Here is a 114843-nt window from a genome sequence, read left to right on the forward strand (position 1 = left end):
ACGACTTCGCGGCGATGAACGACGTGTATGGCGAGTTCATCGCGGAGAACGTCCCGAGCGGTCAGCTGCCGTGCCGCACCACGGTTTTCGTCGACCTCCCGCACGAGGTCATGCTCGTCGAGATCGACGCGCTGGCCGTGACCGGCTAGGTCGCTACGCGGTGACGAGGTGGCGGCAGCTCATCCGCGGCGACACGGGCAGTTCCGTGAAGACGGGCTCGGACGCGTCCGCTGTCGCCACCTCCAGGTAGAGGTGGCTGCCGTCCGCCACGACGCCCTGCGGGTGCAGGCCGATCAGCTCGGCCACCACGTACGTGGCGCTGAGGCTGGTGACGTCGCGGATGATCCCGAGCCGCAGCAGCGACCGCGTCTCCGCGATGGCCTCCTGCTCACCGGCCCGCAGGACCAGTCGCAGTCCGGGGGAGAGGGCCTGCGCGGCCACGGACACGGCGATGTTGTCGAGGTCGTCGGAGCCGACCGCGGCCAGCGCCATTGCGCGGCGCACACCCAGTCGTTCGAGGAGTTCGCGGTCGCCACCGTGGCCCACCACCGTCGGGATGTTCATCGCCCGCACGAGTCGCAGGTTCTTGGCGTGGGGGTCGCGCTCGACGCCCACCACCGCGACCCCGAGCGCCTGCAGTTCCCGGCACAACCGGAGTCCGACCTGACCGAGACCCACGACGATGACGTGACCCGACCGGGGCAGGACCCGGCTGCCGACCAGGCCGACGAGCCGGGGGCCGAGCAGGCGCTCGATGATTCCGGCGGTGAACATGGCGGTGAACACCACGGTGAAGAGCATCGCCACCGACGCGAAGATTGCGTACGCGGGGCTGCCGTGGGTGTCGGCTCCCGGCCCCACCGTGGTCACCACGCGGACCGCTTCGTTGAACGCGTCGAGCGGCGGCACGTGCTGACCGAGGACCAGCCACAACCAGTCGGCGAGCAGGACGGCGAGGAGTCCGGCGAGCCCGCCGAGCAGGATGCGCGTACCGATGTCGTGCGACCGCAGCAGGCCCGTCGCACCGGTCGCCACCGTGCGCCACCAGTTCCGCCGGGGCAGGTCGACGTGCGCACCCTCGGGGTGGCCGTCGATCGCCCGGACCGTCAGCATCTGCTCGCCCGCGTGCCGGGCCGCGACGAGTTCGGGGTCCAGGCACGGGCCGGCGAGCGTCGGCGCGGCGAGGTCTGCCGGTGACGTCACCGTGCACTGCGGGAGCAGGTGGGACAGCTGGTCCGCGACCGTGCGGTCGAAGATCGTCACTACCAACGGGATCGACGCCGAGATGTGCGCGGCGGCCAGCGCGTACCGCAGCGCGACGACGTCGTCGCGCACCAGGACCGCCATCCCGCGCGGTTCGTCCGCCATCGCCAGGCGCAGTTCGTCGTCGTCGGGGGCGACGAGATGGCGGACGTCGAAGTCCCTTTCGCGAAGGGATGCACAGACCCGTCGGGCCACGGTGGTTTCGCCGATGACGAGATAGGAGTCGTTCACGTGTGGTCCTTCCGGCTCGGGATCACGAGAGCGTACCCGAGAAGAACCGCGGATCCCACCCGAGACCGCGTACCGGTGAGTAGCCGGAACGCGTTCTCGGCCAATGAGTTTGCGACACATCCACCCTACTCGTCGGTAGGAGCGCCCCGGATCGTCACACCGGTCGGAGCGACGCCGCCGAGGGCCGCCGGGAACACCGCCCCGGCGTCCGTGGTTGGGTGAGACATGAGTCTCGATGCGAAAGACGACCGGCGACCACTTCTCGACCTCGTCGGCGCACACAACCGGGCCGTCCTCGCGACGGTCAAACGCGACGGACGCCCGCAATTGTCGAACGTGATCTATGCCTGGGATCCCGGCACGCAGACGGCGCGGGTGTCGGTGACGACGGACCGGGCCAAGACCCGGAACGCCGCGCGCGACCCCCGGGTGTCGCTCCACGTCAGCGCGACCGACTTCTGGAGTTACGCGGTGGTGGAGGGCGACGCGGAACTGAGCGCGGTCGTGACGGACCCGCACGACGCGGCGGCGGGCAAAGAGCACGACGACTGGGAAGATTTCCGCCGCGCGATGGTGTCCGAACGCAGGCAGGTGCTCCGGGTCCGGGCGAAAAACGTGTACGGCATGGCCCAGCTGCCCTGAGTGCGCGAAACGTAGCTGTGGCAGCCGATCGGAGCCGGTGGGACGATTGAGTCGTGCGCAGGAGGCGGTGGCCGGCGGCACCACCGCCCGCCACGGAGGGAATCGTGGTGCATGGGCCGGTCGAGCTCGTGACGAGCCGCGATGTGACCCTGCGCCTGTCGGAGGTCGTCGCTCACCCGAAGGGCATGCTGTTGCGCATCGAGTTGACGGCGAGAGGCAGATCCGCTGATCTGGCGCGTCACGAGACGCGTCCGCTCGACGATCCCGACGACCCCTCGGCGCGGTGGTCGTATCTTGCGGTGAACGTCCGGGTCGACGACATGGAGGGCGTCGCCGACCCCCGTCACCCGCATGCGACGTCGACGGCCGCGGCCGCGGACGCGTCCGAGTATCACTCCGCGCCGCACTACTGGATCAGCGACTACCCGGAGTCGGGGACGATCACGCTGACCGCGGGGTGGAAGGAGATAGGGCTGCTGCCGAGGACCCGGACGATCACGCTCGGCCCCAATCCGAGTATGCGGCCCACCCGGTAGCGGTATGCCCGGTAGAAAGACGAAGGTGCCCTTCGGCGCCGTGGGAGCGTCGAAGGGCACCTTCCTCCTGCGAGGGGAACGCAGATCAGGGCAGCGGAACCCAGGTGCCGAAGAACCAGAATCCGTGCGGGCTCGGCGCCGGTGCCTGCTGCTGCGGAGCGTGCTGCTGCGGTTGGGGCTGCGGTGCCTGCTGCTGCTGGGCGGGGGCGGGGTTGTGGCCCACCGGGTCGGCGCTGGCGACGCCGGCTCCGATGCCGAGTGCGGCGAGGGCGATACCACCGGTTGCGACGGCCTTGGTCACGACGGACTTCATGCGGTTCCTCCTGGAACGTATCGGATGCTGTGTCAGAACTTCCTGACACAGATCAGATTGCTCCCCGTCCCTGCCACAACTCTTCGCTCAGCCTGGCAATCTCCTGCACGTCAGCGAGGCTGCTCCGCCAGCTTGGCGGCGATCACCCCGTTGAGTCGCTGCAGACCGCTCGGCGTGATCCCGTGGATCTGGCCCTCGATGCTGCGCACCACATGGGTGTCGCTGAGGACCTTCTCGCTGGACTGGATCAGAACCGTTCCGGCGCCGGTGAAGTCGAACTGCCGTTCCTCCCCGGAGTTGATGCCCATCATGTGGGCGCCCGCCGCGAGGAAGTTGCTGATCCATCCCTGGTCGTAATGGTGGCTCGGGGACGGGCAGTCGGCCCACCCGACGAGTGCCTCGGGGTCGATCCGCAGCGGCGGTTCCGCGAACATCACCGGGCCGTTGGACGACGCCAGGAACTTGCCGGTCCCGATGAGCGTGAGGAATCCCGGCACGATGGACTGGTTCAACGCCAGACCCGGTTCGAACGCAAGGAGATTCGATGCCCGGATCGTGAGGTTGCCGTCGTCGAGGTCGTACGAGTTGATGTCGTATCCGCGGTCGCCGATGATCAGTTTCCCGAATCCTTCGGCCACCGCGTAGTCGCCCATGTACAGCGGCGCCGAGAACTGGTTGGCGACCATGTGCAGTGCGGCGCCGTGCAATCCGTGGGTCAGCGCCTGGAACTGCATCTGGCCGTAGTACGCGATCATCGCACCCTTGCGGATGAACCAGGGCGCGGTGAGGTCGATGCAGAACGCGTAGCTGTTGTCGGGAATGTTGTCGCTGGCGCCCAGCGTCGACGGATTGTGGATGGCGGTCACAGTTTCTCCTCCGAGGCCTGAACGTAGACGATTCCCTGACCGGTGCACTGCAGTTGCATCGCTTCCCCGACGCCGCGGCCCATGGCCTCGCGCCAGCCGACAGCGGATTTCAGTTCCACCTGGACGCTGCCGTACGTGCCGACGAACGCGTCGGGGTCGACGAACACCGGATTCGGTCCGCCCACCGGGAGTTCGATGAAGCCGCCGTGCGCGAGCAGGACCGCCGATCCGTACCCGGACAGCTGCGTCGTGAACATTCCGGTGCCGGACAGGGCTCCTGCCGCCGCACCGCGCAGCGCGCCGAGCATGCCGCGCCCACCGCCACCGCCGCCCTGACTCACCACCGAGACCACCGAACTCTGCAGTCCCGCATTGTGAGCGAGCAGCCGGGACGCCTCGACGCACAGGGCACCGCCCTGCGACATGTCCACGACGTGCACCTCGAGCCCGGCGTGACCGTAGTGCACTTCGCCCTGCCCCTGCGCCAGCATCGTGCGTTCGTGCTCGCCCTGCATCATGCGTCCGGCCATCCGGGTGAATCCACCCATGCCCGCCATCGACTGGGAGCCCGGCACCTGGTGCGGCGAGAACTGGACCTGACCGGTGTAGAACAGCATCGCGCCGGTGCGGGCGACCACACCGCCCGCGGCGCCGACGTCGACCTTGACGACCTTGGAGTTCACTTTCGAGAAGACCATGGGGCTCACCGCTCTGCCGGTTGGATGGAGACGACGCCGTGACCGTCCCACTTCAGGGAGAAGGCCTCACCGTTGCCCTGGCCGACGGCGCTGCGCCACGACACGTCGGTCACGAACGACTGCGTCACCTGCCCGCGCGCCGAGACGAACGCGTCGGGATCGACCACGAGCGGGTACTGCGGCGACACCTCGAGGTGGATGAGCGGTCCGCCGGCCGACAGCAGGGCCACCTGACCCTGACCGGAGACGGTCGTGGTGAACAGGCCCTGACCGCCGACGCCGCCGCGCAGCCCGGTGAACGTGACGTTGGTGTTCAGATTGCCGCTCAGCGCGAGAAGCTGCTGCGACTCCACCTGCAGGGTCTCGTTGGCCAGGTCGACGACCGACACGTACTGTCCGCCCACCGCGAGATACACGACACCGTGGCCGGAGCATTCCATCAGCGACAGCGCCTCGCCGGTGGCGCGCCGCTTCATCCCGGCGAGGACACCGTCGCCGCCACCGAAGCCTGCCGACTTGAAACTGACATTGCCCTCGTAGGCGATCATCGAACCCTGAATCGCCCGGATGGTGGTTCCGGCGAGCTGCGCCTCCACCACCTTCTTCGACTTGTCGAGCAGCCGCCCCATGGTGCCCTTTCCAGTGTCGAGCGGCAGTGCCCGTGACCGAGTCACGTGCACTGCCGCAGGATGTGAGTACAGGCAGAACCTAGCCGACGGACACCGGGTTCTGCTCGTCCACGTCGTCTTCCGCTTCGCCGACGGCCGCGGCGGCCTTGCGGTTGCGGACGATGCTGGAGATGAACGCGGCGCCGATGAGGGCGACACCGACGAGGCCGGTGACGTTCTCGTTGACGTGGTAGCCGATGGAGACCAGCAGGATCAGGGCCAGTGCGCCGATGGCCCAGTGGGCGCCGTGCTCGAGGTACACGTAATCCGAGAGTGTGCCCTTGCGGACCAGGAACACGGTGATGGAACGGACGAACATCGCGCCGACGAAGCCGAGGCCGAGGGCGATGATGATCGGGTCGGACGTGATCGCGAACGCGCCGATCACACCGTCGAAGGAGAACGACGCGTCGAGGACCTCGAGGTACAGGAACAGGAAGAACCCGGCCTTACCGGTGGCCTTGGCCAGCTCGGTCGGTCCGCCCTTGGACCCTTCGACCAGTTCGCCGTCCTCGTCTTCCTCGGGGGTGTTGAACAATTCACCGAGACCGTTGACGGCGATGTAGGTGACCATGCCGAGGACACCGGCGATCATCACCGTGGAGACCGTGTCCTCGGGGGCGATGTAGGCGGCGGTGATCAGCAGCAGGACGCCGGCGAGGATGACGGCCAGCTGGTCGAGCTTGCCCGCGCGGGCAAGGGGCTTCTCCAGCCAGGACAGCCACGTGATCTCGCGCTCTTCCAGGATGAAGCCGAGGAACAGCATCAGCAGGAACATGCCGCCGAACGCCGCGATCTGCGGGTGCGCGTCGGTGAGCAGGGTTTCGTAGCTGGCGCTGCCGTCGGGGAAGTACGCGGCGCCGTCGGCGGGCGGGTTGAGGGCCAGGTCGAGGGCGGCGACGGGGCCGAGGCCGGACGCCAGCCACACGATGACGAGGGGGAAGACCAGGCGCATGCCGAACACCGCGATGACGATGCCGACGGTGAGGAAGATCTTCTGCCAGAACTCGCTCATGCGGCGCAGGACGGTGGCGTTGATGACGGCGTTGTCGAAGGACAGCGAGATCTCGAGGATCGAGAGGATCACCACGAGCAGGACGGCCTGGGGGCCTCCGTAGAGCGCCGCGATGATGATGGAGATCACCGTCACGGCGAAGGAGAGACCGAATATTCGCAGAACCACGAAGCGTGGCCTTTCTCTAGTGGGCATGCAGGGTGGTTACTGCAGGGGACGAACACCGGGGGAGGGTTTCACGTCAGGGCCGTGAAACCCTCCCCCGGCTGGAGAACGAAGCGACTGTCAGACGTTGACGCCGTAGTCGCGGGCGATACCGGCCAGCCCGGACGCGTAGCCCTGGCCGATGGCGCGGAACTTCCACTCCGCACCGTTGCGGTACAGCTCGCCGAAAACCATAGCGGTCTCGGTCGACGCGTCCTCGGACAGGTCGTAGCGGGCGAGCTCGTTGCCGTTGGCCTGGTCGACCACACGGATGTAGGCGTTGCGCACCTGGCCGAACGATTGCGAACGCGTCTCGGCGTCGTAGATCGAGACGGGGAACAGGATGCTCTCGATGTTCGCGGGGACCGCCGCCAGGTTGACGTTGATCACCTCGTCGTCGCCTTCGCCCGCACCGGTGGTGTTGTCGCCGATGTGCTCGATCGAGCCGTCGGGCGAGCGCAGGTTGTTGAAGAACACGAAGTGCTGGTCCGACACGACCTTCTTGTCGGCACCTGCACCGATGGCGCTGGCGTCGAGGTCGAAGTCGGTGCCGGTGGTCGAGCGGGCATCCCATCCGAGTCCGACAGCCACCGCGGTCAGGTTCGGGGCCTCCTTCGTGAGAGAAACATTGCCGCCCTTGGTCAAGCTGACGCCCATTCAGGGGTCCTTTCGAGAGGAGGTGGGTGGACCCTCGACAGCTGTCGAAGATTCCGGGTTCGTCGTGCGACACCACGATAATGAATTTGTCCGACTTGTCCCATCCCGCGATCTGTCCACAGGTTTGTGCACAGGCAATTCCGGTCCACTCGGCGTTGTCGCCCCGACCAGTACGATTCAGGGCGTGACGAGCGGATGGGCGGGACGCTTCCGAGGAAGAGCCCGGGGCGACGACTCGGCTCGCCGCGCCCACGACACGATGGTCGCAGCGTTTCTCGATATGGACAACCGGCAGAGCATCGCCGCCGCCGCCGTGGACGCCTCCGCAGAGCTGACGCCGGAACGTGGAATCCGGCGGGCCTGGGAACCGGTTCGCGACGGCTGCTACCAGGCCGCCACCGCGTATCTGGAGGCGGAGGACCGGTTCGGAAACGTCCAGTCACCCGAGTCGGCCGCCGCCTTCGAGCACGTGACGCGGCAGTTGGTGGCGGCGACGCAGATCCTCGACGAGTTCTATCGCACACATCGCGGCCATCTCGAGGAGTCGACCGCGATGCTGGCGGCCGTACCCCAGGTCGCCCAGCAGGCACTGCAGGTCGCCGCCGCGGTGCAGCACCGGGTGCAGACCGAGGGTGCCGCGTACGCCGGCTACCCGTCGCTGCGCGACCGGGGAGCCGCACTCGACGCCGCGGTCGTGGCGCTGCAGGGCGCCCGCGGCGCGAACCCGGTCCGCGCCGCGGCGGCGCGGGTGCGGGAGGAGTCGGCGGCGCTCGAGAAGGTGCTGGCGGCGGCTCCGTCCAAGGAGCGAGATGCTGCGCACGCCGTGTCGTCGGTGACGACGAGGATCGCCGCGGTGCAGACGCGGGCGGAACGGCTGGCGCCCGCCTATTCGGCTCTGCTGCGCGAGTTCAACGCGGCCAGTTCGGCGGATCTCGTTCACAACGACCGCGAGAGCCGTAGGCACATCGAGCAGGCGCAGACCGATCTGCAGCAGGCGCAGAAGGCTCTGACCGCGGGAAATCCCGAGGGGGCGCTGGATCTGACGGCCGCGGCGCGGACTCATCTGGTCGATGCGGAGGCGAACGTCGACGGCGTCACCGATCGTCTGCTGTTGCTCCGGGAGGTCCGGGAGAACCCGCGGTCGAAGGAGAACGAGATCAGATTTCGCCTCCGCGACGCCCAGATGTTGGCTGTCAATCGTGGGCTCGTGAGGGAATGGGGGTCGGTCCTGGACGCTCAGCTCGAGCGAATCGACCGAATTGCAGGGACACTGACCGGGCGGCATCCCGACTACTGGGCGTACGTCACCCAGCTCGATGCCGTGTCGGCGTTCATCGCCGAGGTGGTTCAGAAGATGAGAGGACACACAGGGCAGCGATGACACGGGGGGACGATGAGCATTAGCGAAGAGGTTGTGACGACGGCGGTGCCGTCCGGTGTGACGGCGGTGCGGCACGTGCGGCACTTCCATCATCTGGATCCGGAGACGCACGGGCGGTTGTTCCTGCACGCTCCGCAGGCGCTAACGCCGGACGAGGAGCGCACGGTGCTGGCCGTTGCGCTGGGCGCGACGCTGTACGTGCCCGCGAACAGGTCCGACCTCGCGGAGACCATCCTGCGCCGGTCGGCTGACGGCGTCTGCTCGATGGTCCTGGACCTCGAGGACGCCGTGGCGGACGACCAGGTGGAATCGGCGTTGCTCAACGCTGTCGACGCACTGGATCTGCTGGCGACCCGTGGTGGCGCGCGGATGCAGCTGTTCGTGCGGGTGCGGGCCGCCGAGGACCTGCGGCGGATCGCCGACCTGCTGACCACGGGTGTCGAGGTGTTGTCCGGGTTCGTGTTCCCCAAGTTCGGCGGCGCGACGGGCGGCGCGTTCCTCGACGAGCTGGCCGCGGCGTCGGAGCGGCTCGGCAAGCAGTTGTATGCGATGCCGGTGCTCGAATCGCCTGCTCTGGTGCACCGCGAGTCCCGCGACGACGAACTCGCGAAGATCGGCGCACTGCTCGTCGAACACCGCGAGCGGGTTCTCGCCGTGCGCATCGGCGCCACCGACATGTGCGCCACGTTCGGCATCCGCCGCGACCGCGACCTGACGATCTACGACGTGCGGGTGGTCGCGGACGCGATTGCCGCCATCGTGAACTTCCTCGGCCGCGCCGACGACACCGGGCACGTGATCACCGGTCCGGTGTGGGAGTACTTCGCCGATCACGAGCGGATGTTCCGGCCGACCCTGCGCGCCACGCCGTTCGAGGAACACAACGAGGTGCGGTTCCGTCAGCAACTGGTCAGCCGGGACTTGGACGGTCTGCTCCGGGAGATCGCCCTCGACCGTGCCAACGGCATCCAGGGCAAGACGGTCATCCACCCGACGCACGTCGCGGCCGTGCACGCCCTGTCCGCGGTGACGCACGAGGAGTACCACGACGCGCTCGACATTCTCGGCGCCGAGGGCGTCGGCGGCGTTCAGGCGTCGGGGTACCGCAACAAGATGAACGAAATGCGCCCGCACCGCAGCTGGGCCGAGAAGACACTCGTCCGGGCGAAGGTGTTCGGCGTGACCAACGAAGGAATCACGTTCGTGGATCTGCTGACCGCACTGGCCGTCCGATGAGTTCACCCACCGCAGTCCGCGCGGTGCCCTGGGCCACGGAGCATCTGGGGTTGACGCTCGCACACGGGGATTCGAGTTCGGGTCTGACGATCCCCGAACTCGTCGAGCCGGGTCTGCGCCGCAACCCGCGACGCGCCCACCTGCTCGTCTCGACGGTCCTCGGTAAGCACGTGCCCACCGATCCGGGCGCCGTGATCGGCGCCGGTGACCGGCTCGGTGATCTGGTCGCCCATGTCCTCGGACCGGATGCGGACCCCGTCGTGCTCGGGTTCGCGGAGACCGCAACAGGTCTGGGTCATTGCGTCGCCGCGCGGCTGCGCGCCCGGTGCTACCTGCACTCCACGCGCCGGGACGTTCCCGAGATCGGGACGTCCGCCGGGTTCGAGGAGGGGCACTCGCACGCGACCAGCCACCAGCTGCAGCCGACGTCCGTCGAGTTGTTCGCGGGCGATCGTCCGCTCGTCCTCGTGGACGACGAGATCTCCACCGGCGCCACCGCGGTCGACGCGATCCGCGCGCTGCACCGGCAGAACCCGCGCAGCCGGTACGTCGTGGCGTCGCTCGTCGACATGCGCGACCAGAGCCACCGGGACGCCGTCGACGCCGCGGCCACCGAACTCGGTGTGCAGATCGACAGCGTGAGTCTGGCGTCGGGGCGCACCGAGCTTCCCGACGGGCTGATCGACGCCGTCGGTGCGCTCCCGGACCCCGTGCTCAACCCCGTCGGCGCGCGGACCGGGACCGTGGAGCGGGCCGACATTCCCTGGCCCGCGGCAGTTCCGGAGGGTGGGCGTCACGGCTTCCTGCGGGAGGACACCGAGGCGTTCGATGCGGCCGTCGCATCGGCGGCCGCGGCGCTCCGTGACCGTCTCGACCCGCAGCGTCCGGTGATCGTCGTCGGACACGAAGAGCTGATGTACCTTCCGCTGCGGCTCGCGGACACGCTCGCCGCATCCGGGTTCCGGGTTCGGTTCCAGACGACGACACGGTCGCCCGCCTACGTGCTCGACCAGCCGGGATACCCGTTGCGCCGCGGATTCCGCTTCACCGCCCCCGAGGACGGGGAAGAGCAGCCTCGGTTCGTCTACAACGCGCAGTGGCCGGACGAGGACGCCGTCGTGGTCGCGGTCGTCGACACCGCCGCCGACACCGACCGTCTCACCGCGCGCGGCGGACTCCTCGACGTCCTCACCGCGGCGGGAACCGATGTGCTGCTGGCCGTCGTGTCCGGCGCCGACCCGCGGTCGCTGCGGGCCGCACGCGCGGGAGCCTCGTCGTGACGGCACCGCTGACCGGCCCGGCGTTCGGTTCGTACGCCGCCGGCGAGGTGGGCTGGCTGCTCACAGACCTGTCGCACGTCGACCTCGAGGCCGACGTCGCCGAGCGGGAGCGCCGCATCCAGTCGGGTGAAGCCCACTACGCGGAGACGCTGCCCATCGAATACCAGCCCGACGGGGAGTACCGCGAACTGTTCGAGAAGGTGCTGCAGGACAGCTCCATCCGGCTCGCGCGCGCGGTGGGGACGGTCACCGACCTCGTGCTGGCCGAACGGGGCACCGACGTCACCCTCGTGTCCCTCGCGCGCGCCGGAACCCCGGTGGGCGTGCTCATGCGCCGCTGGGCGCGGGACGTCCACGGCCTGACACTGCCGCACTACGCGGTCTCGATCGTCCGCGACCGCGGGATCGACGCCGTCGCGCTCGACTACCTCGCGCGTCACCACGATCCGAAGAACGTGGTCTTCGTCGACGGCTGGACGGGCAAGGGCGCCATCGCCCGCGAGTTGTCGCAGGCACTCGCCGAGTACCGCGACGCCGGAGGCGCCGAGTTCGACGACGACCTCGCCGTCCTCGCGGATCCCGGGCACTGCGTCCGCACGTTCGGTACCCGCGACGACTTCCTGATCGCGTCGGCGTGCCTGAACTCCACCGTGTCGGGTCTGGTGTCGCGCACCGTCCTCAACGACACACTGATCGGCCCCGGCGACTTCCACGGCGCCAAGTTCTACGCGCACCTCGCGGGCGAGGACGTGTCCAATCACCTCCTCGACGCCGTCAGCGCGTCCTTCGCGGACGTGCGCGAGCACGTACCCGGCGACGTCGAGGAACTGCTGCGGTCGGACCGGACCCCCACCTGGGACGGCTGGAAGTCCGTCGAGGCGGTCCGGGAGCAGTACGGAATCTCGACTGTGAACTTCGTGAAGCCCGGTGTCGGCGAAACCACCCGGGTGCTGCTGCGCCGGGTGCCGTGGCGGGTGCTCGTCCGCGACCTCGACGCCCCCGAGCACGCACACATCCGGCTACTCGCCGCCGCGCGCTCGGTTCCCGTCGAAGAGGTTCCCGGCCTGGCGTATTCGTGCATGGGCCTGATCAAGGATGTGACATGACCGCGCTGATCGCGACCGACCTCGACCGGACCATGATCTACTCGCGCGCGGCGATGGAACTCGCCGTCACTGAAAGCGACGTGGCGTCCGCGGCCGGCGACGACGATCTTCTGTGCGTCGAGGTGTACGACGGCAAACCGCTGTCCTACGTCACGTCGGCCGCCGAGGCCATGCTGCGCACGCTCACCGCGTCCGCCGTGGTCGTGCCCACCACCACTCGCACCGTCGCGCAGTTCGAGCGCATCGACCTGCCGGGGGCGCCGTGGCGGTACGCGATCACCACCAACGGCGGGAACATCCTCGTCGACGGCGTCCCCGATGCGGGCTGGCGGTCGGGCGTCGACATCGCGATCGCCGACGGCGGTGCGTCGCTCGTGGAGGTCGGGGCCGAGCTGAGCCGACGGATCGACGACAGCTGGGTCCGGTCGTCCCGGGTGGCCGACGAGTTGTTCTCCTACCTGGTCGTGGACCTCGACGCGATGCCCGCGGGCTTCGTCGAGGAGTGGAGCGACTGGTGCGGGGAGCGGGGCTGGGGAGCGTCCCGCCAGGGCCGCAAGATCTACACGATGCCCGACGCGGTGTGCAAGAGCCGTGCGGTCGCGGAGGTCCGTTCCCGGCTCGTCGACGACGGCGTGCTCGCGCCGGAAGCGCCGGTGCTCGCGGCGGGGGACGGGGCGCTCGACGCCAACATGCTCAGTGCCGCCGACGCCGCGATCCGCCCCCGGCACGGCGAACTCGAAACGCTCGACTGGCAGCATCCGACTCTGTCCGTGACCGGAAGCAGCGGGATCGCCGCCGGTGAGGAGATCCTGCGCTGGTTCTCGGACCGCGTCGGGCGGGGTGCGGGGACGACGGCCGCCGGCGCTCTTTTGTAGGTTGTAGGCAAATATACCAAACGGGACAAACCCGACGCTCCCACAGTGAAGGAACCACCGCAGTGTCCACTCCGCTAGCCAAGGGCCAGAACGGCCCACTGAGCGTCGACGACGTCATCGTCTCCCTCGAGCTGACCGCCGCCGCCGACCTGTCCGCGCTGCTCGTCACGGACTCGGGGAAGGTCCGGTCGGATGCCGACTTCGTCTTCTTCAACCAGCCGTCCGGTCCCGGGGTGCAACTCGTGCCCGGGGCCCCCGGACAGGCGGCGTCGCTGAAGGTGTCGCTCGGCGCGGTGCCCGCCGACATCGCCCAGGTGCGCGCGGTCATCACACTCGACGACGCCACCAGCAACTTCGGCCGCTTCGCGCCGCCGACGGCCCGGGTCGCCGACGGTGCCGGAAACGCGCTGTACGAGTACCGGATCGAAGGGCTGAACTCCGAGTCGATCGTCATCGCGCTCGAGCTGTACCGCCGCCAGGGCGCCTGGAAGGTGCGGGCCGTCGGGCAGGGCTACGCCGGTGGGTTCGCCGCACTCGTCACCGATCACGGCGTGTCCGTCGACGACGCACCCGCACCCCCTGCGCCCCCGGCTCCGGCCGCTCCGGCCGCTCCGGCCGAGGTCAGCCTCACCAAGTCGCGGCCGGTCAGCCTGAGCAAGGGCCAGAAGGTCACGCTCCGCAAGGACGGCGGCGTCGCGCTGACGTACATCCAGATGGGACTCGGCTGGGATCCGATCGAGAAGCGCGGCATGTTCGGAAACCGTTCCGCCAACGTCGACCTCGACGCGTCGGCGGTCCTGTTCGCGGACAACAACATGGTGGACGTCGCCTACTACGGCCAGCTGACGTCGAAGGACGGGTCGATCCGGCATCAGGGCGACAACCTCACCGGTGAGGGTGCGGGCGACGACGAGGTGGTCCTCGTGGATCTCACCCGCATTCCGCCGCACGTCTCGACCATCGTGTTCATCGTGACGTCGTACCGCGGGCACACGTTCGAGCAGGTCAAGAACGCCTTCTGCCGCCTGGTCGACACCACGTCGAACGCCGAACTCGCCCGGTTCACGCTGCAGGGCGGGATGCCGTTCACCGGAATGGTGATGGCCAAGGTGTACCGGGTGGGCGGCGAATGGAAGCTGCAGGCCATCGGTGAAGGCATCCAGGCCAAGCACGCCGGTGAGGCCGCGCCTCAACTCGGCCGGTTCCTCGGCGTCTAGGGGCAGTTGGTGACGGTCCACCTCGTTCCGGGGCAGAACGCCCCGCTGCCGTCGCGCGTACTGCGTTTCCGCGCAGTCGACGCGTCACCGGTCGACGTCTCGGCGTTGATCGTCGACGGCGATCTCCGCGCGCTGTCTTCGGACCATTTCGTGTTCTACAACCAGCGGCGCGGCGCCGGGGTGGAACTCGACGCGGACGGAACGGTCCGGCTGCAACTGGACGAGGTGGACGCCGCCGCGGCGGGCGTGCTCTGTGTGGTCAGTGTCGATCCGGCATCCCCGGGCGGTCCGGCGACGCTGGCCCGCGAGGGCCTGTCGGCCACGCTCACCGATGAAAGCGGCCTTACCGTGGTCGTTTTCGACGTCCCGCTGGTCGGCTCCGAGGCGGCCGCGATCTGCCTGGAGATCTACCGCCGCGGCACCGGCTGGAAGGTCCGCGCCGTCGGGCAGGGATACGACGGCGGCCTCGCCGAACTCCTCACCAGGCACGGCGTCGACGTGGACGAACCCGAGAACGTTGTCGCCGAGGAGGTTCCGGCGACGACCGGCCCGGCGGGCATCCCGCTCGACCCGGCCCACTCGTTCGAGAGAGCGTGGATGATCTTCGAGGACGCCGCCCGGTCGGCGGCCTCGTTCCGATCTTCCCGCGACTACGCGCAGGCGCGGCTGGACGACGAACTGTCGGCGTCGGTGGCCGACCCGTCCACCCGCAACAGTCCGGCTGTCGCGCAGTCGCAGGCCAGGGCGCAGGAGCGGTCCGATGCTCTCGTCGCCGAGGCGCAGCGCAAATTCGACGGCGAGACCTCGCAACTGGCCGAGGAACTCCGCGCCATCGACCCGCTGCTGCCGCGATCGCTGGCGACGTTCGAATCCGCCGCGTGGACGAACCCGGTCACGAGCAGCGCCGTGACGGACGGACTGAGGCTCGGCGAGTTGTCCGCACCCGACCTCGGCGAACTGCGGATCCCGTTCTGCGTCCACTACCCGCTGGGGCGTCCCCTGTGGATCGTCGGCGAACCGGCCGAGGCCGCACCGGTGGTCGCGGCACTGGCCGCGCGCATGCTGGTGGCATCGCCCGCGGCGGCGGGGCGGCTGGAGGTCGTCGACCTCAGCGGCTCGCTGCGCACGTTCACCGAACCCCTCGGAGCGCTCCTGGCCTCGCCCGTCGTGTCCGCGGCCTCCGACATCACCGCCCGGCTCACCGCGCTGTCCGAAAGCGTCGACCTCGCAGAAATGGCGGCCCGCAGCGGAATCCGGGACAACTTGCCGGAACCCCGGCTGGTGATCCTCGGCGACTTCCCGCACGGGTACGGCGCCGAGGACGCCGCCCGCATCGTGCACCTCGCCGACCACGGTCCCGCGGTCGGGACGTCGCTGATCATCGTCGGCGACAGCGCCGGCGCCGCTTCGGATCCGGGAGTCGCGGTGCTCGAACGCATCGCGCAGCAGGTTCCGACGTCGGGGGTTCTCACCGTCGCCGACCCGTGGACGGGCAACGACTGGATCCTGACCCCCGACCGGCTCCCGGACCACCCCCTGCACCGGGCGTCGGTGCTGGATTCGCTGACCGGGCACTAGATCCCCCACGGGCGCGAGTCATTCGTCGGGTAGTTCCACTCCGAGTTCGCGGGCCTTCGCGGTGACGGCGTCGGGGAAGACATTGCGGAACAGGAACAGGTCCTGTCCGATCACCCAGCCGGGCGCGAGTTCGGTGGCGTAGCGCTCGAAGTAGCCGAGTTGCTTCCCGAACAGGACGAGTTCCTCGGGGCTGGCGACGCCCCATTTCTTGCCGATCCCGATGAGGGCCATGATGAGTTCGCTGAGCCGCAGCTCGCCGAGGTCCCGGCCCAGCAGGGGGGCGAGGGCGGCGGCCACCTGGAGGCCGATCTCGTCGTCGGTGGCGTCGTTGTCCTGCGCATAGCCGAGGTTGCGGATTCCGCGGGCCATGCGCGAGAAGTCGCCGTCGATGAGGGTCGCGTAGAACATGTCGCGCAGGATCTGCCGCCACGATTCGGGTAGCTCGCCGACGATGCCGAAGTCGAGCATGGCGATGCGTCCGTCGTCGAGGACCCACAGGTTCCCGGCGTGCACGTCGCCGTGGAACGGGCCGTGGAGGATGACGGACTCGATCCACACCTTGACGCCGCGGCGGATCAGCATGCGGGTGTCCATGTGGACGAGGTCGGGGAACCGGTCGAGCGGCAGCCCGTACATGCGTTCCATGCAGATGACGTGCGGACCGCAGTAGTCCCAGTACACCTCCGGGGTGGTGACGCCCTTGTTGTCGCCGAAGGCACCGATGTTCGTCCTGAACCGCGCCTGCCGGTCTGCCTCCACGGCGCTGTTGAGTTCGGTCATCGTGGCCGCGTGGAGATCGCGGATGATGGCGGTGGCGTTGGCGATGCGGAAGAACTCGAACAGTTTCTCGAGGATCCGCGCACCCCAGTACGCGGTGCGCAGGTCCACCACCATGCGACGGAAGATGTCGGGGCGCTGCACCTTGATGACGGCTTCCCGGCCGTCGGGGAGCACGCAGCCGTGCACCTGTGCGACGGATGCGGCGGCGAGGGGGACGTCGTCGAACGACGCGAACAACGCGTCGACGGGATGTCCCAGATCTGCCTCGATCACCCGGCGGGCTTCCTGCGCGGGTACCGGCGGCACGTCGTCGAGACATCGCAGGCAGGCGTTGGCCAGCGGGGCGGGGAACACGCCGGAGGACGACGCCATCAGCTGCCCGACCTTGACGAACGTCGGGCCGAGCACCTCGAAGCCGTTGACCAGGCCTTCCGACGCCGCGTCCGCGAGGGTGCGGCCGCGACGCCGGACGGGCCAGGTGACGAGCGCGAGCAGTGTGTAGGCGACGACGACCACGCCGATGACCAGCGCCCGCCACAGCTCTGCGGCGCGGAACCGGTCGAGTCTCGCCGAATGCACGGTCAGGGCTGCAGGTGGCGGCCCCGAAGCGTATGGGCCGACCGGACGTGGCGTTGGCTCGTGCACAGTTCCTACCTTGCGTTCAGTCCTGCCTGCCGTTCAGAAGGGGACCATACCCCCACCGTTTCGGCGAACGCCTTTCAGTATGCGGTACCCGCCATCACACTATTTCGTTAGCGGAACTCAGAGTCCCAGCGCGCCCGCGAGTTCCCGCAGGGCAGGGATGGGATCGTCGCCGGCGGGCAGCACCTGGACAGCGACGTGATCGGCGCCCGCGTCCAGATGCTCGCGGAGGCGGCCGGCGATGTAGGAGGCGTCGCCGTGGGCGGCGAGGGCGTCGATCAGCTCGTCGCTGCCGCCGTTCGCGATCTGCTCGTCGGTGTACCCGAGCCGCTTCAGGTTGGTGACGTAATTGCGCAGGTGCAGGTACGGATTCTCGACCGCCTCGCGTCCGACGGGGCGCGCCCGTTCCGGATCGGTGTCCAGCACGACCTTCTGCTCCGGTGCGATCACCGTGCCGGGACCGAGCAGCTCACGCGCTTCCCGGGTGTGCTGCGGAGTGGTCAGGTACGGGTGGGCGCCTGCGGCGCGGGCCGCCGACAGTTCGAGCACCTTCGGGCCGAGCGCGGCGAGCACGCGTCGCCCGGCCGGGACCCCGGCGGCGTCGAGGACGTCGAGATACTCCACGAGCGCGGCGTACGGCTTGCTGTAGTTCAGGCCGGGTTGTTCGGGATGGCCGACGCCGATGCCGAGGAGGAAGCGCCCCGGATGACGGTCTTCGAGGCGGTGGAAGGAGGTCGCGATCTCGTCGGCGGGTGCGGTCCAGATGTTCACGATGCCGGTCGCGACGGTGATGGTGGACGTCGCGTCGAGCAGGCGTTCGGCGACGTCGAGGTCGGCAGGCGGCGAGCCGCCGATCCAGATCGCGCCGTAACCTGCCGATTCGATCGCGGCACCCACGTCGGGTGCCAATCCGCCGGCGTGACGCCAGACGCCGAACTGTCCGAGCTGCGGGGTTTCTCCTGAGGTTTCCGTCATGAGGCGTGCAACCTTCGCTCGCGGACATTCATTCCGGCATCTCAGATCTGGTGGAGCCAGGACCGGAACAGCGGCGCGCTCAGCGTGAACAGGGCACGGCGAGCGGAGTCGGTGGTGAACGTGTTCACCGTGGTCGAGTAGGTCTGGTCGGCAGACGTGGCTCGACGGTATCGGCCGACTCCGCGGCCGCACATCATCCTGCAGAACGATATTCGCCGCCGCAGGCGGTAGGGTCGATCAGCTGCCGGGCGCCCGGTATTGGGCGTCGCGGCGCACCGCGTCGTCCACCTGCTCCGGTGTCAACAGCGCCACCGATTCCGACCGTGCCGCCCCGGAGGCGGTGGTGCGGATGCCGAGCGCGGCGGCGGCCACGTCGTCGGGCACGTCACCGATCACGAACAGATCCCGGCCACCCAGTGCGAAGTAGCAGGATTCGACTGTGCCGCCGACGCTTTCGACCATCTGGGTGATCGCGTCGCGTCGTGCGGTGCCGCCTTCGGTGAGCAGTCCTTTCGCGCCTTCGGGTGAGTACGTGACCTGCCAGAGGTATCTCGGCATCGGTGCCTCCTCGATTGTGGGGTCTTCTCATGGTTCTCCCGGGACGGGCCACATGCAATAGGTTCCGGCGCTAGGGTCGGGAGATGGCGCAGGCCCGCGTAGGTATTTCCGGCTGGACGTATCCCGGGTGGCGCGGCGACTTCTACCCGGAAGGCCTGGCGCATCGCAAGGAGTTGGCCTACGCCGCGGGGCGTTTGACGTCGATCGAGATCAACGGTTCCTTCTATGCGTTGCAGCGGCCGACGAGTTTTGCGAAGTGGCGTGACGAGACGCCGGAGGATTTCGTGTTCGCCGTCAAGGGCGGTCGCTACATCACGCACCTGAAGCGGCTGGTCGGTGTCGAGGCGGCGCTGGCGAACTTCCTCGCGTCCGGGGTGCTCGCGCTGGGCCCCAAGCTCGGACCGCTGCTGTGGCAACTGCCCCCGACGCTCGCGTTCGACGCGGCGAGTCTCGCGGCGTTCCTGGACCAGTTGCCGCGGACGACCGCGGAGGCCGCGACGCTCGCCGCGCGGCACGACGACAAACTCACCGACGACCGGACGTGGACCGAAACCGACGCCGACCGCCCCGTCCGTCATGCGCTCGAGGTTCGCCACCACAGCTTCGAGGAGGAGGAGGCGCAGGAGTTACTCCGCGCGCACGACGTCGCGTTCGTCGTCGCCGACACGGCGGGCCGGTACCCGTTCGTGGAGGCGGTCACGAGCGATTTCGTCTACCTGCGGTTGCACGGGGACAAGGAGCTGTATGCGAGCGGTTACACCGACGAGGCCCTCGACGAGTGGGCGCGCAAGATCGAGCGGTGGCGCGGGCAGGGGCTCGACTGCTTCGCCTACTTCGACAACGACATGAAGGGGTACGCCCCGTTCGACGCGCTGCGGCTGATCGAGCGGCTGCGCTGACTGTCGGTGCGCCATGGTTCAGTAGCTACGGTTCGACGGATACGAGAAGGGGATCTACCGGATGTGGCCCACTCACTGGCCTGCTGTTGCGCGTGACATCGCCGAAGCGCTGGACGTTGCCCTCGTCGCGGCGCGGGCGTCGGATGCGGCGGCGCTGACCGAGGCGACGGAAGACCTGGCTGCCCTGCCCGCGGAGCAGGTCGGTGCGGTGTTGGCGGGGGTGGTCCGGGAGCTCCTCGAGACGCTGCACCCGGACGGACTGACGGGGGAGGACGTGCAGGACGTGCTCACCCGGTGCGCGCGGGCGGCGGCGCTCTGGTTGCCGGCAGTGGACGTCGACTCGCTGGTCACGGTGCTGACCGGCGCGCTCGGTGTGGCCGACGTCGAGGAGAACCCGCGCAGGCCCGAGCGTGCCGTGGAGGCCGCGATCCTGGTGATCGCCGACCTTCTGAGCGCGGCGGAGGTGCCCGCCGACGGCTACGTGCGCCGGGCGCTCGACGAGATCGCGCGCGCCGAAACCGTGGAGATGCCCTGAGTCGTCAGAGTTCGGTGCGGATGTGGTCGGCGAGCCGACCGATCTGGTCCTCGTTGCGGCGGTAGTGGGTCCATTGGCCGATCCGATGGCTGGTGACCAGGCCGGCGCTCTGTAGGGCGGCCATGTACTGCGACGCCGTCGACTGGGAGACCTCGGCCCTCGCCTGAATGTGCTTCAGGCATACGCCCACTTCTTCGGCGGGTTCGAGTTGTGGGGGAAAGCTGTCCGGGTCCTTCAGCCACTGCAGGATGCGCACGCGGGTGGGGTTCGACAGCGCCTTGAAGACGAGGGCGAGGTCGTCGGGTTCCGGAAGTTCGCTCACGAAAACCAGCGTACCGCTATATCGCGATTTTCCGATATGTGTGCTTCACTCAACGTATCGCAATTTCGCGATATACCGATAGGAGCGAGTGATGGCGAAGCGCAGAATGGCAGTGGTCGTCGGTGCTCGTGGTGTGATCGGTGGCAATCTGATCGACCACCTCGAGGCGACCGGGGAGTGGGACGTCGTCGGACTGTCCCGCCGCGGTGGGACGGACACCGAGCGGGTGCGGCACATCGCGGTCGACCTGCTCGACGCGGGCGACGCCGCCGAGAAACTGGGCGAACTGCACGAGGCGACGCACATCTTCTACGCCGCCTACCAGGACCGTCCGTCGTGGGCGGAACTCGTCGCTCCCAACGTCGCCATGCTCGTCAACGCGGTGAACGCGCTCGAACCGGTGGCCGCCGGGCTCGAGCACATCAGCCTGATGCAGGGTTACAAGGTGTACGGCGCCCACCTCGGACCGTTCAAGACGCCGGCGCGGGAGAGCGACCCGCCCCACATGCCGCCCGAGTTCAACGTCGATCAGCAGCAGTTCCTCGAGGACCGTCAGCGCGGCAAGAGCTGGACGTGGTCCGCCATCCGGCCCTCGGTCGTGTGCGGATTCGCGCTCGGAAACCCGATGAACCTCGCGCTCGTGATCGCCGTCTACGCCACGATGTCGAAGGAACTCGGAGTGCCGCTGCGCTTTCCGGGCAAGCCCGGCGCGTACACGAGTCTGATCGAGATGACCGACGCGGGACTGCTGGCCGAGGCGACGGTCTGGGCCGCCACCACTCCCGAGTGCGCCAACCAGGCCTTCAACGTCAACAACGGCGACCTGTTCCGCTGGGACGAGATGCTGCCGAAGATCGCCGACTTCTTCGAACTGGACGTCGCGCCGCCGCTGGCGATGTCGATGGACGTCGTCATGGCAGACAAGGAACCGGTGTGGAACGGCCTCGTCGCGAAGCACGGACTGGTGCCGACGCCGTATTCGGACGTCTCGTCGTGGGCGTTCGGCGACTTCGTCTTCGGCTGGGACTACGACGTCATCGCCGACGGGTCGAAGGCGCGCAGGTTCGGTTTCCACCGACATGTCGAGACCGAGCAGATGTTCCTCGACATCTTCCGCGACCTGCGGGCGCGGAAGATCATTCCCTGACGCGGACTACGGGCGCAGTCCGGATTCGACGTTGGCGGCGATTCGCCGGAGCAGCCCCGCCAGCACCGCGCGTTCGTCCTCGTCCAGTCCCTCGAGGAATTGCCGGTCGCGTTCGACGCGCTGCGGGAATTCGGTGTCGACGAGGGCGCGTCCGGCCTCGGTCAGGTGGAGCAGCACGACGCGGCCGTCGCGTTCGAAGGGTAGCCGTTCCACCAGTCCCAGCCGGCCCAGGCGGTCGACGTGCTTGGTGGTGGAGGCGCCGCTGAGCATGGTCACGGCGGTGACCTCGCTGGCGCGCAGCGGCCGGTCGCTGCGGGCGAGCACGCACAGGACGTCGAACTCGGCGCGCGAGACCCCGCTCGCGTCGAGGGCGCGGTCGAGTTGCTGCAGGGCCTGGGATCCGATCCGGGTGATGCGACCCATCACCTCGATCGGTGACGTGTCCACGTCGGGATGGGTCTCCGCCCATTCGCGTCGTACGCGATCGGTGAAATCCTCATCCGGGCGTGGGGCAGGGCTCATGAAAACCATCGTAGCGACCGACTTCACACTATTTCACAACTATTTTACTAGTGAAATATACGGTACGCTGAGGCCATGCAGGCTTCTCCTCGACACGCACCCGACCTCAGCCGGCTCCATCACTCCCGTGGGGCGCTGGCCCACTCGGTGGCGCCGTCGACGTGGCGCCGGGCGTTCGAGGTCCGGACCGCGGACGCCACCATCGCGCCTGCCATGCGCGTGGGTGCGGCGACGGCGCTGGTGCTGGTGATCGGCGGCCTGCTCGGGCACGGCAACCTCGCCGGTTTCGCGGCGCTGGGGGCGCTGACCGCCGCGTTCGGCCGGTACGAGCCATACCCGCGGCTCGCCCGCAAGACGGGTCTCGTCGGTGTCGCACTCGTCGTCTTCGTCGCCGGGGGAGCGCTCCTCGGTGCGGCCGGACTGTCCCTCTGGCTGCAGATAGCGGTCATGGCCGTGGCGTCGGGGATCGCCGCCTGGCTGCTGGCGGCGTTCCGGATCGCCGGCCCCGGTCCCGTCATCCTGATCTTCGCGGCCACCGCGGCGGTCGGGTACTCGACGCGGCTCGCCGATCTCGGGCCGGCGGTCGTGGCCGTGGCGACCGGTGTCGTCGTGGGCTGGATCGCCGCCATGACGCCCTGCCTGTTCGTTCCCCTCGGTCCCGCGCGACTGGCGGCGGCGCGGGCGCTCGCCGCCGTCGCACAGCTGGAACGTGCGCACGACGCCTCCGCGATCGCGGCCGCCCGCAAGGCCATCGACAACGCGCGGGACGTGATCGCGCACAGTGGCCGGGGCCGGGACGGTCACTCCCATCAGTTGTTCGCGCTCCTCGCCGAGGCGGACACCGTGGTCGACCGGTGGGCGCACGAGCGCGACCACGACACCCTGCGTGCGCTCGTCGATCACGAGTCGGAGCTTCGTAAGGTGAAGCGCCGCAGCGAACTTCCGGCTTTTGCCGCGGAGGCCGCGGCGCTGCCGGAGCCGGACGGCTTCCTCGCGGAAGGCGTCCGGGGGCTGCGGTCGCGTGAGGGGATCGTGAACGCCGCCCGCATCGCCGCCGCTGCCGCGCTGGCCGGATGGATCTGTGTGGCAGTGGGATTGGAACATCCGCTGTGGGCGTCGATGGGTGCGATGGCCGCGATGCAGGGGTTCAACTTCAGTCAGACGGTGCAGCGGGGGATTCAACGTCTCGTCGGCAACGTGGCGGGCGCCGTCCTCGCCGCCGGGCTGATCGCCGCGGCGATGGGGTACTGGCAGACCGTCGTGGTGATCGTGGTGCTGCAGACCGTGACCGAACTGGTGGTCATCAAGAACTACGCGTTCGCGTCCGTCGCCATCACACCCATGGCGCTGCTGCTGACCGGTCTCGGGTCGGCGGTGGCGCCGGACATCGCGGTGAGCCGCGTCGTCGACACGCTCGTCGGTGTGGTGGTCGGTGTGATCGTCTCGGCCGTCGCGATCAGCCGGACCGACCACCATCACGTGGTCTGAGGGCGCTCAGATTCCCGTCGCGGAAACGTAACCGGCGAATCCGATCGCGCACGCGCCCGCGCAGAGGACGAGGGTTCCGCACGCCACCGGCCACGCGAGCGTGCGGCGCGCGATGCGGGCGATCGTGACCGCGCCGCCCACCACGGTCACCAGTGCCGCGACCGCGAGCGCGACGCACACCGCGATCCACGCGTTCTCGGTGCTGCAGGATTGCGGCGGGCAGTAGTCCAGGAACAGCAGCCAGAAGAACGCCGCGACCGCGGAGATGCTGGCGACCGCGACCGCGACGACGATCGCTGCCGCCGACACCGCCACGTCCCAGCCGTTCGGTGACGGGCGCTGTTCGTCACCGGTGGGTGGATGATTCCATGGTTGTGGCGCAGGCCCCCCTTGCTGCATGTTCGTCACAGTACATCCGCGGCCGGGGGGATCGGCGGCGGCAGCGGTGACCCGTCCGGGCGCAACCCGGCGAGGAACACCGTGATCAGCCGCGGAACGAGATTGGCCGTCGTGTCCTCGAACATCAGCACGTGCGGCCGGGTGAGCATCGCGATCCCCATGATGATCTCGAGCGGCACGACGTCCTCGCGGATGAGCCCGAACTCCTGGAGCCGGTGAATGAGTTCGGTGACCGACGCCTTCGTCTGCTCCCGCGTGTCGCGCACGTCGGGCGGCAGTTCGTCGAGGCTGTTGACCAGTGCGGGCACCAACGCTCCCATCCGCAGATCGACCACCGCGTCGACGAACCGTCGCCATGCCGCCTCGGGTTCGTCGGCGCACTCGTCCAGCGCCCGGGCCGCGAGTTCGCGGACCTCGGTGAGCGTCGTGCGGGCGACGGCGTGGGCGAGGTCGTCCCGGCTCGGAAAATTCCGGTAGAGGGTGGCGATTCCGACGCCGGCGTGCGCGGCGATGGCGTCGAGCGGTGCATCGTGCCCGCGGTCGGCGAACACCGCCCGGGCCGCCTTGATCAGGGTGTTGCGGCGTTCCAGCGCGTCGGCTCGCATCGGGGCACCTCTCTCGTTTGACAACCCAGCATAACCGGAGGAATATTCTCCACAAATACTGGAGGAATTTCCTCCACTTAGTGGAAGGGGAGTCCGATGAGCGCCGCGGATACCGGGACACTCGACCCTCGCATCGAACCCGTCGGGCAGGCGAGCAACGGCCCGTCCGATCCGGTGAAAATGATTGCCGTCGTGCTGGGACTCACCGCCGTGATCGCCGTGATGCTGCTGGCGTTCGCGCTGCCCGCCGTCCACAGCGGCCCGCACGACCTGCGGCTGGGTGTCGCCGGGCCCGACGCGGCCGTCACCCGGATCGATGCCGCCCTCGACGCGGGCCGCCCCGGGGGTCTTCGCCACCGAGCGATTCGCCGACGCCGAGGCGGTCCGGACGGCGATCGAGCACCGGGAGGTGGTCGGCGGAATCGTCGCGACACCGGAGGGCATGAAGGTCCTGTCCGCCGGCGCGGGCGGGGCGCCCATCGCGCAGACGATGAACGGTCTCGCGGCGGGCATGAGCGCGACTGCGGGACAGCCTGTTCCGGTCGAGGACGTCGTTCCGTTGACAGCTGACGACCCTGCCGGGGCCGGCCTCGGCGGCTTGGCGCTTCCGTTGGTCTTCGGCGGCATGATCCCCGCGATCGTGCTGGTGCGACTGTTCCCGCGCAGCGTCACGAGCAGGGTGGCGGGGGCGGTGCTCTTCGCCGTGAGCGCCGGACTGGCGTTGACCGCCATTCTGCAGTTCGGTCTCGGAAGCGTCGACGGCGACTACTGGACGACGTCCGGTGCCGTCATCCTCGGGATCGCTGCCATTTCCCTGACCGTCCTCGGACTCGAATCCGTTCTGGCCATCGCGGGGTTCGCGCTCGGAGCGGTGACGATGATGTTCCTCGCCAACCCGCTGTCGGGGCTGGCGACCTCCCCGGCGTGGCTGCCCTCGGGGTGGGGTGCGTTCGGTCAGCTCCTGCCGCCCGGAGCGGCGGGAACCGTGGTGCGGTCGACGGCGTTCTTCGACGGACACGGAGGCGGCGCGGGCCTGCTCGTGCTGACCTGCTGGATCCTGTTCGGGCTCGGCCTGTGCGTGGTATCCGGACTGCGTGAGCGGCGCGCCCCTCGAGAACCGGCCGTCGCCTGACGCTGTGGTTTGATGGCGGCATGGGGGAACGACGGATCGTCCGCCGACTGGTCGGCATCGGAGCGGGCCTCGGCGCGCTCGCGGTCCTCGTCGTCGCGGCCTCGACGGTGTGGATCTCGCGCGAGGCCGAGGGACACGTCTACGACGTCGAGGACGCACCCGAAGCCCCGGTGGTCATCGTTCTCGGTGCGCAGGTACGTGACGGCAAACCCCGGGAATATCTGGCCGGACGCCTCGACGTCGCCGTCCGCCTCGTGCAGGACGGGCGGGCGCGGGCCGTGCTCGTCTCGGGCGACGGCGCGGGCAGATCCGGTGACGAGATCGCGGCGATGACGGAATACCTGGTCGAGAAGGGCATCGACCGCAGCCGGATCGTCGGCGACCGGTACGGGCTCGACACGTACGACACGTGCGCGAGGGCCGTCCAGACGTACGGAGTGACCAAGGCGCTGATCGTCACTCAGGGTTTCCACGTCCCCCGGGCGGTCGCGCTGTGCCGCGGCGCCGGGATCGACGTCGCCGGTGTCAACGCCGGGTGCGAATGCCGCCCGATCACGATGGCCAGGAACACCGTGCGCGAATCGCTGGCCCGCCCCAAGGCCGTCCTCGACCTGCTGTCCGGGCGCGATCCGGTGGTGGTCTCCGAACCCGAGGACTCGCTCGGCAAGGCCCTCGCCGCCGGGGGCTGACGTCGAACCGCCGCGGTGCGGTAGTCACGTCGGTAGGCTTCGACGCGTCGACGATCGGGAGGTTCACGATGGTTGCGGGTGCACGACCGGATCCCGGTCCGCGTGAGGTCCGGAAGTGGCGTCGCTACCTCGCCGACGAACGCGCCGAGGCCGCCGTCTACCGCGATCTCGCGAAACGCCGCACCGGTGAGGAACGCGAGATACTGCTGGCGCTCGCCGACGCCGAGGGACGGCACGAGGCGCACTGGCGTGCACTGCTCGGCGAGCACGTCGGCAAACCCGTTCGCGGTGACGTCCGCACGCGCATCCTCGGCGTGCTGGCCCGGCGGTTCGGATCGGTGTTCGTGCTCGCCCTCGCGCAACGCGCGGAGACCCGGTCGCCGTACCCGACGGACGTCGACGCCCCCGCCGCCATGGGGGCGGACGAGCGCATCCACGAAGAAGTGGTGCGGGCGCTGGCCGCGCGTGGGCGAAATCGTCTGTCCGGCACGTTTCGTGCTGCCGTGTTCGGTGCCAACGACGGCCTGGTCAGCAATCTCGCCCTCGTGCTCGGCATCAGCGGCAGCGGCGTCGACAATCACATCGTGCTGCTGACCGGTCTCGCCGGTCTGCTCGCGGGCGCGTTGTCGATGGGTGCGGGCGAGTACGTGTCCGTGCGGTCGCAGCGTGAACTGCTCGAGGCGTCGGCGCCGGGGGAGGGGGCCCGCGCGGCGGTGCCGCTCCTCGACGTCGACGCGAACGAACTCGCACTCGTGTACCGGGCGCGGGGCATGCCTGCCGACGACGCCGAGAAACGCGCGGCCGACGTGTTGAAGAGAGCCGCTGCGCCCGAGCCTGTTTCGGGTGCGGAGACCGTCGACCAGCACGAGGCCGTCGGCACCGGACTCGGTGCGGCGGCGGCGAGTTTCTGCTTCTTCGCGTCCGGTGCGGTGATCCCCGTGCTGCCGTATCTCTTCGGGATGGAAGGCACCGCGGCGCTCGTGGTCGCCGCCGCACTCGTCGGCGTCGCCCTGCTCGGAACCGGCCTGGTGGTCGGGTTGCTGTCGGGTGGGCCCCCGGTCAAACGGGCTCTACGTCAACTGGCAATCGGGTACGGCGCAGCCGCCGCCACCTACCTGCTGGGCATGCTGTTCGGGACCGGCGCCTGAGAACGTCATCATCACCACGGGTGTGGAACCGTAGCCGGGCACCGGAAACGCGCGCACCGTGTGCCGCGACCACGACCCGTCCGACACGGCTACGCGGGCCGGCCCGGGACGGCGGCCGGTGATCCGCTGCCGCACCGCCGCGAGGTCGTTGCCGTGCAGCAATCCGATCTGGCCACCCTCCGCCTCGGGTGACAGCCCCGCCAGCGGCGCGGTGATCCACTTGATGACGTAGCCGTGTTGTGAGTCGACCAGTGCCGCATGGACACCCGCGACGGCGTGCACGGTCGATGCGACGTCGGAGTCCATCACCCGGATCGCCAGTTCGCCGACGTCGGTCTTGTGCGTGACATCGTGGTCGACGCCCCGCAACACCACCCCTTCGGGGGTCGCGACGGCTCGGCGCACGAAGCGGACGAGGCGCAGCGTCCCGTCGTCGTGCCGGGCGATCAGTTCCCCGGACAGGAACTCGCCGTCCCGGGCGTTGTCGACGCGTTCCATCAGCACCGCGATGTCGGAGATCCGCGGCACTCTCCGGTACAGGTCGGCGAGACCGAAGTGGCCGTGCTCCGGCCGGGTGTCCGCCACGCCGTACAGATTCCGGAACTCGCGTGTCCATCGGGTGCGTCGCGGACCCGCCGCCACGGACAGGTTCCATTCCCAGCCCGCCGCCGCGTGCGGCAGTGGCACCGGACCGTCCGCGCGCCCGGTGTAGATCTGCACCGCCAGGACGTCGCCGCCCGGACCGAGCACCGGCCTTCCCACGACGAGATCGATGTCGCCGACGGTCTCACCGAGGGCCACCTGCACCGGCTGTCCCGACGACTTCACCGTGTCGATGGCCCCTGCCACCAGCGTCAGCATCCTGCCGCGGTACACGTTGCCGAGCGGACGGCACTGCCGCTGCTTGATGCCCTCGGCGATCACCGTCGGTGCATCCCCCAGGGTTTCGACCAGGATCCATCCGTCGCCGCGTCCCCGTTGTTCCACTCGTACCGCCCCCCCTTCGGCGCCCGATCATCGCACGACGACGACCCTCGCGCGCGGCGAGGAACCTCAGGCCGGTGCGGTCGCCACGGCGTCGAGGAGCCCCGGGAAGCGGGCGTCGATGTCGGATCTGCGCAGCTGTGCCATCCGCGAATTGCCGCGGTCGACCTGCTTGATCAGCCCGGCTTCGCGCAGAACCTTGAAGTGGTGGCTGCGGGTCGATTTGGACACGGGCAGCCCGAACGACGTGCAGTGGCGTTCCGCGCCTTCGGCTTCGATCAGGAGTTTCTGCACGACCTCCAGTCGCAGGGGGTCGGCGAGTGCGGCGAGCACGGAGACCAGTTCGATCTCGTCGACTGCGGGATGTCCCTCGGCGTCGGGCACGGCGCACCTCCAGGTTCGGTCTTCGACCACCAGACTGAAGGTTCGCCTTGCATCGAACCTCGCTCTGGTGCATGGTTCGTATTGTATCGAACCTCTGGTGCACGGGGGCAACGCACACTTCAGGAAGGATCGACATGAGCTCGGAGCTGACCACGTCGGACGCCACGACGCCGACGCCACCACCCGACACGACACCGGCCGCCCCGCGACGCGGGAATCTCACCCTCGCCGCGGTCCTCCTGGCCGTGCTCGTCGTCCCGATGTCGATCTCCGGGACCGCGGTGGCGCTGCCCGCGATCTCCGCAGACATCGGCGGTGGCGCATCCGGCCAGCAGTGGGTGGTGAACAGTTTCAACCTGGCGTTCGCCTGCTTCACCCTGGTCTGGGGGTCGCTGTCGGACCGCTTCGGCCGGGGCCGTCTGTTCGCCGCCGGGGCCGCCACCTTCGCGGCCGGGAGCATCGCCAGCGCGCTGGCCCCGAACATCGTGGTCCTCGACGTCGCCCGCGGCGTCGCCGGTCTCGGTGGTGCCGCCATCTTCTCGTGCGGCGCGGCGATCCTGTCGTCCGCGTTCGACGGGCCCGCCCGATTGCGCGCGTTCGCCCTGTTCGGGACGACCGCCGGCATCGGTGTGGCGCTCGGACCGACGCTGTCCGGTCTTCTCGTCGACACGGCGGGCTGGCGGCCCATCTTCGTGATCCAGGCCGCCGTGCTGCTCGTGGTGCTGACCTCGACCCCGCTGATCGGACTGGCCCGACCGGCCGGCGACGCCCCCGCGAAGTTCGATCTCCTCGGCACCGTCCTCCTGGTCCTCGGTCTGCTCGCTGCGATGGTGGGCATCGTCCAGGGCGGGCCCTGGGGTTGGGGCAGTCCGGCGGTCGTGGCGTCGTTCGTCCTCGCCGCCGCGCTGCTGATCGGGTTCGCCCGCGTCGAATCGCGACGCCCGGCCCCACTGCTGGATCTCGAACTGCTCACCCACCCGCGGTTCATGGCCCTGTGCCTCGTTCCGGTGGCAGCGTCGTTCGGCTTCGTCACGCTGCTCACCTACTTCCCGACCTTCCTCCAGTTCGTGGCCGGACAGTCTTCGGCGAAGGCGGGCCTCGTGACCGTGCTCCTCACGATTCCGGTCGTGGTGGGCCCCCTCGCGGCGGGCCGTGTCGTCGGCGCCGGGGTGAACCCGCTCGTCGTGATCTGGATCAGCCTGGGAGCGTTGATCGCCGGCGACCTGGGTCTGCTGCTGGCGGGCCCCGACACGGTGATCGCGGTCATCGCGGTGCCGCTGCTGCTCGCGGGATCCGGAATGGGACTGTCCGCCGGTCTCGTCGACGGTCAGGCGCTCGCACTCGTCCCCGAGGAGAAGGCGGGTATGGCTGCGGGCGTGGTGAACACGATGCGGCTGGGCAGCGAGGCCCTGGCGGTGGCCGTGTACGCGGCGCTGCTCACCGGCCTCGCCACCCGCCGTGGCGAGGAAGGGCTGACCGCGGTCGACGCCTACGACAGCGCGTTCCACACGACGCTCGTCGTGCTGGCCGTCGTCGTCGCCGGGTTGTCGGGTCTGATCGCGGTGCTGCTGCGACGCGGGGCGAGCACATCGTGACGACGGGAGCCGACCTGCGATCGCGCTACCAGGTCGTGGTGGCCGGGGGCGGCCCGGTGGGATCGCTGACCGCACTCGAATTGGCGCGCAGTGGAATCGACGTCCTCCTCCTCGAGGCGGCGCCACACACCACCGACGTTCCGAAAGCGGGGACGATCCATGCCCGCAGCATCCAACTGCTGACGCGCCGCGGGCATTTCGCGGCGCCGGACGTCGGCTCCGGCGCCGTGTCGACGACGTTTCACTACGCCGGCGTGTGGGGGCTGGAGATCACCGCACCGCCCGGTGAGGGTCCGGCCATCGCCGGTATCGGTCAGAGCGACCTCGAAAGGCTGTTCACCGCACGGCTGATCGGACTCGGCACGCCGGTGCTGAAGGCCGCGGTCGTCACCGACGTCGTCCAGGACGACGCGGGGGCGACGGTGACGTTCACCCACGAGGGACTCACGCGGACGGTGACGGCCGACTGGGTGGTCGGAGCGGACGGCGCCCGCAGCATCGTGCGGCGAAGCGTCGGCTTCACCGCGACCGAGACCGCGCCGACGGCCGCCGCGCTCCTGGGTCTCGCCGTCCTCGACGACCCCGCCGGCGCACCCCGGGGATGGGTGCGCACCGACCGGGGCTGGACCGTCCTCAACGTCAATGCTTCCGGTCTCAGCCGCATCATCACGTTCGACCTCGGGAGTCCGCACGAGGACCACCGCAGGCCCCTCACCGCGCAGGAATTGCAGGAGACCGTCGACCGGTTCGCGGGCCGACCCGTTCCGTTCCGGCACGCACGGTCGCTGTCCCGGTTCAGCGACTACTCGCGGCTGGTCGACACCTACCGGCTCGGGCGGGTAGTCCTCGTCGGTGACGCTGCGCACGTGCACTTTCCGCTCGGCGGGCAGGGATTGAACCTCGGCATCGCCGACGCCGTCGGCCTCGGGTGGCGCCTCGCCCTCGTCGCCCGGAGGCAGGCAGGCCCGTCGATCCTGGACGACTACTCGCGGGAGCGGCACGCCTGCGCGGCCGCGGTGATCGCCAACGTCGCCGATCAGCGTGAACGCATGCGGATCGGTGCCGTCGGCGACCGCCTGCGAACCGAACTCGATCGTCTGCTGGAAGACCGCAACCGGAACCGGGCGCTGGGGTCCGCGATCAGCGCTCAGCGCCGGCCGGCGCCCCGCGCACTCGCCCACGCGGCGCCCGGCGACTTCGCGGTGAACACGGTGATCGAGACGGACACCGGAATCACCGACCTGATCCGGTTGCACGCCACGGCAGGAAGCCGGGGTCTCCTGCTGTGCGGGAATGCGCCCGAATCCGCCCGCGCGCTCGTCGACACCGGCTGGGGCGAGCGGGTGGCCGTGATCCGCGTGCGGAACCTCGAAACCGACGTCCTCGTCCGGCCCGACGGCGTCGTGGCGTGGTCGGGGACTTGCGGAGACGGCAACGAACTCTCGGCCTGCCTGGCCGAGACGTTCGGTACCGGCGATCAGATCGCGGAGCCGCCGTTCGGGCTGATGGCCTGCCCGACGAGGTAGTGCTCGTCGCTCGCGAGGTGCAGCACCGTGGCAGCGTATTCGTCGACCGATCCGAAGCGGCCCGCCGGGCAGCTCTGCCAGAGCCGGTTGCGGCCGGTCTGGCCGATCTGCTCGAGATAGCCGTTGAAGGCGGGCGTCGCGACGCCGCCGGGTGCCATCGCGTTGACGAAGATGTTCGCGCCTGCCACCTCCAACGCCACGGAGCGGGTGAATGCGACGACCGCGCCCTTGGTGGCGCTGTAGTGCGGACTGTGTGCACTGCGCGCCGAGATGCCGGCGATCGACGCGATGTTGACGATGCGCCCGTACCGCTGCGGTTCCATCAGCCTCAGCGCTTCCCGGGTGCAGTAGAACACGCCGTGCACGTTGACGTCCCAGTACCGCAACCATTCTTGGTCGGTGATCTCGCTGGTGAACCGGAGCGAGTCGCGTTCCACCGGTGTCTGCAGATAGGCGTACAGCGTGTTGCGACGCTCGGTGTCGATCGGCCGGTTGGGCGTCAGCGCGGCGTTGTTGACGAGCGCGTGCACGGTGCCGAACCGTTCGACCGCGGCCGCGAACAGGTCGTGGACCTCCGCGCTCGACGACACGTCGCACCGCACGGCGAGGCAGGTGCCCCCGGCTTCCTCGATGTCGCGGCGGGCGTCGTCCAGTGCCGCGTCGCTGACATCGCAGATGACGACCTTCGCGCCCTCGCGGGCCAGGGTGACGGCGATCGCCTTGCCCAGGCCCGGCCCGGCGCCGGTCACCACGGCCACTTTGTCCTTCATCCGCATGTTCTTCTCCTCGTGGGTCAGGTGCGCGAGAACGTCTCGCGCAGTTCTCGTTTCAGTACCTTGTGGCTCGGTCCTGTCGGCAGCACGTCCACGACGTGCACCTGCCGCGGGTACTTGTGCTTCGCGAGCCGGGATCTGCTCCATTCGATCAACGTCGTCGGATCGAATCCGGCGGTCGGATCCGCCGGGACGACCACCGCGCAGACCTCTTCGCCGCGGATGGCGTCGGGCAGGCCGATCACCGCGACCTGCGACACCGCGGGATGTGCCGAGAGAACATCCTCGACCTCGCGGGGGTAGACATTGAATCCGCCGCGGATGATCACGTCCTTCTTGCGGTCGACGACGGTGACGAAGCCGTCGGCGTCCTTCGTCCCGAGATCGCCGGTGCGGAACCAGCCGTCGACGACGGCCTCGGCGGTCGCGTCCGGCCGGTTCAGGTATCCGGCGAAGATGTTGTGCCCGCGGATGACGATTTCCCCGACCTCGCCGTCGGGAAGCAGTTCGACGGTGAGTTCTCGTTCGGGGTCGGCGATCTCGACGTCCACACCCCACACCGGCCTGCCGACTGTTCCCGGCCGGGTACCGTACGCGGCCTGATTCGCGCACGCCACCGGCGCCGTCTCCGACAGACCGTACCCCTCGTACACGGTCGTCGCGAACGCGGCGGCGAACTCGTCGAGCACGTTCACGGGCAGTGACGCGCCACCCGAGATGCAGGTGCGCAGCGACGGAAGCGCGCAATCCGCGGCGCGGGCGGCGTCGAGCAGGGCGATGTACATCGTCGGCACTCCGTGGAAGACGTCGACGCCTTCGCGGACCATCATCTCGACCGCCGCGTCGCCGGAGAAGCGGGGCAGCAGGACGATCGTCGCGCCCACCCGGAATGCGGCGTTCATGGTGGCCGTCTGCCCGAACGCGTGGAACAGCGGAAGGCAGCCGAGCACGATATCCGACTTGCGGACGTCGTTCGCGTCGAGTGCCGACACCGTGGCGTTCAGGACCATGTTGAGGTGGGTGAGGACCGCGCCCTTCGGCGCGCCCGTCGTGCCGCTGGTGTAGAAGACGACGGCGGGATCCTCGGCCGACCGCGACACGTAATTCGCTGCGGTCGTCGTACCTTCGGAGAGTGCCCCACTCGCCGCGACCGCCACGTGTGCCTCGTCGGCGGCGCGGATCGCCACCTCCGTGGTCTGGCCGTGGCAGACGATCAGTTTCGCCTCGCTGTCGCGCAGCACGTAGGCGACCTCGGCGGCGGTGAGGAGGAGGTGGACGGGTACGACCACCGCCCCCGCGGTAAGGATTCCGAAGTACACGACCGGGAATTCGGAGACGTTGCCGATCATCAGCGCGACCCGGTCGCCCGGCCGCACACCCTGCTCGTGCAGGGCGGCGGCCACCCGCCGGGCACGGTCCCACAGGTCCCGGTACGTCAGCCGGATATCGCCGTCGACGACGGCCACGTCGTGCGGGTACTTCCGGGCGGACTCGGCGACGATCGCCGCCAGCGAGAGAGTGGCGTGGGGCGCCGAGACAGCCATGGAAATAGGACCTTTCACAGTTCGGAGGGGGTGGCGGAACGGTGCTCCCGCAGGACGGTGACAGGGATTCCCTTCACCATGACGACGGCGGCGACCATCAGCAGGGCGGCGATGACGAGCAGGGCGTTGTACAGGTTTCCCGTTGCCGTGGTGATCTGCCCGATGACGTTGGGGGTGACGAAAGCGGCCACACCGCCGATGCTGCTGATGAGCGCGATCCCGCCGGCGGCGGTGGCCGCGGACAGGTACGACGGCGGCACCGTCCAGAACACCGGCAGGGTGCCGAAGCACATCATGGCGGCCACCGTGAGGAGAGCCATCGACCCCAGGACACTCGTCTGGGTCAGCGGCAGCGCCGCGAAGCAGAATCCGGCGACCGCCAGGGGCACCGCGACGTGGAACCGGCGTTCCAGGCGACGGTCGGAACTCCGGCCGTTGACGATCATTCCGAGCACGGCGCCGGCGGCGGGCAGAGTGCTCAGGGTGCCGATCGTCGTGAGGTCGGTGACACCGAGCCCTTCGAGGATGGTGGGAGTCCAGTACGAGAACACGCTGAATCCCGCGTACATGGCGAAGAACACGAACCCCGCGATGTACACCCGCCGGTCCGTCAGGAGCCGGCGCAGAACGCTACCGGCCAACTCGCCGGCGTGCCGGGCGGTGTTCTCGGCGGCGAGTTCGCCTGCCGTGACGTCTCGTTCACGCGGTGTGAGCCACTTCGCGTCCGCGGGCCCGTCGGGCAGCAGGAACCAGGCGAGGACGCCGAGCAGGACGGCCGGGATGCCCTCGTAGACGAACAGCACCTGCCAGCCGTGCAGGCCGTGCGCACCGTCGAACGTGTTCATGATCCAGGTCGCGAGGGGTCCGCTGAGGATTCCGGCGGCGGGGACGGCGAGGACGAACATCGATGTGATCCGGCCACGTCGCGCGGCGGGGAACCAGTAGGTCAGGTACAGGATGATGCAGGGGAAGAAGCCGGCCTCGGCCGCGCCGAGCAGGAATCGGAGAATGTACAGCTGGGTGGGGGCGGTGACGAAACCGGTGGCCACCGTGATCAGGCCCCACAGGATCATGATGCGCATGACGGTCGCGCGGGCGCCGATGCGCTGCATGTACAGGTTGCTCGGCACCTCGAACAGGACGTATCCGACGAAGAACAGCGACGCGCCCAGGCCGTAGGTGGCCGTGCTGAGCCCGAGGTCGTCCATCATGCGGAGCTTGGCGAACGAGATGTTCACCCTGTCGATCGAATTGACGATGTAGGCGACGAAGAGGAAGGGGAGGAGGCGGAATGCGATCTTGCGGTAGAGCCGGTCGAGTTCGGCCTTCGTCGCCGGTGGGCCGTCGCTCCTGCCCGGGGCGCACGACTCCGTGCTCGCGGCGGCACCGCCGCGGGTTCGTGTGATTCTCATGGTGTCTCTTTCACTGGCACGGAAGTCGTGCGCGTCGGGAGGGGGCGGCGGTGGGCGTGTCAGACGCCGACGGCCTGGTTGCGCAGTTCCTGCTCCAGGATCGGCAGGGCGAATTCGTAGGACTCCTGGCCCTGCTCGGCGACGATCCGCAGGACCTCGTCGATCTGTGCGCGGTCGGCGCCGAGCGCGAGCGCGGTCGCGATGTGCCTGCGGGTGCCCGGGGAGTACATGTGGGTCAGCGCGGCATCGCCGGCGATGCAGAGCAATTCGATCCACAGTGGGGGAAGGATGTTGTCGCGCCAGATGCCGGCGCCCATCGCGAGGAACTTCTCCAGCCAGTCCCGGTCCCAGTTGTAGAGGGTTTCCCACAGCGGATTGAACTGGCCCTGTTTCCGCAGGGCATCGCAGACGGGTGTCGGGTGCACCGCTTCCGGGGGAGCCGACTGGCGACCGGCGTGGACGAGTTCCTGGGCCAGGATCGGCACACCCGTCGCGCAGGCGTGAATTCCGATCACCGCCGACAGCTTGATCACCTCGAGCAGTTCCTCGCGGGTGGCGCCGAGTTCGATCGCGGTCTTGATGTGCCGGCGGACGCCGGGCGCGTACATATGAGTGGCCGACACGTCGATCTTCAGTCGGACGAAGGCGGCGAGCTTCGGGTCGAGCATGGAATTCTGCATGTCGTCCCTCCGGTTCAGGAGACGCCGGGGACGGTGAATCCCCGCTGCCCGACGCGCCGGTTCGGGGCCATGCCCAGCTTCGCGATGGTCTCGTCGGTGCTGCTGTAGGTCTCACCGATCTTGTAGATCCTGCGGGCCTCCGTGCCGTCGGCGATGTCACGACCGAGTTCGCGGGCGAGGCGCACGGTCTGCTCGATCTGCTGCACCGACGTGATGCGTTCGCCCTTGCGGCCCCACAGGTTGTCCTCGATGCCGACCCGCACGTGCAGCCCCATCGCGATGGCCATCGCGTTCATCGGCAGCACCGCACGCATCGCGCTTTCCACCGTGAGCACGGCTCCGTCCGGGGTGCGGCGGACGAACTCCATGAGATCGGCCGGGTTGAACCCTGCCGCGCCGCCGCCGATCGCCACGTAATTGAGGATCAGCGGGCCCTGGTACAGACCCTTCCGGATGAGCCGTTCCACCGACTCGAGCTGGTGGACGTGGCCGAGCATGAAGTGGGGCTGGATGCCCGACTTGGCCAGCCGTTCGAGGTGCTCGATGTAGAAGGAGGGTCGCGCGTCCGACACCATCTCGGTGTACGCCTGGACGTACTGAGGGTTCTCCAGGATCGTGCCCTGGACGTCGTCCTCGGTGAGGAGTTCGACGATGTTCATCTGGCTGGTGTTGACGGCGACGGTCACCTGGTCGGGGGCCGGGTCCAGCTCCGCCAGCATGTGGCGGGTGTCGTAGTCGAGCCACGTGGCGGCCTGTCCCTCGTTCTCGGGCGCGAAGGAGATCGACCCGCCCACCTGGAGGACCATCTCCGGAACCGCCTCACGGAGCAGGCCCAGCATCTCGTTGAACTTGGACAGCTTCTTCGAGCCCTTGCCGTCCTCTTCCCGGACGTGGACGTGCAGCACGGAGGCGCCGGCATTGAAACAGTCGACGGCCTTCTGGATCTGGGCGTCCATGGTGACCGCGATGTCGTCGGAGTCGCTCGGCAGCCACTGTGGACCGTACGGCGCGACCTGGATGACCAGCTTCTCCTGGTTTTCGGGGTACAGGCTGTCGTCGAGAAAGTGCATGTCCATCCCTGGGTTTCGGGGGCAGATCTCCTGCTCGTCTGCCCTGTCGAGAACTCAAGGTAATGCGCATCACACCTGGCGTTTTATCCCTACGTCACTACTATTTACCTATGCGTTGCAGCCGACGAACGGGCAGTCGTGGCCGGTGAGAACACGGGCCTGCAGGCCCGGTCGATTCCCGTGGGCGCGCTCGCCAACCTGCCGAAGGTGATGGGCAGTTTCGGAGCGGACGCATGGCCCCTGCTCGAGTCGTACGGCGTCACCGCCGAACTTCTGACCGGGTACCCCCTGCGGTCGCTGCCGATCGAGACACACGGCCGAATCCTGCACGCCGCGGCGACCGAGACGGGCTGTGACCACCTCGGGCTGCTGCTGGGACAGTTCGCGTCGCTGGAGAACACCGGACCGCTGCGATTCCTCGTCACGAACGCCGACACCGTCGGGCACGCCCTCGACGCGGTGGCCCGGTTCGGCCCCATCTGGTATCGCGGGATCACCGCTGCCCTGGCCGTCGAGCGCGGCTATGCCGGCCTGTCGCTCACCCTCGACGGCCTGTTCCCGGGGCGCGAGCAATTGCTGACGGCGTACCTCGTCGCGTACGTGAAGATCCTCGAAATCCTCCTCGACCGATCCTGGCGGCCGACGTTGGTCCGCATCTCGTACCGCGAGCCGGCGTCGTCCGACGTCTACCGCCGATTCTTCGGTGCACCAATTCATTTCGACGAGCCCCGTCACGAGGTGCTGTTCCCGGAAGAAGTGCTGCAGCAGCCGGTCTCGGGCACCGACCCCACACTGCAGCACTTCTTCCACGGGCATCTGCAGCAGTTGCAGACCGGGGCGGGGCAGGACGTCGTGGGCCAGGTTCGCCGTGCCGTCGAGGAATCACTGCATGCCGGCGACTGCAGCGTCGACCAGGTGGCACAGCTGTTCTCCGTCCACCGCATCACCCTGTATCGGCACCTCGCCCGCGCGGGAACGACGTTCGAGGAGGTCGTCGATCAGACCCGCCGCGACCTCGCCGAACAGTTCCTGTCTCAGACCGACCTGCCACTCGTCGAAGTGAGCCGGCTGCTCGGGTACCGGAATCAGAGTGCGTTCAGCCGCGCGTTCCGGCGTTGGCACGACGTGCCGCCGTTGCAGTGGCGCCGCGGTCGCCGGGGTGAGGGGTCACCAGCGGACGGGCAGTGACGTCGGGCGTCGCAGGAGCACTCCCGAATCCCACGGAACCGCAGCGGGTTCGGTGTCGAGCCGCAGGTTCGGGAACTCCGTGGCCAGCCGGACCAGGGTCGTCGTGATCTCCATGCGCGCCAGGGACGCGCCCATGCAGTGATGCATGCCGTACCCGAACTGCAGGTGGCGTTTCCCGTTTCGGAACGGGTCGACCAGTTCCGGTTGCGGAAACGTGCCGGGATCCCGGTTGGCGGCGAACGCGTCGGCGTAGACCAGGGCGCCCTCGGGGATCACGGCGTCCCGCAGACGCACTTCACGGGTCGCGATCCGGGGAAACGTCGAGATGGTGCCCAGCGGAAGCACCCTGAGCAACTCCTCGACCAACTGCGGTGCCACCGAAGGTTCGTCCGCCAGGAGAGTCCACAGTGCAGGCGCCTGCACCAGCACGTACACGGCCTTCGCGAGCACCGACAGCACGTTCTGGTCGGCGCCGAGAACGGAACCCAGCAGGATCGCGACGAGTTCGTCGTCGCTGAGGGGCGGTTCCGCCTCGCCGCGTGTCGAGAGGAAGCGGTCGATCAACCCACCCTGCGTCACCGGTCGTTTCCGCTGCACGAGATCGGTCACGTAGTGGTAGACGAGCCAGAAGTTCGCGAGCAGGTCGGGGATGTCGGTGTCGTGGGACAACTGCACCACCCGCGAGGACGGACGGAAATAGTCGATGTCCGACTCCGGGATCCCGAGGAAGTCGGCATTCACCTCGATCGGCAGGCGGTCGAGGACCGTCGCGAACAGATCGGGGCTTTCCGCCCTGCGCAGCAACGCGATCCGCCGGTCGAGGATGCGCTGCACCGATCCCTTCAGCTTCTCGACGCCGGCGGGACTGTAGTCGGCGTTGACGAAACTCTTCATCCGCGCGTGATCCGGGGTGTCCAGATTCAGGAGCAGATCCGGTGGCATCGTCGTGGGCTGAAAGCTCGGTCCGCCGTCGACGTTGGTGTCCTTCCGGCCGAACGTCGGGTCCGTGAGCACCTTCAGTACGTCGTCGTAGCGGGTGAGGTGCAGTACGGTGTGCCCACTCGGCAGGATGATCTCGGGCAGTCCGGTGGCGCCTTCCGCGGTCGCCGGGGTGTAGGGGACCGGTGGGTCGAGGTTCGGAATGTCGTGGACGGACACCGCGACACCGGTCCGGCGTGCGGGGGGAGCGAGTGTCGAAACCTGGGTCGTCACGTCGTACTCCTTCTGTTGGTGGGATTCACAGGACTGCGGCGAGGCCGGTCAGCCGGGACAGCTCGCTCGACGCCTGGGCGTTGCCACGGAAATGGACGGCACGCCAACCGCTCTCGCGCGCCGCCCGCACGTTCTGCTCCAGGTCGTCGATCAGGATGCACCGGCCGGCGTCGACACCGGCGGTCTTCTCCGCGATTGCGAAGATCTGCGGGTCCGGTTTGCGTGCGCCGACCAGGCACGAATCGACGAGCGCATCGAGCGGGCCCGCGGGTTCGATGATCGGCCTCCAGAACTGCTCCCACTCGACCACGTTGTTCGACAGGACGCCGACCCGCAGGCCGTGAGCCTTCAGCCCGCGCACCGCGGCGGCCATCGACGCGTTGACGGTAATCCCGTCGAACCACTGCTCGCCGAACGTCTCCAGCCGTGCCCGGGTCAGGTCCAGAGCGGGGTCGGCGACGGCGAGGTGCTCCCTCAGCCGCGCGCCCCACTCGCGCTCGGTGATCTGGGCCAGTTCGATCGGGGCGAGGGGATGCGCGCCGAGGTCGTCGCCGACCGCCTGCATCGCCGCCTGCAGAGCGGCGGGCGAGACACCGGTCTTCGTCTCGTACGCGGTGAAGAGGTCCGGGAGCGGAGGTGAGAGCACGCCACCGAAGTCGAACCACACCATGGTGTCGTCGAGTGTCGTCATCGGACGATCCGTTCGAGAGCGGCCGTCGAGGCGCTCACCCGTTGCAGGGTGACCCGGCCGTGGGCGATCTGCCTGCCCTCCTGCGCCAGCGTGACGGACAGGACGACCTGGCGGGAGCAGATCTCGGCCTCGGCGACGGCCGCGCAATCGGTCGGCAGTTCCAGCTCGCCGAAGCTCTCGAAGACGGTGTCGCACCCGACGAGCACGAGCATCCGCGGTGACAGGCCGAACAATTCGTGCGCAGCGACGAGGGCCGTCTGACGCATGGCCTCGAAGATCACCGCGCCCGGCACATGGTCGAGGGGATGGTCGAACAGGCCCGGGTGGGACTGATCCACCAGAACCTGGCTGCGCACGGTGTCGCCGTCGACCTCCACACGGTTCAGCACCACGTTGTCGAACGAATGTCGAGCCACCTCCCGAGGCTCGACCCGCTCGTGCAACGGATACGGACGGGCGGGGTCGAGTTGCAGCGGTGCCCGGCCCCTGTGCCGCAATCGGTCCCACGCGTCGCCGGGCATCCACTGGATGGTCATGCTCATGGTGGCCGCGGCCGACCCGTCCAGTGCCAGGGTCATCTCGAGTGTGATTCCGACGATGTCGGCGCCCCGCTTCTTCTCCGCGGTGATCGTGGCGTCCAGAACACCGGCGGCGGGTGCGGCGCCCACTCGCACGGCGTCGAGGTCGGCGATCTCGAGGGCTCCCGCGTTGAACACGAACTTGGCGTCGAGTGGCGCGTCGACGCCCCGATGTGAGATCAGGATCGACGCCTGCCGGAACGTCTCGAGAAGGAGAAGCGGATCATACTGCCGCGCAACGATATTGTGATCGCTGTAATAGCTGTGCACCCGCGGAAGCTGCACGCCGAGCAGGAATCGGGGATGGCTCTCGCAGATGATGTCGGTGAGGAAGACCTCGCAGATCGCGGCGCGGTGCACGTGCGCCCGGGGGATGGACGACGAATAGGACAGGGTCGGTTCCAGGACGGCGGTCATGTCGATTCCTTTCGTTGACAATGGAATTCGCACGGGTCGAGGCCGCCGGACGAGGCGGTGGCCGCGGGGATGCGGGACCCGTGCAGAACGGTGTGTCGCGCTGGAGCGGAAGAACGCGGGCGTACCCGCAGCGCGGAGGGCGACGAGCTCGGGGTCTCGTCGCGGACCGGAGTGCACCGGTGGATGCGCACGATCAGTGAATACCGGGCGATCCGGAGCGTCAACAGATGCACTCGCGTGTTCACCGATTACTTGACGGCGTTCGGCAGGCGAACGCGACGGTCGAAAGTCGTTGACCTGCGGTATCGGTGACTCGGAGTACGGGCTACTTCGGTCGCCGCGTGTCGGGAGTCACAGCGGCTTTTCCGGATCGGGACGCAAATGTTACCGCCAGGTATGGCGTGTGGTAACCGGCGAGCGTAGAAGAGCGATGTTATGTTCCCCTCGCCGGGCGTGGCCGGAGTTGACGGAGGGGTCGGGGAATGTCGAAGAGGTGGGTCGCGTCGGTCGCGGCTGTGGCGATCGGTTCGGGCATGATCGCCTATTCCAACCAGAACGCCGCCGTCGCGGAACCCGAGCCGGTATCCAACGGAATCCCCGGCAGCGGGCCCTGCGCGAGCGAGGTGTCGAACGAGACGCACTCGCTCATTCCGGACAAGCTCGAAATTCCGATCCCGTACCCGAAGATCACGACGGTGCCCTATCCCGCCCCGGTCACGGACCCGGTCCGGGTTTCGCAGGCGTTGCCCGCCGACACGTGTACCGATCCGTGCCCCGATCTCACCGACGAGACGCATCAGGCGCCGGGAAACCTGTCGAGCGAGCTGAACATCCCGGACATCAGCGTGAAGTTCACGCCCTTCCACTTCGGCATTCCCGTCCCGGGCGCCGACATCCAACTACCCCCGCCGCCGCCCCTCGTCCACCCCGCGACCGAGGAGGCGCCGCGCAGCGCGGCCCCGGCCACCCCGAAGATCGGCGACGTGACCCGTGTCGCCAAGGTGACCGGCGCCGGCTCCGTCAGCCGCACCGACAAGCGCTACCAGGTCAACGGCACCGACCTCGGCATCATGTGGGAGAGCGCCCCCGATCAGGTCGCCGTCGCGTTCGGTGACACCGTCGGCAAGGGATTCCAGCCGCCCGGCGGTCAGGGCGACGACTGGCGCAGCAACGTCCTCGGTTTCAGCTCCGACCGCAACCTGTCCGACGGCATGAGCCTCGACAGCATGGTCCAGGACAGCCGGTGCCACGCGGCGGAACTGCTCGACAGCCGCAAACTCGACAACGTGGAGATCACCACCATCCCCACGTCGGGTTTCGCCGTCGGGAACAGGCAGTACATGAGCTACATGTCGATCCGCACCTGGAACAGCATCCCCGCCACGTGGTGGACGAACTACGGCGGCATCGCCTACTCCGACGACGGCGGATCGACGTGGACCAAGGACCCGTACGCGAAGTGGGACAACATCTTCGGGGTCACCAAGTTCCAGGTCGCGTCGATGGTCCCGGCCGGCGACTTCGTGTACATGTTCGGCACGCCCAACACGAGGCTCGGCGCCATCGGTCTGGCGCGCGTCCCTGCCGCCGACGTGCTGAACACGTCGGCGTACCAGTACTGGCAGAACGGGAACTGGACGCCGGTCGGCGGGTACACGGAGGCGACGCCGATCGTGGACGCCCCCGCCGCCGAACTGTCCGTGCGGTACGAGGAAGCCACCGGCAAGTGGCAGATGGCCTACCTCGACACGTCCAAGGCCGCCATCGTGCTCCGTGAGTCCGACTCGCCGCAGGGCGCCTGGTCCGGCGGGGCACCGATGGTCAGCGCCGTCGAGTACCCCGAACTGTACGGCGGCTTCATCCACCCGTGGTCCAGCGGGGACGAACTGTATTTCACGATGTCGACGTGGTCGGACTACAACGTGTTCCTGATGAAGGCGGATCTAGGCGCGTAGCGCCCGTGCGTGGTTGACGAGTCTCTGGACTCGTTAACCACGCACGGGCGGCGGAGCCGCCTACAGCAGGCCGTGCCGGGGCGGGACGGTGCCCGACAGCGTCCACCGGCCGATGTGCTGGATCTTCCACCGTGTGGGGTCGTGCAGGGTGTGGGTGCGGGCGTCACGCCAGTACCGCGACAGGTTGGACGTGTCCGACGCACTGCGGGTGCCGCCCAGTTCGAACAGCACGCTCGACGCCTCGAGGGACGCGCGTGCGGAGGCGACCTTGGCCGCGGCGGCGTCGACAGAGGCGACCGCGGCGGTCTGCTCGGTCAGATTCCGCCGCGCCGCGTCGATGCTGCGGGCACCCTCCCGGAGCAGTGCCGCCGCGGACCGGACGCCGACCGCCGCCTCTCCGGCCAGTTGGATCAGCAGCGGATCGTCGACGGCGTCGGCGACGCCCGCCTCGAAGTAGGGCCGCGCCCGGCGGGCGGCGCGCACGCCCTCGTTCAGCGCGGCCGCGGCGATCCCGGCGTCGATGGCGGCGTGCAGGATCTGCGCCTGCGAGCCGTAGGTGGTGGGTGCGTCGAAGATGGGGGAGAACGGCACGACGTGGAACGCGGGCACCCGGACGGCGTCGAGGGTGACGGTTCCGCTCGCGGTGGTCTTCTGCCCCATGCCGTCCCAGTCGTCGACGATCGACAGTCCGGCTGCGGTCCGCGGCAGGTAGGCGACGGCTTTGGCGGGCTTCCCCGCCGGCGTCGTCTTCCCGGGAAGCGTGGCCCGCACCGCGATCCAGTCGGCGAACAGCGCGCCCGTGCTGTAGAACTTGCGCCCGTCGACGACGAAATCCCCGTCCTGTTCGGTGAGGGTCGTGGCGTCGATGTCGATCGTCTTCGTTCCGCGCTCGCTCTGGGCGTTGGCGAACTGGCGTCCCGCGAGCACCTCGGAATAGAAGAACTCCTGCTGCGCCAGTGTGCCCTGATGACGCAGCACCTCGAGGAACGTGTAGTGGCTGTGCGGGATCTGGGCGATGCTCGGATCGCCCTCGGCGAGAAGCCGGAACACCTCGGCGAGGGTTTCGGTCCGCGCGTCGATGCCGCCGTGCTCGCGGGGAACGCCGAGCGCGAGCAGTCCGGACGCGGCGAGCGCCCGCACCTGCTCGTGCGGCAGCTGCCGCCCGGAATCGCGCGCTGCCGCCTCCTCGGCGAAGTGTGCGGCGAGATCGGCGGCGACGGTGAGGGCTTCGGCCTCGTCGCTGATGCGGTGGGCGTTCTGGACGGCGGTCATGGTTCTCCGTGGGTCGGTGGTGCGGACGCACCGAATCCGGCCACCGTCGACGGGTGGCCGGACTCGGGGTTCGGAATCGTTACGTGTACCAGGTGGGTTCGGGAAGTTCGCCGGTCAGCAGGTGGCCGCCCACCTCGCGCCGCTTGTACGCGACGGGATCGTGCAGGGTGTGCGTCCGCACGTTCCGCCAGAAGATGTCGAGACCCACCGTGTTGGACGTGGCACGCGCACCGGTCAGTTCGAACACCTTCGTACCGATCTCGAGGGCGACGTCGGCGGCGCGGATCTTGGCGGCGGCGATCCGGACGGCGAGATCCCCGCGCGCCTGTTCGGTGAGGTTCTCCCGCGCGTCGTGCAGCACCGCGTTCGCCTCTCGGTTCACCTGATCGACGAACGCCTCCGCCGCCCACAGCTTCGACTGCAGGTCGCCGTAGCCCTCGCGCAGGTACCACTCGTCGGTCGCCAGTTCCTTGTCGTCACCGCCGTACGGCCACGGACGGGTCCGGGTCCGGGTGTAGTCGGCCGCGGTGTCGAGTGCGCCGCGGGCGATGCCGACGTAGAAATTGGCGAACACGATCTCGAGTGCCGGGAAGTTCAGTGTGTTGTAGACCAGCGGCTGGAACTCCTTGTCCACGAACCCGGCCGCCCCGGACCAGTCCACCTCGACGTCGTTGATCTCGACCGTGCCGGAGTCGGTGAGGCGTTGCCCGAGATTGTCCCAGTCACCCCGGAACACGATGCCGTCCTGCGCCGTCGGCACGATCGCGAACACGTGTGTGGCCGTGCCCTCGATGATGCCCTCCAGCACGGTGAGGTCGGTGGCGCGGCCGCCCGTCGAGAACGACTTCACCCCGTTGTAGACGAGCGTGTCCCCGCGGTCGACGATCGTGAGGTCGGTGTCGCGCGGGTTGACCGCCCCGCCGAACAGGAAGCGGTTGCTCGTGTACAACTCCTCGACGGCCCCGATCTGCGGTTCGGTGCCCACGAGTCGCACGGCCCACGCCCACAGGTAGTGGTAGCCGAGCAACTGTCCGAGGGAGCCGTCGCCGCGCGCGATCTCGCGGACCACCTGGTAGGCGGTCTCCCACGGCTGTCCGGCGCCACCGAATTCGGTGGGCCCGAGCAGGGTGACGAGCCCGCTGTCCTTCAGGAGCCGGACCTCCTCGAACGGTGCACCGCCGGCGCGGTCGCGTTCGACGGCGTCGCGCGCGAGGATCGCGCTGACCTCACGCGCACGCGCGATCCAGCCGTCGGCGGTGGCCGGGGCGTCCGACCAGATCTTCTGTTCGGTGATGACGGTCATGCCTTGTCTCCCTCTGCGCTCGGTGCGGTGCCGATGGCCCACACGTAGACGGGTTCGGTTCCGTTGATCTCGTAGTCGCCGACCACCTTGGCCTTGAACACCACGGGGTTGTGGCTGGCGACCGTGCGTGCATTCCGCCAGAAGCGGTCGAGGTCCCAGGCGCGGCTGACCCCGGACGCGCCGAGTGCGTCGAAGATCGTGGCGGTGGCGGGGACGACGAGCGCGGTGGCGGAGATCTGGCCCTGCGCCGACGCGATCTCGGCGGCGATGTTGGCGGACTTCTCCTCGTCGGGGCTGCCGGTGAACGCGGCCTCGTACGCCCACTGGGCGGGTTCCGCCGCGTGCAGTGCGATCGCCTCGGCGGCGTGCGCCGCCGCCGACACCTCGCCCACCACCTGCTGGATCTGGGCGTCCTGCGCGTAGGTGGGGGCGTTGCCGTGGCTGAACGTGCGGGTGCGGTCCGCCACCCGGCGGGCGATCGCGTCCGTCGCCGCCCGCGCGATGCCCGCGAGCGTGGCGAGGTGGAACAACTGGTAGAAGGCGGTCTGATACTTGAACCGGGTGGAGAAGTCGAAGATGTTCTCCGGCTGGACGATCGCGTTCTCGTACGTCGACGTGCCCGAACCGGTGGTCTGCTGGCCGAAACCGTTCCAGTCGTCGCTGTGCGTGACGGCAGGCTGGCGCGCCTCGACCGCGGCGATCACGAACGCGCCGGTGTCGGTGCGCTGCGAGTACAGGTCGATCCAGTCGGCGAAGATCGAACCGGTGCTGTAGTACTTCGTCCCGTTCGCGAAGAAATGGGCCTCACCGGGGACGGGGGACACCTTGGTGTTCGCCTCGCCGAGCGGAACGTCGCCGATCTCGGTCCACGCGTTGCCGACCAGCTGACCGTCCGCGAATCTCCGAAGCCACGTGTCGCGGTCGGGACCGTCGGCGGCGACGAGGCGGTCCTCGACGAACGCGAAATGTCCGCGCAGGGCCTGCGTGACGTTGGAATCCGCGGCGGACAGTTCGACGAGCAGCCGGAACAGCTGGGGGATGCTCGCGCCCGACCCACCGTGGGATCTCGGCACGCGCACCGCCCCGAAACCGGCCTTCTTCAGGGCGTCGATCTGCTCGTAGGGGAGGACGTGGTCGCGTTCGCGTTCCACCACACCTTCGGCGATGTCGGCGAAGAGGGGGCGGAACCTGGCGGCGAGCGTGTCGTAGTCGGTCTCGCTCGCGATGGGCTGTGCAGCTCTTCGTTCCTGTACGGCTGTCATGCCGTCGAACCTCACACGGTCCCGCGAGCCCGGTGAAGGGTTGGACGCGCGCTGATTGGAAGGGTGGGCGTCTGCCGGGCCGGCGGGTTCCATGCTGGGTATGTCAACCGAACACATCGCTGAGCAGATCAAGTTCGCCTACTGGGTGCCCAACGTCAGTGGCGGGCTGGTCACGTCCGACATCGAACAGCGCACCAGCTGGGACTACGAGTACAACAAGAAACTCGCCCAGACCGCCGAGAACAACGGGTTCGAGTACGCGCTCAGCCAGGTCCGGTACGAGGCCAGCTACGGGGCCGAATTCCAGCACGAGTCGACGAGCTTCAGCCTCGCACTCCTGCTCGCCACCGAGCGGCTGAAGGTGATCGCCGCGGTCCACCCCGGTCTGTGGCAGCCCGCCGTGCTGGCGAAACTGGGGGCCACCGCCGACCACCTGTCGAACGGCCGGTTCGCCGTCAACGTCGTGAGCGGCTGGTTCAAGGACGAATTCACCCACCTCGGGGAGCCCTGGCTCGAGCACGACGAGCGGTACCGGCGCAGCGCCGAGTTCCTGCAGGTGCTCCGCAAGATCTGGACCGAGGACGACGTCGATTTCCGCGGCGACTTCTACCGCATCCACGACTTCACCCTCAAGCCGAAACCGCTGAACACCCCCGACCGCCCGAACCCCGAACTGTTCCAGGGCGGAAACTCCGCCGCCGCGAGGCAGAACGCGGGCCGGTACTCCGACTGGTACTTCAGCAACGGCAAGGACTACGACGGCATCACCGAACAGATCGACGACGTGCGACGGGTGGCGCGCGAACACGACCGGGAAGTGAAGTTCGGGCTCAACGGGTTCATCATCGCCCGCGACACGGAGAAGGAGGCCCGCGACACCCTCCGCGAGATCATCGAGAAGGCCAACAAACCGGCGGTCGAGGGATTCCGGTCCGCCGTCCAGCAGGCGGGCGCGTCCACCGCCGACAAGTCGGGGATGTGGGCGGACTCCACGTTCGAGGATCTCGTCCAGTACAACGACGGATTCCGCACACAGCTGATCGGCACGCCGGAGCAGGTCGCCGAGCGCATCGTCGAATACCGCCGCCGCGGAGTCGACCTCATCCTGGGCGGATTCCTGCACTTCCAGGAGGAGATCGAATACTTCGGCGCCAACGTCCTGCCGCTGGTCCGCGAACTCGAGGCGTCCGAGAGGCTTGCGCCCGTGAGTGGTTGAGGAGTCCAGGGACTCGTTAACCACGCACGGGCGGCGGAGCCGCCTACCGGGCCAGCGCGCGACCTGCGGCCCGGCCGGAGAAGATGCAGCCGCCGAGGAAGGTGCCCTCGAGGGCGCTGTACCCGTGGACGCCGCCGCCGCCGAACCCGGCGACCTCACCGGCGGCGTAGAGGCCCTCGAACGGGGTGCCGTCGGGCCGGATCACCTGCGAGTCGAGGTTGGTCTCGAGCCCGCCGAGGGTCTTGCGGGTGAGCAGGTGCAGCCGAACCGCGATCAGGGGACCGTTCTTGGGGTCGAGCAACTCGTGCGGCCCCACGACGCGGGTGATCTTGTCGGCCAGTAGGTTCCGGGCGTTGCGGATCGCCATGACCTGGAAGTCCTTGGTGTAGGCGTTCTTCACCTCCCGGTCGCGGGCCACGATTTCCCGTTCGAGGTCCTCGTACTTCAGCGGTGCGTCGGGGGTGAGGGCGTTCATGCCATCGACGAGGTCGCGGAGGTTGTCGCGTACGACGAAGTCGGCGCCGTGCTGCTTGAACGCCTCGACGGGACCGGGCGCCCCCTTCTTGAGGCGTTCGGCGAGGAGCTTGAAATCGCGGCCCGTGATGTCGGGGTTCTGCTCGGACCCCGACAGCGCGAATTCCTTCTCGATGATCTTCTGGTCGAGGACGAACCAGGTGTGGTGGTGGCCGCTGTCCATGATGTGCTCGAGGGTGCCCATGGTGTCGAAACCGGGGAAGTTGGGGCTGGGCAGGCGTTTGCCGTTGCCGTCGAACCACATCGACGACGGTCCGGGGATGATGCGGATGCCGTGGTTCGGCCAGATCGGGTCCCAGTTCTGGATGCCCTCGGTGTAGTGCCACATCCGGTCGCGGTTGACGATGTTGCCGCCGGCGTTCTCGGTGATCTCGAGCATGCGGCCGTCGACGTGCGCGGGAACACCGGCGAGCATGTTCTCGGGAGCCTTGCCGAGACGCGCGGGCCAGTTCTTCCTGACCAGATCGGGGTTGCCGCCGATGCCGCCGGACGTGACGACCACGGCCTGTGCGGAGAATTCGAATTCTCCGACCGGGGTACGCGAACTCTTCACGCCGCGTGCCTCGGTGGACGGTTCGAGGACGGTGCCGCGCACTCCGGTGGCGGCGCCGTCGGTGACGACGATCTCGTCGACCTGATGGCGGTGCTTGAACGTGACGAGCCCCCGCTTCGACGCGGCCATGACGCGGGTGAGGAAGACTTCGACGACGCCCGGACCGGTGCCCCAGGTGATGTGGAAACGCGGAACGGAATTACCTTGTCCCAGAGCGGATCCGCGTCCGCGTTCGGCCCACCCGACGTTCGGCATCAGACGCAGCCCGAGGTCGTGGAGGTACTGCCGCTTCTCGCCGGCAGCGAATTCGACGTACGCCTGCGCCCACAACCGCGGCCACTGGTCTTCACGTTCGCGGTCGAAGGCGGCGGTGCCCATCCAGTCCTGGATCGCCAGTTCGTACGAGTCCTTGATGCCGAGGCGTCGCTGTTCGGGGCTGTCGACGAGGAACAGGCCGCCAAGCGACCAGAAGGCCTGCCCGCCGAGATTCGCGGGACTCTCCTGGTCGACGACGAGGACCTTCCGGCCGGCCTTGACCATCTCGTAGGTGGCGACAAGTCCGGCCAGTCCGGCGCCGACGACGATCACATCAGCCTGTTCGGTCACGAGGACCCCTCTTTCCGGTGTGTGTGGGTGTGGGTGGTGTCGGGTTCGGTGTAAGCGGCGACGACCCGGGTGAACAGTTCGAGCCGCAGTTCCCGGGCGGCCGCGTTCTCGTCCTCGATGAGGCACTGGACGCTGGTGCCGTCGTGCAGGGCCACGAGCGCGCGGCCGAGCACCCGGGGATCGCCGTCGACGCGGCGCCCCAGCCTGTGCAGAGCTTTCTCGAGGATCGGCACGATGGTGTCGAGAATGGTGTCCTCACGGGCTGCGAGTGCCTTCTTCAGCGGCGGGTTGCGCAGCGCGTGGGCGGTGAATTCCGCATTGATCCGGTACCACTGGTCGTCGACGGGGACGACTCCGAGCACCAATTCGGTGCCGGCGCGCAGTTTTTCGGCAGGCGTGAGCCCGGAGAGGTCGATGCTCGAGGAATCGGCGGCCAGCCGGATCTGCGCGAGCATCGCGCTGGAGCGCTGCTCCCACATGGCGAAGAACATCTCGTCCAGCGACGCGAAGTTGGAGTAGAAGGCGCCGCGCGTGTAGCCGCCGCGTTCGCAGATCTGCTCGACCGTCGACCGTCCGAACCCGTTTTCGGCGAACACCTCGACGGCGGCGTCGAGCAGACGCCGCCGAGTCTGGCCGCGCCGTTTCGTCACCTTCCGGGGTGTGTCGGTGGCAGGGTCGGAGGAGCGCGCCGGTGAGGTCGGCATGTTTCCTCCGATCGGGTCGACAGCAACCGTCGATACACTAGCGTATCGGATACACCAGTGTATCGAACGTGGCCGTCAGCACCCGTTCGGAAGTGGGGCGGTCTCAGAGGTAGAGGTCCTGCTTCCGGATCAGGGCGGTCGCCACGACGCTCACGACCGAGGTCGCGACGAGGTATCCGCAGGCCAGCCAGGGAGTACCGCCGGCGGCCGCGATCAGGGCGGTGAGGATCATCGGGGTGATGCCCGACGCGTAGATCCCGGAGAACTGGTACACGACGGACAGTCCGGTGTAGCGAATCTCGGTGGGATACAGGCTCGCGTACAGCGTGCCCTGCGCCCCGTAGAAGAGCGCGTGGACGACGCCGAACACCAGCACCATCGCGACGCCGAACAGGACGACGTTCTCCGTCCCGAATAGGGCGAACGCGGGGAAGACCGCGAGTCCGTAGGCCCCGATCCCGACGAGGTAGATCCGCTTGGCCCCGTACCGGTCGACCAGCAGTCCGGAGAACGGCAGGAGCACGGCCATGACCGTCGCGGCGACGGTGACGACGAGGAGAACGGGAATCTTGGCGAACTCCAGATCCTTGGTGGCGTAGGTGATCGCGAAGACGCCCCACGTGTTGAACGCGGCGCCCTCGCCCCACCGCGAGAGCAGACCGAGGACGGTGCCCCGGCGCACCCGGCCGCGGAACACATCCTTCAGCGGAGCGGAGGAGCGCTTCGAGAGGTCGTGAACCTCCTGGAACGCGGGAGTCTCCTCGACCTTCAGGCGGACCACGAATCCGACGAAGACGAGGATCAGGCTCAGCAGGAAGGCAATTCGCCATCCGTACGTGAGGAACTGAGCGTCGTCGAAGATTACTTGCAGTGCGGCGAAGACGCCGGTGCCCAGGGCCAGGCCAAGCGCCAGACCGATCTGGGGGATGCTGCCGAAGATGCCGCGCTTCTTCGGGGGGCTGTGTTCGACGGCGAGGAGCACCGCGCCCGCCCACTCGCCGCCCAGCGCGAACCCCTGCAGGATGCGCAGCAGGAGCAGCAGTACCGGCGCGATCACCCCGACCTGCGCGGCCGTCGGCAGCACACCCATCAGGGCGGTGGCGATGCCCATGATGAACATGGTGAGTGCGAGCGTCTTCTTGCGCCCGATGCGGTCGCCGATGTGGCCGAAGACGACTCCGCCGATCGGCCGGACCACGAAACCGACCGCGAACGTGGCGAACGCCAGCATGGTGCCGACGAACGAACTCTGGTCGGGGAAGAACAGCTGGTTGAAGACGAGGCTGGCGGCCGTCGCGTAGAGGAAGAAGTCGTACCACTCGACCGTTGTCCCCAGCAGGCTGGCGGCGACGACGGTGCGGAGCCGCTTTCGCCGTTCGAGGTCGGATTCGTTCGAGGATGTGTACGGGGCGTCGGACAGCGTAGTCATAGCGCGGCGACCGTAACCTTGCCGGCTGCGGTCGGGCACTACTCCGAATCACGGTGATCGAAACCCTCGCGGCCCGGCTCCGTCGTTGATGAACTGGCCTGCGCTGCCCATCTGTCGTCGACAAGAGGATCGCGCGTGTCTCTGCATTTCCACTGGTTCCTTCCCACCTACGGTGATTCCCGCAACCTGATGGCGGGTGGTCACGGGAGTTCCATGGCAGGAGACCGTCCCGCGACGCTGCGATACCTCAACCAGATCGGCGCGGCGGCGGAGTCGAACGGTTTCGAATCGGTTCTGACGCCCACCGGCGCGTGGTGCGAGGACGCCTGGCTCACCACGGCCATGATGCTGGAGACCACCGAGACGCTGAAGTTCCTCGTCGCGCTGCGTCCCGGACTGCTCAGCCCCACGCTTGCCGCGCAGATGGCGGCGACGTTCCAGTGGCAGTCGCAGGGACGGCTGCTGCTCAACGTCGTCACCGGCGGTGAGGACCACGAACAGCGCACCTACGGCGACTACCTGGACAAGACCCAGCGCTACGCCCGTTGCGGCGAATTCCTCGACGTCATCCGAAAGCTGTGGGCGGGAACCGGGCCGGTCGACTACGCGGGTGAATACATCCGGGTGGAGAACGCCCAGTTGCAGCGCATTCCCGACCCGGTGCCGCCGATCTTCTTCGGCGGGTCGTCGCCGGCGGCGGGCACCGTGGCGTCCCAGTTCGCCGACACCTACCTCACGTGGGGCGAGCCGCCGAGTGCCGTCGCCGGGAAGATCGCCTGGATCCGCGACCTCGCCGACGTCCAGGGCCGCACCCTCGACTACGGCATCCGGCTGCACGTGATCAGCCGCGACACGTCCGAGGAGGCGTGGGCCGAGGCCGACCGCCTGCTGTCCGCTCTCGACCCGGCAACGGTCGAGCAGGCGCAGCAGAGCCTGGCCCGCTCGGGTTCCGAGGGCCAGCGGCGTATGCGGGAACTGCACGGCGGCGGTGCCGCCTATTTGCGCAGCGGTGGGAGCGCCTCTTCGAAGACCGCAGGAGCGCGCGCCCTCGAGGTAGCCCCCAACCTGTGGTCCGGGGTCGGACTTGTCCGCGGCGGCGCCGGCACCGCGCTGGTCGGCTCGCACGAGGAGGTCGCCGACCGCATCGCCGAGTACGCCGCGCTCGGACTCGACCACTTCGTCCTCTCCGGCTACCCGCACCTCGAAGAGGCCTTCAACTTCGGCGAAGGGGTCCGGCCGATTCTCGAACGCCGCGGGCTCGTGCAGTCGCGCAGCCACCGGCCCGGGGATCTGTCCGGGTCGACGGCGTTCCTGTCCTCGAATCGGTAGTCGAGAACTGGGAGTACACGGGGGAGGATTCGCACCTCGGGTCAGCGGGCTCGGTGGCGTCGTACGGCGTCCCGGTTCGCGCACCTGGGTGAGCAGTACCGCTGACGGCCGTTGCGCGAGGTGTCGGCGTAGATGGCGGTGCACTCCTCGAGCGCGCAGCGGCCGAGTCGGTGCATGCCGCGCCCGACGAGGTGCAGCGCGGTGCCGACCGAGAACAGCGCCTCGAGCACGCCCGCGAGGGACTGCTGGTCGTCGCGGTAGTGGAGGTGCCAGCCGTCGCCGGCGTGGTTGGTCAGCCGCGGGTACGCGGACGCTTTCGTGAGCAGGAGGTTGACCTGTTCGGCCCGGGCTTCGTCGCTCGTGGCGTCGGCGATCGCCGACCACCGGTCGAGCATGGCGAGCACGTCGGTGAGGTCGGCGTCGGTGACGGGGAAGTCGACGACGATGCCGGCGTCGACGCATCGGTCGACGAGTTCGCCGGTCGAATCGGGCGGGTGATTCGCGAGGTCGGCGGCGAGGGTGACCGCATACTCCCCGTAAGGGTTGAGATGCACAATGCCATTACATCATGCTGGGTGCATGAGCGAACATCACGAACACGACTGGCAGGAAGTCTCCCGGCATCGAACGAGCACGGGCGTGGTCACCTATCTCGGCTGCGCGTGCGGCCGGTGGCAGTTGTCGCTGGTCGAGGCATCGCTAGAGGAATCTAGCCATATCTACGTCCGGTCGTAGATCTGAATAGATTCGTATACGGACCGCCGTTTCCCGGTCGAGGGTCTGGCATTTTCGGCACGAGGCGCACATAATCACCACGTGAGCCAAGTTACTGTTACTCCGAGTTCACTCATTCTTGCCCAAACGGGCGGAGAGGGTGGCGGTGCGGCATTCGACCAGATCGTCGGAATCACGGTGGCGACGGCGATCATCACCGTGGGTCTGCTGTGGATCGCGTACCTGCATCGCACACGCAAGATCACGTGGCTGCAGACGATCGCCGACGCCGCGTCGCGCGCACTCGACCGGCCCCCGTGGGTGGCCCTGCCCCTGGTGACGTTCGTCGGGACCATCCTGACGGCATTCTTCGGTTTCATCTGGGACGTCAGCCTGCACATCGGGCGGGGCCGCGACGACGGGCCGCTCGCGAACCCCGCGCACTACTTCATCCTCGTCGGGCTGTTCCTGCTGTTCATCACCGGAATGCTGGCGATGATCCTGCCGCGCGACGAGAAACCCGGTCCGGCGGCGATCAAGATCACCCGCACCTGGTACGTCCCGGTCGGCGGCGTCCTCGTGGCCGGAGCTGGTTTGTACGCCCTCATCGGGTTCCCGCTCGACGACGTCTGGCATCGCATCTTCGGCCAGGACGTCACGCTGTGGGGCCCGACGCACCTCATGCTGATCGGTGGTGCGGGACTGTCGCTGATCGGTGTGCTGCTGCTGGATTACGAGGGCCGGATGGCGATGTCCGGTGAGGCGAAACCGGACAGCAGGCTCATCTGGTTCCTGCGGTGCGGCACGTTCGGCGGTCTGCTCATCGGCCTGTCCGTGTTCCAGATCGAATACGACTTCGGCGTCGAACAGTTCCGTCTGGTCCTGCAACCGATGATGATCGCCGGTGCGGCCGCGTTCACCCTGGTGGCGGCGCGCATCGTTCTCGGACCGTTCGCGGCGATCGTGGCCGTGGCGGTGGCGGGTGTCGTGCGCGCGATCACGGCGCTGATCGTCGGACCGGTTCTCGGTGCCCCCACCAACGTGTTCGAACTGTGCCTCGGCGCCGCCGTGGTGATCGAATTGCTCGCGCTGACACCGCTGATCAGGAATCGGGTGGCGTTCGGGGCCGTCGGCGGACTCCTCGTCGCGACGGTCGGGCTGTGGCTCGAGTCGCTGTGGATCGACGCCGTGTACATCTACCCCTGGCCCACCAGCATGTGGCCGGAGGCGCTGGCCATGGCCGTGCCCGTCGGCGTCGCGGCCGGAGCCTGCGGCGCGCTGCTCGGGCGGGTGCTCCGCTCCGAGGGTCTTCCACGCCCCGCGGTCAGCCGCACCATCGTCGTCGCCACCGTCGTGGTGATCGCCGGCGCCACGGCCAACGGCCTCGTCGCCACGGTCCCGGACAAGGCCACCGCGACGATCGCTCTCACGGAGGCCGCTCCGGACGGCGGCCGCATGGTCGACGCGGAGGTGCGCATCGACCCGCCCGACCTCGCCGGCGAGAATCCCGAATGGGTGTCCATCCTGTCCTGGCAGGGCGGTCCCGGACTGGGCAACGGTTTCACGGTCGACCGGCTCGAACGCACCGGGCCCGGCACCTACCGGACGCACGAACCGGTCCCGGTCCACGGAACGTGGAAGACGTTGCTGCGGGTGCAGGACGGGCGCACCATGACGGCCGTCCCGATCTACCTGCCCAGCGACCCGGGCATCGGCGCGGAGGAACTGCCCGCCGTCGCGTCCTCGACCCGCGACTTCGTCCCGGAGATCACCATCCTGCAGCGGGAGCGGAATTTCGACCACCCGTCCTGGCTGTTCGGCGCCGCATCGCTGGTGGTGCTCGTGTGCACCCTGGCGCTGATCACCGCGCTGGCGTGGGGAGCGGGCCGGATCAGCAAGTACACGCAGGGGCAGGCGGCCACCGGCACCCGCGAGGACGTGACGGTGACATGAACCCGGTGCACGATCCGGACGTCGTCTACCTCGCCGATCATTCGGTGCTGCTGGCGATTCCGGCGTTCGTCCCCGCGTTCCTGGTGGCCGGGCTGGTCATCTACCTGGCGGTCCGGGACCGCAAGGCGGAAGCCGCCGAGAACGCCGAGAACGCGAAGCACGGCCCGAGCGAGAACGAAGAGGAGATCTAGGTGATCAGGCGGTTGGCCGGAATTGTCGTCGTACCCGCTGTCGTCGCCGCCCTGGTGTCGGGCTGCGGAGGCGACGACGACACACCGCCCACGGAGGACGGCATCGTGATCGACGTCGTCATCGAGAACGGCACGGTCACACCAGGCAACGAACGCATCGAGGCCACGGTGGGGGAGACCGTCACGGTGCGGATCGACAGCGACGCCGACGACGAGTTGCACGTGCACGCCGTCCCGGAGCACTCGTTCGAGATTCACCCCGGAACACAGGAAACCCAGTTCTCCGTCGACGTTCCAGGCCAGGTGGCGGTGGAGTTGCACGACACGGGTAAGACGGTGGCCACCCTGCTCGTGCGTCCATGACCGCTGTTCTCGCGCACGGTCTCGGCGGATCCACCGACCTTCCCATCCCGTTCACGTATGCGCTGGTCGGGGCGAGTTGGGCGCTCACGGTCTCCTTCGTGGTGCTCGCGTTCGCGTGGCGCACCCCGAAGCTGGATCCGGACAACCCGGGGCGCAGGCTGCCCGGCTGGGTGACCCGGTTCGCCGACGCTCCGGTCACGCGGAACGTGCTGGCTGCGGTCGGTCTGGTGTTCGCGGTGTGGGTGGCCCTCGCGGCCTTCTTCGGGCCCTCGGAATCGTCGGAGAACGCATTGCCGGGCGTGTTCTACGTGCTGCTCTGGGTGGGGCTGGTCGCGGCGTCGCTGGTGTTCGGGCCGGTCTGGCGGGTGCTGTCCCCGGTCCGCACCGTGCACCGGTCGGTGTGCGCGGCGACCGGCCGCTCACCGGCGGAACATGATGCGCGGTACCGCAACTCGTGGGGATACTGGCCCGCGGTCGCGGGATTGTTCGCCTTCGTCTGGCTGGAACTCGCCTCCGGCGACCCGGGTTCCGTGGCCGCGGTGCGCACGTGGCTGCTGGTGTACGCCGTGATCACGGCCGCCGGTGCGTTCGTGTGCGGCGAGCGCTGGTGCGAGCGGGGCGACCCGTTCGAGGTGTACAGCACGCTGGCGTCCCGGTTGTCTCCGCTGAGCCGCGATCGGAGCAATGGACGGATCGTGCTGCGCAACCCGCTGGATCACCTGGGGTCGATGCCAGTGCGGGCCGGCTCGGTCGCGTTGATGGCAACCCTGCTGGGGTCCACGGCCTTCGACAGTTTCTCGGCGTTCCCCTGGTGGTCGCGTCTGATGGACGGGATCGGTTCCCCGATCGGCGCCACCCTCGCGCGGACGGCTGGGCTCCTGGTCTTCGTCGGCTTCGTCGGCGTGTCGTTCTGGGTGGCCTCGCGGGCCGCGGGGGGACTGCGGCCCGAGCAGCGCGCCGCTCTCCCGGGACTGCTGTCGCATTCGCTGATCCCGATCATCATCGGCTACGTCTTCGCGCACTACCTGACGTATCTGGTGGAGAAGGGGCAGGCGACGGTGATCCTGCTGGCCGACCCGCTGGGGCGGGGATGGAACCCGCTGGGGCTCGGCGACGCCGAGGTCTGGTACGTGCTGTCCGAACACCCCGCCGCCTCGGCGTCGATCAAGGTGCTGTTCGTCCTCGCCGGGCACGTACTGGGAGTGATTGCGGCACATGACAAATCGGTACGGCTCCTGCCACGGGGCCATCAGCTGACCGGGCAGCTGGCACTTCTGCTCACCATGGTCACGTACACGTTCGGTGGGCTGTACCTGCTGTTCGGTGGCTGACGGCCCCCAGTCTGCGTCAGCGGGCAGTGTGCGTCAGCGTGCGAGAACGACTGCCGCCTCCGCGGTGAGCGAGGCGAACGTGAACGTTTCCTCGAGGTAGAGCGTGACGTCGTCGGCGGTGTGGCTGTCATAGCCGATCGACAGGTCCGTGCCGAGGGTCAGCTGGTTGTCGCCACCACGCGTGGACAGCACGTACCCGCCGCTGATCGCGGGGGCCCAGATGATGTCGCCGGTGACCAGGTCGCGCAGGTGGTGGAACACCGGATGCCCCTCGTCGCGGGTCTCGCTGACCGCGGTGTACGCGTCGGCGTCGAGGACCACCGAGTACGGTCCCTCGACTCCGGCGAGTCGCAGCGCCGACAGTGCGGAGGCGACGGCGTCGGGGATCAGCAGCGGATCCTCCGGAAGACTGAGAACCGGGTTGTCGCTGGACGGTCCGAGTCCGCGGATGCCCGCCTCGTCGAATCCCTGGAAGATCGACTGGTCTTCCGCGAATGCGACCGCCTTCGCGGCGTCCTTGACGGGCTGCCAGTCGGAGTCGAGGGAACCGCGGGCGACGTCGTCGACCTCGGCGCGGCTCAGGGTGAACGGGAACCGGAGTTCGACGAGCGGGTCGACCTGCCGCTGCTGGGCGCGGATCCTGCTGTCGGACGCCTTGATCGGGTTGACCCGGCCGAGGTTGTGGGCCGAATAGGAGTATCCGAACGGTCCCGCGACGTCGACCACGCGCCTGCCCGCGACGTGGCGCTTGAACGTGCGGGTGGCCTCTTCGCCGATCTGCTGCCAGGCCGCCTCGGTGACGGGTGCCAGATTGCGGTGCAGATTGCTCGAATCACTCATTGCGATACTCCTTTGAGACCACCGATTTTCAGGGACAGTTCGTACGGGTCGGCCGCGGCGGGCTCGACCGGGTCTTCGGGCACAGACTCCGCGACGACCGGTGCGTCGCCGAGCGATTCGAGCACGTCCCGGCTCGGCACGAAGAACAACGTGCCGGTGGCCGCCGTGGAGAAGTCGAGGATGCGGTCGTAGTTTCCGGGTGGCTCGCCGAGAAACATTCGCCGCAGCATCAGTTCGGTGACGGCGGGATCCTTGGCGTACCCGATGAAGTAGGTGCCGTACTCGGCCTCGCCGAGGCTGCCGAATGCCATGTTGTCCCGCAGGATCTCGTGCTCGACGCCGTCGTCGTCGACGATGCTGTTGAGGGTGACGTGCGAGTTGCTCGGCTGGACGGCGTCGTCGAGTTCGATGTTGTCGAGCTTGGTGCGCCCGATGACCCGTTCCTGTTCCTCGGTGCTCAGCGTGCTCCACCCCTCCATGTCGTGAAGGTACTTCTGCACGATCACGTAGCTGCCGCCCCGGAAGTCGGGGTCCTCGTCGCCGATCAGCGCGGCGTCGGATGCGCCGTCTTCGGTGGGATTCTCGGTGCCGTCGACGAATCCGAGGAGGTCGCGGGAATCGAAGTAGCGGAAGCCGTGCACCTCGTCGACGACGGTGGCGGCGGAGCCCAGCGCGGAGACGATCTGGCGGCCCAGTTCGAAGCACAGGTCCTTGCGGGAGGCCTTGATGTGGAACAGGACGTCGCCGGGTGTGGAGGGTGCGCTGTGGGCCGGGCCGGACAGCGGGACGAACGGGTGCAGGTGGGCCGGCTTCGACGACGCGCGAACGCGGTCCCAGAACTCCGCACCGACACCGACCACGCAGGACAGGGAGCCCGCGAGTTCGCGGAATCCCACGGCCTTGAGCGGGCCGTCGATGCCGGAGATCACGTCGCACACCGTCGCGCGGTCTTCGTCGGAGGGGCCGGCGACGAGAACCAGGAACAGGGAGGCAGGGCTGGGCGGAGTGAGGACTGCTTGGGGTGCCAATCTCGCGACTGGGCCTGGCATCTGTGTCTCCGTTCACTCCGACGTACGACGCTGCACTGTCCGGAACCTCAGGTCCCATCTAACCGTTTCGGACCGTCAGGTTCCATTCGATCGGCCCGCGTGCCGCCGCGGACCGCCGGAATGTGTCGGTGGGGGCTCCTATCGTCGAGGTCATGCCATTGTCTGTGTCCGAGCGCGAACAGTTCCTGTCCGAGCCGCACATCGCGGCGCTGTCGGTCTCCGCCGGTGAGAGCCGCGGACCCCTGACGGTCCCGATCTGGTATCAGTACGCCCCGGGAGGTGAGCTGTGGGTACTGACCGGCGCCGGTTCGGAGAAGGCGCGCCTGATCGAGGCGGCGGGGCGATTCACGATGATGGTCGAGCGAGTCGACCCCACCGTCCGGTACGTCTCCGTCGAAGGCGCGGTGACGCGAACGGCACCGGGAACCGACGCCCATCTGCGGGAGATCACCGAGCGCTACCTCGCGCCGGACAAGGTCGACGCCTACCTCGACTTCGCCAGGTCCGAACTCGGAGAACAGGTCGTTATCCACCTCCGCCCCGAGCGCTGGCTGTCGGCGGACATGGGCGCCGTCTGAAAGCGGTATCTAACCGTACGTAGCTGGGAAACATCGAGCATACAGCTGTGAACTGTGCGAACGGGAGATCTGTCGCGCGAGCGGGAAAGCGTTTACAAATTCGGTGACGTGGGTCATAGTAGTCGGGTTCCGGCAGTTCCTTTCCACAGTCAGGAGTTCTCGATGGGCATGACCGAACTCGGCACCGAGCGGTCGACCGCGGTGCCGCACGGGTCGGCGGGGCAGCAACGCCGCCGGGTGATCAAGGCGAGCGCGGCGGGAACCGTGATCGAGTGGTACGACTTCACGCTCTACGGACTCGCGGCCGCCCTCGTCTTCGGGCCCCTCTACTTCCCCGGGGCGGGATCCCTCGCCGGCACGATGGCCGCCTTCGGGACGTTCGCCGTCGGCCTCGGCGCCCGCCCGATCGGTGGGCTGGTCTTCGCGCACTTCGGCGACCGGATCGGCCGCAAGCCGATGCTCCTCATGACCCTGCTCGTGATGGGCGCCTCGACGACGCTGATCGGCGCACTGCCCACCGCGGACGCGATCGGCATCTGGGCGCCGATTCTCCTGATCGTCCTCCGCCTGTTCCAGGGCGCAGGCGCGGGCGCCGAGTTCGCCGGGGCGATCACGATGGTCACCGAATCGACCGACAGCTCCCGGCGAGCGCTCTCCAGCGCCTATCCGGGGGCCGCGATCTACGTCGGAACCGGCGGCGCCACCGCGATCTTCGCGTTGCTCACGCTGATGCCCGACGACCTCTTCCTGTCCTGGGGGTGGCGTCTTCCGTTCCTGGCCAGCGCGGTCATCGTTCTCGTCGCCGGGTACCTGCGTCTGAAGGTGAACGAGACGGCGGCGTTCGAGGAGGCCGCCCAGCACGGTGAGGTGGACCGTGCACCGCTGGTCGACGCGGTCCGCAACCACTGGCGGCAGATCCTGTGCGGACTGGCCCTGTTCAGCTTCGTGATTCCGTGGGCATACGTCATGCAGGTCTTCGCGCTGTCGTTCGTGACCAAGACCCTCGGGGTGGATTCCACCCAGGCCCTGATCGGGTTGATCGTCGCCGAGTTCTGCGCCATCCCGGTCATCCTCGGCTTCGGCCGGCTCGCCGACCGGATCGGTCGCAAGCCGGTCCTGTTGTCCGGCGCGGTCTTCGGGATCGTCTTCCCGTTCCCGATGTTCATGATGCTGGACACCCGGTCGCCGTGGATGGTCGGGCTGGCGCTGATCCTCGGTATCTGCCTCGTCCAGGGCACGACGTCCGGACCGGGCGGCGCGCTGCTCTCCGAACTGTTCCCCACCAAGATCCGCTGGAGCGGTATCGCGATCTCCCGGGAGATCCCCGCCGCGGTGGTCGGCGGCACGATCCCGCTGGTCGCCACGGCCCTCGTTGCCGTCGCGGGCGGAACACCCTGGCTCGTCGCGAGTTATCTCATGGGCCTGAGCGTGGTGGGTCTGATCGGCATCGCCCTGCTCCCCGAGACTCTCGGCCGGAGCGTGGGTGCGCGCACCCCCGTCGAGGCGGCGTCGTGACCCGGCGTGTCGTGGTGGTCGGCGCCGGTCTCGCGAGCGCCGCGCACCTCACGGCCCTGCGGGCGGTCGGCGCCGACGTCGTCGGTGTGGTGACGCGCGACGGGACGAGGGCGGCTGCGGCCCGCAGGCTGGCACCGGAGGCGCGGATTCTCCCGAGTCTCGCCGCGGCCGCGGCCGCGGCCCTGGACGCCGACACCGCGGTGGTGGTCACGCCGCCGTCGAGTCACCTCGCGGTCGCGTCTGCGCTGGCCGAACGCGGTCTGGACCTGGTGATCGACAAGCCGCTGGCGGCCTCGTTGTCCGATGCGCAGGCGATCGTGGACATGGCGGAGCGGACCGGTGTCCGGGCCGCGGTCACGCTGCAGCACCGCTACAAGGAGGCGGCGCGCCGCGCGCGGCAACTGCTGGCGGACGGCACGATCGGCACGCTCCGTTCGGCGACCGTCACCGTTCCGCTGTGGCGGCCGGACTCCTACTACGCGGAGGCCGGGCGCGGCACCTGGGAGCGCGACGGCGGCGGAGTGCTGATCACCCAGGCCATCCACACCCTCGACCTCCACCTGTCGCTGACCGGACCGGCGCGCAGTGTCGTGGCCGCTGCCTCCACCAGCCGTGGGCGGCTCGAGGCCGAGGACACGATCCACCTGCTGATCGACCAGGGCTCGAATGCGGCGTCGGTGACGGCGAGCACGGCGTCCTGGCCGGGCGGCGCCGAGACGATCCACCTCTTCGGCGACGCGGGACAGCTTCGGCTGGCCGGTGATTCGCTCGTCCTGATCGACGACAATCCCCGCACGCTCGTCGACGGGTCCGTCGATGCGTCCGGACCCGACCCGCTGTCGATGACGGCGTGGTTCCGGTCGTTGTACGAGGACGTCTTCACCAGTTGGGCGGCGGGGGCGGCGCCGCTGTCCGATGCCCGGTCCGGGTTGCGCGTGCAGTCGGTGATCGACGCCGCCTACCGGTCCGCCGCAGCAGGCACGACGCCGGAAATCGTCTCCGAGGAAAGGGAAAGTGCATGTCAGTCTTGAGTATTCGGGTCGACGGTCCGAACGAGTATCGCCTCGACCGCGGTGACGTGGCGGAACCCGCCGAGGGGGAGGTGCTCGTGGCTCTCGACTCGGCCGGGATCTGCGGCGGCGACCTGTCGCATCTGCGTGGCCGCAACGCCGTCGCCGCGTATCCCACGGTGCTGGGCCACGAATGCGCCGGACGCGTGTCGCGGGTGGGCCCGGGCACGAGTCTCACCGTCGGGCAGGCGGTGATGGTCTACCCGACGACGGGATGCGGCCGGTGCCGCGCCTGCCGCGACGGCAGGATCAACAACTGCCCGAGTATCCGGGTATTCGGGCTGTCCGATCCGCGCGGGTGTTTCAGTGAGGAATTCGTCGTCCCCGAGACGCAGTGCGTGCCCGTCAGCGACGCGGTGCTGGACCGTTTCGGGGCCCTCGTCGAACCGCTCGCGGTCGGCGTGCACGTCGTCCGCCGCGGCGGCGTGTCGGCGGGGGACACGGCGCTGGTCGTCGGGACCGGGGCGATCGGTCTCGCGACCACGCTGGTGGCCCGGAGCCGGGGCGTCCGGGTGCTCGGCGTCGATCGCTACACCGAACGGGAGCGGCCCGCCCTGGCGTGCGGGATGAGCGACTTCACGACGGAGTCGGGCGACGCGCTCGAGGGCTGGCTGCGGGACCGGACGGAATCGGTCGACCTCGTCTACGACACGGTGTGCTCCCAGGAATCCGCTCGGCTGGCGTTGCGGGTCCTCGCTCCGGGCGGCCGGTACGTGGCGATCGCGTCCGCGAAACCCGGACACGAAGTGACGCTCGATTACAGCGCGCTCTACGCCCGCGAACTGTGCGTCGTGGCGTGCCGGAACTACGTGCGGCAGGACTTCGTCGACGCGGCCGGACTGCTCGAGTCGGGGCAGGTGGACGCGTCGCCGCTGCACACCGCGACGTTCGCGCTGGACGACTTCGGCCGCGCGGTCGAGGAGCTCGAATCGAACGGCAGCAGGCACGTCAAGGTGCTGCTGACGTCGCGGAAACTGCTCGGAACGCGCGCGTTGTTGCACGGGGTGTGAGCGTCCGCGTGATCCGTGGCTTCCTTCGCGCTACGCTGTAAGCGTTTCCACCCTGTGCTGGGTGGACGGTGGCGATGGCGACGAGAGATGCAGAGGTAACGATGGCTGATCAGACCCGGGTGCCCGCGAGCCGTCGCGTTACGATCAACACCGTAGCGAAGGCCGCCGGCGTCTCGATCGCCACCGTCTCCCGCGTCATGAGCGGCAGCTCGTCGGTGACCCCGGACCTCGCGGCCCGGGTCCACAAGGTCGCCGAGGAGCTGTCCTACCGGCCCAGTAGCGCCGCCCGCGGACTCGTCCTCGGGTCGCTGAGAAACATGGGCGTGATCCTGCCCGACCTGGCCAACGCGTACTTCTTCGACGTCGTCAAGCAGATGCACCACGGCGCCACCGCCGACGGATACCGCATGCTCGTCGCCGACTACTCCGGTGACGCGGCCGACGAACTCGCCACCGCCCTCGACCTGCTCGGCCAGGTCGACGGTCTCGTGCTGCTCTCGTCGAGGATCCCGACGAGCGGGCTGAAGGAGCTCGCCAGGCAATCGACTCCCGTTCTGCTCGTCAACCGGGTGGAGCTGGGGGTCGATCTCCCCATGGTCGCGGTCGACAACTTCACCCCGATGATGGAGCTGTGCGGGCACCTCGCGAAGCTCGGCCACCGCCGGATCGTCTACGTCAAGGGCTCGGACCTGGCCTGGCAGAACCGTGAGCGGTGGCGGGCCATCGAAATGGCGAAGGTGCTCGGGATCGAGGCGACGGCGGTGCCGTCCGACGGGACCATCGAGGGTGGCTACGACGTGGTGGAGGAAGCGCTCACGCACGAGCCGACCGCTCTCGTGTGCTTCAACGACCTGACCGCGCTCGGCGTCATCTCGAAACTGCGGGAGCGGGGACTCCGTGTCCCCGAGGATATTTCGGTCACCGGGTTCGACGACATCGACATGGCGCGCCACCTGGCGCCGCGCCTGACCACGGTGGTGAGCCCGAAGATCGACCTGGGCGACCAGGCGTGGTCGCTGATGCGTGCCGCCCTGAACAACGAGACCACCACTTCTCCGCCGCTGATCTCCGCGAACGTCGTCATTCGCGAGTCGACCGGCCCCGTCCCGAGCTGAGCCGGATCGGCGGCCGAACCGCCGATCGTCCATGTCACCCCGGCGCACAGTGCTGCGTCGGTGCGGTGAAGCAGGCCGACGCGACAATCGTCGGTGAATCGTGTTGTTTCCGGTCGCCGGACAGATCTCGGAAACTTTCTGTAATCGCTTTCTTGATGTTGTTCATCTCACACTATAGTGTGTCAATACACGAGGTACATGGCGTTCATGAACCGATTGGCAAGATGTAAGCATTTACAGGAGCGGATATGACACAGCCGGGAACGGGTGCCGCGGCGAGGCGCTGGACACCGACCACCGCCACACGAGCCGTGAGCGGCATCGCGCCGGGATCGACGATCGCGCTCACCGGTTCGGGCGGCGGAATCCTCGAACCGGACACCGTGCTGAAGGCGCTGGAGGAGTGCTTTCTCGCGACCGGATCGCCGAGGGACCTCACGATCGTGCACGCCCTCGGCATCGGTGACCGGGTGCGCCGCGGAACCAACCACCTCGCGCACAAGGGCATGATCAAGCGGGTCATCGGCGGGCACTGGACGTGGTCGCCGACGATGATCGAACTCGTCCGCAACGACGAGATCGAGGCGTACGCGTGGCCCGGCGGCGCGATCAGTCAGCTGCTGCGGGAGATCGGCGCGCGCCGGCCCGGCCTCGTTACCGCCACCGGCCTCGACACGTTCGTCGACCCGCGGCACGGTGGCGGCAAGTTCACCCCGTCCGCCACCGAGGACCTCGTCGAACTCCTCACGCTGGACGGTCGTGAGTACTTGCGCTACAAGCCGTTTCCCGTCGACGTGGCCATCGTCCGCGGCGATTCCATCGACCCGTCCGGCAACGTCACGTGCTCGAGGGAGGCCGCGCAGCTCGACGCGCTGGCCGTCGCCCAGGCGGCGAAGGCCTGCGGCGGCCGGGTCATCGTCCAGGTGAAGAACCTGCTGGACCGGCCGATCGATCCGCGGCTCGTGCACATCCCGGCGGTCCTGGTGGACGACGTGGTCCACGCGCCGGCCCAATGGCAGACGTACGCAGGCGAATTCGACCCGGAACTGTCCGGCGACGCGGCGAATGCCGGCTTCGGCGCGACGGAGCACGACCCCATCCGCATGCTGATCGCCCGGCGGGCCGCCTCCGAGGTCCGGGACGGCGACGTCCTGAACGTCGGCTTCGGGGTGTCCGCCCTGGTCGTGGACGCGCTCGCCGAACAGGATCGCCTGGACGACGTCACCCTCGCCATCGAGCAGGGGCTGATCGACGGCATCCCCGTCTCCGGTGACCTGTTCGGGGCCGCGCGAGGACCGAAGGTCGTGCACTCGTCGACCACCCAGTTCGACCTGTTCTCGGGCGGATTGCTCGACGTCAGCTGCCTGGGTATGGCCGAGGTCGATGTCACCGGCGCCGTCAACGTCAGCAAGATCGGCGGCGGCATCGTCGGACCGGGCGGATTCATCGACATCTCCCAGAACTCGCCGCGCGCCGTGTTCTGCGGAACGTTCACCGCGCGCGGACTGGATATCGAGATCGTCGGGGGAGAACTGGTGATCCGGCGGGAAGGGTCGGTGCCGAAGTTCGTCGACCGCGTCGACCAGGTCACCTACTCCGGCGCTCTCGCCGTCCGTGAGGGACGCGAGGCGGTGTACGTCACCGAACGCGCCGTCTTCGTGCTCACCCGGGACGGCCTCGAACTCACCGAGGTCGCACCCGGAATCGACATCGATCGGGACATTCTGCCGCACATGGGATTCCGTCCGATCATCAAGAACCCACGCCGGATGGACGCGGGGCTGTTCGCCCCCGTCGCCGTAGAGATCTGAGGAGAGAACCACATGCCCACCGGAAACAGTGTCATTCCGTCGTCCGTGCTCGGAACCGACGAACGCAAGCTCGTCGCGGAGTTCGTCGACGAACGGATCCGGCCGGTCGCCACCGAACTGGACGAGACCGAACGATTCCCCGAAGAGATCTACGCCGAGATGGGCAAGATCGGGCTCTTCGGCATCACCGTGCCCGAGAAGCTCGGCGGATTCGGCGGCACCGCCCTCGATTACCTGTTCGTCATGGAGTCGCTGTCCTACGGTTATGCGTCGGTGGCCGACCAGTGCGGGCTCGTCGAGATCCTCGGCAGCCTGCTCGGCAGTTACGGCACCCCCGAGCAGCAGGAGCAGTACCTGCGCCCGATGCTCTCCGCCGAGAAGCGCTGCGCCTACGCGCTCACCGAGCCGGGCTCCGGATCCGACCTCGGGTCGATCACCACGCGGGCGGTGCGCAGCGGCGACGACTGGGTGCTCAGCGGCGAGAAGATCTACATCCACAACGCCCCGGTCGCGGACTTCGCGGTCGTCCTCGCCGTCACCGATCCCGAACTGGGGAAGCGCGGCGGCATCTCGGTGTTCCTGGTGGATGTCGACCAGCCCGGCGTCAGCCGCGCCTACCACGAACACAAGATGGGTCAGCGGGCGTCCCAGGTCGGCGGGCTGGTGTTCGACTCCGTCCGGCTGTCGTCCGACTCCCTCCTCGGCGAGGAGGGCAAGGCGTTCGGTTACATGATGAAGGTGCTGGCCAAGGGCCGTCTCGGGATCTCGGGACTGAGCCTCGGCATCAGCCGCGCCGCACTGGACGCCGCCACCCGGCAGTCCCTCGACCGCAGCCAGTTCGGCAAGCCGATCTCCGCCAACCAGGGCATCTCGTTCTCCCTCGCCACCGTGGCCACCGAACTGCGGGCCGGCACCGCGTTGTCGGTCGAGGCGGCGCGAGCCCTCGACACCGGAGCGGCGGACGCCGAGACGCTCTGCTCGATGGCGAAGCTGTACGCGTCAGAGGGATGCGTGCGCCACGCCGACGCCGCCGTGCAGGTGTTCGGCGGCAACGGCTTCATCCGCGGGTACGAGGTGGAGCGCCTGTACCGCGACGCGCGCATCACGAAGATCTACGAAGGCACCAGCGAAATGCAGCGGCTCATCATCAGCCGGGCCGTGCTGAAGGGTGCCGCGGGCACCGGATCGGACGAACGATGACACCGGCGAACCGATCGGTCAGGGCGGCAGTCCGGGCCGTCGGCGTTGCCGCGGCCGTCTCCGTCATGGCGAGTTCCGCCGTCGCCTGCTCGACGGGATCGGAACGGACCGAGCGGGACGGCGCCACCGTCGACCGCGGCGACATGGTGATGGTCTCCGAGGTCCGGTCGCTGACCAACCCGTACGAGGCCGCGTGGGTGCAGGGCAGCCGCGCGTACGCCGAATCGCTGGGGATCGAACTGAAGGTGATCGTCTACGGCGGCGACTCGCAGAACGCGCTGTCGCAGTTGCAGTCGGTCCTCGCCGCGGGAAAGACCGTCCTGCTCAACATCAATCCGAACACGAGCGCCGACACCCCGGCGATCGTGCGTGCCGTGCAGAACAGCGGCGGGTGCGCGGTCACCCAGTGGAGCAAGCCCTCGGACCTGCACCCCTGGGACGTCGGCAACGGGTGGGCGTCCTACGTCGCGTACGACGGTGTCCAGCAGGGCGCCGACACGGGGAAGGCGCTCGTCGACTCGCTCGGCGGCACCGGCGGCGTGATCGCGCTGCAGGGACTGCTCGCCAACGAGATCAGCCAGACCCGGTTCCAGGGCTTCCAGCAGGCCATGGACGGGCAGTCCGGCATCACGCTGCTCGACGACCAGCCCGCCGACTTCGACCGCAACAAGGCGTACACCACCACGCAGACCCTGCTCAACAAATACGGCGACCAGGTGAACGGGATCTGGGCCGCAACCGATTCCATGGCCCTCGGCGCACTGCAGGCGGTGCGTGAAGCGGGCCGGGCGGGCGAGATCAAGATCGCCAGCGCCGCGGACGCCACCCCGGAAGGGCTGGGCGCCATCGCCGACGGCGAACTGCTCTCCACCTACACGACCGACCCCTACTTCAACGGCGCGATGGGACTCGCCATCTGCTACCAGGCCATGACCGGGGACATCGACGTCGCGTCGCTGCCCCGCGAGAACCGGGAATTCTACGTCGACCAGTCGCTGATCACCGCGAGCAACGTCGACCGGTTCCGCACCGTGCCGAGTGACGAGGAGATCGTGCGGTCCGTGCAGGATCCCTTCTCCCGCATCACCGGTCCGGTGGCGCGGTAACCCCCTCACCATTCACGAACCACACAACCTTCCGAAGGAGTGACGATGTCGACGACCGAAATGACGGGGGAGGTGACGACTCCCGATCCCGCCCTGCCCGTGCGCGCCACACGACCCCGCGTGCGCCGGTTGCTGTCCACCGCAGGCCCGCTCACCGCCCTGCTCGGACTGTGCGCCGTGTTCGCCGCACTGGCTCCCGGGTTCGCGACGGCGAGCAATGCGATGGCGATCGTGGAGCAGGCCGCCATTCCCGTGATCCTCGCGATGGGCGCCACGCTGGTGGTCCTGGTAGGCGGCGTGGACCTGTCCATCGAGGGCGTGATGGCGGCCAGCGGGCTGACGTTCGTCCTGCTCGCCGCGAACAGCGTCAACGGCAACGACCTCGGACTCCTCGCGGTCCTGATCGCGCTGGGCGTCGGTCTGCTGTTCGGGGTGGCCAACGGCGTCCTGCACGTTTTCGCCCGGGTGCCGTCCTTCCTCGTCACACTGGGAACCTGGTTCGTCGGGCTCGGTGTCGCCACCGTGCTCTTCGGCACCGCCACCCCCCAACTCGCCGACCCGACGCTCGCCGCCTGGGCGGGCGGCCACTTGCTCGGACTTCCCGTCGTCGTGGTGTTCGCGCTCGCCGCCGTCGCCGTGACGGTGCTGCTGTGCACGAAGACCCGGCTCGGTATGCACACCTACGCGATCGGCGGCGACGAGGCCACCAGCCGCCTGGCGGGCGTCCCGGTCGGGCGCACCAAGATCATCCTGTTCGCGGTGGCCGGAGTCCTCTCCGGGCTCGGGGGAGTGCTGGCCACGATCCGGCTCGGCGTCGGCGACGTGAGCGTCGGATCGGGAAGCCTGTTCCTCACCCTGTCCGCGGTGGTCGTCGGCGGCACCCTGCTGTCCGGCGGGCGCGGTGGGCCGCTGCACTCCCTGGTGGGCGTGCTGCTCCTCGTGGTCCTCGGCAACGGACTGCTTCTCTCGGGCGCCAGCCCGTACATCCAGCAGGGCGCGCAGGGACTCATCATCGTGGTCGCGGTGATCGCCACCGGGTGGCCCGCCCGCAGTCGATTGAGGGTCGTGAAATGACATCGCTCCTGGAACTCCGCAACGTCACGAAGAAATTCGGACCCAACACCGTCCTCGACGACGTGAGCCTGTCCATCGCCCCGAACGAGGTGGTGGGACTGATCGGCGAGAACGGCGCCGGAAAGTCCACGCTGCTCAAGATTCTCGCGGGAGTACACCGGCAGGACGGCGGCCGGATGGTGCTCGGCGGGCGCGACGTGAGCTTGTCGAGCCCGGCCGACGCGGCCGACCACGGAATCGGGGTGGTGCACCAGGAACAGTCGCTGCTGCCGAACCTCACCGTCGGCCAGAACCTGATCCTCGGGCACGAAGGCGACACCGCCCGTGGCGGATTCCTGCGCCGGCGCCGGATCCGGGCCCGTGCCCAGGAGATGCTGTCGGTGGTGGAGTCGACCGTCGACCCGGGTGTACTCACCGAGACGCTCGGTTTCGCGCAGCGCCAGATGGTGGAGGTGGCGCGCGCCGTCGCGTCCAGGCAGTCCGAACACCCGCCGCTGCTCATCCTCGACGAGCCGACGTCGGTGCTCGAACCCGAGGACGTCGAGGTGCTCCACCGCCGGGTCGCCGCCCTCAAGGAACGCGGCTCCGTCATCTTCGTCTCGCACCGCCTCGACGAGGTTCTCCGCTTCTCCGACCGCGTGTACGTGCTGCGCGACGGCAAGGTGGTCGGCGAGAGAATCGCTTCGGCGGCAACCGAATCCGAGCTGTACCAGCTGATGATCGGGAAGGGTGCGGCCGAGGAGATCTACTCGTCGGAGCGCAAGCGCGCCGTCCCCCGGACCGGAACGCCGACGCTGTCGGTCCGCAATCTCACGTGTGGCGGCAAGGCGACGGACGTCTCGCTCGACGTCCACGCCGGCGAGATCGTGTCGGTGGTGGGGGTGGTCGACTCCGGCCGCGAGGAGGTGGCCCGCGCCGTGTTCGGCGCCGTCCCCGTCGACTCCGGAACCGTCGAGATCGACGGGCAGCGTTCGGCGCCGGGATCACCCGCGGACGCCGTGCGCTCCGGTGTCGCGTACGTTCCGGCCGAGCGTCGCGTCGAGGGCATGATCGCCGGGGCGACCGTCGCACAGAATATCGCGACGGTGCATCCGGTGAAGGCGGGCGGCGGCCGCATCTCCTCCGGCGCCCGGGTGCAGGAGACGGCGCGCACCTGGATCGACAGACTCGGCATCCGGCCCGCCGACCCCGACGCCGACATCGCGCGACTGTCGGGCGGCAACCAGCAGAAGGCCGTGGTCGCCAAGTGGATCCTGGGCGACGGCCTGAAGGTGCTGGTGCTCGACCACCCCACCCGCGGGCTCGACATCGGCGCGAAGGAAGACCTGTACGCCCTGTTCCGCGACCTGTCCGAGCGGGGAGTGTCGATTCTGGTGCTCGCCGACACCCTGGACGAGGCGATCGGCCTCGGCCACCGCGTGATCGTGATGCGCGACGGTGAGATCACCGCCGAGTTCGACTCGCCGCCCGGAAACCCGCCCAGCAAACTCCAACTCCTCGAGAAGATGATGTGATCGCCGTGGCAACAGAAACTTTCACCGAGAGGACTTCCGCCGAGACGCGCGCACCCGGGGGTGCGGCGGCCGCGGTGTCCCGGACGGCGCGGGACCGGCTGCGTCTTGCGGGGCCGTCGGCCGTGCTGGTCGCGCTCGTCCTCCTCGTCGCACTCGCCGAACCGAACTTCCTGTCCGTGAACGCCCTCGCCGTGGTCTCGGCGCAGGCGGTGCCGATTCTGCTGCTGGGGCTGGGGCAGATGTTTGTCATCCTCACCGGTGGCATCGACCTGTCGGTAGCGGCGCTCGCGTCTCTCGCCACGGTGATCCTGGCGACGGCGATCGGCGCCCTCGGTCCGCTCGCCGTCGTCGTCACGCTCGTGGCGCTCACCCTGATCGGCGCGCTCACCGGTCTGCTGATCGTGTTCGGGCAGGTCCCGTCGTTCGTCGTCTCGCTCGGTGCGCTGGGATTCTGGGGTGCCGTCGCGCTCGTCGCCTCGGGGTCGACCACCATCTACATCAGCGAAGGCTACGACGCGATCTTCTGGCTCAGTTCGTGGACGGTGCTCGGACTGCCGATGGCGGTGTGGGCGGGCGTGGCCGCGGTGGCCGCGGTGTTCTGCGCGATGCGGTTCTCGCCGCGGGGCAACGTCTTCCACCTCGTCGGGCTGGGGGAGATCGCGGCGATGATGAGCGGCGTCCGGACCCGGGTGGTCCGAGTCGGAGCGTTCGCCCTGTCCGGTTTCTTCGCGGGAGCCGCGGGTATCGTGTTGTCGGCCCAGCAGCAGAGCGCCGCACCGCAACTCGCGGACTCGCTGCTGCTTCCCGCGATCGCGGCCGTGCTGGTCGGCGGCTGCGCCATCACCGGTGGAATCGGCGGCGCGTGGCGGGTGCTCGTCGGCGCCCTGGTGGTCACCGTCCTCCGGGTGGGCGGTTCGGTGGCCGGCATCGATCCCAGCTTCCAGCAGATCGTGTACGGCGTGGTCGTCATCGTCGCGGTCGCCGTGACGCTCGACCGCAGCCGGCTCTCGATCATCAAGTAAGACTCTGTGTCAGTGTGAGATTCGAAGGAGAACGATGAGTACGACGGCACGCGGTGCGGTGATTCACGAAGTGGGCGGCAAGTGGGAGGTCGACGATCTCGTCCTCGCCGAGCCCGGTCCCGGGGAGGTGCGGATCAAGGTGATGGCGTCCGGGCTGTGCCACTCGGACGATCATCTCGTCACCGGCGACATCCCCAACACGCTGCCACTGGTCGGCGGTCACGAGGGTGCCGGGGTGATCGACGCGGTCGGTCCCGGGGTGACCCGGCTCGCCGTCGGCGATCACGTGGCCACCGCCTATCTCCCCGCCTGCGGAACTTGCGCCTGGTGCGCGCAGGGGATGCAATATATCTGCGATACGGGGGCCGGTATGGAGGCTGGTTTCATGCTCGACGGAACGGCGCGGTTCGCCACGCAGTCGGGGCGGCCGATCGGCGCCATGCAACGCCTCGGCACGTTCGCGAACTACCTCGTCACGTCCCAGGCGCAGGCGGTGAAGATCGACGCGGACATCCCGTTCGACGTGGCCTGCCTCGTGTCGTGCGGGGTCGCGACCGGCTGGGGCTCCGCCGTGAACGGCGCGGGCGTCCGTCCCCGGGACACGACGCTGGTCGTCGGTGTCGGCGGTGTGGGGATCAACGCGGTGCAGGGCGCCCACCACGCGGGGGCCGCGCACGTCGTCGCCGTCGACCCGGTGGCGTTCAAACGCGAACGCGCCCTCGAACTCGGCGCCACCCACGCGTACGCATCGATCGACGAGGCCATGCCGTTCGTCCGCTCGGTCACCAACGGCCAGGGCGCGGACAACGCCGTCGTCACCGTCGGGGTGGTGGACGGTCAGCTGATCGCCGACGCGTTCGGCGCCGTCCGCAAGGAGGGCACCGTCGCGGTCGTGTCGATCGGACAAAACGCACCGGGGATCCCGATCAGCCCGCTCGAACTGGTGGTCTACGCCAAGCACCTGCGCGGGGTCCTGTTCGGCAACTGCAACCCCACCCGGGACATCCCGGCGCTCCTCGACTACTACAAGTCGGGGCGATTGAAGCTCGACGAACTGATCACCAGGCGATACGCCCTGGACCAGGTGAACGACGCCTACGCGGACCTGCACGCAGGGCTCAACCTGCGCGGCGTCCTCATCCACGAACACTGACAAGGAACGGCTCCAGATGTCGACAGTCGAAGCAACACACCTCCGCACCTACGGGCACTTCATCGGTGGCCGGGCGGTGCCCCAGTCGGACACCACGTTCGAGCGGGTCAGCCCGGCCGACGGCCGCGTACTCGCGACGTACACCGCGGGCACGCGCGCCGACGCGCTGGGCGCCGTCGCCGTCGCCCGCACGGCGTTCGACGAGGGGGAATGGCCGCACTGGACCGCGATGGACCGCGGCCGCGCGCTCCTGCGCTGCGCTGGGCTGATGCGCGAACACGAGGAACACCTCGCCCGCGTCGACGCCGAGGAGACCGGGAAACCGATCACCCTCGCCCGCGGAGACGTCGCGGCGAGTATCGAGTTGTTCGAATACGCCGCGGCCCTGGCCATGACGATGCACGGCGAGGCACACACGGCGCTGGGCGACGACTGCACCGCCATGGTGGTCCGCGAGCCGGCCGGTGTGGTCGGCATGATCATTCCCTGGAACTTCCCGCTGCTCCTGCTCGCGCAGAAGCTGCCGTTCGCGCTCGGCGCCGGCTGCACCGCCGTGATCAAGCCCGCGGAGTTCACGTCCGGCACCGCACTCGAACTGGCCCGGTTGCTCACCGAGGCCGGCGTTCCCGACGGCGTGGTGAACGTGGTCACCGGTGCCGGTTCGGTGGTCGGCGCACCCCTCGCGGAGAGCCCGTTCGTCGACATCCTGTCGTTCACCGGGAGCACCGAGACGGGCAAGCGCATCGTGGAGGCGTCCGCGGGCAGCGTCAAGCGGCTGTCGATGGAACTGGGCGGCAAGGCCGCCAGCGTCGTGTTCGCCGACGCAGACCTCGACGACGCCCTCGACGGTGTGCTGTTCGGGGTGTTCTTCAACCAGGGCGAATGCTGTGTGTCGGGTGCCCGGCTCCTGATCCAGGATTCGATCGCGGACGCCTTCCTGAGCCGCCTCGTCGAGGCCGCCGGCCGCATCACCGTGGGCGGTCCGCTCGACGAGGCGAGCGAACTGGGTCCGATGATCGACGCGGGCCACCTCGCGACCGTGCTCGGCCACATCGACGCGGCGCGGCGTGACGGTGCAACCGTCCTGACCGGTGGCGGGCGGCTCGACGGCGAGAACTGGGGACGAGGACATTTCGTCGCACCCACGATTCTCGACGGCGTCGGCGAGGAATCCGCGGCCTTCCAGGAGGAGATCTTCGGCCCCGTCCTCACCGTCACCCGGTTCAGCGACGTCGACGACGCCATCCGGCTCGCGAACGCCACGGAATACGGACTGGCCGGGTCGATCTGGACCAAGAACATCGACAAGGCGCTGCGGGTGGCTCGTGAGATGCGCAGCGGCCGGGTGTGGGTGAACACCACCATCGACGGCGCCCCGCAACTGCCTGCCGGCGGCATGAAGCAGAGCGGGTTCGGCCGCGAGATGGGCCAGGCCGGCTTCGACGAGTTCACCGATGTCAAGACCATTCAGATCCGCACCGGACCACGCACGCGAGTGTTCCCGAACTGGACCGGAGGCAACCGATGAGTGCCGGCACCTACGACTACGTCATCGCGGGCGGTGGCACGGCGGGCTGTGTGCTCGCCGGGCGGCTGACCGAGGATCCGACGGTTCGGGTTCTCCTGCTCGAGGCCGGCGGCAACGACCGGCATCCGTTCATCCACGTGCCCGCGGGATTCGCGAAACTCACCGCGAGTAAATACGACTGGGGATTCTCGAGTGTTCCCCAGGAGCACTGCAACGGGCGCGTCATCCCGCTCGCGCAGGGCAAGGTGATCGGCGGGGGCGGCTCGATCAACGCCCAGGTGTTCACGCGCGGCGCGCACGAGGACTACGACGAGTGGGCGCTGAAATACGGTTGCGCCGGATGGTCGTTCGACGAGATCCAGAAGTACTTCCTCCGGTCCGAGGACAACGAACGACTGTCGGCGCCGTACCACGGGACCGACGGGCCGCTCGGTGTGTCCGACCCGATCAACCCGCATCCGCTGTCGAAGTCGTTCGTCCAGGCGGGGCAGGAATTCGGCTTGCCGTTCAACGGTGACTTCAACGGCGAGCACCAGTACGGTGTCGGCCTCTACCAGACGACCACGAAGAACGCCCGCCGGTGCAGCGCCGCTGTCGCCTACCTCGGACCCGCCAGGAAGCGCCCCAACCTCACGGTGCGGGAGAACGTCGTCGTGTCGCGGGTACTGCTCGACGGCGGACGCGCCACCGGGATCGAGGTGCTCACCCCGCACGGCGTGGAGACGTTCCGCGCGTCCCGCGAGGTGCTCGTCGCCGCCGGCGCGTTCGGATCGCCGAAGATCCTGCAGCTGTCCGGGATCGGGCACCCGGACGATCTGCGGGACGCGAATGTCGAGGTGGCCCATGCCCTTCCCGGGGTCGGCCGGAACCTGCACGATCACTGCGATCTCGACGTCATCTACGAACTCCGCGAGTACCAGAGCCTGGACCGCCTGAACCTGATGCGTCCGGCCACGGCCAAGGCGGGGCTCGAGTACGCCGCCTTCCGGCGGGGTCCGCTGGCGTCGACGGTCGTCGAGGCCGGTGGATTCAGCTTCGGGCACGCGCAGGAATCGATCCCGGACCTGCAGTTCCACTTCCTGCCCGCCGCCGGCGTCGAGGCCGGCGTCGCGGCGGTCCGCCCGGGATACGGCTGCACCCTGAACTCGTACGCGCTGCGGCCGGAGAGCCGCGGGTCGGTGAAGATCCGGTCGAACGATCCCACCGCCCAGCCGCTGATCGACCCGAACTTCCTCGCCACCGACTTCGACCTCGAGTCGAGCATCGAGGGGCTGCGGCAGAGCCGGGAGATCATGGCGCAGTCGTCGATGGCCCGGCACATCAAGGCGGAGCACCTGGCCGGGGGACTGTCGGTGAACACGAAGGACGATTACGTGAAGTTCGTCCGCGCGTACGGCCGCACCTCGTACCACCCGGTCGGCACGTGCGCGATGGGCGTCGGGGACGACGCCGTGGTCTCCCCGGAACTGAAGGTGAGGGGCACCGAGGGTCTGCGGGTGGTCGACTCGTCCGTCATGCCGCGGATCGTCAGTTCCAACACGCAGGCTCCCACGGTGATGATCGCCGAGAAGGCCGTCGATCTGATCCGTGGGGAAGGATGACCGGATGACCACTTTTTCCGGACTGACCGCAGACGTCGCCAGTGAGGCCGTCGAACTCGCCCTCCCGTCGATCGAGAACCTCTCCCACGGAAGCCCGGGGCACCTCGTCGTGCTCCGGCCGGGCGTCGCCCCGTCCGCCGATGCGGAGTTGCCCGTCGTCTACCGCCGCAGCTGGGGTGAGAAGAAGGACTGGCGCGGGCCGTACGACGCGATCGCCGAGTCGAAGGCGCGGATCAGCTGGACCACCGGACTGCCGTCGCACGCCGTGCAGCAGTTGCACCCGTACCTCTACCAGCAGGGGTGGACCAAATGGGGTGGTAGCGCGGTGGGCGAGGGCGGGCTCGTCGTGGCGTACAGCGGCGACAAGTGGTTCCACGACCAGTTCTATTCGGAACTCGTCGTCTCGGCGATCAAGGTGGTGTGCCTCCGCGAGATGGACGCCGTGATGCGCGACCCGGGCACCCTGTTCCTCGGCAATGGAAGTGAGAATTCATGAAGGTGAACGACACTCGGGGATTCGGGCGCGCCGGCTTCGACGTCACCCTCCTCGGATACGGCGGTGCGCCCATCGGCAACATCTTCCGGCCGATCCCCGAGGTGGACGCCCAGGCGCAGATCGCCGAGGCGTGGAACATGGGTGTGCGGTCGTTCGACACCGCACCCATGTACGGGCACGGCCTGTCCGAGCACCGGTTGGGCCACGCACTGCTGACGGCGGACCGCGAAGACTACGTGTTGTCCACGAAGGTCGGGCGGACGCTGACACCCGCGGCGCGGGGGTCGTTCGACACCGGGATCTGGGTGGACACCCCGCCGTTCCGGGCCGACTTCGACTACTCGTACGACGCCGTGCTGCGGCAGGTGGAGGACAGCCTGCAGCGCATGTGCCAGGACAGGTTCGACATCCTGTACGTGCACGACGTCGACCGGTACACGCACGGCGACGCCCAGCCCGCGCGGTTCGCGGAGGCGCTCGCGGGTGCGTTTCCCGCGCTGATCCGGTTGCGGGACGAGGGTGTGGTCCGGGCGATCGGTATCGGGGTCAACGAGGCCGACGTCTGCGTCGACGCCCTCGAACGCGTCGACCTCGACTGCGTCCTCCTCGCGGGCAGATACACACTGCTCGAGCAGGATCCGGTGACCGACCTGCTGCCGCTCGCGGCGGAACGCGACGTCGCGATCGTGCTCGGCGGTGTGTTCAACTCGGGCGTCCTGGCCACCGGCGCGGTCGCGGGCGCCAAGTTCAACTACCAGCAGGCGCCGGAAGAGGTGCTCGGCCGGGTACGCGACTTCGAGAAGTTCTGCGCGCGCCACGGGGTTCCGTTGGCGGCCGCGTCGATTCAGTTCGCGGCCGCGCATCCCGCGGTGCGGGAACTCCTGCTGGGCGCCAGGAACTGCGACCAGTTGCGGCAGAACGCGGCCTGGCTCGAACACCCGATCCCAGCCGAATTCTGGCAGGACCTGCGCGCCGCGGGGCTGATCCGGGAGGAGGCGCCCACCCCGGCCTGACCGGCGGTCACATCGTGTACGGAGACGTCGAGTTCTGCAGTTCCTCCAGGAAGTCGGAGGGCACCGTCGGCCGGTCCGGGGGCCAGTCGCCGGCCAGTTGATCGGCCCGCAGATCCGCGATCAGTGCGACGACGAGGGGCCCGCCGTCGGGAAGTACCCGGTGGAGTCCGCGCGCCGCACAGATCGCGGCGATGGACGCGAGTGCCTGCTTCGCCTCGTCTTCGCGGCCCGCCGCGGCGAGGCACGCCACCCGGAGGCGCTCGGCCAGCAGGTGGCCGCGGTTGCGGCCGGTGCCTGCCAGCCGGTCGGTCCACTCCTGCGTCCACACGCACGCCGTCTCGATGTTCTCGCGGGCCCCGGTGGCGAGCAGCATCCGAACCGCGGTGGCCTCCTCGACCTGCGCGACGATCTCGTCGATGCCCGCCACCGGGCGCCGCCGGTTCTCGTAGCGGACCGGGTCCGGTGCGCCGAGGGTCGGATGCGGGGCGATGCCGAGTCGCCGGCGTTCGTTCTCGACGCGGGCCCGCAGGCGGGCGAGGGAGAAGGTCCCGGCCACCTCGAGTCCGGCGTGGAGGCGTTTCGTCGCTTCCTCCCGGTCGCCGCGCAGCGCCTTGACGTGCGCTCCGGTGACGAAGCGGGCGACCTTGAAGTCCACCCCGCCGGTCTCGATGGCCAGGGTGTATCCGTCGTCGAGGAGACGCTCGGCCTCCTCGACGTCCCCGCGTTCGTAGAGCACCTCACCGAGCAGCGACCCCGCGAGCCGGGCGGACGGTGCGCGCGGGCCGCCCAGTTTCCGGCCTGCGCGGCGGGCGCGCCGGAAACGGTCGACGGCATCGTCGATGTCGAGTTGCTCGTACGAGGCGACACCCAGATAGCTCTGTCCGTGAACGACGTTGTGCGGTCCCTTGTTCCGCTCGTAGAAGGGCCGCGCGACCTCCTGGATCCTGCGCACTTCCGCGAAGTCGAAGCGGTACACGGCGGCGAACGTGGTGACGTTGAACGCGGCGCACACCACCCACGGGTGCAGCGACTCCGGGCGGGCGAGGCAGTCGCCGACGAGTTCGTCGATCCGTTCGGTGCGGTCGTTGCGCAGTTCCGCCACGGCACGCACGACGCCCGCCTCGGCCCGCAGATCCGCCGTGTCACCTGCGCTCGCGTCGCTGTCCGCGAGCGCCCGTTCGGCGCGTTCGAGGGCGCGTTCGGCGGTCGTGGTCCGGTTCGCCATCGCGTTCGCCCACGCCGTCGTGACCTGCAGCCGGGCGCTCGCGGCGACGAGACCCGGCGGCAGCATGTCGACCACCGCGGACAACGTCGCCGACTGCGACTGCTCGAGCAGCAACAACCCGTCGGCCTCGACGAGTTCCACGGCACGTTGCTCCTCGCCGCCGGCGAGGGCGTGCTCGACGGCCTCGCGGAGCAGGCTGTGGTCGCAGAACCAGCGGGAGGCGGCGCGGTGCAGTTCCCGGATGCGGTCGGGCTGGTCGCGTTCGAGCCTGCGGCGCAGGAACTCCGCGAACAGCGTGTGGTAGCGGAACCACGTTCGCTCGTCGTCGATGTGGCGCAGGAACAGGTCCCGGTCCTCGGCCGCCTCGAGCAACGCCTGCCCACGGGCGGTGCCTGCGAGCGTGCCCGCGAGACTGCCGCACGTGCGTTCGGTGATCGAGGTGGCCAGCAGGAAGTCGAGCATCTCGGGTTCGAGGGTGTCGAGGACGTTCTCGGCGAGGAATTCGCCGATCGCGTGGTGGCGCCCGGACAGTCCGGCGATCAGCTCCGACGGATCGGCGCGCCCGCGCAGCGACAGCGACGCCAGTTGCAGCGCCGCCACCCAGCCGTCCGTCGAGTCGCGCAGTTCGGTGACGTCCTCGGTGTCGAGGGGCAGGCCGCCGAGGTCGACGAGGAACGACTGTGCCTCGGAATCGTCGAAACGCAGTTCCGAATAATCGATTTCGACGAGTTCGTCCTTGACCCGCATCCGGCTCATCGGCAAACCGGCCCGGGTCCGGCTCGTCACCACGACCTGCAGGTGGTGGCACCCGTTGTCGAGGAGGAACTCCAGTGCGGCGATCGTCGCGGGTTCCGACACCCGCTGCCAGTCGTCGATGATCAGGGCGATGCGTTCGCCGCTCTCGTGGATCTGGTTGACGAGCGAGGTGAGCACGTACCGTTCGGCCTCGTCGTCGTGCTCCTCGAGGACCTGGCCGAGTTCCTTCGCCAGGTTGGGGCGCACGCGGCGGATCGCCTCGATGAGGTGCGCGACGAACCACACCACGTTGTCGTCGTCGCTGTCGACGGTCAGCCACGCGACCGCGACCCCTTCGTCGGCGAGGACGTTCCGCCACTGGGCGGCGAGGGTGCTCTTGCCGAATCCGGTGGGACCGTGGATCACGGTCAGCAGGCGCCGGCGGCCTGCCCGCAGCAGGTCGATCAGGCGGCCGCGCTCCACGAGTTGCCGGGTCGCGGCGGGCGGCCGGAACCGGGTGGCCGGCGCGGGCGGCGGCGTCGACGCATACTTCGCCCGTCCCGTCGTGGAGGTCCGGAACGGACCGGACACGGTCGAGACCGTGCCGTGCGAGGCGTCCTCGCCGTGATGGACGCCGGGGTCGACGGGCATCGCCATCTCGTCCACGGCCAGACCGTGGTGGCGCTCGACCTCCCGCAGTTCGTCTCCGAAGGCGGCGGCGGACGCGGGGCGACCGTCCGGTTTCCCGGCCATCGCCCGCTGGATCACGGCGCTGAGGTCCTCGGGGAATCCCTCGCTGCGCAGGTCCGGGACGGGCTGGGTGGTGATGCGCAGGAACTGCGCGATCACCTCCTCGCCGTTGTGCCGTTCGAACGCGGCGTGCCCGGTGATCGCGCTGAACAGGGTCGCGCCGAGGCTGTACACGTCGGACGCGGCGGTCGGGGTCCGCCCCGACAGCACCTCCGGCGCGGTGAACGCGGGGGATCCGGTGACGGTGCCCGCCGTCGTCTCGAACGCCCCCGACATGCGGGCGATCCCGAAATCGGTGAGTTGGGGTTCGCCGTACTCCGTGAGCAGGATGTTTCCCGGTTTGACGTCGCGGTGCAGGATGCCGACCCGGTGCGCCGTTTCGAGGGCGCCGGCGAGTTTCACCCCGATGCGCACGGCGTCGCTCCACGGGATGGGCCCGCGCCGGCGGATCTGCGCGTCCAGCGAATCGTGGGGGTGGTACTGCATCACGATGTACGGCCTGCCGGTGTCGGTGGTCCCGACCTGCATGATGTTGACGATGTGCGGGTGGCCGCTCAGCCTGCCCATGGCGCGCTGCTCCCGCAGGAAGCGTTCGAGGTTCTCGGCGTCGAGCGCGGAAGTGAGAACCTTCACTGCCACCGTGCGGTCGAGTTCCGGTTGCGCGCACCGATATACCACCCCGAACCCACCGTGCCCGATCTCCTTGGCGTCCTCCAGCCCGACCGCGGACAGCTCGGCCGTGAAGGTCGCAGACACCGACTCACGCTGGGTGGCGAGCGGGTCGAAATCGGTCATGCCACCACCTCTTCGCTCGCCATCGAGCATATCGCGGCACGGGTGACGCCGAGGCCGGACAATCGAGCGATGCCACACGTGCGGAAAGTCGTGGACCTGTCCCACACCATCGGGCCCGGGATGCAGGTGTATCCCGGCGACCCGGTGCCGACCCTGATCCGGCACTGCACCCTCGAGCGCGACGGGTACAACGTGCTGGACGTCCGGATCGGTTCGCAGTCCGGGACGCACGTCGACGCCCCGGCGCACCTGAAGGCGGGGGCGGCGACCATCGACCGGCTGGCGCCGGAGTTGTTCGTCGGCCGCGGCGTCGTGTTCGACGTGCGCGGGCTCGGTGCCCGGCAGCGGATCACCCCGGACGTGATCGGATCCCGCGCGGACGACGTCCGGCCCGGCGACATCGCCGTGTTCCATACCGGGTGGTCTCGGTTCTACGGAGCGGACGCCTATTACGCGCATCCGTTCCTCGACCCCGCGCTGTGCGCACTGCTGCTGGAGCGGGGAGTGCGGACGTTCTGCCTCGACGCCCCGAGCGTCGACGAGACACCGGCCGACGAGCACACCGATGCCGGATATCCGGTTCACCATCTGATCGCCGACGCCGGCGGAGTGATCGGCGAGAACCTGTGCCGGCTCGACCGGATCGACTTCCCCGACCCGCTCGTCAGCCTCCTGCCGATCTCCCTCGAGGCCGGCGACGGAGCCCCCACCCGGGCGGTGGCGATGCACCTGGCCGACTAGCGTGCTCAACCACCGGCGACGGACTGCAGGATCTGCAGTTCCTGCCCGGGGGTCACCGCGGTGCCGACGCCGCCGAGGAGCCGGACGTCCTCGCCGTCGACGTAGACGTTGACGTACCGCCGCAGGGCGCCGGTCTCGTCCCGAATCCGGCGGCCGAGAATCGGGAACTCTCCCGCCAGGACGTCGAGCACGTGCGAGACCGTCGACGCGGAGTCGAGGGGCACGTGCACGGAGCGCTCTCCGCCGACGATCGACGCCAGAGCCCGCGGAACCCGAACGGTGACGCCCTCGCTCATGATTCGATCACCGCGGCCCGCACACACAGGACGTCGGGCAGGTGCGCAGCGACCGTGCGGAAGGTTGCACCCTCGTCGGCGCTCCCGTAGACCTCGCCGCCACGCGTGCCGAAATACACCCCGACCGGGTCGGCGGTGTCCACGGCGGCGGCGTCGCGGAGCACCACGTTGTAGTCGCGGTCCGGCAACCCGCTGTCGAGGCGCGTCCAGCTGTTCCCGGCGTCGTCGCTCCGGTAGACGGCCGGCCGGCCGTCGGGCGGGATGCGCTCACCGTCCGCCTTGATCGGAACCACCCACACCGTTCCCTCGCGGCGGGGATGGGTGAGCATCACGAACCCGAAGTCCGTCGGCAGCCCGTCCGCGATCGACTTCCAGGTGTCGCCGCTGTCGTCGGATCGGTAGACCCCGTGATGGTTCTGGGCGTACAACCGGTCGGGGACGACGCCGTCGCGGGCGATCTTGTGGACGCACTGGCCGAACTCCGGGTTCGGGTCCGGCAGGAAATAGGCGGTGATCCCGGTGTTGCGCGGCTCCCAGGACGCACCCCCGTCCGTGGTGCGATACACACCTCCGGTGCTCATCGCGACGTGCACGGTGTTCTCGTCCCGCGGATGCGGGACGACGGAATGTGCTGCGGCACCACCGTATCCGGCTCCCCATTCGGGCCGGTGCGGATGGTCCCACAGCCCGCGTTCGAGGTCGAAATGCTCGCCGCCGTCGACCGACCGCCACACCGAGATGGGCTCACACCCCGCCCACACGACGCCGGGACGGTCGTCCGTGTCGGGCCGGATCTGCCATACCCGCTCGAGTGCGGCGCCGTCACCGTCGCCGAAGCGGATGGCGCCGTGGTCCGGTTCGGTCCACGTGGCGCCCAGATCGTCGGAATGCGCGACGGTCGGACCCCAGTGTTCGGACCGGACCCCGACCAGGATGCGGGTGCGTCCACTACGGGTGTCGATTCCGATGCTCGGAATCTCGTTCATCAGGAAATGCGGGCCCGACATCGACCAGGTGGTGCGGTCGCGGCTGGTGGCGAGCCACAGGCCCTTCTTCGTTCCGATCGCGAGCAGGACGGTGTCGGCTGCGCTCATGACTCCATCGGACCACTCGGCCCGCCGGATGGCAACGACCGGGCGGGAACCTCAGCGGGCAGGCCCGTGCCCGATCCGCGCCCGCAGGTGGCTCAGCGCCCGGTGCTGCGCGACGCGGACGGCGCCCGGTGTGGTGTCCAGGACTCGTGCGGTCTGTTCGGCCGACATTCCCACGATGACGCGCATGAAGAGGATCTGCTGGTGCCGGACCGGGAGGGTCTCGAGGAGCAGTCCCATCTCGCCGCGCAGTTCGTCGCGCAGGACGTGATGCTCGGGGCCGTCCTCGACGTCCACCACGTGATGTGCCGCGGCGGCGCGCGCGGTCGGCGGTACGGACAACCGGGTGGCGCGTCGCCGCGCGTCGGACACCTTGTGTGCGGCGATGCCGAAGATGAACGACAGCAACGACTTTCCCTGGTTCCGGTACGTCCGCAAGGCGCTCATCAACGCGAGGCACACGTCCTGGGTGACGTCGTCGGCGGTCGTGTGCGGGTGATCCACCGACTCGAGCCGGGTGGTGCAGTAGCGGTGCACGAGCGGGTGCGCAATGCGGAGAACCTCTTCGACGGCGTCTTCGTCGCCCGCCGCTGCGTACGGCGCGAGTCGTTCCAACTCGGCTCTGGTGTCCAATTCGATCATGGTGTTCTCCCTGTTCCTGCGGCTGCATCCAGCCTCGGGGGAACACGCGATCGTCGATAGGCACCGCAGGGTGCGGAAGTCACCACCCCGGCTACGACTTCATAGCGGGATCTAGGACACGCGCTAGATGAGCGCAGATTCGGCAACAGAGGTTGTTACCTTCGTGGCCATGGACCCTGTCCGTAACCCCTACGCACCCGGCGCGGGGCAACGCCCGCCGGAGCTCGCGGGCCGAACCCGGCAGCTCGACGCGTTCGACGTGGTGCTCGAGCGGATCGCGCGCGGCCGCCCGGAGCGCAGTGTGATGCTGACGGGTCTGCGCGGGGTCGGGAAGACGGTCCTGCTGAACCACCTGCGGTCGGCGGCCATCTCCCGGCGGTGGGGGACCGGGAAGATCGAGGCCCGCCCCGATCAGGATCTGCGGCGGCCGCTGTCTTCGGCGTTGCACATGGCGATTCGGGAGATCGCGGGCTCGCACCGCGACCCCGACCGCGTGGAGGAGTTCCTCGGAGTCCTGAAGTCGTTCGCCCTGCGTGCGACAGCCGACAAGGGCATGCGCGAGCGGTGGCAGCCGGGGATCGACGCGCCCGCGGTGAAGGGTCGCGCCGATTCCGGGGACATCGAGATCGACCTGGTGGAACTGCTGCTCGACGCGTCGTCCCTGGCCCGCGACGTCGGCGTCGGGATCGCACTGTTCATCGACGAGATGCAGGACCTCGGCGTCGCGGACGTCTCCGCGGTGTGCGGGGCCTGCCACGAACTCAGCCAGGACGCGGCCCCGCTGATCGTGGTCGGCGCCGGACTGCCGCACCTGCCCGCGGTGCTGTCGGCGTCCAAGAGTTACTCGGAGCGGTTGTTCAGCTACCACCGCATCGACCGGCTGGATCGGGTGTCCGCGGACCGGGCGCTGATCGCGCCCGCCGAGCGCGAGGACGTGAAGTTCACCGACGAGGCGCTCGACGCGTTGTACGCGGCGGCCGACGGTTACCCCTATTTCGTTCAGGCGTACGGCAAGGCGACGTGGGACGTGGCCGCGGCGACCCCGATTACGGAGGAGGACGTGCGGGTGGCCGAGCCGACCGCGGAGGAGGAACTGGCGGTCGGGTTCTTCGGTTCGCGATACGAGCGCGCGACGCCGGCCGAGCGGGAGTACATGCGCGCGATGGCCGATCTCTCGGGGGACGACGGCCCGGTCGCGACGGCGGCGATCGCGTCGGAACTGGGCCGCAAACCCGCGTCGCTGTCCCCGGCGCGGGACGGGCTGATCAAGAAGGGCCTGATCTATTCGGCCGAGCGCGGGTCGATCGGATTCACCGTGCCGCATTTCGGGAGGTACCTGCGCGCGCAGAACGACTAGCGCAATCTAGCCCTCTCTACGATTTTGCGTAGAAAGCCGAATATTGTCCTGGCGAGTGCCGGACGGTTCCGGCCGCTGGCCCTCGCCGTCGCTCCGGCGCATCCTGGAAGGACGACGAAGGGATCAGCGATGTCGGACACTGTCGCCCGCAAAGTCATCGGTGCGCACCTCCTCGAAGGCCGAATGGAACCGGGCGAGGAGATCTCGATCCGGATCGATCAGACCCTCACCCAGGACGCCACCGGAACCCTGGTGATGCAGGAACTCGAGGCGCTCCACCTCGACCGCATCAAGACCGAGTTGAGCGTGCAGTACGTCGATCACAATCTGCTGCAGGCCGACGAGAAGAACGCCGAGGACCACGAATTCCTCCGCACCGCCGCCCTGCGGTACGGGCTGTGGTTCTCGAAGCCGGGCAACGGCGTCTCTCATCCGACCCACATGCAGCGCTTCGGTGTTCCCGGCAAGACGATGATCGGTTCCGACTCGCACACCCCGGCAGCCGGATCGCTGGGCATGCTCGCGATCGGCGTCGGTGGGCTCGAGGTCGCCATGGCGATCGCGGGTCAGCCCCTGCACCTGCGGATGCCTCAGATCTGGGGTGTGGAGTTGACCGGCAGGCTCCCCGACTGGAGTTCGGCGAAAGACGTCATCCTCGAGATGCTCCGCCGCCACGGGGTGAAGGGTGGGCTGAACAGGATCATCGAATACCACGGGGAGGGGCTTGCGACGTTGACGGCGATGGATCGTCACGTCATCGCGAACATGGGCGCCGAACTGGGCGCCACGACGTCCATCTTTCCCGCGGACGACGCCGTCCGCGATTTCCTCCGCTCCGAGAGCAGGGAGGACGACTTCGTGGAACTGCTCGCCGATGCAGGCGCGGAGTACGACGTGCACGAACACCTCGACCTGTCGACGATCGAGCCGCTGATCGCGAAACCGTCGTCACCGGGAAACGTGGTTCCCGTCCGGGACGTCGCCGGCGAGGACGTCAGCCAGGTGGTGATCGGGTCGTCCGCCAATCCCGGACTGCGCGACTTCGCGATCGCGGCGGCCATGGTGGCCGGGCGGCAGACCGATCCGAGCGTGAGCTTCGACGTCAATCCGAGTTCGCGCGAGATCCTGGCCGATCTGACCAAGATGGGCGCCACGCTCGAACTCGTCGTAGCAGGCGCGCGAATTCACCAATCCGGGTGCATGGGCTGTATCGGCATGGGCCAGGCACCGGCGACCGGGCGGAATTCTCTCCGGACGATGCCCCGCAATTTCCCGGGGCGTTCGGGCACCCGCGAGGATTCCGTGTGGCTGTGTTCACCGGAGACGGCCGCCGCATCGGCTCTTACCGGGGTGATCACCGACCCGCGGGACTGGGCGGAGAAAGAGGGCATGCCCTACCCGGAGATCACACTTCCGGACCACGCGACCGTCAACACGGCCATGCTGGTGGCTCCGCTGCCGGAGGAAGAGGCTCGGCACGTCGAACTCGTGAAGGGACCCAACATCTCGTCCCTGCCCGAGTTTCCACCCCTGCCCGAGCGCATCGAGGCTCCGGTACTCCTGAAGGTCGGTGACAACATCTCCACCGACGAGATCTCTCCGGCCGGGGCACGGGCCCTGCCGTTCCGCTCCAACATTCCCAAGTTGTCCCGGTTCACGTTCACCCAGGTCGACGAGACCTATCCGGCGCGCGCGGAGGAGACGGCGAAGACCACCGGGCATTTCATCGTCGGCGGCGACAACTACGGGCAGGGTTCCTCCCGTGAGCATGCCGCGATCACCCGCGGTACCTCGGATTGCATGCGGTGATCGCCACCTCGTTCGCCCGTATCCACTGGCAGAACCTCGCCAACTTCGGTGTGCTCGCGCTCGAATTCGAGAACCCGGACGATTACGACACGATCCGGCAGGACGACGTGCTGGTCCTCGACGGAGTGCGGGAGGCCATTCGTTCCGGCCCCCGTCTGACCCTGCTCGACGCGACCCGTGACGTGGAGATCCCGGTGCGTCATCGGCTCTCGCCACGTCAGATCGACGACGTGCTCGCGGGCGGATTGATTCCCCAGCTGGCTCGCAGGGAGTGATCAGCCGGTCGCCGTACACTCGGCGCCGATGACTGGAATTCACTCGTTGTGGGAGCGCATGAGCGCCGTCAGCCCCGCGCCGGCTCCCTGGATCGTTCAGGTCACGGCGGTGGTGGCGGTGATCCTCGTCCTCGAACCGCACGCCTGGCGAATCACCCGCAACGTCGTGACCATCGTGCACGAGGGTGCGCACCTGGTGGTCGCCCTGCTGTTCGGCCGCACGTTGAAGGGGGTGCGGTTGCACTCGGACACGTCGGGTGTGGCCATCTCGTCCGGGAAACCGACCGGGCTCGGCGTGGTCCTCATGACGTTCGCCGGCTACGTGGGTCCCGCCGTTCTGGGGCTCGGCGCGGCCTGGGTGCTGGGCACCCAGCACGCGGTCGCGGTGCTGTGGATCGGTGTCGTGGCTCTCGCGGCCATGCTGATCCTCGTCCGGAACCTGTACGGATTGTTCTCCCTCACAGTGGTCGGGGCGCTGCTGTTCGGGCTCGTATGGTTCGGCACGCAGGACCAGCAGGTGGCCGCGGCCTATCTGATCACGCTGTTCATGCTCGTCGCCGCCCCGCGGCCGGTCCTGGAACTGCAGCGTCAACGCGCCCGCGGCGCGGCCCCGGAGTCGGACGCGGATCAGTTGGCGCGGCTCACCCACGTTCCCGGCATCGTGTGGGTGGGATTGTCCCTACTCGTCACGCTGAGCTGTCTCGCGCTGGGTGGCTGGTGGATTCTCCGCCCCGTCGGCGGCTGAGGCGCCGTCGAGGTAGCCGGCCAGGATCGGTCCGATGACGGCCAGCGCCTCCGGGCCGGTCATCTGCGCGTGCGGGCGGTCGACGGTGTGGGCGATCACCTCCCCGCCGATCCACGGCCGCCACGTCGCGCACGCGGCCACGGGTTGGGAGCCGTCCCCGGCCGCGGCGAAGAACAGCATGCTGCCGTCGAAGTGCCCGGGCGCGAAGTCGGCGGCGGCGTCGATGACGTCGACGTAGTCCTCGTACAACCGGGCCAACTGTTCCGGACCCAGCTGTTCCGCTGCGTCGCCCCCGAACTCGGCGAGCAATTCCGGCAGTGTCGGTACCGGGGCGCCGCGCTCCGCCGACGCGTAGCTGTCGATCATCGCCAGCACACGCACGTCCTCGCCGCACGACCGCAACTCGACCGCCATCGCGTGCGCGATCACGCCACCCACGGAGTACCCGAGCAGGTGGTACGGCCCCCGCGGCTGCACGCGGCGGATCTCCTGCACGTAGCGCGCCGCACGGTCCGTGATCGTCGTGAACCGGTCGCCGCCTTCGGTCACGGCGGGGGATTGCACACCCCAGACCGCGCGGTCGGGGCGCAGATGCACGGTCAATCCCGAATAGCACCAGGCCAACCCGACGGCCGGATGGATGCAGAACAGCGGCTCCCGCTCGCCGTCCGCCCGCAGCGGCAGCAGCACCTCGAGCGCCGCGGAGACGTCGGAGGCCGCGGCGAAACTCGACGAGATCCGCGCGGCGATGCTCTCCGCGGTCGCGTCGGTGAAGAACCAGTCGAGGCGGACCTCGACGTTCGTCGAGGTGTGCAGCCGCGACGCCGCCCTCGTCGCGGACAACGAATTGCCGCCCAGCTCGAAGAAATTGTCGTCCAGCCCCACCAGTCCGGTGCCCAGCACGTCCGCGAACACCGCGGTGACCAATTTCTCGGTGCGGGTCGTCGGGGGACGGAACCGCTGCGCCCGTGGCACACCCGGATCGGGGAGCGCGCGCCGATCCAGTTTGCCGTGGGGTGTCGACGGCAGTGCCTCCAGCACCACGATCTGGTTGGGCACCATGTACCGGGGCAGTCGCAGCGCCAGTTCCGCCGACACGGCACGGGTGTCCACGTCCGCACCCGGACGCGGCACGACGTAGCCGACCAGCCGGGATCCCGTGGCAGGGGATTCGTAGACGGCCGCCGCGGACTGCGCGACGGCGGTGTTGCGGCGCAGTGCCGTCTCGATCTCCTCGAGTTCGACGCGCTGACCCCGGATCTTCACCTGGAGGTCCCGCCGGCCGAGGTAGTCGATCGTGCCGTCGCGCAGGCGACGGACCACGTCGCCGGTCCGGTACATCCGCTGACCGGGCGGCCCCCACGGATTGGCCGGGAACCGGGAGGCCGTCGTTCCCGGCTGCCCGAGATACCCGCGGGCCAACTGCGCGCCCGACAGGTAGAGCTCACCCGGGACGCCGACAGGCACCGGGTGCAGCCGCGAATCCAGCACGAGCGCACCGACACCGTTCTGCGGCACACCGATCGGGACGGTCGCAGCGACAGGACCGACGACCGTGCGGGTCACGGCGACGGCCGTTTCGGTAGGGCCGTACTCGTTGTAGAGCACGGTGCCCGGGCACCGGGTGTGGACACTGTGCGCGGTGTCCGCAGGCAGAACCTCGCCGCCGCAGGACACCTGCCGCAGTGACGTGAGATCCGCGTCGGGGATCGCGAGGATCTCGGCCAGCATCAGCGGAAGGAAGTATCCGGCGGTCACCCGGTGCCGTCCGATCAGCTCGGCGAGATGCCGGGGGTCGCGGTGGCCCTCCGGTCGGGCGATCACCAGCCGTGCACCGGCGATCAGCGGCCACCAGAATTCGCGGACCGAGGCGTCGAATGTGTACTGCAGCTTGAGTATCACCGTGTCGCCGGCGCCGAGCGGGTCGGTGTCCTGCCGCCAGTTCAGAAAACTCACGACGGCCGCATGGGTCACGACGACCCCCTTGGGGGTGCCCGTCGATCCCGACGTGTGGATCACGTACGCGGGGTTCTGTGCTCTCAGGGGAGCGGTGCGGTCGCGGTCGGAAATCGGCGACGGATCGACCCCGGACAGGTCCACCCGGTCGACGACGACGAGCCGTGTGTCCGCGGGCAGGACGTCGGCGAGGTCGAACCGATCGCGTTCGGTGGTGAGGACGACCCGCGCGTTCGACGCCCGGATGATCTGGGCGTTGCGCTGCGCGGGCTGGTCGGGGTCGATCGGCACGTACGCCGCGCCCGTTTTCGCGACCGCGTACATTGCGACGAGGAGGTCGGCGGAGCGGCGAATCGCCAATCCCACCAAAGACTCCGGGCCCGCACCTGCGCCGATCAGATGGCGGGCGAGCCGATTGATCTCGCGGTCGAGTGCACCGTAGGTGAGCACGCGGTCGCCGGCGACGACGGCATCCGCGTCCGGCGACGTGGCGACGTGCCGCTCGAACAGATCGACGAGGGTCTCACCGGAGGACGGCGTCGTGGTGGGAACATCCGGATCCGGATCGACGAGGGCGAGGTCGCCGACAGCCCGATGCGGGTGCGCGACAGCCTCGCTCAACGTCCGGAGGAAACGTTCCCCGAGATCCACGACCGTGTGATGGTCGAACAGATCGGTGGCGTAGGTGAACACGGCCGTGCGCCGGGTGCGTTCCGTCGACGGGCCGGGATCGGCGGTCACGGTGAGTTGCAGGTCGAATCGGGCCGACCCGGGAGGGGGAGTCGTCGCCGACACCCGCAGCCCGGGCAGGGTGAGCGGGGTGTGGTCGAGGTTCTGGAACGCCAGGGCCACCTGGAACAGGGGATTGCGGGCGCGTGACCGGGTGGGATCGAGCGCCTCGACCACGGTCTCGAACGGGACGGTGGAGTGCGCGAACGCGTCGAGGTCGTCTTCCCGTACCCGGCCGAGCAGGTCCGCGAAGCTTTCCGCCGGACTCACCTCCGTGCGCAGGACCAGGTTGTTGACGAACATGCCCACCAGTTCGTCGAGCGCCTGATCTCCGCGTCCGGCGACGGGGGTGCCGATCACGATGTCCGTGGACCCGCTCAGCTTCGCGAGCAGCACGGCGAACACGGTGTGCACCACCATGAACGGGGTGACGGCGCACGTCGACGCGGTGTGCTCGACGGCGCGGTAGAGCGCGTCGTCGAGCGCGAAGTCGACGGTGCCGCCGCGGTGCGACGCGATGGCCGGATGCGGCCGGTCGGTGGGCAGCGACAACTGTTCCGGTGCACCGGACAACGTGTCCTTCCAGTACGACAGTTCCCGCGCCGCGACGGACTGCGGATCGTCGCTCTCGCCCAGCAGTTCGTGCTGCCACAGGGTGTAGTCCGTGTACTGGACGGGCAGTTTGGCCCACCGCGGCGCGTCGCCCGCGACCCGCGCCTCGTAGGCGGTCATCAGGTCGCGGACGAGCAGCGGCACCGAGAACCCGTCCGCGCTGATGTGGTGGACCATGACGGCGAGCACCCACTCGTCGGCGGCGACGGCGAACAGCCGGGCGCGGATCGGCGGTTCGGCGCCCAGCGTGAAACCCTGCGACGCGAACGTCGCGACTCGTGCGGCGACGTCGCCCCGGGCCACGGGTATCGGCCGGAGGGACGGGGTGGCCCGCGCAACCGGGATCACCTGCTGGTACGCGACGCCGTCACTGTCCGGGTACAGGGTGCGCAGCGGTTCGTGCCTGCCGACCACATCCGCCACGGCCGCGGTGAGGGCGGCGATGTCGAGTGTTCCGTCGAGCCGCAGCACCATCGGGATGTTGTAGTCGGGGGAGCAGGGTGCGAGGCGGGCGAGGAACCACAGTCGTTGCTGCGCAGGCGACAGCGGCACGCGGGGCGGGCGCGGGCGCACGGTCAGGGGCACGTGCGTCGCGCCGTCGGTCTGCTCGGTGACGGCCGCCGCGAGTGCGGAGACGGTCGGGGTGTCGAACACCGCGCGCACCGGCACCGACGTCTCCAGCGCGGCACCGATCCGGGACACCGCGCGCGTCGCGGACAGCGACGTGCCGCCGAGGGCGAAGAAATTCTCGTCGCGCCCCACGAGGTCGAGCCCGAGGATCTCGGCGAACACTGCCGCCACCACCCGTTCGGCAGGTGTGTGTGGGGCCTCGAAGTCGGTTGCCGCCGGAACGGGGTCGGGCAGCGCCGAGCGGTCCAGTTTCCCGTTGACGGTGAGCGGCACGGCGTCCACCACGACGACGATCGCGGGTACCAGCGGTGCGGGCAGGCGCGTCGACGCACAGCGGATCAGCTGATCCGGATCGACCGTCTCGCCCCGCTCCGGGAGCACGTACGACACGAGTGCGTCGACACCGTCGCGCAGTTCGCGCACATCCGTCGCCGCGAACCGCACGCCCGGGTGGGTGAGGAGGGTCGCGTCGATCTCGCCGAGTTCGATCCGCACACCCCGCAATTCGACCTGCGCATCATTGCGGTACAGGTACTCGATCGACCCGTCCCGGCGCCACCGGCCGACGTCGCCGGTCCGGTACATCCGTTCCCCGGCAACGCCGAACGGGCAGGCGACGAACCGTGCGGCGGTGAGCGCGGGCCTGCGATGGTAGCCGCGCGCGACGCCCGGACCGCAGAGGTAGAGTTCGCCGGCCACCCCCGTCGGAACCGGGTGCAGGCGCGCATCCAGCAGGACCACCGCGGCGCCGCGGACCGGGTGGCCGATGGTGACCGGCTGATCGGCCACCAACGGGTCGCTGATCGTCGTCATCACCGTCGTCTCGGTCGGACCGTATCCGTTGAACAGCGACACATGTTTCTGTGGCGACCAGACTTTCACGAGTTCCGGCGGGCAGGGTTCGCCGCCCACCACGACCACCCGCAGGTCGTGCAGGTCGTGGGGATCGACCGTCGCGAGAACCGTCGGCGTGGTGAACACGTGGCTGACCCGCTCACCGGCCAGCACGTCCGTGAGCGGCACGTCGCCCTGCACCGTCGGCGGTGTGAGCACCATGCACGCGCCCGCACCGAGAGCGAGCAGAATCTCCAGCACCGCGCCGTCGAATCCGGGGGACGACGCATGCAGCGTGCGCGAGGCCGCCGTCACCGCGTAGCGGTCCCGCTGCTCCGCCGTGAAATCGGCGAGACCGGTGTGAGTCACCGTCACACCCTTGGGTTTTCCCGTCGAGCCGGACGTGTAGATCACGTACGCCGGATGTCGCACCTCCAGCGGACGTGAACGTTCGGAGTCCGCGATCACGGCCGGCGAGCAGCCGCGACACTCCGTTCGGAAGTCGGGGTCGTCGAGCAGCAGCCAATCCGTCCCGGCCGGCAGGGCCTCGCGGTCCGTGACGGTGGTCAGCCCGAGCGCGGCCCCGGAGTCGCCCAGCAGGTACTCGATCCGCGCGGCGGGGTAGCGCGGGTCCACGGGCACGAACGCGGCACCGGTCTTCGCGACGGCCCACACCGAGACGACGGACAGCGCCGAGCGCGGCAGCGTGAGAGCGACGATCGTCTCGGGTCCGGCCCCGCGCCGCATCAGCGCGCGGGCGAGACGATTCGACGCGGCATCCAGTTCGCGGTACGTCATGGTCCGGCCGTCCGCCGTCAGCGCCGGACCGTCCGGATTGGATGCGACGGCCGCGGAGAGCAGGTCGGGAAGTGTCCGTTGCGGCAATGACGCCGGGCCTTCGTGCCGTGCCTGTTTCTCCTCGCCGCCCCGGATGTCGATGTCGCCGATCACGACAGTCGGATGGGCGAGTGCGGTGTGGAGCACCCGCCGGAACCTGTCCGCGAATTCGGAGACGGTGGCCTCGTCGAACAGATCGGTGGCGTAGGTGAAGACGCAGGAGAGGGGTCCGGGGCCGCCCTGATCGTCCAGCGATTCGGTGACGGTGAGCTGGAGGTCGAATTTCGCCGTGTGCGTGTCGATCTCGACCACGGACGCGGACACCTCTGGCAGATCGACCACGACCGGTGCGGTGTTGTGATAGGCGAGCGCCAACTGGAACAGCGGATTGCGACCACGCGACCGCTCCGGCGCAACCGCCTCCACGATCTCCTCGAACGAGACGTCCGAGTGCGAGTAGGCGGCGAGGTCGACGTCCCGCACGCAGGCGAGGGCGCCGGCGAACGAGTCGTGGAGTGCGAGGTTCGTCCGCAACACCAGCGTGTTGACGAACATCCCGACGAGGTCGTCGAGTGCGCGCGGCCCGCGCCCCGCGATCGGAGTGCCGATCACGACGTCCGCGGCACCGCCGAGCCTGGCCGCGAGGACGGCCAGCGCCGCGTGCACCACCATGAACGGGGTGGCGTCGTGGGTGCGCGCGAGGGCACGAATCCGCCGGTGCGTCTGCGCGTCGAGGGTGAACGCGACATCGGCGCCGCGGTGCGTCGCAACCGGCGGGCGGGGACGGTCGAACGGCAGGGTGAGCAGTTCGGGCATCCCGGACAGGGTCTGTGTCCAGTACGCCAGACCCGGTTGCCGGTCCCGCAATTCACGCTGCCAGAGGGCGTAGTCGGCGTAGCGGACCGGCAGTGGCGTCCACATCGGTGTGCCACCCTGCGCCCGCGCGCGGTACGCCGTCATCACGTCCCGGGCGAGCGGTCCCAGTGAGAACCCGTCGGCACTGATGTGGTGGACGACGAGGGCGAGCACCCACTCGCCGGTGCCGACCGCGAGAAGTTCGGCGCGTACCGGCGGTTCGGCGGTGAGGTCGAATCCCGCCGCCAGCATTTCCCCCACCCGGCCGGCGGGGTCCGCCGTCTTCCGCACCGTGCACGGCGGCACGGCGGTCGCGGGGAGAACGTGCTGGCACGGGATCCCGTCGTGCTCGGGATAGACGGTGCGCAGGGGTTCGTGGCGGTCGATCACATCACGCACGGCCGCACACAAGGCCGTTTCGTCGACGGAGCCGGTGAGGCGGAGCACGACGGGAATGCTGTCGGTGGCCGAGTGTCCGTCGAGCCGGTTCAGGAACCACAGGCGCTGCTGGGCGAGGGACAGCGGCACGTGGGCGGCCGGGGCACGGGCGACCAGGGGCGCCTGCGCGGTCTCGTGTGCGCGGTCCGCGAGATACGCCGACAGTTCCGCGACCGTGGGGTGGTCGAACAGTGCGCGGAGGTCGACGGTGGTTCCCAGCGCCGCTCCGACGCGGGCGGCGGCCTGCGCCGCGGTCAGCGAGTTTCCTCCGGCGGCGAAGAAGTTGTCGCCCCGTCCCACGGACGCGGTGCCGGTCACCTCCGCGAACACGAACGCGATCACGTCCTCGGTGGGGGTGGCGGGCGGATCGGACGCAGGCCTCGCGGGCGCCGGTTCCGGCAGGGCGGCGCGATCCAGCTTTCCGCTGGACGTGACGGGCAGTTCGGGAAGCGGGACGACGGCGGAGGGGATCATGTAGGCCGGGAGCAGTCCGGCGAGACGGCCGGTGATCCGGCGCTCGTCCGGCGGTACACCGTCCGCGGTTACGACGTACGCGATCAGCCGGTCTCCGGCGTCCCGGTCGCGATGCACGGTGACCGCCGCTCGGGTCACCGCCGGGTCGGACGTCAACGCGGTTTCGATCTCGCCGGGTTCGATGCGCTGGCCGCGGAGTTTGATCTGGAAGTCGCTGCGCCCGAGGTACTCGAGCCTGCCCGCCTCGTTCCACCGCACCACGTCGCCGGTGCGATACATCCGCGCGCCCGTTCCACCGAACGGTTCGGCGACGAAACGTTCGGCGGTCAGGTCGGGGCGTCCGGCGTAACCGCGCGCCAGGTACGAACCGGCAAGGTACAACTCGCCGCTCGTCCCGACCGGCACCGGTCGCAGCCGGCGGTCGAGCACATACGTACGTACGTTGTGGACGGGGCCGCCGAGGGAGACCGTCGCGCCGATCTCGTTGCCGTCGACCGACTCGGACGTGGCGGCCGCCGCCTCGCACGGGCCGTACCAGTTGTAGAGCGCAGCGGCACTGCGTTCCGCGAACCGTGCTGCCGTGGCAGCGGGCAGCGACTCGCCCGCCGAATACACGCGACGCACGGTCGGGGGTACCTGCGACCCGCAGTGCTCGAGGAAGGCGTCGAGCATCGACGGAACGACGTGGAGCGTCGTGATCGATTGCTGAGCTACGGTCCGCGCGAGATAGCCGGGGTCCTGGTGTCCGCCGGGCTCGGCGATCACCACCCGTGCGCCGGTGTGTAAGGGCCAGAACAGTTCCCATGCGGAGATGTCGAACGTGAGCGGCGTCTTGTGCAGCACCGCATCGGTACCGTCGAGCGGCGTCAGCGTCTGCGCCCACCGGAACTGGTTGACCATCATCGCGTGGGTCACCGTCACGCCCTTGGGTCGTCCCGTGGAACCGGACGTGTAGATCACGTACGCCGCGTTCGCCGGGCGCAGCGGTGCGCGTCTCTCGGCATCCTCGACCGGGCGGGGGTCGTATCCCGCGACGTCCAGCCGGTCGAGATCCACGACTGCGACTCCGTCCGGCACCGTGCCGTTCCCGGTACCGGACGTGAGGACCAGTGCTGCCGAGTCGAGTACGAGGGTGGTGCGTCCGAGCGGATGCTCGAGGTCCACGGGCAGGTACGCGCCGCCGGCCTTCAGCACCGCGTGCAGCGCGACGAGCAGCCGAATCGAACGGGGAACCGCCACCCCGACGACGCTTTCCGGTCCCACGCCCCTCGCCGCGAGATACCGGGCCAGCCGGTTCACCCGTGCGTCGAACTCCTTGTACGTCAACCGATCCGCGCCGAACACCACCGCCACGGCACCGGGCGAACGCTGGACCTGCGCGTCGAACAGGTCCACCAGGGTGGCCGAGGGCACCGGTGCGTCCGTCGCGTTCCAGGTGCGCAGCACCCGCTCCCGCTCCGCCGCACCGAGAAGATCGAGGTCGCCGACCCCGACGTGCGGATCCCGGCAGATGCCGTCGAGCACGCGGCCGACCCGCGCGAGCAGGGCCTCGCCGTCGTACCGGTGTGACCTGCATTTCGCCGTCAGCCGCAGGGTCGGGGCCGCGGTCACCGCGAGCGTCACGGCGTAGTGCGAGGCATCGTGTGCGCGAACGCCGTCCAGGATGAGACCGTCCAGAGGTTCCGGCAGCGCGGTGCGATCGACGGGGTACGACTCGAACGCGACCAGCGTGTCGAACAGGGGCGTCACCCCGGCCGCCCGCTGAATGTCTGCGAGGCCCAGCCAGTGGTGTTCGAGAAGGTGAACGTGCTCGGCCTGCAGCCGGGTGAGCAGGGTGGCGACGTCGATGCCGGGATCGAGGGGTATCCGCACGGGGACGGTGTTGACGAACAATCCCACCGCGCTCTCCACGCCGGCGAGTTCCGGGGGCCTGCCGGAGACGGCCTCCCCGATCACGACGTCGTCGCGTCCGGTCGCCTGCCCGAGGACGATCCCCCAGGCCGCCTTCACGATCGTGCTCAGCGTGACTCCGAGTTCGCTCGCGCGGGCCGTCAGCGTGCGGGTGTCCTCCTCGCTCATCTCCAGCACCGACTCGGACGGGGTGGGGGCGTCGTCCGCCGGGGCGGCCGGCTCGGTGATGCCGTCGAGCGCAGCCGCCCACGCCCGCGCCGAGGCGTCGGTGTCCCTCGCCGCGAGCCACTCCAGGAAGTCGCGATAGGGGCTCGAATCCGGTCGCTCGGTGCGGGAGTCACCGCGTCGGTAGGCGGTGAAGAGTTCACGCACCAGCAGCGGCATCGACCAGCCGTCCAGCACGATGTGGTGGGCGGTGATCGCCAATTCGGCACGGTCCGGCCCCTGCGACAGCAGGGTGAAGCGAACCAGCGGTGGGGCCGACAGGTCGAAGCGGGTGGTGCGGTCGTCGAGCAGGATCTCCTCGGCGTCGCGGTCGGTGACGTCGACGTGCCGCCACCGCGGCGGCACGTCGCCGAGTACGAGTTGCACCGGGACGCCGCGACCGTCGCGCACGAACGCGGTGCGCAGATTCGCGTGCCTTGCGAGGACGGCGCTGCACGCGTTTCGGAGCCGGTCCCGGTCGAGGTGCCCGGACAGGCTCAGGACCACCTGCATCGCGTACGGATCGCCCTCCGCACCTGCGAGCGCCGCGTGGAACAGCAGCCCCGACTGCAACGGCGTCAGCGGCCACACGTCGAGCAGGCCCGGCCGGTCGCGTTTCCACTCCTCGATGTCTTCGCGGTCCACGGCGACCAGCGGCAGATCGGACGGAGTGAGCCCACTCGTGTGCGGAGAACGCGCCACCGCGGCGAGGGCTGTCAGCGCCTGCTCCCACAGATCGGCCAGAGCCTGCACGTCCTCGGCCGCAATCGCACCCGTCGGGAACGCGAACGTGGCGTCGAGGACGCCGTGACTGGTGAACGCGGTGATGTCGATCAGGGCGGTGACCGGCATCGACGGTTCGGCGGAGGCGAACACGGCGGTGCCGTCCCGCACGGGCCGCCAATCACGTTCGGAATCAGCGCTGTCGAGCCGCCCGAGGTAATTGAACGCGATCTGGCCGGTCTCGTCCCCCGCGCGCCGCAGCAGGCCGTAGCCGACGCCCTTGTCGGGCACCGCACGCAACTGTTCCTTGACCACCGTGATGGCGGTGCCGGCATCGTCGAGGTCGAGGTCCTGCAGATCGAGACGGATCGGAAAAATACTGGTGAACCACCCGACGGTGCGCGAGAGATCGGCACCGGGCAGCACCGCCTCCTCGCGGCCGTGACCCTCGAGCCGGATCGTCGGCACCGTGGCCGGTCGACCGCGGCGACGTTGCCACTGCGCGAGCGCGAGGGCGAGGGCGGTGAGCAGGGCGTCGTTGACATCACAGCGGAAGGCGGCCGGAAGGTCGATGAGGACCGAGTGCATTGCGGAGGTTCTCGCGTGAATCCGGTCCACCGTCGAATTCACGTCACGTCTTGGGTCGAGTGGCCGGATGCCGAGCGGCGGATCCTCCGCCGCGGTCATGGCGCGCCAGAAGGGCAGTTCGGACCTGCGGCCGGGGCTCTGCGCCTCCTCGGCCAGTCCGTGCGCCCACCGGCGCAGCGACGTGCCGACAGGGGGAAGGCTGGGCGACGCTCCCGATTCGAGTTGCGCCCACACGTCGGCGAGGTCGCCGATCAGGATTCGCCACGAGACTCCGTCGATCACCAGGTGATGCGCGACGAAGAGCAGCCGCCCACGACGGGTGGTATCAGCCGCTCCGGGATCGAGCCAGATGCACTGCATCATCACGCCCGCAACCGGATTCAGCCGCCGGACCGCGGTCTCGTGCTCGTCCCGCGTCCGCTGCGCGAGGTCCGCGTCGACGGGGAGCGCGACCCGCGTGATCGTGTCGTCCGGCAGCGGTGTGCCGGCCGGACTCACCGTGAGGAACGCCGTCCCGTCGGAGCGGCGTCCGAGGCGCGCCCGCAGCGCGTCGTGCCGATCGACGACGGCGCCGATCACCGTGTGCAGCTTCTGCGCGTCCACACCCCGTGGCAATTCCACCACCACGGCCTGGGCATACCGGTCGACCACCCCGACGCGGTCGAGGAGGAACCGGGCCGCCGGGGTGAGCGGCATCTCGCCGATCCCGCCGCCGGGAAGCTCCTCGAGGGTCGGTCCGCTTCGGTCGTCGCCGGCGACGACGCTGAGCCGGGACACTGTCCGCTGCTCGAACACGTCGCGCGGGGTGAACGAGATTCCGGCGCTCCGCGCCCGGGCGGCCAGTTGAATCGCCATGATGCTGTCGCCGCCGAGCGCGAAGAACGACTCGTCCACACCGAAATCGGACGTCCCGAGGATGTCGGCGTAGAGGGCGTGGAGCGTCCGTTCCCGGGCTCCCTCGGGAGCGAGGTTGGTAGCCGACCGGGCGTGCGGCTCGGGAAGGGCAGCGCGATCCAGCTTGCCGGACGGGGTCAGCGGAAGGTGGGGGAGCACGACGACGTCGGCAGGCACGAGATGCGGGGGCAGTTCGGCGGTGAGGAACGACAGCAACTCCCGCTCCGTCACGGCGTCGGCGTCCACGTACGACACGAGCCGATCACCGGTGGCCTGTGAGCGAATCACGGTGACGGCGAACCGAACCGCCGGATGCCGGCGGAGCGTGGCGTCGATCTCCCCGGGCTCGACGCGCAGGCCCCGGAGGTTCACCTGCTCGTCGCTGCGGCCGAGGTACTCGAGTTCGTGGTCGCGGGTCCAGCGGACCGTGTCGCCGGTGCGGTACATGCGGGTGCCCGGCGGTCCGTACGGATCGGCGACGAACCGTTCCGATGTCTGCCGGGCCCTGCGGTGATACCCGCGGGCAAGGGCGGCCCCCGCGACGTACAGTTCGCCGGCCACGCCGACCGGGACCGGGCGGAGCCGGTGATCGAGGACCACCACCCTGGTGCCGTCGATCGGCCGGCCGATGGTGACCGGTGCGGAGCCGTGGAGCGGGTCGCTGACGGTCGCCATGACGGTCGTCTCCGCCGGGCCGTAGGCGTCGATCATCCGGCATCGGGACGCCCACCGCGACACCAGTTCCGGTGGGCACGCCTCCCCGGCGACGACCAGGGTGCGCAGACCTTCGACGTCGGCGGGCTCCATCGATGCCAGCACCGACGGGGTGAGCACCACGTGGGTGACTGTTTCGGTGGTCATCAGCTGCGCCAGAGGGGATCCGCCGTATGCCGCGGGCGGAGCGACGACCAGTGCGGCACCGGAACCGAAGGCCATCAGCATCTCGAAGACCGAGGCGTCGAAACTCGGCGACGCGACGTGCAGAACCCTCGCCGACCGGTCGAGGTCGAGTCGGATGCGCTGCGTGGAGACCAGATTCGCGATCCCGCGGTGCGTGACCACCACCCCCTTGGGGGTGCCGGTCGATCCGGACGTGTAGATGAAATACGCGGCGTCGTCGAGTCGTGTTGCCGGCGTGCCGAAACCGGGATTTCCAGAGCGGGCGGCCTCGTCGAGCAGCAGCCACTCGGTGCCGTCCGGCAACGTCGAGGCGAACTCCGCGGAGGTCAACCCGATCGTCGCGCGGGAGTCGTCGAGCATGTGCCGAACACGCGGCGCCGGGTACGTCGGGTCCACCGGCAGGAATGCGGCTCCCGTCTTCGCGACGGCCCAGACCGCGCAGAGATAGTCGAAGGACCGGGGGAACGCCAGCGCCACGACGTCGCCGAGCCCGACGCCGAACCGTGCCAGCGTCGCCGCGATCCGATCCGACCACTCGTCGAGCTCCCGGTAGGTGACCTCCCGGCCGGCGCAGACGACGGACGTCGCGTCCGGGTCCCGGGCGGCAGCAGCGCGGAACACGTCGGCGAGAGTGACCGGCACACTGTCCGGCGGTCCGGGGTAGGGGACCAGCGCCGCCGTTTCGTTCTCCGTGAGGACGGGGAGAGCACCGATCGGGTGCGCGGTCTCGGCGTCGAGGAAGCGCTGGAAGTACCGCAGGAATCTCGTGTGGTGACCGTCCAGCTCGTCCTGCGAATACAGGCGCGGATTCGCCTTGAAGTCCAGGTGCACGCGTCCGTGGGGTCCGGAGCGGTACAGGTTCACCAGCAGGTCCTCGATCGGACCCGAGGACAGCACATGCAAGTGACTCCGCAGGGAACCGAGTTCGAGTTCCTCCGGAAAAAGCATGATGTTGACGGCGGGGCCGAACAGTCGCGGCCCGGACAGCGCGTCTCCCACATCGGCGCGGATGTCCTCGTGCCGGTACCGCTGATGCCGCAGGGCACCCGACATCACGAGACGCGTGCGGGCCACCAGATCACCGACGGTCGCCGTCCCCGCACCCGGGATCCGCAGCGGCACAATATTGGACACCATCCCGCCGGACCGGCGCAGCGCCGCCGTCGTGCGAGCCGACACCGGCAGGCTGAGCGTGACGTCGTCCTGGCCGGTCATGCGCGCCAGATAGCCGGCGACCGCGCAGACCGTGAGTGTCGCAGGATTGACCCCGTGCGCGGCCGCGCATTTCTCCAGCCGATCGACCAGTTCGGTGGACAACGTTCCGCTGACGTCCCGGGAACCGGCGGCCGCAGGCGCGGAGTCGCGCGCGAGGGTGCTCGGGCGGGTGACGCCACGCATCGTGGAGGTCCAGTACGCCCGGTCGGCGTCCCGGCGGGTCGAGTCGCGGTAGTCGATCTCGAGGTCGTGAATGCGTCGCAGGCCGAGGGTTCTGCTCGCGGGCGGCGGCAGTCCGTGCACCGCGGCCGTGTAGAGCGCGGCGATCCGGTAGACCATGGTGATGGACCCGAAACCGTCCAGCGCGACGTGGTGGGCGCGCGAATACCAGAAGTAATGGTCGCGTCCGACGTGAAGAACGAACGAGACCGTCAGACGGTCGCGCCGGACGTCGATCGGATCGGCGGACTCGGCGCGCATCCACGCATGCGCCGACGTTTCGGGTTCCGGAGCGTCCCGGAAGTCGACGTAGCCGACGGTCGCCTCGAGACTCGGATCCACCCACTGCCGCGGTTGCCCGTCGACCTCCGTGATCTGCAGGAAGAACGACTCGAACTCGGCTGCGGCGCGAGCACACGCCGACGCGAGAGCACTACGGTTCAGCGCGCCGCGGATGTCGACGTATTGGGCGACCGACACGGGAACGGCAGGGTCGACGCGCTGCGCGAGCCACATCCCCATCTGTGCGGGCGACAGCGGATAGGCGCGCGCCGGCCAGTCTCCGGGACCAATCGGGGTCGGTGAACTCATCGCTGACTTCTTAGAAACGTCTAGATACTGCTACTTCCGGTTGCAGTTTGTGCGATCACGCCACCTCGTCCTCACCGCCAGCAGCGACTTTCCGCAGGCCACGGTAGGCGCCCTCCGGCGTCTGCCGCCCCGCGACGACCGCCTCGACCTCCGCGGCGATGGGCATGTCCACGTTGTAGTCGCGGGCCAACTCCATCACGGTGGGTGCAGTCTTGACGCCCTCCGCCACCTGTCCCAGCTTGGCGACAGCCTCCTCGACGGTCATGCCGCGGGCAATGAACTCGCCCACCCGCCGGTTGCGGGAACTCGGGCTCATACACGTGGCGATCAGGTCTCCGACGCCGGTGAGCCCGGCGAACGTCCGCGGGTTCGCGCCCATCGCCTCACCCAGCCGGGTCATCTCGGCCAGCCCGCGTGCGAGGACCATCGCGCGCGTGTTGTCGCCGACGTCCAGCCCGTCGGCCATCCCCGACGCAATGGCCACGATGTTCTTCAGCACACCACCGAGTTCGCAGCCCAGCACATCGGTGTTCCGGTACACGCGGAACACCGCCGACGCGAACAACGGCTGCAACGCGGTCGCCACCCGGACGTCCTGGGTGGCGACGACCGACGCCGCCGCAAGTCCGTCGACGATCTCCCGCGCAATATTGGGACCGGCGAGAAGCCCGACCGGATGCCCCGGCAGGCACTCGGCGATCACCTCGGTGGGCCGCAACCGTGTTCCCGGCTCCAGCCCCTTCGCCAGCGACAGCACCGGCACCCACGCCCGCACCTCGTTGGCGATCTGAGTAAGCGTGCTGCGGACCGCATGCGACGGCACCCCGACCACGAGAACGTCGGCTTCGTGCGCCGCTTCCACCAGGTCGGCCGTCGAGCGCATGGAGTCGGGGAGCGCCCGCTCGCCGAGATAGCGGGAGTTGCGATGCTCGGTATTGATCTCGTCCGCGGTATCCGAATTCCGCGCCCACAGCAGCGTCGGTGTGTTGCGGGCGGCGAGACCGGCCACCGTCGTTCCCCACGAACCGGCGCCGAGCACGACGACGCGCACCGGCCGGGCCATTACCGATCACCCATCGAATTGATGCTGTCCATGGTCTCAAGCGTGGCACTTGTGAAGCGTTCACGAAGCTGATTCGGCAAGTCCCGGCGGTCGGTGTCGTCCAGGCGTGATGGCACCGTCACGACGCACGTACGTTCGCGATGAGCACCGTCTCGACCTCCGATTGCCGCGCGGCGGCCGGGAGTGGTGGTGCCGCAGATCGGTAGTGGTGCCCGGTCGGGGTGCCGAGGTCGACGAGGTGGGTGCGGCCGGGGCGGCATATCGGGCGGGCCGTCCAACCGTCGCCTTCTTTCGCGTAGTTGCAGGCCTCGCAGAGCCCGGACCCGTTGCGCACACTGGTCTCACCAGACCTCCGCCGTGAGCGGATGTGATCGTGATGTCGGATCGGCGCATCACACCACGGGGTGCGGCACGTCTGATCCCGCAGATCGATCAGCTTTCGCAGGCTTTTCGGGAACGTTCGAGATTGCGATTCCATCGCCGTCAACGACCCCGACTGCGGGCACGAATACACGCGCTGCAACGACGCCTCGGTGTCACGGTCGAGGGCGTCCGCCACCAGCTGTCGCGCGATCCCGGCCGGCACCGGCCCGAACCCCTGAAGCTGCGCCGCCTCGTGACCGCCTGCCAGCAGCGTCTCGTCCGAGAGCACCAGGTTCACCGTCACCGGCACACCCGACGCCACCGATGATCCGGTGCCGCGTTCGAACAACAGGTCCACCATCAGCTGATTGCGGGTGCGGCCACCACTCTCGCCGGTCGCGATGAGACTGTCCGCATCCCGACCCAGCGTGGCCTGCAAGCAGACCGCCTGCTCCACCGGCATCAGCGCACTCAGATAGGCCATCGAATCCGGGGCAGGTCGTGTCGTGACCCGACGCTCGGACACGGCCTTGCGATGTCGCCGGACGACCGCGGCGGCGTCGAGTTCGACCGCCAGGGCTTTGGCCCGTGCGATCAGGCCGCGGTCGCCGACTCCGTCGAGTGTGGCTGGGTCCGAACACAACCGGCGATCCACGACGGCCCGATCGGCCGCGGACAGGCAGGCCGTCTCCCGCACGAGTAGGGTGGCGCGCCATTCGTTCAGCCGCCCGGTCTGCAGCATGGCCAACGTATGGGGCATTTCGTGCACCAGCGCTTGCGCGAACCCCAGATGCCGCCCGCCGCGGTTTGGAGACTCCCTGCGCGCCAGCGCAATCTGCGACCCGATACCCCGACTCCACTCGGATCGCGGAAATTGCCGAGCCCTGCGGTCCGCACGGATACTCGTCGCGACATCGTCGGTGATCACCGCCTGCACCGCAGACCCGACCGATTTCAACGTCTCGATCGCATCGAGCAGGTCGATGCCCAACCCCGGATCCCCACTCGCCGCTTCGGCGCATTGCAGTCGCGCCGTGAATGCGCGCAATTCCTCGAGAAGCATTGCCCCCACAATCAACCTCCCCCAAGGTAATTCGATTATATGTTCGATATTAGCTGAACGCGCGTGGCGAGGCAATATCCGAATCACAGGTGCTGCCCACGCGGAGGGGCCGGTGCTGGCCGTCAGCCCACGCGGATGCCCTTGTCGGCGAGGAATTGGCGGGGTTTACCCAGTCGACGGTCGGAGTAGAAGGCTTTCCATTGCAGGACCAGGTCCGGAATGCTGCCCACACCTTGGCCGCTGTGGCGGCACTCTGCGCCGCGGGCTTCCACGTCCGGCGGGGTGCATCCGTTTGCCGAGGAACAGGTCCGCACCGTCGCCGACTCCTTGGTGTACGTGCTCGCCGATGGGGGGTGTTGCCGACCCGAGTGAGGTGCTGGGGAAGATGTCGGTGGAGTAGGACACACTCCTCACGGACAGGCGAAGAAGGGGAAGAGGACGACTGATGGCTCTGCATCTTCCGAAGCCGCGTACCACGAAGTTGCCGCAGGAGGTGGTCGGTCTCGACGGTCTCGAGGTCTCGGTCGCGACTGCGGCGACCAGAGGTGTGGAGAAGTCGAAGCATGTCGAGCATGGGGGACTGGCAGGACTGACCAGCAAGGTCTCCGTCCAGCAACTGTGCGCGGAGCTCGGCAATGAGGGCCTGCGCCAGGCGGCGATCGATGCCGACCGCACACCGCCGTCGGACGGCACGTTGCGCCGGTGGGCTCAAATTGGCCGCATCCCGCACGCCGACGTCGTCGAGCGTGCGCAACGGCGTGCGGCGATCGAGCGCCTCGGTGGCATCGATGCCGTTGCCGCCAGGATCGGGCGGTCCCGCTCCGCCGTCTCCCGATACCGGTCCGGGGAAACAAAGGAGTTGCGTGCCGATGCCGGCAAGAAACTCGAGAACATCAAGGCCCAGGACATCATGAAGCGCGCCGGCGTATTGCGCCCGGACGGAACACCGAAGAGGGCGATCATCCGGGTCACGGGCGGGGTCACGGTCCGCAACGGTGCCGACGAGGGATACGACTACCGGGTCCGCACCCTAGATTTTGCGAACTCCGATACACCGTTCGGCTGCGACGAATCCCGCGAACTCGCCGCCGCTCTGGTGGGCGATGATCACGCCCGGGTCGTTGCACTGCTCGAACGGCACGCCACCCTCTGCTACCCAGAGAACAAGGGCTTCGACACGTACAGCGAGCAGTTCGGATTCCACTTCGACCACATCGACTCCGTCCACATCGACTGGATCTGACTACCAGCGGATTTGGCCGCGCGCGGTCCAGTTCGTCGCGGCGTTGACGCCCTCGGTCAGGGGGTGTTCGGCCCGCGCAGGGCGTAGCCGAGTTTGTGTAGGGCCCTGCGGAACTTCGGTTCGTGTTCGACGGGGACCGCGAGGTGAGTGCGCGGTCGCGGGTGATGAGCGCAGCGGGTGCGGCATCGGTGCATTCGATCACCCGGGCGTGGCCGTGGTCGGTGAGCTGGGTGGCTCGGCGGGTGACGTCGTCGATGACGGTCCGCAGCGTGCCGGGCAGCTCAGGGCGGTGAGCCGGATCGCCTGCAGTCCGTCATACCTGCTCAGCGCGTCCAGGTCGTCACCGCCCCAGTTGGCGTGGAAGTCCGACCGTGCGCCGGTGGGGTGGAGGTGGTCGAGGTCGAGCAGGCCCAGCGTGCCGGCGTACTCGAACAGCACCGCCATCGTGTAGCGGCCCTCGAGGATCTCCCACCGGTGGTAACCGTCGTAGCCGAGACTGCCGTACTGCGGGTCGACGAGATAGAGCTTCCACAGCGCGCGCTCGCTGCGTGCGACGTTGGGGCTCATGCCTTTCCGTCGCATTGCCGTGAACAGTGAATCCATCCCGATCCACTCTCCAGGTGGGCAGCTTGCCAAAGCCGCAGCGACGGTCTGCCGGCGGGTCCGGGCGGAGGTGAGGACGTTGTGTGCGCGCTGACCCTTGATCTGTTCGATTCGGCTGAACTCGTCGATCACCGCGTGGGTGAGCCAGCGCCGCCACAGTGGGGAGATGGCCTCGGCCGTCGGCCGACGCAGGGCGGTACGGCCCTTTGGGGTCAGCCGCAGGCGCCCGCTCTCGATCGTGGCGAGCCCACCGGCCTGGATGGTCAGGGGCCACGCGAACGACGCGATCGGGTCGTCGAGGTAGAAGTGGCCGTGCGCGAGCGTTGAGCCCACGGCAGCGACCGTCGCCGCGGAGGGGCGGTGCGTCTCCTCGCTGCACCGCAATTCACCGGCCGCGCAGAGGTTCAGCACCGTGTGCAGATTCGACATGGCCTCCTGTTCGGTCATTCGTATCCGGTGTTCCCCGGTCGCGCTCGGGGGTGCGGTGTCGCCGGTGTTCATGCTCGTGTCCTCACCTATCTCAGCCAGTGGCGGTATGCCTCGGTCCACTCGGCACCGTCGGGTGGCGGTGCCGGCAACGGTAGGTCGAGGTTCTCGTCGAGCATGGTGTAGAAGCCGGTGACGCATTCGCTGTCGTTGTAGCAGTCGATCGTCGCCTCCGCCCTGAGTTGGTGCGGGTCGAACCGCTCGCTCGATCACCCCGCGATCGCCGACGCGGCGAAGGCCCTCCAGCGCATCGTCGAGGTGTACGACAACTCGGCAAGTCCCGGCGGCGGCTGCTACCGGGACTTGCCGAGTTGATGTGGTCCGGCGAAACCTAGACCTTGGCCGCGGCGGCGGCGCTCTGCGCCGTGAGCTTCGCGAGTCCGGCGGGGTATGTCCGCTTGCCGAGGAACAGGGCGATGATCGCCAGCACGTACACCAGCGGTGCCAGTTGCAGTGCGCCGAGCAGGCCGAGGCGGTCGGCGAGGATGCCGATGACGAAGGGGCCGGTGGCCAGGCCGAGGACGTTGTTGGTCACGGTCAGGCTGCCGAGGGCCGAGGCCCGCACCGACTGGTGGGTCAATCCCGCCACCATGGCGGCGGTGGGGCCGGACGAGCCGGCGGCGAAGAAGGCGCCGATGCCCAGCAGAATCAGCTGGTACGCACCGGTTTCCAGCTGGAATGCGATTCCGAGCGAGGCCAGCGAGATCGTGCAGTAGGTGATCGCGCTGGTCCACTTCGCGGCCGCGTTGCTGCGGCCGACCCGGTCTGTGATCATGCCGCAGACGATCATGCCGAGGGCGATCAGCAACACGAACCCCGACGCGACGGTGCCGGCCTTGTCCGGGGCCATGCCGTAGTAGCGGTTGAAGTAGCTCGGGGCCCAGGCGAGCAGCACGGCCGCGTTGAACATCTGCAGTCCGCCGCCGAGGTAGGCGCACCACACGGTCGGGTTGGTGAACAGTGTCGACACCGGCACGCGGATCGCGGGTTCGTCGGGGCGGGCGGATTCGGCGGTGTCGTCGGTCGCGGCGTGCTCGGCGAGGCGGCGTTCGGTGACAATCGTGCGGAATGCCAGGACCAGGATGAGTCCGAGGACCGCCATCGCGGCGAACGACCAGCGCCAGCTCAGGTGCACGGCGATGACGGCGCCGAGCGAGACGCCGACGACCGAGCCGAAGGAACCGCCGGCCATGAACGCGCCGCTGAGTGTGGAGTGGACGCGTGGCGCGAAGACGCTGAGAACCACGGCGATTCCGACACTTCCGTACGCGGCCTCGCCGACACCGACGAGGAAGCGCGCGGCGAGCATCTGCTCGTAGCTGGAGGCGATCGCGCACAGCAGGGTCGCGACACTCCACAGCGTGGCCATCAGCACCAGGGACTTCACGCGCCCCCATCGGTCGGCCAGCAGGGACAGCGGGAGGGTGAGCAGCCCGACCATCAGCGCGACGATACTGGTGAGGGATGCGAGCTGGGAATCCGTCAGTGCCCAGTCGGCCTTCAGGAACGGGAAGACCGCACTGAGAACCTGGCGGGACATGTAGTCGGACAGCAGCAGCGCGAACGCGAGGGCGAAAACGAGCCAGGGGTAGAACGAGGAGCGTCGGGTGCGGCGGTCGGCGGTCGGCACGGAACTCGACGGGGCGGCGACTGCGATCTCGAGTTCGGACGTGGTGGGATTCGGTCCCATGGATGCTCCTGAGGGTGCGGATGGAGAGGGAGAGAGTGTGGGAGCGGCGTTCAGTGTGCCGGGCGCCGGGACTCGTACGCGTCGAGTTCCTCCGCGAGGATCGGCACACCGAGATTGCAGGCGTGGATCCCGAGGACGCTGACCATCTCGAGGACGGTGAGGATCTCCTCCTTGGACACGCCGAGTTCGAGTGCGGCCCGGATGTGCCTGCGCACTCCCGGCGCGTACATGTGGGTGGCGGCGGCATCGATGGCAATGCTGAGCAGTTCGACGAACTCGGGCGTGAACACCCCACGCTGCACAGGAGTGGCGTTCATGGCCATGAACTGCTCGGTCCACTCCGGATCCCACTGGGACAAGGTGTCCCACAGAGGATTCCAGCTCCCGGCACTCTTCATTCGGTCGAGTGTCGGGGTGGGTATCGGCTCAGCGGTCATGGCGGCTCGTTTCACGGAGAACGAATCGGGTGTGACGCGGGCTACGGCCCGACCCGATAGTGGCCTGCATCACGCTACGTGGCGTGTGGGTCGATTAATTGCCTCTACGGGACGGAATTCTTTGCATTTCGGGACATCGGTCGCACGGCCACCTATCCGGTGGTGTGTTTGCGCCACTCGCGAGGACTCATGCCGAACTGCTGATGGAACCACCGGGAGAAACTGCTCGGCGTCGAGAAGGCGAGCATCTCGGAGATTTCCGTCAACGAGTAACGCCGCCCGGTGACCATGCGTTTCGCGAGTTCGGCGCGGGTGGAGTCGAGGACCGAGGTGAAGGTCTCTCCCGATTTCGCGAGGTGCCGATGCACCGTCCGGCGGTCGACGCCGAGGCTGCGGGCGACCTGCTCGATCGAGCAGCGCCCGCTCGGCAGCAGCAGTTCGACGAGTTCGCGCACCCGATTGGTGAGGGTCGGTTCCTCCGGTGTGGTGAGCGTGTCGAGGATCTGTTGCGCATAGGACCGCAGCAGCGGGTCGGACAATCTGTTCGGCTCGTCCAGATCTCCCGTGTAGACCAGGATTCCGGAGTACTCGCCGTCGAAGTGGAGTGGCGCGCCGAAGACCTGCCGGTGCGTGGAGTCGTCGGCCGGTCGTCCGTGTTCGAAGCTGACGGACACCGGATGCCACCGCTCGCCCAGCAGTTGCCGCAACAGCTGGTGGGTCACCGCGACCGCCAGTTCGACGGACTGCCGGACCGGCACGGGTTCGCCGGGGTCGAAGCTGATGCGGATCGTCGCCAGGCCGTCGCGCTCGGACAGCCGGATGTGCAGCGCCTCGTTGTACGTGTGCTGGAAGCGGATCAGCATCCGGAGTGCGCTTCGCGCGTCGGGCTCGTCCCGGATGCCGACGCTCAGTGGGCCGAGGGTGGACAGGCGCCGCCGCTCGGCCAGCTTCAGCGCGAAGTCCTGGCGACCCGACGTCGCCGCGGACAACTCCAGCAGACGGGCGACCGACGACGCGGGCACCCAGCGGTCCTGCAGGTCCAGCCCGGCCGGGTCGAGTCCGACGCTCGTCAGCAGCGTCACCGGGTCGAGCGACAGTGTGCGGCTCAGTTCGACGAAGCCGGTCAGCGCGGCATACCGGGCGAGGGGCTTGGCCATTCGCGTCACCTTCCGTCGCAGGCGTCCCCTCGGCCGGGTGTCCCGAACGGGAAACAAATATGTCCCGTCAGGGTAAGTCTGGATCGCATCCCGTGGCTACCGTTGTGTCAGCTGAGTCACAGTCCCGCCGTCCGCAATCTTTCCGAAACGGAGAACACCCATGCATTTCCACGACGACGCCCTCTTCCCGGAGAACCAGGAGAAGCTGGTCATCACGTGTGCCCCGTACGGTCCGGAGTGGGAGCCGGACGACTTCCGCGAGGACCTGCCGTTGACGATGGACGAGCACGTGCAGAAGGCGGTGGACTGCTACGAGGCCGGCGCCACCGTGCTGCACATCCACGTCCGCGAACTCGACGGCAAGGGCTCCAAGCGGCTGTCGAAGTTCAACGAACTGCTCGCCGGACTGCGGCAGGCGGTGCCGGAGATGATCCTGCAGGTCGGCGGTTCCATCTCGTTCGCCCCCGAGGGTGAGGGCGCGGACGCGAAGTGGCTCTCCGACGACACCCGGCACATGCTCGCCGACCTCGATCCGGCACCGGATCAGGTGACGATCGCGATCAACACCTCGCAGATGAACATCATGGAGTTGATGACCGCCGACGACATCGCCGGCACCTCGATGCAGCGGCCCGAGCTGGCCGAGGCGTACCGGGAGATGACGGTCCCGGCCGGTCCGGCGTGGGTGGAGGAGCATCTGCGCCGGCTGCAGGCGGCCGGGATCCAGCCGCATTTCCAGCTGTCGAGCATCCCGCAGCTCGAGACGGTGGAGCGGTTGATCCGGCGTGGGGTGTACACCGGTCCGCTGAATCTGACCTGGGTCGGTATCGGTGGCGGTTTCGACGGCCCGAATCCGTACAACATCATGAATTTCGTGCAGCGGGTGCCGGACGGTGCGTGCCTGACCCTCGAGACGTTGATGCGCAGTGTGCTGCCGGTCAACGCGATGGCGATCGCGATGGGTCTGCATCCGCGGTGCGGGAACGAGGACACGATCTGGGGTCGTAAGGGCGAGAAGATGACGTCGGTCGCGCAGGTCGAGCAGTTGGTCCGGGTGGCCGGGGAGCTGGGCCGGGAGGTGGCCACCGGGAAGGAGGCCCGCGACATCTACCGGATCGGCCAAACCTACGCCGATGCCGACGAGACGCTCGCCAAGCTCGGTTACGCCCCGAACCGCCGTCCCGGCCAGGTGGGCTTCACCCAGCACGCCTGACCGGCGCGTGGTTGCTGCCTACCACTTCCGCGCGGTGAGCAGGAGGTACTCCCAGTTCATCACGGTACTGCCGGTGCCGTGATCGAAACGCCGCGCAAGGTCGGCGAGTTCGTGGTCCAGCTGGGCCACCCGGGCGGGGTCGTCGGCGATGTGCTGATACACCGCGATGGTCGGGCCGTAGCGGGTCTTGAAGTAGTCGCGGAAGTCTTCGGGGGTCCGGAACTGATCGATGCGGACGGTGTGCCGGGTTGCCACGACGTCGGTCACCCGATGGCCGAACAACGCCCGGACGTGGTCCTCGCGACCCCACAGCGGCGGCGGCTGCGCGCCGGGAGGGGGCGGGGGTGCGTACGGTTTCATCGTCGCGAACATCTGACCGATGAACCCCTCGGGGGTCCAGCTGAGCAGTCCGATCGTCCCGCCCGGCCTGCAGACACGGACGAGTTCGTCCGCGCTCTCCTGATGGTGCGGGGCGAACATGACACCGACACAGGACATCACGGTGTCGAATTCGTTGTCGGCGAACGGCATCGCCTCGGCGTCGGCTTCGCGCCACTCGACCTCGGCGCCGAGTTCGGCGGCCCGGCGGCGTCCGGCGTCGAACAGTTCCGGCGTGAGGTCACTGGCGACGACGCTCGCACCGGACAGCGCCGCGGGGATGGCGGCGTTGCCGGAGCCGGCCGCGACGTCGAGGACACGGTCACCGGGCCTGACCCGGCTCGCCCGGACCAGGGCGGGGCCGAGGCCGGCGATGATGTCGGTGGCCAGGGCGGGGTAGTCGCCGAGAGCCCACATGGCGCGGTGTTTGGTCTTCAGGTCGCGGTCGGCTCGTACTGCGTCGATCGTGTCATCCATCTCGGTACTCCGGTGGGTCGGCTGTTTCGGTCGTGATCCAGCCTGGCCGGTCGGCGGTACCCGGAACAGGCACCCTCGGGGTGGGTTCCCGCCACCCGGGACGTCACTCCTGGTCGCGGAACTGCGCCGCGAGTTCGCTGCGCGAGCGGATGCCGAGCTTCGCGTAGACGCGGGTCAGGTGGTATTGCACGGTCTTGACGGACAGGAACAGTTCGCCCGCGGCCTCCTTGTTGCTGGCTCCGCCGGCGACGAGTTCGGTTACCGCTCGTTCCTGCGGGGTCAGTTCCTCGAGCGTGAACCTGCTGCGTTTGACGTTGAGGCCGCCCGCCTTCAGTTCGCGGTCGCACCGCTGCACGTAGGAGGCGGCGCCGAGCGCGGAATACCCTTCCCGGGCGGCCTGCATGACGGCGTCGGCTTCGCGTCGTTTGCCTGCCCGGCGCAGGGTCTGGCCGTACGCGAAGTTCACCCGGGCGCGGTCGTAGGGGAGGGGCAGGGTGTCGAGTTGGGTCAGCGCATTCTCGAACACGT

The 114843-nt window shown here is 68.8% G+C and carries 95 protein-coding genes and 2 pseudogenes (2 of these 97 cut by a window edge); 50 read left to right on the plus strand and 47 right to left on the minus strand.

Annotated features, from left to right (window positions below):
• Positions 1-149: the end of a RidA family protein gene (locus ACFU5V_RS27510; protein ID WP_378703080.1), read on the plus strand. It extends 256 nt beyond the left edge of the window; the window shows 149 of its 405 coding nt (coding positions 257-405); its start codon lies beyond the left edge, outside the window; its stop codon occupies positions 147-149.
• A 4-nt stretch (positions 150-153) separates the two neighbouring features.
• Here ACFU5V_RS27510 and ACFU5V_RS27515 read toward each other — a convergent pair whose 3' ends face one another.
• On the minus strand, positions 154-1494 hold the full coding sequence (locus ACFU5V_RS27515) for a potassium channel family protein (protein ID WP_378703081.1): 1341 nt from the start codon (positions 1492-1494) through the stop codon (positions 154-156).
• A 225-nt stretch (positions 1495-1719) separates the two neighbouring features.
• Between ACFU5V_RS27515 and ACFU5V_RS27520 the strand changes: the two genes are divergently transcribed.
• Positions 1720-2136, plus strand: coding sequence for a PPOX class F420-dependent oxidoreductase (locus ACFU5V_RS27520; protein WP_378703082.1), 417 nt, complete (start codon positions 1720-1722; stop codon positions 2134-2136).
• A 53-nt stretch (positions 2137-2189) separates the two neighbouring features.
• Positions 2190-2672, plus strand: a complete 483-nt coding sequence (locus ACFU5V_RS27525; protein ID WP_378431233.1) for a hypothetical protein — start codon at positions 2190-2192, stop codon at positions 2670-2672.
• Between the two features lie 85 nt (positions 2673-2757).
• Here the strand turns inward: ACFU5V_RS27525 and ACFU5V_RS27530 are convergent, their stop codons facing one another.
• The 6 genes from ACFU5V_RS27530 to ACFU5V_RS27555 all read right to left on the minus strand — a co-directional run bounded on the left by ACFU5V_RS27530 (position 2758) and on the right by ACFU5V_RS27555 (position 7093).
• Positions 2758-2985, minus strand: coding sequence for a hypothetical protein (locus ACFU5V_RS27530; protein WP_378431234.1), 228 nt, complete (start codon positions 2983-2985; stop codon positions 2758-2760).
• Between the two features lie 110 nt (positions 2986-3095).
• Complete coding sequence (locus tag ACFU5V_RS27535; protein ID WP_011595185.1) at positions 3096-3851, minus strand: AIM24 family protein; 756 nt, start codon at positions 3849-3851, stop codon at positions 3096-3098.
• Positions 3848-4549, minus strand: a complete 702-nt coding sequence (locus ACFU5V_RS27540; RefSeq protein ID WP_043824572.1) for an AIM24 family protein — start codon at positions 4547-4549, stop codon at positions 3848-3850. The genes ACFU5V_RS27535 and ACFU5V_RS27540 overlap by 4 nt, the downstream gene beginning before the upstream one ends.
• 5 nt (positions 4550-4554) lie before the next feature.
• Complete coding sequence (locus tag ACFU5V_RS27545; RefSeq protein WP_280780522.1) at positions 4555-5178, minus strand: AIM24 family protein; 624 nt, start codon at positions 5176-5178, stop codon at positions 4555-4557.
• 79 nt (positions 5179-5257) lie between these two features.
• Positions 5258-6400 (minus strand): DUF475 domain-containing protein, encoded by a 1143-nt coding sequence (locus tag ACFU5V_RS27550; protein ID WP_378703083.1) that lies wholly within the window; start codon positions 6398-6400, stop codon positions 5258-5260.
• Positions 6401-6517: 117 nt separating this feature from the next.
• Positions 6518-7093, minus strand: coding sequence for a TerD family protein (locus ACFU5V_RS27555; RefSeq protein WP_009475137.1), 576 nt, complete (start codon positions 7091-7093; stop codon positions 6518-6520).
• Between the two features lie 259 nt (positions 7094-7352).
• On the opposite strand from ACFU5V_RS27555, the gene ACFU5V_RS27560 reads away from it, so the two are divergent.
• From ACFU5V_RS27560 to ACFU5V_RS27590, 7 genes are all read left to right on the plus strand, one after another.
• Positions 7353-8474, plus strand: coding sequence for a hypothetical protein (locus tag ACFU5V_RS27560; RefSeq protein WP_378703158.1), 1122 nt, complete (start codon positions 7353-7355; stop codon positions 8472-8474).
• 12 nt (positions 8475-8486) lie between these two features.
• Positions 8487-9710, plus strand: a complete 1224-nt coding sequence (locus ACFU5V_RS27565) for an HpcH/HpaI aldolase/citrate lyase family protein (protein WP_378703084.1) — start codon at positions 8487-8489, stop codon at positions 9708-9710.
• A complete protein-coding gene (locus ACFU5V_RS27570; RefSeq protein WP_378703085.1) occupies positions 9707-10990 on the plus strand; it encodes a phosphoribosyltransferase family protein in 1284 nt (427 codons plus the stop codon). Before ACFU5V_RS27565 ends, ACFU5V_RS27570 begins: the two co-directional genes overlap by 4 nt.
• On the plus strand, positions 10987-12096 hold the full coding sequence (locus ACFU5V_RS27575; RefSeq protein WP_378703086.1) for a cysteine protease StiP family protein: 1110 nt from the start codon (positions 10987-10989) through the stop codon (positions 12094-12096). Before ACFU5V_RS27570 ends, ACFU5V_RS27575 begins: the two co-directional genes overlap by 4 nt.
• The gene (locus tag ACFU5V_RS27580) at positions 12093-12971 is read left to right on the plus strand and encodes an HAD family hydrolase (RefSeq protein WP_378703087.1); all 879 of its coding nucleotides are present in this window, start codon (positions 12093-12095) and stop codon (positions 12969-12971) included. Before ACFU5V_RS27575 ends, ACFU5V_RS27580 begins: the two co-directional genes overlap by 4 nt.
• 62 nt (positions 12972-13033) lie before the next feature.
• Positions 13034-14188 (plus strand): TerD family protein, encoded by a 1155-nt coding sequence (locus tag ACFU5V_RS27585; RefSeq protein WP_378703088.1) that lies wholly within the window; start codon positions 13034-13036, stop codon positions 14186-14188.
• 9 nt (positions 14189-14197) lie between these two features.
• Positions 14198-15766 (plus strand): TerD family protein, encoded by a 1569-nt coding sequence (locus tag ACFU5V_RS27590; protein WP_378703089.1) that lies wholly within the window; start codon positions 14198-14200, stop codon positions 15764-15766.
• An 18-nt stretch (positions 15767-15784) separates the two neighbouring features.
• Here the strand turns inward: ACFU5V_RS27590 and ACFU5V_RS27595 are convergent, their stop codons facing one another.
• From ACFU5V_RS27595 to ACFU5V_RS27605, 3 genes are all read right to left on the minus strand, one after another.
• Positions 15785-17191: an ABC1 kinase family protein gene (locus ACFU5V_RS27595; protein ID WP_378703090.1), complete on the minus strand. Its 1407-nt coding sequence runs from the start codon at positions 17189-17191 to the stop codon at positions 15785-15787.
• Between the two features lie 117 nt (positions 17192-17308).
• Positions 17309-18163: an LLM class F420-dependent oxidoreductase gene (locus ACFU5V_RS27600; protein WP_378703091.1), complete on the minus strand. Its 855-nt coding sequence runs from the start codon at positions 18161-18163 to the stop codon at positions 17309-17311.
• 237 nt (positions 18164-18400) lie between these two features.
• Positions 18401-18721, minus strand: coding sequence for a GYD domain-containing protein (locus ACFU5V_RS27605; RefSeq protein WP_276139664.1), 321 nt, complete (start codon positions 18719-18721; stop codon positions 18401-18403).
• Positions 18722-18804: 83 nt separating this feature from the next.
• Between ACFU5V_RS27605 and ACFU5V_RS27610 the strand changes: the two genes are divergently transcribed.
• Both ACFU5V_RS27610 and ACFU5V_RS27615 read left to right on the plus strand, forming a co-directional pair.
• Positions 18805-19620, plus strand: coding sequence for a DUF72 domain-containing protein (locus ACFU5V_RS27610; RefSeq protein ID WP_378703092.1), 816 nt, complete (start codon positions 18805-18807; stop codon positions 19618-19620).
• 61 nt (positions 19621-19681) lie between these two features.
• Positions 19682-20155, plus strand: a complete 474-nt coding sequence (locus tag ACFU5V_RS27615; protein WP_378703093.1) for a hypothetical protein — start codon at positions 19682-19684, stop codon at positions 20153-20155.
• Positions 20156-20159: 4 nt separating this feature from the next.
• Here ACFU5V_RS27615 and ACFU5V_RS27620 read toward each other — a convergent pair whose 3' ends face one another.
• Positions 20160-20477: an ArsR/SmtB family transcription factor gene (locus tag ACFU5V_RS27620; RefSeq protein WP_378703094.1), complete on the minus strand. Its 318-nt coding sequence runs from the start codon at positions 20475-20477 to the stop codon at positions 20160-20162.
• Positions 20478-20568: 91 nt separating this feature from the next.
• Between ACFU5V_RS27620 and ACFU5V_RS27625 the strand changes: the two genes are divergently transcribed.
• Positions 20569-21624: an SDR family oxidoreductase gene (locus tag ACFU5V_RS27625; RefSeq protein WP_378703095.1), complete on the plus strand. Its 1056-nt coding sequence runs from the start codon at positions 20569-20571 to the stop codon at positions 21622-21624.
• Between the two features lie 6 nt (positions 21625-21630).
• On the opposite strand, the gene ACFU5V_RS27630 is transcribed toward ACFU5V_RS27625, so the two are convergent.
• Positions 21631-22155, minus strand: coding sequence for a MarR family winged helix-turn-helix transcriptional regulator (locus ACFU5V_RS27630; protein WP_219459445.1), 525 nt, complete (start codon positions 22153-22155; stop codon positions 21631-21633).
• Positions 22156-22221: 66 nt separating this feature from the next.
• Between ACFU5V_RS27630 and ACFU5V_RS27635 the strand changes: the two genes are divergently transcribed.
• The gene (locus ACFU5V_RS27635) at positions 22222-23634 is read left to right on the plus strand and encodes an FUSC family protein (RefSeq protein WP_378703096.1); all 1413 of its coding nucleotides are present in this window, start codon (positions 22222-22224) and stop codon (positions 23632-23634) included.
• 6 nt (positions 23635-23640) lie between these two features.
• On the opposite strand, the gene ACFU5V_RS27640 is transcribed toward ACFU5V_RS27635, so the two are convergent.
• Together ACFU5V_RS27640 and ACFU5V_RS27645 are read right to left on the minus strand one after the other, a co-directional pair.
• Positions 23641-24033 carry a hypothetical protein gene (locus tag ACFU5V_RS27640; RefSeq protein WP_378432997.1) on the minus strand — a complete coding sequence of 131 codons (393 nt, stop codon included), beginning with the start codon at positions 24031-24033 and terminating at the stop codon, positions 23641-23643.
• 5 nt (positions 24034-24038) lie between these two features.
• Positions 24039-24638, minus strand: a complete 600-nt coding sequence (locus tag ACFU5V_RS27645; RefSeq protein ID WP_378703097.1) for a TetR/AcrR family transcriptional regulator — start codon at positions 24636-24638, stop codon at positions 24039-24041.
• A 96-nt stretch (positions 24639-24734) separates the two neighbouring features.
• Between ACFU5V_RS27645 and ACFU5V_RS27650 the strand changes: the two are divergent.
• From ACFU5V_RS27650 to ACFU5V_RS27660, 3 genes and pseudogenes are all read left to right on the plus strand, one after another.
• Positions 24735-25770, plus strand: a pseudogene (locus ACFU5V_RS27650) (ABC transporter permease).
• Positions 25771-25790: 20 nt separating this feature from the next.
• Positions 25791-26459, plus strand: a complete 669-nt coding sequence (locus ACFU5V_RS27655; protein ID WP_378432992.1) for a vancomycin high temperature exclusion protein — start codon at positions 25791-25793, stop codon at positions 26457-26459.
• 68 nt (positions 26460-26527) lie between these two features.
• Positions 26528-27607, plus strand: coding sequence for a VIT1/CCC1 family protein (locus ACFU5V_RS27660; RefSeq protein ID WP_378703098.1), 1080 nt, complete (start codon positions 26528-26530; stop codon positions 27605-27607).
• On the opposite strand, the gene ACFU5V_RS27665 is transcribed toward ACFU5V_RS27660, so the two are convergent.
• Both ACFU5V_RS27665 and ACFU5V_RS27670 read right to left on the minus strand, forming a co-directional pair.
• Positions 27530-28594, minus strand: a complete 1065-nt coding sequence (locus tag ACFU5V_RS27665; protein ID WP_378703099.1) for a GAF domain-containing protein — start codon at positions 28592-28594, stop codon at positions 27530-27532. The genes ACFU5V_RS27660 and ACFU5V_RS27665 overlap by 78 nt on opposite strands.
• 66 nt (positions 28595-28660) lie before the next feature.
• Complete coding sequence (locus tag ACFU5V_RS27670; protein WP_087555337.1) at positions 28661-28975, minus strand: helix-turn-helix transcriptional regulator; 315 nt, start codon at positions 28973-28975, stop codon at positions 28661-28663.
• 134 nt (positions 28976-29109) lie between these two features.
• On the opposite strand from ACFU5V_RS27670, the gene ACFU5V_RS27675 reads away from it, so the two are divergent.
• Together ACFU5V_RS27675 and ACFU5V_RS27680 are read left to right on the plus strand one after the other, a co-directional pair.
• Positions 29110-30570 (plus strand): MFS transporter, encoded by a 1461-nt coding sequence (locus ACFU5V_RS27675; protein WP_378703100.1) that lies wholly within the window; start codon positions 29110-29112, stop codon positions 30568-30570.
• Positions 30567-32096, plus strand: a complete 1530-nt coding sequence (locus ACFU5V_RS27680; RefSeq protein ID WP_378703101.1) for an FAD-dependent monooxygenase — start codon at positions 30567-30569, stop codon at positions 32094-32096. Before ACFU5V_RS27675 ends, ACFU5V_RS27680 begins: the two co-directional genes overlap by 4 nt.
• On the opposite strand, the gene ACFU5V_RS27685 is transcribed toward ACFU5V_RS27680, so the two are convergent.
• Genes ACFU5V_RS27685 through ACFU5V_RS27705 form a run of 5 tightly spaced genes read right to left on the minus strand, consistent with a single transcriptional unit; the run spans position 32048 to position 37575 of the window.
• Positions 32048-32872: an SDR family NAD(P)-dependent oxidoreductase gene (locus ACFU5V_RS27685; protein ID WP_378432987.1), complete on the minus strand. Its 825-nt coding sequence runs from the start codon at positions 32870-32872 to the stop codon at positions 32048-32050. The two genes, ACFU5V_RS27680 and ACFU5V_RS27685, sit on opposite strands and share 49 nt — an antisense overlap.
• Positions 32873-32889: 17 nt before the next feature.
• Positions 32890-34413 (minus strand): long-chain fatty acid--CoA ligase, encoded by a 1524-nt coding sequence (locus ACFU5V_RS27690; protein WP_378703102.1) that lies wholly within the window; start codon positions 34411-34413, stop codon positions 32890-32892.
• Positions 34414-34427: 14 nt separating this feature from the next.
• A complete protein-coding gene (locus ACFU5V_RS27695; protein WP_378703103.1) occupies positions 34428-35825 on the minus strand; it encodes an MFS transporter in 1398 nt (465 codons plus the stop codon).
• Between the two features lie 59 nt (positions 35826-35884).
• Positions 35885-36505, minus strand: coding sequence for a carboxymuconolactone decarboxylase family protein (locus ACFU5V_RS27700; protein WP_378432982.1), 621 nt, complete (start codon positions 36503-36505; stop codon positions 35885-35887).
• A gap of 14 nt (positions 36506-36519) precedes the next feature.
• Positions 36520-37575, minus strand: coding sequence for a 3-keto-5-aminohexanoate cleavage protein (locus ACFU5V_RS27705; RefSeq protein WP_378703104.1), 1056 nt, complete (start codon positions 37573-37575; stop codon positions 36520-36522).
• A gap of 138 nt (positions 37576-37713) precedes the next feature.
• On the opposite strand from ACFU5V_RS27705, the gene ACFU5V_RS27710 reads away from it, so the two are divergent.
• Positions 37714-38763, plus strand: a complete 1050-nt coding sequence (locus tag ACFU5V_RS27710) for an AraC family transcriptional regulator (protein ID WP_378703105.1) — start codon at positions 37714-37716, stop codon at positions 38761-38763.
• Here the strand turns inward: ACFU5V_RS27710 and ACFU5V_RS27715 are convergent.
• The 3 genes from ACFU5V_RS27715 to ACFU5V_RS27725 are packed head-to-tail and all read right to left on the minus strand — an operon-like array spanning position 38743 to position 41661.
• Positions 38743-39975: a cytochrome P450 gene (locus ACFU5V_RS27715; RefSeq protein ID WP_378703106.1), complete on the minus strand. Its 1233-nt coding sequence runs from the start codon at positions 39973-39975 to the stop codon at positions 38743-38745. The two genes, ACFU5V_RS27710 and ACFU5V_RS27715, sit on opposite strands and share 21 nt — an antisense overlap.
• A gap of 25 nt (positions 39976-40000) precedes the next feature.
• The gene (locus tag ACFU5V_RS27720; protein WP_378432977.1) at positions 40001-40666 is read right to left on the minus strand and encodes an HAD family hydrolase; all 666 of its coding nucleotides are present in this window, start codon (positions 40664-40666) and stop codon (positions 40001-40003) included.
• Positions 40663-41661 (minus strand): ScbA/BarX family gamma-butyrolactone biosynthesis protein, encoded by a 999-nt coding sequence (locus ACFU5V_RS27725; protein WP_378432975.1) that lies wholly within the window; start codon positions 41659-41661, stop codon positions 40663-40665. Before ACFU5V_RS27725 ends, ACFU5V_RS27720 begins: the two co-directional genes overlap by 4 nt.
• A 482-nt stretch (positions 41662-42143) precedes the next feature.
• Here ACFU5V_RS27725 and ACFU5V_RS27730 point away from each other — a divergent pair, with 482 nt between their 5' ends.
• Positions 42144-43616 carry a DUF4185 domain-containing protein gene (locus tag ACFU5V_RS27730; RefSeq protein ID WP_378703107.1) on the plus strand — a complete coding sequence of 491 codons (1473 nt, stop codon included), beginning with the start codon at positions 42144-42146 and terminating at the stop codon, positions 43614-43616.
• A 60-nt stretch (positions 43617-43676) separates the two neighbouring features.
• Here ACFU5V_RS27730 and ACFU5V_RS27735 read toward each other — a convergent pair whose 3' ends face one another.
• The 3 genes from ACFU5V_RS27735 to ACFU5V_RS27745 all read right to left on the minus strand — a co-directional run bounded on the left by ACFU5V_RS27735 (position 43677) and on the right by ACFU5V_RS27745 (position 47453).
• Positions 43677-44888 carry an SfnB family sulfur acquisition oxidoreductase gene (locus ACFU5V_RS27735; protein ID WP_378703108.1) on the minus strand — a complete coding sequence of 404 codons (1212 nt, stop codon included), beginning with the start codon at positions 44886-44888 and terminating at the stop codon, positions 43677-43679.
• A 79-nt stretch (positions 44889-44967) separates the two neighbouring features.
• Positions 44968-46191 carry an acyl-CoA dehydrogenase family protein gene (locus ACFU5V_RS27740; protein ID WP_378703109.1) on the minus strand — a complete coding sequence of 408 codons (1224 nt, stop codon included), beginning with the start codon at positions 46189-46191 and terminating at the stop codon, positions 44968-44970.
• Entirely contained in the window at positions 46188-47453 is a 1266-nt protein-coding gene (locus ACFU5V_RS27745; RefSeq protein ID WP_378703110.1) for an acyl-CoA dehydrogenase family protein, read from the minus strand. The genes ACFU5V_RS27740 and ACFU5V_RS27745 overlap by 4 nt, the downstream gene beginning before the upstream one ends.
• 100 nt (positions 47454-47553) lie before the next feature.
• Between ACFU5V_RS27745 and sfnG the strand changes: the two genes are divergently transcribed.
• On the plus strand, positions 47554-48669 hold the full coding sequence (sfnG, locus tag ACFU5V_RS27750; protein WP_072946416.1) for a dimethylsulfone monooxygenase SfnG: 1116 nt from the start codon (positions 47554-47556) through the stop codon (positions 48667-48669).
• A gap of 43 nt (positions 48670-48712) precedes the next feature.
• On the opposite strand, the gene ACFU5V_RS27755 is transcribed toward sfnG, so the two are convergent.
• The 3 genes from ACFU5V_RS27755 to ACFU5V_RS27765 form a co-directional block, all read right to left on the minus strand.
• Positions 48713-50362: an FAD-binding dehydrogenase gene (locus ACFU5V_RS27755; RefSeq protein ID WP_378703111.1), complete on the minus strand. Its 1650-nt coding sequence runs from the start codon at positions 50360-50362 to the stop codon at positions 48713-48715.
• Positions 50359-51066: a TetR/AcrR family transcriptional regulator gene (locus ACFU5V_RS27760; RefSeq protein ID WP_378703112.1), complete on the minus strand. Its 708-nt coding sequence runs from the start codon at positions 51064-51066 to the stop codon at positions 50359-50361. Before ACFU5V_RS27760 ends, ACFU5V_RS27755 begins: the two co-directional genes overlap by 4 nt.
• 103 nt (positions 51067-51169) lie before the next feature.
• A complete protein-coding gene (locus ACFU5V_RS27765; protein ID WP_378429762.1) occupies positions 51170-52495 on the minus strand; it encodes an MFS transporter in 1326 nt (441 codons plus the stop codon).
• 135 nt (positions 52496-52630) lie between these two features.
• Between ACFU5V_RS27765 and ACFU5V_RS27770 the strand changes: the two genes are divergently transcribed.
• Positions 52631-53824: an LLM class flavin-dependent oxidoreductase gene (locus tag ACFU5V_RS27770; protein WP_378703113.1), complete on the plus strand. Its 1194-nt coding sequence runs from the start codon at positions 52631-52633 to the stop codon at positions 53822-53824.
• A gap of 41 nt (positions 53825-53865) precedes the next feature.
• Here ACFU5V_RS27770 and ACFU5V_RS27775 read toward each other — a convergent pair whose 3' ends face one another.
• On the minus strand, positions 53866-54378 hold the full coding sequence (locus tag ACFU5V_RS27775; RefSeq protein ID WP_378429764.1) for a CGNR zinc finger domain-containing protein: 513 nt from the start codon (positions 54376-54378) through the stop codon (positions 53866-53868).
• 25 nt (positions 54379-54403) lie between these two features.
• On the opposite strand from ACFU5V_RS27775, the gene ACFU5V_RS27780 reads away from it, so the two are divergent.
• The 5 genes from ACFU5V_RS27780 to ACFU5V_RS27800 all read left to right on the plus strand — a co-directional run bounded on the left by ACFU5V_RS27780 (position 54404) and on the right by ACFU5V_RS27800 (position 58376).
• Entirely contained in the window at positions 54404-54559 is a 156-nt protein-coding gene (locus tag ACFU5V_RS27780) for a hypothetical protein (RefSeq protein WP_378703114.1), read from the plus strand.
• Between the two features lie 81 nt (positions 54560-54640).
• Positions 54641-56491, plus strand: coding sequence for a hypothetical protein (locus ACFU5V_RS27785; RefSeq protein ID WP_378703115.1), 1851 nt, complete (start codon positions 54641-54643; stop codon positions 56489-56491).
• On the plus strand, positions 56488-56682 hold the full coding sequence (locus ACFU5V_RS27790) for a hypothetical protein (RefSeq protein ID WP_378429767.1): 195 nt from the start codon (positions 56488-56490) through the stop codon (positions 56680-56682). The genes ACFU5V_RS27785 and ACFU5V_RS27790 overlap by 4 nt, the downstream gene beginning before the upstream one ends.
• Positions 56683-57045 (plus strand): hypothetical protein, encoded by a 363-nt coding sequence (locus ACFU5V_RS27795; protein WP_378703116.1) that lies wholly within the window; start codon positions 56683-56685, stop codon positions 57043-57045.
• The gene (locus ACFU5V_RS27800) at positions 57042-58376 is read left to right on the plus strand and encodes a hypothetical protein (RefSeq protein ID WP_378703117.1); all 1335 of its coding nucleotides are present in this window, start codon (positions 57042-57044) and stop codon (positions 58374-58376) included. Before ACFU5V_RS27795 ends, ACFU5V_RS27800 begins: the two co-directional genes overlap by 4 nt.
• Positions 58377-58409: 33 nt before the next feature.
• Here ACFU5V_RS27800 and ACFU5V_RS27805 read toward each other — a convergent pair whose 3' ends face one another.
• Positions 58410-59216 carry a family 1 encapsulin nanocompartment shell protein gene (locus ACFU5V_RS27805; protein WP_378429770.1) on the minus strand — a complete coding sequence of 269 codons (807 nt, stop codon included), beginning with the start codon at positions 59214-59216 and terminating at the stop codon, positions 58410-58412.
• The gene (locus ACFU5V_RS27810) at positions 59213-60265 is read right to left on the minus strand and encodes a Dyp-type peroxidase (RefSeq protein WP_378703118.1); all 1053 of its coding nucleotides are present in this window, start codon (positions 60263-60265) and stop codon (positions 59213-59215) included. Before ACFU5V_RS27810 ends, ACFU5V_RS27805 begins: the two co-directional genes overlap by 4 nt.
• A gap of 152 nt (positions 60266-60417) precedes the next feature.
• Here ACFU5V_RS27810 and ACFU5V_RS27815 point away from each other — a divergent pair, with 152 nt between their 5' ends.
• The 5 genes from ACFU5V_RS27815 to ACFU5V_RS27835 all read left to right on the plus strand — a co-directional run bounded on the left by ACFU5V_RS27815 (position 60418) and on the right by ACFU5V_RS27835 (position 65553).
• Positions 60418-60843, plus strand: a complete 426-nt coding sequence (locus ACFU5V_RS27815; protein ID WP_378703119.1) for a pyridoxamine 5'-phosphate oxidase family protein — start codon at positions 60418-60420, stop codon at positions 60841-60843.
• 162 nt (positions 60844-61005) lie between these two features.
• Positions 61006-62358: an MFS transporter gene (locus ACFU5V_RS27820; RefSeq protein ID WP_378703120.1), complete on the plus strand. Its 1353-nt coding sequence runs from the start codon at positions 61006-61008 to the stop codon at positions 62356-62358.
• A complete protein-coding gene (locus tag ACFU5V_RS27825; protein WP_378703121.1) occupies positions 62355-63389 on the plus strand; it encodes a Gfo/Idh/MocA family protein in 1035 nt (344 codons plus the stop codon). Before ACFU5V_RS27820 ends, ACFU5V_RS27825 begins: the two co-directional genes overlap by 4 nt.
• On the plus strand, positions 63386-64438 hold the full coding sequence (locus ACFU5V_RS27830) for an alcohol dehydrogenase catalytic domain-containing protein (protein ID WP_378703159.1): 1053 nt from the start codon (positions 63386-63388) through the stop codon (positions 64436-64438). The genes ACFU5V_RS27825 and ACFU5V_RS27830 overlap by 4 nt, the downstream gene beginning before the upstream one ends.
• 101 nt (positions 64439-64539) lie before the next feature.
• Positions 64540-65553, plus strand: coding sequence for a LacI family DNA-binding transcriptional regulator (locus ACFU5V_RS27835; protein ID WP_378703122.1), 1014 nt, complete (start codon positions 64540-64542; stop codon positions 65551-65553).
• Positions 65554-65587: 34 nt separating this feature from the next.
• Here the strand turns inward: ACFU5V_RS27835 and ACFU5V_RS27840 are convergent, their stop codons facing one another.
• A complete protein-coding gene (locus tag ACFU5V_RS27840) occupies positions 65588-65719 on the minus strand; it encodes a hypothetical protein (RefSeq protein WP_378703123.1) in 132 nt (43 codons plus the stop codon).
• Between the two features lie 82 nt (positions 65720-65801).
• On the opposite strand from ACFU5V_RS27840, the gene ACFU5V_RS27845 reads away from it, so the two are divergent.
• Genes ACFU5V_RS27845 through ACFU5V_RS27895 form a run of 11 tightly spaced genes read left to right on the plus strand, consistent with a single transcriptional unit; the run spans position 65802 to position 79071 of the window.
• Positions 65802-67364 carry a CoA-transferase gene (locus ACFU5V_RS27845; protein WP_378703124.1) on the plus strand — a complete coding sequence of 521 codons (1563 nt, stop codon included), beginning with the start codon at positions 65802-65804 and terminating at the stop codon, positions 67362-67364.
• Between the two features lie 12 nt (positions 67365-67376).
• Positions 67377-68564, plus strand: a complete 1188-nt coding sequence (locus tag ACFU5V_RS27850) for an acyl-CoA dehydrogenase family protein (RefSeq protein ID WP_378703125.1) — start codon at positions 67377-67379, stop codon at positions 68562-68564.
• The gene (locus tag ACFU5V_RS27855; RefSeq protein ID WP_378703126.1) at positions 68561-69670 is read left to right on the plus strand and encodes a sugar ABC transporter substrate-binding protein; all 1110 of its coding nucleotides are present in this window, start codon (positions 68561-68563) and stop codon (positions 69668-69670) included. The genes ACFU5V_RS27850 and ACFU5V_RS27855 overlap by 4 nt, the downstream gene beginning before the upstream one ends.
• A gap of 45 nt (positions 69671-69715) precedes the next feature.
• A complete protein-coding gene (locus tag ACFU5V_RS27860) occupies positions 69716-70744 on the plus strand; it encodes an ABC transporter permease (protein ID WP_378703127.1) in 1029 nt (342 codons plus the stop codon).
• Positions 70741-72258 carry a sugar ABC transporter ATP-binding protein gene (locus ACFU5V_RS27865; protein WP_378703128.1) on the plus strand — a complete coding sequence of 506 codons (1518 nt, stop codon included), beginning with the start codon at positions 70741-70743 and terminating at the stop codon, positions 72256-72258. The genes ACFU5V_RS27860 and ACFU5V_RS27865 overlap by 4 nt, the downstream gene beginning before the upstream one ends.
• A gap of 5 nt (positions 72259-72263) precedes the next feature.
• Positions 72264-73280 carry an ABC transporter permease gene (locus ACFU5V_RS27870; RefSeq protein ID WP_378703129.1) on the plus strand — a complete coding sequence of 339 codons (1017 nt, stop codon included), beginning with the start codon at positions 72264-72266 and terminating at the stop codon, positions 73278-73280.
• Between the two features lie 34 nt (positions 73281-73314).
• Positions 73315-74433: a Zn-dependent alcohol dehydrogenase gene (locus ACFU5V_RS27875; RefSeq protein ID WP_378703130.1), complete on the plus strand. Its 1119-nt coding sequence runs from the start codon at positions 73315-73317 to the stop codon at positions 74431-74433.
• Between the two features lie 16 nt (positions 74434-74449).
• Positions 74450-75961, plus strand: a complete 1512-nt coding sequence (locus ACFU5V_RS27880) for an aldehyde dehydrogenase family protein (RefSeq protein WP_378703131.1) — start codon at positions 74450-74452, stop codon at positions 75959-75961.
• Positions 75958-77562 carry a GMC family oxidoreductase gene (locus tag ACFU5V_RS27885; RefSeq protein WP_378703132.1) on the plus strand — a complete coding sequence of 535 codons (1605 nt, stop codon included), beginning with the start codon at positions 75958-75960 and terminating at the stop codon, positions 77560-77562. Before ACFU5V_RS27880 ends, ACFU5V_RS27885 begins: the two co-directional genes overlap by 4 nt.
• A gap of 4 nt (positions 77563-77566) precedes the next feature.
• On the plus strand, positions 77567-78058 hold the full coding sequence (locus ACFU5V_RS27890; RefSeq protein WP_378703133.1) for a hypothetical protein: 492 nt from the start codon (positions 77567-77569) through the stop codon (positions 78056-78058).
• The gene (locus ACFU5V_RS27895) at positions 78055-79071 is read left to right on the plus strand and encodes an aldo/keto reductase (RefSeq protein ID WP_378703134.1); all 1017 of its coding nucleotides are present in this window, start codon (positions 78055-78057) and stop codon (positions 79069-79071) included. Before ACFU5V_RS27890 ends, ACFU5V_RS27895 begins: the two co-directional genes overlap by 4 nt.
• A gap of 7 nt (positions 79072-79078) precedes the next feature.
• On the opposite strand, the gene ACFU5V_RS27900 is transcribed toward ACFU5V_RS27895, so the two are convergent.
• Complete coding sequence (locus ACFU5V_RS27900) at positions 79079-82576, minus strand: protein kinase (protein WP_378703135.1); 3498 nt, start codon at positions 82574-82576, stop codon at positions 79079-79081.
• Between the two features lie 69 nt (positions 82577-82645).
• Here ACFU5V_RS27900 and ACFU5V_RS27905 point away from each other — a divergent pair, with 69 nt between their 5' ends.
• Positions 82646-83317 carry a cyclase family protein gene (locus tag ACFU5V_RS27905; protein ID WP_378703136.1) on the plus strand — a complete coding sequence of 224 codons (672 nt, stop codon included), beginning with the start codon at positions 82646-82648 and terminating at the stop codon, positions 83315-83317.
• 5 nt (positions 83318-83322) lie between these two features.
• On the opposite strand, the gene ACFU5V_RS27910 is transcribed toward ACFU5V_RS27905, so the two are convergent.
• Genes ACFU5V_RS27910 through ACFU5V_RS27920 form a run of 3 tightly spaced genes read right to left on the minus strand, consistent with a single transcriptional unit; the run spans position 83323 to position 85346 of the window.
• Positions 83323-83613: a MoaD/ThiS family protein gene (locus ACFU5V_RS27910; RefSeq protein ID WP_378429788.1), complete on the minus strand. Its 291-nt coding sequence runs from the start codon at positions 83611-83613 to the stop codon at positions 83323-83325.
• Entirely contained in the window at positions 83610-84707 is a 1098-nt protein-coding gene (locus ACFU5V_RS27915) for a WD40/YVTN/BNR-like repeat-containing protein (protein ID WP_378703137.1), read from the minus strand. Before ACFU5V_RS27915 ends, ACFU5V_RS27910 begins: the two co-directional genes overlap by 4 nt.
• Before the next feature lie 51 nt (positions 84708-84758).
• Positions 84759-85346, minus strand: a complete 588-nt coding sequence (locus ACFU5V_RS27920) for a sigma-70 family RNA polymerase sigma factor (protein ID WP_378703138.1) — start codon at positions 85344-85346, stop codon at positions 84759-84761.
• A 169-nt stretch (positions 85347-85515) separates the two neighbouring features.
• Between ACFU5V_RS27920 and ACFU5V_RS27925 the strand changes: the two genes are divergently transcribed.
• The 3 genes and pseudogenes from ACFU5V_RS27925 to ACFU5V_RS27935 all read left to right on the plus strand — a co-directional run bounded on the left by ACFU5V_RS27925 (position 85516) and on the right by ACFU5V_RS27935 (position 89532).
• Positions 85516-86703 (plus strand): AAA family ATPase, encoded by a 1188-nt coding sequence (locus ACFU5V_RS27925; RefSeq protein WP_378703139.1) that lies wholly within the window; start codon positions 85516-85518, stop codon positions 86701-86703.
• Between the two features lie 129 nt (positions 86704-86832).
• Positions 86833-88787 (plus strand): annotated as a pseudogene (locus tag ACFU5V_RS27930) (aconitate hydratase).
• A 28-nt stretch (positions 88788-88815) separates the two neighbouring features.
• Positions 88816-89532, plus strand: a complete 717-nt coding sequence (locus tag ACFU5V_RS27935; protein WP_378703140.1) for a M50 family metallopeptidase — start codon at positions 88816-88818, stop codon at positions 89530-89532.
• Here ACFU5V_RS27935 and ACFU5V_RS27940 read toward each other — a convergent pair.
• From ACFU5V_RS27940 to ACFU5V_RS27950, 3 genes are all read right to left on the minus strand, one after another.
• Positions 89467-104142, minus strand: coding sequence for an amino acid adenylation domain-containing protein (locus ACFU5V_RS27940; RefSeq protein ID WP_378703141.1), 14676 nt, complete (start codon positions 104140-104142; stop codon positions 89467-89469). The genes ACFU5V_RS27935 and ACFU5V_RS27940 overlap by 66 nt on opposite strands.
• 55 nt (positions 104143-104197) lie before the next feature.
• The gene (locus ACFU5V_RS27945; protein WP_378703142.1) at positions 104198-105205 is read right to left on the minus strand and encodes an NAD(P)H-dependent glycerol-3-phosphate dehydrogenase; all 1008 of its coding nucleotides are present in this window, start codon (positions 105203-105205) and stop codon (positions 104198-104200) included.
• A 118-nt stretch (positions 105206-105323) separates the two neighbouring features.
• A complete protein-coding gene (locus tag ACFU5V_RS27950) occupies positions 105324-106640 on the minus strand; it encodes an HNH endonuclease (RefSeq protein ID WP_378703160.1) in 1317 nt (438 codons plus the stop codon).
• Positions 106641-107076: 436 nt separating this feature from the next.
• On the opposite strand from ACFU5V_RS27950, the gene ACFU5V_RS27955 reads away from it, so the two are divergent.
• Positions 107077-107874: a hypothetical protein gene (locus ACFU5V_RS27955; RefSeq protein ID WP_378703143.1), complete on the plus strand. Its 798-nt coding sequence runs from the start codon at positions 107077-107079 to the stop codon at positions 107872-107874.
• A gap of 198 nt (positions 107875-108072) precedes the next feature.
• Here the strand turns inward: ACFU5V_RS27955 and ACFU5V_RS27960 are convergent, their stop codons facing one another.
• The 4 genes from ACFU5V_RS27960 to ACFU5V_RS27975 form a co-directional block, all read right to left on the minus strand.
• Positions 108073-108978, minus strand: a complete 906-nt coding sequence (locus ACFU5V_RS27960; protein WP_378703144.1) for a hypothetical protein — start codon at positions 108976-108978, stop codon at positions 108073-108075.
• A gap of 316 nt (positions 108979-109294) precedes the next feature.
• A complete protein-coding gene (locus tag ACFU5V_RS27965) occupies positions 109295-110653 on the minus strand; it encodes an MFS transporter (protein WP_378703145.1) in 1359 nt (452 codons plus the stop codon).
• A 50-nt stretch (positions 110654-110703) separates the two neighbouring features.
• Positions 110704-111090 carry a carboxymuconolactone decarboxylase family protein gene (locus ACFU5V_RS27970; RefSeq protein ID WP_072946305.1) on the minus strand — a complete coding sequence of 129 codons (387 nt, stop codon included), beginning with the start codon at positions 111088-111090 and terminating at the stop codon, positions 110704-110706.
• Positions 111091-111242: 152 nt separating this feature from the next.
• Positions 111243-112247: an AraC family transcriptional regulator ligand-binding domain-containing protein gene (locus ACFU5V_RS27975; RefSeq protein ID WP_378703146.1), complete on the minus strand. Its 1005-nt coding sequence runs from the start codon at positions 112245-112247 to the stop codon at positions 111243-111245.
• Between the two features lie 160 nt (positions 112248-112407).
• Here ACFU5V_RS27975 and ACFU5V_RS27980 point away from each other — a divergent pair, with 160 nt between their 5' ends.
• Positions 112408-113460 carry a 3-keto-5-aminohexanoate cleavage protein gene (locus tag ACFU5V_RS27980; RefSeq protein ID WP_072943797.1) on the plus strand — a complete coding sequence of 351 codons (1053 nt, stop codon included), beginning with the start codon at positions 112408-112410 and terminating at the stop codon, positions 113458-113460.
• Positions 113461-113478: 18 nt separating this feature from the next.
• On the opposite strand, the gene ACFU5V_RS27985 is transcribed toward ACFU5V_RS27980, so the two are convergent.
• Positions 113479-114315: a class I SAM-dependent methyltransferase gene (locus tag ACFU5V_RS27985; RefSeq protein WP_378703147.1), complete on the minus strand. Its 837-nt coding sequence runs from the start codon at positions 114313-114315 to the stop codon at positions 113479-113481.
• A 103-nt stretch (positions 114316-114418) separates the two neighbouring features.
• Positions 114419-114843: the 3' end of an AAA family ATPase gene (locus ACFU5V_RS27990; protein WP_378703148.1), read on the minus strand. The gene runs 2278 nt beyond the window's last position; the window shows 425 of its 2703 coding nt (coding positions 2279-2703); the start codon falls outside the window, past its right edge; it ends in the stop codon at positions 114419-114421.

Origin of the sequence: Rhodococcus sp. NPDC057529 (genome assembly GCF_042802055.1) — a bacterium.
GTDB lineage: Bacteria > Actinomycetota > Actinomycetes > Mycobacteriales > Mycobacteriaceae > Rhodococcus_F.

What these genes read in the sequence shown, in the direction of transcription:
- ACFU5V_RS27565 (WP_378703084.1), top strand. Translation starts at nt 8,487, where the DNA reads ATGAGCATTAGCGAAGAGGTTGTGACGACGGCGGTGCCGTCCGGTGTG.
- ACFU5V_RS27900 (WP_378703135.1), bottom strand. Translation starts at nt 82,576, where the DNA reads ATGACCGATTTCGACCCGCTCGCCACCCAGCGTGAGTCGGTGTCTGCG.
- ACFU5V_RS27945 (WP_378703142.1), bottom strand. Translation starts at nt 105,205, where the DNA reads ATGGCCCGGCCGGTGCGCGTCGTCGTGCTCGGCGCCGGTTCGTGGGGA.
- ACFU5V_RS27915 (WP_378703137.1), bottom strand. Translation starts at nt 84,707, where the DNA reads ATGAGCGCAGCCGACACCGTCCTGCTCGCGATCGGAACGAAGAAGGGC.
- ACFU5V_RS27705 (WP_378703104.1), bottom strand. Translation starts at nt 37,575, where the DNA reads ATGCACTTTCTCGACGACAGCCTGTACCCCGAAAACCAGGAGAAGCTG.
- ACFU5V_RS27600 (WP_378703091.1), bottom strand. Translation starts at nt 18,163, where the DNA reads ATGACGGAAACCTCAGGAGAAACCCCGCAGCTCGGACAGTTCGGCGTC.
- ACFU5V_RS27850 (WP_378703125.1), top strand. Translation starts at nt 67,377, where the DNA reads ATGCCCACCGGAAACAGTGTCATTCCGTCGTCCGTGCTCGGAACCGAC.
- ACFU5V_RS27975 (WP_378703146.1), bottom strand. Translation starts at nt 112,247, where the DNA reads ATGGCCAAGCCCCTCGCCCGGTATGCCGCGCTGACCGGCTTCGTCGAA.
- ACFU5V_RS27815 (WP_378703119.1), top strand. Translation starts at nt 60,418, where the DNA reads ATGCCATTGTCTGTGTCCGAGCGCGAACAGTTCCTGTCCGAGCCGCAC.
- ACFU5V_RS27920 (WP_378703138.1), bottom strand. Translation starts at nt 85,346, where the DNA reads ATGATCGAATTGGACACCAGAGCCGAGTTGGAACGACTCGCGCCGTAC.
- ACFU5V_RS27745 (WP_378703110.1), bottom strand. Translation starts at nt 47,453, where the DNA reads ATGACAGCCGTACAGGAACGAAGAGCTGCACAGCCCATCGCGAGCGAG.
- sfnG (WP_072946416.1), top strand. Translation starts at nt 47,554, where the DNA reads ATGTCAACCGAACACATCGCTGAGCAGATCAAGTTCGCCTACTGGGTG.
- ACFU5V_RS27890 (WP_378703133.1), top strand. Translation starts at nt 77,567, where the DNA reads ATGACCACTTTTTCCGGACTGACCGCAGACGTCGCCAGTGAGGCCGTC.
- ACFU5V_RS27845 (WP_378703124.1), top strand. Translation starts at nt 65,802, where the DNA reads ATGACACAGCCGGGAACGGGTGCCGCGGCGAGGCGCTGGACACCGACC.
- ACFU5V_RS27905 (WP_378703136.1), top strand. Translation starts at nt 82,646, where the DNA reads ATGCCACACGTGCGGAAAGTCGTGGACCTGTCCCACACCATCGGGCCC.
- ACFU5V_RS27835 (WP_378703122.1), top strand. Translation starts at nt 64,540, where the DNA reads ATGGCTGATCAGACCCGGGTGCCCGCGAGCCGTCGCGTTACGATCAAC.
- ACFU5V_RS27540 (WP_043824572.1), bottom strand. Translation starts at nt 4,549, where the DNA reads ATGGTCTTCTCGAAAGTGAACTCCAAGGTCGTCAAGGTCGACGTCGGC.
- ACFU5V_RS27570 (WP_378703085.1), top strand. Translation starts at nt 9,707, where the DNA reads ATGAGTTCACCCACCGCAGTCCGCGCGGTGCCCTGGGCCACGGAGCAT.
- ACFU5V_RS27960 (WP_378703144.1), bottom strand. Translation starts at nt 108,978, where the DNA reads ATGAACACCGGCGACACCGCACCCCCGAGCGCGACCGGGGAACACCGG.
- ACFU5V_RS27555 (WP_009475137.1), bottom strand. Translation starts at nt 7,093, where the DNA reads ATGGGCGTCAGCTTGACCAAGGGCGGCAATGTTTCTCTCACGAAGGAG.
- ACFU5V_RS27805 (WP_378429770.1), bottom strand. Translation starts at nt 59,216, where the DNA reads ATGAGTGATTCGAGCAATCTGCACCGCAATCTGGCACCCGTCACCGAG.
- ACFU5V_RS27545 (WP_280780522.1), bottom strand. Translation starts at nt 5,178, where the DNA reads ATGGGGCGGCTGCTCGACAAGTCGAAGAAGGTGGTGGAGGCGCAGCTC.
- ACFU5V_RS27695 (WP_378703103.1), bottom strand. Translation starts at nt 35,825, where the DNA reads ATGAGAATCACACGAACCCGCGGCGGTGCCGCCGCGAGCACGGAGTCG.
- ACFU5V_RS27885 (WP_378703132.1), top strand. Translation starts at nt 75,958, where the DNA reads ATGAGTGCCGGCACCTACGACTACGTCATCGCGGGCGGTGGCACGGCG.
- ACFU5V_RS27720 (WP_378432977.1), bottom strand. Translation starts at nt 40,666, where the DNA reads ATGACGACACTCGACGACACCATGGTGTGGTTCGACTTCGGTGGCGTG.
- ACFU5V_RS27675 (WP_378703100.1), top strand. Translation starts at nt 29,110, where the DNA reads ATGAGCTCGGAGCTGACCACGTCGGACGCCACGACGCCGACGCCACCA.
- ACFU5V_RS27685 (WP_378432987.1), bottom strand. Translation starts at nt 32,872, where the DNA reads ATGCGGATGAAGGACAAAGTGGCCGTGGTGACCGGCGCCGGGCCGGGC.
- ACFU5V_RS27640 (WP_378432997.1), bottom strand. Translation starts at nt 24,033, where the DNA reads ATGCAGCAAGGGGGGCCTGCGCCACAACCATGGAATCATCCACCCACC.
- ACFU5V_RS27940 (WP_378703141.1), bottom strand. Translation starts at nt 104,142, where the DNA reads ATGAGTTCACCGACCCCGATTGGTCCCGGAGACTGGCCGGCGCGCGCC.
- ACFU5V_RS27765 (WP_378429762.1), bottom strand. Translation starts at nt 52,495, where the DNA reads ATGACTACGCTGTCCGACGCCCCGTACACATCCTCGAACGAATCCGAC.
- ACFU5V_RS27860 (WP_378703127.1), top strand. Translation starts at nt 69,716, where the DNA reads ATGTCGACGACCGAAATGACGGGGGAGGTGACGACTCCCGATCCCGCC.
- ACFU5V_RS27820 (WP_378703120.1), top strand. Translation starts at nt 61,006, where the DNA reads ATGGGCATGACCGAACTCGGCACCGAGCGGTCGACCGCGGTGCCGCAC.
- ACFU5V_RS27740 (WP_378703109.1), bottom strand. Translation starts at nt 46,191, where the DNA reads ATGACCGTCATCACCGAACAGAAGATCTGGTCGGACGCCCCGGCCACC.
- ACFU5V_RS27790 (WP_378429767.1), top strand. Translation starts at nt 56,488, where the DNA reads ATGAACCCGGTGCACGATCCGGACGTCGTCTACCTCGCCGATCATTCG.
- ACFU5V_RS27700 (WP_378432982.1), bottom strand. Translation starts at nt 36,505, where the DNA reads ATGCAGAATTCCATGCTCGACCCGAAGCTCGCCGCCTTCGTCCGACTG.
- ACFU5V_RS27810 (WP_378703118.1), bottom strand. Translation starts at nt 60,265, where the DNA reads ATGCCAGGCCCAGTCGCGAGATTGGCACCCCAAGCAGTCCTCACTCCG.
- ACFU5V_RS27610 (WP_378703092.1), top strand. Translation starts at nt 18,805, where the DNA reads ATGGCGCAGGCCCGCGTAGGTATTTCCGGCTGGACGTATCCCGGGTGG.
- ACFU5V_RS27980 (WP_072943797.1), top strand. Translation starts at nt 112,408, where the DNA reads ATGCATTTCCACGACGACGCCCTCTTCCCGGAGAACCAGGAGAAGCTG.
- ACFU5V_RS27690 (WP_378703102.1), bottom strand. Translation starts at nt 34,413, where the DNA reads ATGGCTGTCTCGGCGCCCCACGCCACTCTCTCGCTGGCGGCGATCGTC.
- ACFU5V_RS27580 (WP_378703087.1), top strand. Translation starts at nt 12,093, where the DNA reads ATGACCGCGCTGATCGCGACCGACCTCGACCGGACCATGATCTACTCG.
- ACFU5V_RS27780 (WP_378703114.1), top strand. Translation starts at nt 54,404, where the DNA reads ATGAGCGAACATCACGAACACGACTGGCAGGAAGTCTCCCGGCATCGA.
- ACFU5V_RS27880 (WP_378703131.1), top strand. Translation starts at nt 74,450, where the DNA reads ATGTCGACAGTCGAAGCAACACACCTCCGCACCTACGGGCACTTCATC.
- ACFU5V_RS27615 (WP_378703093.1), top strand. Translation starts at nt 19,682, where the DNA reads ATGTGGCCCACTCACTGGCCTGCTGTTGCGCGTGACATCGCCGAAGCG.
- ACFU5V_RS27655 (WP_378432992.1), top strand. Translation starts at nt 25,791, where the DNA reads ATGGGGGAACGACGGATCGTCCGCCGACTGGTCGGCATCGGAGCGGGC.
- ACFU5V_RS27520 (WP_378703082.1), top strand. Translation starts at nt 1,720, where the DNA reads ATGAGTCTCGATGCGAAAGACGACCGGCGACCACTTCTCGACCTCGTC.
- ACFU5V_RS27910 (WP_378429788.1), bottom strand. Translation starts at nt 83,613, where the DNA reads ATGAGCGAGGGCGTCACCGTTCGGGTTCCGCGGGCTCTGGCGTCGATC.
- ACFU5V_RS27660 (WP_378703098.1), top strand. Translation starts at nt 26,528, where the DNA reads ATGGTTGCGGGTGCACGACCGGATCCCGGTCCGCGTGAGGTCCGGAAG.
- ACFU5V_RS27735 (WP_378703108.1), bottom strand. Translation starts at nt 44,888, where the DNA reads ATGACCGCCGTCCAGAACGCCCACCGCATCAGCGACGAGGCCGAAGCC.
- ACFU5V_RS27970 (WP_072946305.1), bottom strand. Translation starts at nt 111,090, where the DNA reads ATGACCGCTGAGCCGATACCCACCCCGACACTCGACCGAATGAAGAGT.
- ACFU5V_RS27630 (WP_219459445.1), bottom strand. Translation starts at nt 22,155, where the DNA reads ATGGTTTTCATGAGCCCTGCCCCACGCCCGGATGAGGATTTCACCGAT.
- ACFU5V_RS27725 (WP_378432975.1), bottom strand. Translation starts at nt 41,661, where the DNA reads ATGACCGCCGTCCTGGAACCGACCCTGTCCTATTCGTCGTCCATCCCC.
- ACFU5V_RS27530 (WP_378431234.1), bottom strand. Translation starts at nt 2,985, where the DNA reads ATGAAGTCCGTCGTGACCAAGGCCGTCGCAACCGGTGGTATCGCCCTC.
- ACFU5V_RS27730 (WP_378703107.1), top strand. Translation starts at nt 42,144, where the DNA reads ATGTCGAAGAGGTGGGTCGCGTCGGTCGCGGCTGTGGCGATCGGTTCG.
- ACFU5V_RS27925 (WP_378703139.1), top strand. Translation starts at nt 85,516, where the DNA reads ATGGACCCTGTCCGTAACCCCTACGCACCCGGCGCGGGGCAACGCCCG.
- ACFU5V_RS27935 (WP_378703140.1), top strand. Translation starts at nt 88,816, where the DNA reads ATGACTGGAATTCACTCGTTGTGGGAGCGCATGAGCGCCGTCAGCCCC.
- ACFU5V_RS27985 (WP_378703147.1), bottom strand. Translation starts at nt 114,315, where the DNA reads ATGGATGACACGATCGACGCAGTACGAGCCGACCGCGACCTGAAGACC.
- ACFU5V_RS27605 (WP_276139664.1), bottom strand. Translation starts at nt 18,721, where the DNA reads ATGCCGAGATACCTCTGGCAGGTCACGTACTCACCCGAAGGCGCGAAA.
- ACFU5V_RS27855 (WP_378703126.1), top strand. Translation starts at nt 68,561, where the DNA reads ATGACACCGGCGAACCGATCGGTCAGGGCGGCAGTCCGGGCCGTCGGC.
- ACFU5V_RS27635 (WP_378703096.1), top strand. Translation starts at nt 22,222, where the DNA reads ATGCAGGCTTCTCCTCGACACGCACCCGACCTCAGCCGGCTCCATCAC.
- ACFU5V_RS27840 (WP_378703123.1), bottom strand. Translation starts at nt 65,719, where the DNA reads ATGAACAACATCAAGAAAGCGATTACAGAAAGTTTCCGAGATCTGTCC.
- ACFU5V_RS27965 (WP_378703145.1), bottom strand. Translation starts at nt 110,653, where the DNA reads ATGGGACCGAATCCCACCACGTCCGAACTCGAGATCGCAGTCGCCGCC.
- ACFU5V_RS27800 (WP_378703117.1), top strand. Translation starts at nt 57,042, where the DNA reads ATGACCGCTGTTCTCGCGCACGGTCTCGGCGGATCCACCGACCTTCCC.
- ACFU5V_RS27560 (WP_378703158.1), top strand. Translation starts at nt 7,353, where the DNA reads ATGGTCGCAGCGTTTCTCGATATGGACAACCGGCAGAGCATCGCCGCC.
- ACFU5V_RS27955 (WP_378703143.1), top strand. Translation starts at nt 107,077, where the DNA reads ATGGCTCTGCATCTTCCGAAGCCGCGTACCACGAAGTTGCCGCAGGAG.
- ACFU5V_RS27865 (WP_378703128.1), top strand. Translation starts at nt 70,741, where the DNA reads ATGACATCGCTCCTGGAACTCCGCAACGTCACGAAGAAATTCGGACCC.
- ACFU5V_RS27895 (WP_378703134.1), top strand. Translation starts at nt 78,055, where the DNA reads ATGAAGGTGAACGACACTCGGGGATTCGGGCGCGCCGGCTTCGACGTC.
- ACFU5V_RS27760 (WP_378703112.1), bottom strand. Translation starts at nt 51,066, where the DNA reads ATGCCGACCTCACCGGCGCGCTCCTCCGACCCTGCCACCGACACACCC.
- ACFU5V_RS27645 (WP_378703097.1), bottom strand. Translation starts at nt 24,638, where the DNA reads ATGCGAGCCGACGCGCTGGAACGCCGCAACACCCTGATCAAGGCGGCC.
- ACFU5V_RS27875 (WP_378703130.1), top strand. Translation starts at nt 73,315, where the DNA reads ATGAGTACGACGGCACGCGGTGCGGTGATTCACGAAGTGGGCGGCAAG.
- ACFU5V_RS27625 (WP_378703095.1), top strand. Translation starts at nt 20,569, where the DNA reads ATGGCGAAGCGCAGAATGGCAGTGGTCGTCGGTGCTCGTGGTGTGATC.